The sequence below is a fragment of the Alloyangia pacifica genome (assembly GCF_020524285.1).
Classification (GTDB): domain Bacteria; phylum Pseudomonadota; class Alphaproteobacteria; order Rhodobacterales; family Rhodobacteraceae; genus Salipiger; species Salipiger pacificus_B.
Genome location: NZ_JAIVKX010000022.1, coordinates 1 through 110432 on the forward strand (window position 1 = coordinate 1; position 110432 = coordinate 110432).

The 110432-nt window shown below is 68.2% G+C and carries 95 protein-coding genes and 1 pseudogene; 54 read left to right on the forward strand and 42 right to left on the reverse strand.

What is annotated here, in order from left to right; translation table 11 throughout:
- Together LC039_RS24110 and LC039_RS24115 are read left to right on the forward strand one after the other, a co-directional pair.
- Nucleotides 1–258: pseudogene (locus tag LC039_RS24110) on the forward strand (aldehyde dehydrogenase (NADP(+))); the annotation flags it as partial.
- Nucleotides 255–1544, forward strand: coding sequence for an ArgE/DapE family deacylase (locus LC039_RS24115; protein WP_226628970.1), 1290 nt, complete (start codon nt 255–257; stop codon nt 1542–1544). The pseudogene LC039_RS24110 and the gene LC039_RS24115, both read left to right, overlap by 4 nt.
- 95 nt (nt 1545–1639) lie before the next feature.
- Here LC039_RS24115 and LC039_RS24120 read toward each other — a convergent pair whose 3' ends face one another.
- The 3 genes from LC039_RS24120 to LC039_RS24130 form a co-directional block, all read right to left on the reverse strand.
- Nucleotides 1640–2125 carry a RidA family protein gene (locus LC039_RS24120; protein ID WP_226628971.1) on the reverse strand — a complete coding sequence of 162 codons (486 nt, stop codon included), beginning with the start codon at nt 2123–2125 and terminating at the stop codon, nt 1640–1642.
- Nucleotides 2122–2736, reverse strand: a complete 615-nt coding sequence (locus tag LC039_RS24125) for an NIPSNAP family protein (protein WP_226628973.1) — start codon at nt 2734–2736, stop codon at nt 2122–2124. The genes LC039_RS24120 and LC039_RS24125 overlap by 4 nt, the downstream gene beginning before the upstream one ends.
- Nucleotides 2737–2923: 187 nt before the next feature.
- Complete coding sequence (locus LC039_RS24130; protein ID WP_226628975.1) at nt 2924–3607, reverse strand: GntR family transcriptional regulator; 684 nt, start codon at nt 3605–3607, stop codon at nt 2924–2926.
- Between the two features lie 268 nt (nt 3608–3875).
- On the opposite strand from LC039_RS24130, the gene LC039_RS24135 reads away from it, so the two are divergent.
- Genes LC039_RS24135 through LC039_RS24145 form a run of 3 tightly spaced genes read left to right on the forward strand, consistent with a single transcriptional unit; the run spans nt 3876 to nt 7282 of the window.
- A complete protein-coding gene (locus tag LC039_RS24135; protein WP_226628976.1) occupies nt 3876–4943 on the forward strand; it encodes a nitrilase-related carbon-nitrogen hydrolase in 1068 nt (355 codons plus the stop codon).
- Nucleotides 4944–4952: 9 nt separating this feature from the next.
- Entirely contained in the window at nt 4953–6287 is a 1335-nt protein-coding gene (locus LC039_RS24140) for a Rieske 2Fe-2S domain-containing protein (protein ID WP_226628978.1), read from the forward strand.
- Nucleotides 6284–7282: a PDR/VanB family oxidoreductase gene (locus LC039_RS24145; RefSeq protein ID WP_226628980.1), complete on the forward strand. Its 999-nt coding sequence runs from the start codon at nt 6284–6286 to the stop codon at nt 7280–7282. Before LC039_RS24140 ends, LC039_RS24145 begins: the two co-directional genes overlap by 4 nt.
- Before the next feature lie 95 nt (nt 7283–7377).
- Here the strand turns inward: LC039_RS24145 and LC039_RS24150 are convergent, their stop codons facing one another.
- The gene (locus LC039_RS24150; RefSeq protein WP_226628981.1) at nt 7378–7635 is read right to left on the reverse strand and encodes a hypothetical protein; all 258 of its coding nucleotides are present in this window, start codon (nt 7633–7635) and stop codon (nt 7378–7380) included.
- 247 nt (nt 7636–7882) lie between these two features.
- Between LC039_RS24150 and LC039_RS24155 the strand changes: the two genes are divergently transcribed.
- Nucleotides 7883–8974, forward strand: a complete 1092-nt coding sequence (locus LC039_RS24155; protein ID WP_226628982.1) for a LuxR C-terminal-related transcriptional regulator — start codon at nt 7883–7885, stop codon at nt 8972–8974.
- A 90-nt stretch (nt 8975–9064) separates the two neighbouring features.
- Here LC039_RS24155 and LC039_RS24160 read toward each other — a convergent pair whose 3' ends face one another.
- From LC039_RS24160 to LC039_RS24180, 5 genes are all read right to left on the reverse strand, one after another.
- A complete protein-coding gene (locus tag LC039_RS24160; RefSeq protein ID WP_226628984.1) occupies nt 9065–9883 on the reverse strand; it encodes an ABC transporter permease in 819 nt (272 codons plus the stop codon).
- A 4-nt stretch (nt 9884–9887) separates the two neighbouring features.
- On the reverse strand, nt 9888–10694 hold the full coding sequence (locus LC039_RS24165; RefSeq protein ID WP_226628985.1) for an ABC transporter ATP-binding protein: 807 nt from the start codon (nt 10692–10694) through the stop codon (nt 9888–9890).
- A 79-nt stretch (nt 10695–10773) separates the two neighbouring features.
- Complete coding sequence (locus LC039_RS24170; protein ID WP_226628987.1) at nt 10774–11562, reverse strand: SDR family oxidoreductase; 789 nt, start codon at nt 11560–11562, stop codon at nt 10774–10776.
- A gap of 93 nt (nt 11563–11655) precedes the next feature.
- Entirely contained in the window at nt 11656–12666 is a 1011-nt protein-coding gene (locus LC039_RS24175) for an ABC transporter substrate-binding protein (protein ID WP_226628988.1), read from the reverse strand.
- Between the two features lie 233 nt (nt 12667–12899).
- A complete protein-coding gene (locus LC039_RS24180; protein WP_226628991.1) occupies nt 12900–13925 on the reverse strand; it encodes a nitrilase-related carbon-nitrogen hydrolase in 1026 nt (341 codons plus the stop codon).
- A gap of 208 nt (nt 13926–14133) precedes the next feature.
- On the opposite strand from LC039_RS24180, the gene LC039_RS24185 reads away from it, so the two are divergent.
- Together LC039_RS24185 and LC039_RS24190 are read left to right on the forward strand one after the other, a co-directional pair.
- On the forward strand, nt 14134–14814 hold the full coding sequence (locus LC039_RS24185; RefSeq protein ID WP_226628993.1) for a GntR family transcriptional regulator: 681 nt from the start codon (nt 14134–14136) through the stop codon (nt 14812–14814).
- A gap of 4 nt (nt 14815–14818) precedes the next feature.
- Nucleotides 14819–16249 (forward strand): MFS transporter, encoded by a 1431-nt coding sequence (locus LC039_RS24190; RefSeq protein WP_226628995.1) that lies wholly within the window; start codon nt 14819–14821, stop codon nt 16247–16249.
- A 58-nt stretch (nt 16250–16307) separates the two neighbouring features.
- Here the strand turns inward: LC039_RS24190 and LC039_RS24195 are convergent, their stop codons facing one another.
- On the reverse strand, nt 16308–17243 hold the full coding sequence (locus LC039_RS24195; RefSeq protein ID WP_226628996.1) for a dihydrodipicolinate synthase family protein: 936 nt from the start codon (nt 17241–17243) through the stop codon (nt 16308–16310).
- 100 nt (nt 17244–17343) lie between these two features.
- Nucleotides 17344–18333: an ABC transporter substrate-binding protein gene (locus tag LC039_RS24200; RefSeq protein WP_226628997.1), complete on the reverse strand. Its 990-nt coding sequence runs from the start codon at nt 18331–18333 to the stop codon at nt 17344–17346.
- A gap of 137 nt (nt 18334–18470) precedes the next feature.
- On the opposite strand from LC039_RS24200, the gene LC039_RS24205 reads away from it, so the two are divergent.
- Complete coding sequence (locus LC039_RS24205; RefSeq protein WP_226628998.1) at nt 18471–19670, forward strand: M20 aminoacylase family protein; 1200 nt, start codon at nt 18471–18473, stop codon at nt 19668–19670.
- Between the two features lie 94 nt (nt 19671–19764).
- On the opposite strand, the gene LC039_RS24210 is transcribed toward LC039_RS24205, so the two are convergent.
- Nucleotides 19765–20532 (reverse strand): ABC transporter permease, encoded by a 768-nt coding sequence (locus tag LC039_RS24210; protein WP_226628999.1) that lies wholly within the window; start codon nt 20530–20532, stop codon nt 19765–19767.
- Nucleotides 20529–21413, reverse strand: a complete 885-nt coding sequence (locus tag LC039_RS24215; RefSeq protein WP_226629000.1) for an ABC transporter ATP-binding protein — start codon at nt 21411–21413, stop codon at nt 20529–20531. The genes LC039_RS24210 and LC039_RS24215 overlap by 4 nt, the downstream gene beginning before the upstream one ends.
- Nucleotides 21414–21689: 276 nt before the next feature.
- Between LC039_RS24215 and LC039_RS24220 the strand changes: the two genes are divergently transcribed.
- Both LC039_RS24220 and LC039_RS24225 read left to right on the forward strand, forming a co-directional pair.
- A complete protein-coding gene (locus LC039_RS24220) occupies nt 21690–22364 on the forward strand; it encodes an SDR family oxidoreductase (protein ID WP_226629001.1) in 675 nt (224 codons plus the stop codon).
- A 53-nt stretch (nt 22365–22417) separates the two neighbouring features.
- Nucleotides 22418–23065 carry an SDR family NAD(P)-dependent oxidoreductase gene (locus LC039_RS24225; RefSeq protein ID WP_226629002.1) on the forward strand — a complete coding sequence of 216 codons (648 nt, stop codon included), beginning with the start codon at nt 22418–22420 and terminating at the stop codon, nt 23063–23065.
- Nucleotides 23066–23275: 210 nt separating this feature from the next.
- On the opposite strand, the gene repC is transcribed toward LC039_RS24225, so the two are convergent.
- The 3 genes from repC to repA all read right to left on the reverse strand — a co-directional run bounded on the left by repC (nt 23276) and on the right by repA (nt 26890).
- Nucleotides 23276–24466 (reverse strand): plasmid replication protein RepC, encoded by a 1191-nt coding sequence (gene repC / locus LC039_RS24230; RefSeq protein ID WP_226629006.1) that lies wholly within the window; start codon nt 24464–24466, stop codon nt 23276–23278.
- A 181-nt stretch (nt 24467–24647) separates the two neighbouring features.
- Entirely contained in the window at nt 24648–25655 is a 1008-nt protein-coding gene (gene repB, locus LC039_RS24235) for a plasmid partitioning protein RepB (RefSeq protein WP_226629007.1), read from the reverse strand.
- A 23-nt stretch (nt 25656–25678) separates the two neighbouring features.
- Entirely contained in the window at nt 25679–26890 is a 1212-nt protein-coding gene (repA, locus tag LC039_RS24240; RefSeq protein ID WP_226629009.1) for a plasmid partitioning protein RepA, read from the reverse strand.
- Between the two features lie 252 nt (nt 26891–27142).
- Between repA and LC039_RS24245 the strand changes: the two genes are divergently transcribed.
- Both LC039_RS24245 and LC039_RS24250 read left to right on the forward strand, forming a co-directional pair.
- A complete protein-coding gene (locus LC039_RS24245) occupies nt 27143–27400 on the forward strand; it encodes a type II toxin-antitoxin system ParD family antitoxin (RefSeq protein WP_226629011.1) in 258 nt (85 codons plus the stop codon).
- Nucleotides 27390–27740: a type II toxin-antitoxin system RelE/ParE family toxin gene (locus LC039_RS24250; protein ID WP_226629012.1), complete on the forward strand. Its 351-nt coding sequence runs from the start codon at nt 27390–27392 to the stop codon at nt 27738–27740. The genes LC039_RS24245 and LC039_RS24250 overlap by 11 nt, the downstream gene beginning before the upstream one ends.
- Nucleotides 27741–27753: 13 nt before the next feature.
- Here the strand turns inward: LC039_RS24250 and LC039_RS24255 are convergent, their stop codons facing one another.
- Nucleotides 27754–28410 carry a class I SAM-dependent DNA methyltransferase gene (locus LC039_RS24255; RefSeq protein ID WP_226629014.1) on the reverse strand — a complete coding sequence of 219 codons (657 nt, stop codon included), beginning with the start codon at nt 28408–28410 and terminating at the stop codon, nt 27754–27756.
- 457 nt (nt 28411–28867) lie between these two features.
- On the opposite strand from LC039_RS24255, the gene LC039_RS24260 reads away from it, so the two are divergent.
- The 10 genes from LC039_RS24260 (at nt 28868) to LC039_RS24305 (ending at nt 41905) form a co-directional block, all read left to right on the forward strand.
- On the forward strand, nt 28868–29296 hold the full coding sequence (locus LC039_RS24260) for a hypothetical protein (RefSeq protein WP_226629016.1): 429 nt from the start codon (nt 28868–28870) through the stop codon (nt 29294–29296).
- Between the two features lie 297 nt (nt 29297–29593).
- Complete coding sequence (locus tag LC039_RS24265) at nt 29594–30610, forward strand: phosphatase PAP2 family protein (RefSeq protein ID WP_226629018.1); 1017 nt, start codon at nt 29594–29596, stop codon at nt 30608–30610.
- Between the two features lie 106 nt (nt 30611–30716).
- The gene (locus tag LC039_RS24270) at nt 30717–31757 is read left to right on the forward strand and encodes a hypothetical protein (RefSeq protein WP_226629019.1); all 1041 of its coding nucleotides are present in this window, start codon (nt 30717–30719) and stop codon (nt 31755–31757) included.
- A gap of 261 nt (nt 31758–32018) precedes the next feature.
- On the forward strand, nt 32019–32846 hold the full coding sequence (gene fdhD / locus LC039_RS24275; RefSeq protein ID WP_226629023.1) for a formate dehydrogenase accessory sulfurtransferase FdhD: 828 nt from the start codon (nt 32019–32021) through the stop codon (nt 32844–32846).
- A gap of 33 nt (nt 32847–32879) precedes the next feature.
- Nucleotides 32880–35177 (forward strand): FdhF/YdeP family oxidoreductase, encoded by a 2298-nt coding sequence (locus LC039_RS24280; protein ID WP_226629025.1) that lies wholly within the window; start codon nt 32880–32882, stop codon nt 35175–35177.
- Nucleotides 35178–35374: 197 nt separating this feature from the next.
- Nucleotides 35375–36718 (forward strand): cytochrome P450, encoded by a 1344-nt coding sequence (locus tag LC039_RS24285; RefSeq protein ID WP_226629026.1) that lies wholly within the window; start codon nt 35375–35377, stop codon nt 36716–36718.
- 372 nt (nt 36719–37090) lie between these two features.
- On the forward strand, nt 37091–37753 hold the full coding sequence (gene paoA / locus LC039_RS24290; protein ID WP_226629028.1) for an aldehyde dehydrogenase iron-sulfur subunit PaoA: 663 nt from the start codon (nt 37091–37093) through the stop codon (nt 37751–37753).
- Nucleotides 37750–38700 (forward strand): FAD binding domain-containing protein, encoded by a 951-nt coding sequence (locus LC039_RS24295; protein ID WP_226629030.1) that lies wholly within the window; start codon nt 37750–37752, stop codon nt 38698–38700. Before paoA ends, LC039_RS24295 begins: the two co-directional genes overlap by 4 nt.
- 4 nt (nt 38701–38704) lie before the next feature.
- The gene (locus tag LC039_RS24300; protein ID WP_226629031.1) at nt 38705–40891 is read left to right on the forward strand and encodes a xanthine dehydrogenase family protein molybdopterin-binding subunit; all 2187 of its coding nucleotides are present in this window, start codon (nt 38705–38707) and stop codon (nt 40889–40891) included.
- Between the two features lie 183 nt (nt 40892–41074).
- Entirely contained in the window at nt 41075–41905 is an 831-nt protein-coding gene (locus LC039_RS24305) for an inositol monophosphatase family protein (RefSeq protein ID WP_226629034.1), read from the forward strand.
- On the opposite strand, the gene LC039_RS24310 is transcribed toward LC039_RS24305, so the two are convergent.
- Genes LC039_RS24310 through LC039_RS24330 form a run of 5 tightly spaced genes read right to left on the reverse strand, consistent with a single transcriptional unit; the run spans nt 41902 to nt 46722 of the window.
- A complete protein-coding gene (locus LC039_RS24310; RefSeq protein WP_226629035.1) occupies nt 41902–42750 on the reverse strand; it encodes a glycerophosphodiester phosphodiesterase in 849 nt (282 codons plus the stop codon). The two genes, LC039_RS24305 and LC039_RS24310, sit on opposite strands and share 4 nt — an antisense overlap.
- The gene (locus LC039_RS24315; RefSeq protein ID WP_226629037.1) at nt 42743–43804 is read right to left on the reverse strand and encodes an ABC transporter ATP-binding protein; all 1062 of its coding nucleotides are present in this window, start codon (nt 43802–43804) and stop codon (nt 42743–42745) included. The genes LC039_RS24310 and LC039_RS24315 overlap by 8 nt, the downstream gene beginning before the upstream one ends.
- 10 nt (nt 43805–43814) lie before the next feature.
- Nucleotides 43815–44669, reverse strand: a complete 855-nt coding sequence (locus LC039_RS24320; RefSeq protein WP_226629039.1) for an ABC transporter permease — start codon at nt 44667–44669, stop codon at nt 43815–43817.
- Nucleotides 44666–45559, reverse strand: coding sequence for an ABC transporter permease (locus LC039_RS24325; RefSeq protein WP_226629041.1), 894 nt, complete (start codon nt 45557–45559; stop codon nt 44666–44668). Before LC039_RS24325 ends, LC039_RS24320 begins: the two co-directional genes overlap by 4 nt.
- 5 nt (nt 45560–45564) lie before the next feature.
- Nucleotides 45565–46722 (reverse strand): extracellular solute-binding protein, encoded by a 1158-nt coding sequence (locus tag LC039_RS24330; RefSeq protein ID WP_226629049.1) that lies wholly within the window; start codon nt 46720–46722, stop codon nt 45565–45567.
- 198 nt (nt 46723–46920) lie between these two features.
- Between LC039_RS24330 and LC039_RS24335 the strand changes: the two genes are divergently transcribed.
- Nucleotides 46921–48096: an MFS transporter gene (locus LC039_RS24335; protein ID WP_226629051.1), complete on the forward strand. Its 1176-nt coding sequence runs from the start codon at nt 46921–46923 to the stop codon at nt 48094–48096.
- A gap of 160 nt (nt 48097–48256) precedes the next feature.
- Nucleotides 48257–50137 (forward strand): PhoX family protein, encoded by a 1881-nt coding sequence (locus tag LC039_RS24340; RefSeq protein WP_226629053.1) that lies wholly within the window; start codon nt 48257–48259, stop codon nt 50135–50137.
- Nucleotides 50138–50401: 264 nt separating this feature from the next.
- Here LC039_RS24340 and cobD read toward each other — a convergent pair whose 3' ends face one another.
- The 4 genes from cobD to LC039_RS24360 are packed head-to-tail and all read right to left on the reverse strand — an operon-like array spanning nt 50402 to nt 53743.
- Nucleotides 50402–51418, reverse strand: coding sequence for a threonine-phosphate decarboxylase CobD (gene cobD, locus LC039_RS24345; protein WP_226629061.1), 1017 nt, complete (start codon nt 51416–51418; stop codon nt 50402–50404).
- A gap of 5 nt (nt 51419–51423) precedes the next feature.
- A complete protein-coding gene (gene cbiB / locus LC039_RS24350; protein WP_226629064.1) occupies nt 51424–52365 on the reverse strand; it encodes an adenosylcobinamide-phosphate synthase CbiB in 942 nt (313 codons plus the stop codon).
- Nucleotides 52362–53159, reverse strand: a complete 798-nt coding sequence (locus LC039_RS24355; protein WP_226629065.1) for a propanediol utilization protein — start codon at nt 53157–53159, stop codon at nt 52362–52364. Before LC039_RS24355 ends, cbiB begins: the two co-directional genes overlap by 4 nt.
- Entirely contained in the window at nt 53156–53743 is a 588-nt protein-coding gene (locus LC039_RS24360; protein WP_226629067.1) for a histidine phosphatase family protein, read from the reverse strand. Before LC039_RS24360 ends, LC039_RS24355 begins: the two co-directional genes overlap by 4 nt.
- Nucleotides 53744–53795: 52 nt before the next feature.
- Between LC039_RS24360 and cobU the strand changes: the two genes are divergently transcribed.
- From cobU to LC039_RS24400, 8 genes are all read left to right on the forward strand, one after another.
- Nucleotides 53796–54326: a bifunctional adenosylcobinamide kinase/adenosylcobinamide-phosphate guanylyltransferase gene (gene cobU, locus LC039_RS24365; protein ID WP_226629068.1), complete on the forward strand. Its 531-nt coding sequence runs from the start codon at nt 53796–53798 to the stop codon at nt 54324–54326.
- Entirely contained in the window at nt 54310–55326 is a 1017-nt protein-coding gene (cobT, locus tag LC039_RS24370; protein WP_226629070.1) for a nicotinate-nucleotide--dimethylbenzimidazole phosphoribosyltransferase, read from the forward strand. The genes cobU and cobT overlap by 17 nt, the downstream gene beginning before the upstream one ends.
- A complete protein-coding gene (gene cobS, locus LC039_RS24375) occupies nt 55323–56090 on the forward strand; it encodes an adenosylcobinamide-GDP ribazoletransferase (protein WP_226629071.1) in 768 nt (255 codons plus the stop codon). Before cobT ends, cobS begins: the two co-directional genes overlap by 4 nt.
- 450 nt (nt 56091–56540) lie before the next feature.
- Nucleotides 56541–57527, forward strand: a complete 987-nt coding sequence (locus LC039_RS24380) for an ABC transporter substrate-binding protein (RefSeq protein WP_226629073.1) — start codon at nt 56541–56543, stop codon at nt 57525–57527.
- 117 nt (nt 57528–57644) lie between these two features.
- Nucleotides 57645–58685, forward strand: a complete 1041-nt coding sequence (locus tag LC039_RS24385) for an ABC transporter permease (protein WP_226629074.1) — start codon at nt 57645–57647, stop codon at nt 58683–58685.
- Nucleotides 58686–58695: 10 nt separating this feature from the next.
- Nucleotides 58696–59739: a quaternary amine ABC transporter ATP-binding protein gene (locus LC039_RS24390; protein ID WP_226629076.1), complete on the forward strand. Its 1044-nt coding sequence runs from the start codon at nt 58696–58698 to the stop codon at nt 59737–59739.
- A 794-nt stretch (nt 59740–60533) separates the two neighbouring features.
- Nucleotides 60534–61046, forward strand: coding sequence for a hypothetical protein (locus tag LC039_RS24395; protein ID WP_226629078.1), 513 nt, complete (start codon nt 60534–60536; stop codon nt 61044–61046).
- A 98-nt stretch (nt 61047–61144) separates the two neighbouring features.
- Nucleotides 61145–61345 carry a hypothetical protein gene (locus LC039_RS24400; protein WP_226629080.1) on the forward strand — a complete coding sequence of 67 codons (201 nt, stop codon included), beginning with the start codon at nt 61145–61147 and terminating at the stop codon, nt 61343–61345.
- Nucleotides 61346–61659: 314 nt separating this feature from the next.
- Here the strand turns inward: LC039_RS24400 and LC039_RS24405 are convergent, their stop codons facing one another.
- The 4 genes from LC039_RS24405 to LC039_RS27015 all read right to left on the reverse strand — a co-directional run bounded on the left by LC039_RS24405 (nt 61660) and on the right by LC039_RS27015 (nt 66058).
- Nucleotides 61660–62592 (reverse strand): 2-hydroxyacid dehydrogenase, encoded by a 933-nt coding sequence (locus LC039_RS24405; RefSeq protein ID WP_226629082.1) that lies wholly within the window; start codon nt 62590–62592, stop codon nt 61660–61662.
- Between the two features lie 300 nt (nt 62593–62892).
- Nucleotides 62893–64587 carry a gamma-glutamyltransferase gene (gene ggt / locus LC039_RS24410; protein WP_226629084.1) on the reverse strand — a complete coding sequence of 565 codons (1695 nt, stop codon included), beginning with the start codon at nt 64585–64587 and terminating at the stop codon, nt 62893–62895.
- Nucleotides 64588–64843: 256 nt separating this feature from the next.
- Nucleotides 64844–65338, reverse strand: coding sequence for a hypothetical protein (locus LC039_RS24415; RefSeq protein ID WP_226629085.1), 495 nt, complete (start codon nt 65336–65338; stop codon nt 64844–64846).
- Complete coding sequence (locus tag LC039_RS27015) at nt 65339–66058, reverse strand: response regulator transcription factor (RefSeq protein ID WP_319003744.1); 720 nt, start codon at nt 66056–66058, stop codon at nt 65339–65341. It abuts the gene before it with no gap.
- A 739-nt stretch (nt 66059–66797) separates the two neighbouring features.
- On the opposite strand from LC039_RS27015, the gene LC039_RS24425 reads away from it, so the two are divergent.
- The 4 genes from LC039_RS24425 (at nt 66798) to LC039_RS24440 (ending at nt 76210) form a co-directional block, all read left to right on the forward strand.
- Nucleotides 66798–70091: a beta strand repeat-containing protein gene (locus LC039_RS24425; RefSeq protein WP_226629087.1), complete on the forward strand. Its 3294-nt coding sequence runs from the start codon at nt 66798–66800 to the stop codon at nt 70089–70091.
- Between the two features lie 62 nt (nt 70092–70153).
- On the forward strand, nt 70154–72637 hold the full coding sequence (locus LC039_RS24430; protein ID WP_226629089.1) for a hypothetical protein: 2484 nt from the start codon (nt 70154–70156) through the stop codon (nt 72635–72637).
- 274 nt (nt 72638–72911) lie between these two features.
- Nucleotides 72912–74879 carry a type I secretion system permease/ATPase gene (locus tag LC039_RS24435; RefSeq protein WP_226629091.1) on the forward strand — a complete coding sequence of 656 codons (1968 nt, stop codon included), beginning with the start codon at nt 72912–72914 and terminating at the stop codon, nt 74877–74879.
- Nucleotides 74876–76210, forward strand: coding sequence for an HlyD family type I secretion periplasmic adaptor subunit (locus LC039_RS24440; protein WP_226629092.1), 1335 nt, complete (start codon nt 74876–74878; stop codon nt 76208–76210). Before LC039_RS24435 ends, LC039_RS24440 begins: the two co-directional genes overlap by 4 nt.
- A gap of 80 nt (nt 76211–76290) precedes the next feature.
- On the opposite strand, the gene LC039_RS24445 is transcribed toward LC039_RS24440, so the two are convergent.
- From LC039_RS24445 to LC039_RS24460, 4 genes are all read right to left on the reverse strand, one after another.
- Nucleotides 76291–77781 (reverse strand): tripartite tricarboxylate transporter permease, encoded by a 1491-nt coding sequence (locus tag LC039_RS24445; protein WP_226629094.1) that lies wholly within the window; start codon nt 77779–77781, stop codon nt 76291–76293.
- 8 nt (nt 77782–77789) lie between these two features.
- Nucleotides 77790–78275 carry a tripartite tricarboxylate transporter TctB family protein gene (locus LC039_RS24450; RefSeq protein ID WP_226629096.1) on the reverse strand — a complete coding sequence of 162 codons (486 nt, stop codon included), beginning with the start codon at nt 78273–78275 and terminating at the stop codon, nt 77790–77792.
- Between the two features lie 62 nt (nt 78276–78337).
- Nucleotides 78338–79327: a Bug family tripartite tricarboxylate transporter substrate binding protein gene (locus tag LC039_RS24455; RefSeq protein WP_226629098.1), complete on the reverse strand. Its 990-nt coding sequence runs from the start codon at nt 79325–79327 to the stop codon at nt 78338–78340.
- A gap of 14 nt (nt 79328–79341) precedes the next feature.
- The gene (locus LC039_RS24460) at nt 79342–80871 is read right to left on the reverse strand and encodes a sulfatase (protein WP_226629099.1); all 1530 of its coding nucleotides are present in this window, start codon (nt 80869–80871) and stop codon (nt 79342–79344) included.
- Nucleotides 80872–80995: 124 nt separating this feature from the next.
- Between LC039_RS24460 and LC039_RS24465 the strand changes: the two genes are divergently transcribed.
- The 3 genes from LC039_RS24465 (at nt 80996) to LC039_RS24475 (ending at nt 83836) form a co-directional block, all read left to right on the forward strand.
- Nucleotides 80996–81898: a LysR family transcriptional regulator gene (locus LC039_RS24465; protein WP_226629146.1), complete on the forward strand. Its 903-nt coding sequence runs from the start codon at nt 80996–80998 to the stop codon at nt 81896–81898.
- A 283-nt stretch (nt 81899–82181) separates the two neighbouring features.
- Nucleotides 82182–83087, forward strand: a complete 906-nt coding sequence (locus LC039_RS24470) for a sulfite exporter TauE/SafE family protein (protein ID WP_226629101.1) — start codon at nt 82182–82184, stop codon at nt 83085–83087.
- On the forward strand, nt 83084–83836 hold the full coding sequence (locus LC039_RS24475; RefSeq protein ID WP_226629103.1) for a TIGR02186 family protein: 753 nt from the start codon (nt 83084–83086) through the stop codon (nt 83834–83836). Before LC039_RS24470 ends, LC039_RS24475 begins: the two co-directional genes overlap by 4 nt.
- On the opposite strand, the gene LC039_RS24480 is transcribed toward LC039_RS24475, so the two are convergent.
- The 5 genes from LC039_RS24480 to LC039_RS24500 all read right to left on the reverse strand — a co-directional run bounded on the left by LC039_RS24480 (nt 83833) and on the right by LC039_RS24500 (nt 91821).
- Nucleotides 83833–84846, reverse strand: a complete 1014-nt coding sequence (locus LC039_RS24480; protein ID WP_226629104.1) for a formylglycine-generating enzyme family protein — start codon at nt 84844–84846, stop codon at nt 83833–83835. The genes LC039_RS24475 and LC039_RS24480 overlap by 4 nt on opposite strands.
- Before the next feature lie 290 nt (nt 84847–85136).
- Complete coding sequence (locus tag LC039_RS24485; protein ID WP_226629105.1) at nt 85137–86492, reverse strand: cytochrome c; 1356 nt, start codon at nt 86490–86492, stop codon at nt 85137–85139.
- An 11-nt stretch (nt 86493–86503) separates the two neighbouring features.
- Nucleotides 86504–88273 (reverse strand): GMC family oxidoreductase, encoded by a 1770-nt coding sequence (locus LC039_RS24490; protein WP_226629106.1) that lies wholly within the window; start codon nt 88271–88273, stop codon nt 86504–86506.
- 2 nt (nt 88274–88275) lie between these two features.
- Nucleotides 88276–88977, reverse strand: a complete 702-nt coding sequence (locus LC039_RS24495; RefSeq protein WP_226629107.1) for a gluconate 2-dehydrogenase subunit 3 family protein — start codon at nt 88975–88977, stop codon at nt 88276–88278.
- Nucleotides 88978–89472: 495 nt separating this feature from the next.
- Nucleotides 89473–91821 carry a mechanosensitive ion channel domain-containing protein gene (locus LC039_RS24500; RefSeq protein WP_226629109.1) on the reverse strand — a complete coding sequence of 783 codons (2349 nt, stop codon included), beginning with the start codon at nt 91819–91821 and terminating at the stop codon, nt 89473–89475.
- A gap of 461 nt (nt 91822–92282) precedes the next feature.
- Between LC039_RS24500 and LC039_RS24505 the strand changes: the two genes are divergently transcribed.
- From LC039_RS24505 to LC039_RS24570, 14 genes are all read left to right on the forward strand, one after another.
- Entirely contained in the window at nt 92283–93557 is a 1275-nt protein-coding gene (locus LC039_RS24505) for a flavin-containing monooxygenase (RefSeq protein WP_226629110.1), read from the forward strand.
- A gap of 356 nt (nt 93558–93913) precedes the next feature.
- A complete protein-coding gene (locus tag LC039_RS24510) occupies nt 93914–95512 on the forward strand; it encodes a GMC family oxidoreductase (protein WP_226629111.1) in 1599 nt (532 codons plus the stop codon).
- A 97-nt stretch (nt 95513–95609) separates the two neighbouring features.
- Nucleotides 95610–96686, forward strand: a complete 1077-nt coding sequence (locus LC039_RS24515; protein WP_226629112.1) for an ABC transporter ATP-binding protein — start codon at nt 95610–95612, stop codon at nt 96684–96686.
- Nucleotides 96683–97558 carry an ABC transporter permease gene (locus LC039_RS24520; RefSeq protein WP_226629114.1) on the forward strand — a complete coding sequence of 292 codons (876 nt, stop codon included), beginning with the start codon at nt 96683–96685 and terminating at the stop codon, nt 97556–97558. Before LC039_RS24515 ends, LC039_RS24520 begins: the two co-directional genes overlap by 4 nt.
- Nucleotides 97555–98358 carry an ABC transporter permease gene (locus LC039_RS24525; RefSeq protein ID WP_226629116.1) on the forward strand — a complete coding sequence of 268 codons (804 nt, stop codon included), beginning with the start codon at nt 97555–97557 and terminating at the stop codon, nt 98356–98358. The genes LC039_RS24520 and LC039_RS24525 overlap by 4 nt, the downstream gene beginning before the upstream one ends.
- Before the next feature lie 80 nt (nt 98359–98438).
- Nucleotides 98439–99452: an extracellular solute-binding protein gene (locus LC039_RS24530; protein WP_226629118.1), complete on the forward strand. Its 1014-nt coding sequence runs from the start codon at nt 98439–98441 to the stop codon at nt 99450–99452.
- Between the two features lie 149 nt (nt 99453–99601).
- On the forward strand, nt 99602–100027 hold the full coding sequence (locus tag LC039_RS24535; protein ID WP_226629120.1) for a RidA family protein: 426 nt from the start codon (nt 99602–99604) through the stop codon (nt 100025–100027).
- Between the two features lie 6 nt (nt 100028–100033).
- The gene (locus LC039_RS24540; protein WP_226629122.1) at nt 100034–100708 is read left to right on the forward strand and encodes a DUF1028 domain-containing protein; all 675 of its coding nucleotides are present in this window, start codon (nt 100034–100036) and stop codon (nt 100706–100708) included.
- Between the two features lie 74 nt (nt 100709–100782).
- Nucleotides 100783–102276, forward strand: coding sequence for an aldehyde dehydrogenase (locus LC039_RS24545; protein WP_226629124.1), 1494 nt, complete (start codon nt 100783–100785; stop codon nt 102274–102276).
- 27 nt (nt 102277–102303) lie between these two features.
- Nucleotides 102304–103287 carry a LysR family transcriptional regulator gene (locus LC039_RS24550; RefSeq protein WP_226629126.1) on the forward strand — a complete coding sequence of 328 codons (984 nt, stop codon included), beginning with the start codon at nt 102304–102306 and terminating at the stop codon, nt 103285–103287.
- 74 nt (nt 103288–103361) lie between these two features.
- The gene (gene argE, locus LC039_RS24555) at nt 103362–104531 is read left to right on the forward strand and encodes an acetylornithine deacetylase (RefSeq protein ID WP_226629127.1); all 1170 of its coding nucleotides are present in this window, start codon (nt 103362–103364) and stop codon (nt 104529–104531) included.
- 347 nt (nt 104532–104878) lie between these two features.
- Entirely contained in the window at nt 104879–105655 is a 777-nt protein-coding gene (locus LC039_RS24560) for an SDR family NAD(P)-dependent oxidoreductase (protein ID WP_226629133.1), read from the forward strand.
- 142 nt (nt 105656–105797) lie between these two features.
- Complete coding sequence (hisD, locus tag LC039_RS24565) at nt 105798–107126, forward strand: histidinol dehydrogenase (protein WP_226629135.1); 1329 nt, start codon at nt 105798–105800, stop codon at nt 107124–107126.
- Nucleotides 107127–107150: 24 nt separating this feature from the next.
- Nucleotides 107151–108146, forward strand: a complete 996-nt coding sequence (locus tag LC039_RS24570; RefSeq protein WP_226629136.1) for a zinc-dependent alcohol dehydrogenase — start codon at nt 107151–107153, stop codon at nt 108144–108146.
- Between the two features lie 212 nt (nt 108147–108358).
- On the opposite strand, the gene LC039_RS24575 is transcribed toward LC039_RS24570, so the two are convergent.
- The 3 genes from LC039_RS24575 to LC039_RS24585 all read right to left on the reverse strand — a co-directional run.
- On the reverse strand, nt 108359–109057 hold the full coding sequence (locus tag LC039_RS24575; protein WP_226629142.1) for a GntR family transcriptional regulator: 699 nt from the start codon (nt 109055–109057) through the stop codon (nt 108359–108361).
- A gap of 14 nt (nt 109058–109071) precedes the next feature.
- Entirely contained in the window at nt 109072–110223 is a 1152-nt protein-coding gene (locus LC039_RS24580; protein WP_226629144.1) for a MalY/PatB family protein, read from the reverse strand.
- Nucleotides 110223–110432 (reverse strand): SDR family oxidoreductase (locus LC039_RS24585; RefSeq protein WP_226628785.1); only part of this gene is annotated, 210 nt, incomplete at its 5' end. The genes LC039_RS24585 and LC039_RS24580, both read right to left, overlap by 1 nt.

The window sequence follows — 110432 nt, forward strand, 5'->3', positions numbered from 1 at the left end:
ACGCCCCTCGCGCAGCGGCTGATGCCGGTGCTCGAGCGCAAGGCGGGCCGGGTGCTGGTCAACGGCTTCCCGACCGGCGTCGAGGTCTGCGACGCGATGGTGCACGGCGGACCTTACCCCGCTTCCACCAACTTCGGCGCCACCTCGGTCGGCACGCTGTCGATCCGCCGCTTCCTGCGCCCGGTCAGCTACCAGAACCTGCCCGACGCGCTGCTGCCCGGCGATCTGGTGCCCACGTCCGCAGAGGCAGGCGCATGAGCGCCCCGGACACGGCCAGCCTCTCGGCGCAGCTCGAACGCCAGATCGCCACGCAGGCCAGTGCGCAGACCGCCTGGCTCGCGCGCCTCGCCAGCTTCGACAGCACGCGCGGCAACGAGGGCCCCTGCCAGGCCTGGCTCGCGGCGGAATTCGCCGCGCGCGGCTGGGAGGTCGACAGCTTTGCCATCTCCGAGGTCGAGATCGCCGGCAAGCCGGGCGCCTCGCCCGTGGTCGACGCCGATTACGACAAGGCGATCCAGGTCGTCGCGACGACCGGCAGCCCGCAGGGCGGCGGCCGCAGCCTGATCCTCCAGGGCCATATCGACGTGGTGCCGACCGGCGCCCCCGAGCTCTGGGAGCGCGACCCCTTCACCCCGGTGGTGAAGGACGGCAGGATGTACGGCCGCGGCGTCAACGACATGAAGGTCGGTGTCGCCGCCATGGTCCACGCGCTCGACGCGCTGGCGGCGCTCGGATACGCGCCCGACGCGCCGGTCTACGTCGAGACCGTCAGCGAGGAGGAATGCACCGGCAACGGCGCACTCGCCACGCTGGAGCGGGGTTACCGCGCCGACGCCGCCTTCATTCCCGAGAGCCTCGATCACCAGCTTCTGCGCGCCGAGCTGGGCTCGGTCTGGGTCCGCGCCCGGATCCTCGGCAAGCCGGGGCATGTCATGGCCTTCGATCCGGCGGCCAACGCCAATCTCGCGGCCTATGAATACGTGCAGGACCTCGTCGCGCTGACCGCCGAGATCAACCGCGAGGCGCAGGATCACCCGTGGTTCGGGCACATCACCGATCCGGTGAAGTTCAGCCTCGGCAAGATCCGCGGCGGCGACTGGCTCGGCTCGGTGCCCTCCTGGTGCGAGATCGAGTGCCGCCTGTCGGTGCTGCCGGGGCATCCGCTGCCCGAGGTCCGGGCACGGGTCGCCGCGTGTCTGCAGGCCACCGCGGACCGCCTCGGAACCGCCCACCCCGAGATCAGCTGGATCGGCTTCCAGGCCGACGGCCACGTCTTCGAGCAGGGCAGCGCGGCCGAGGCGGTGCTTGCCCGCAGCCACGAGGAGGTCATGGGCACCGCGCTCGAAAGCTTCAGCCAGACCGCCACCTCGGACACCCGCCAGTACGATCTCTACTACGGCATTCCGACGCTGTGCTACGGCGGCCACGGCGCGGGCAGCCATTCTCCCGGCGAGTATACCGACCTCGAGAGCATGGCCCGGACGACCCGGATCATCGCGCTGTTCATCGCCGAATGGTGCGGGTTGCGGCCCTTGCGCGAATGAGCGCCTGACCTCGGACCGCCTTGCCCGCGACGGATCGGGCGGTCCGGGTGTCAGCGGCGGCGTCCGGCACTTCTGCCGGGCGCCGCCGCCCTTGGTCAGGCCTCGTCGAGCAGCTCGACGATGGCCTCGACTTCGACCGAGATTCCGCCCGGAAGCGCCGCCGCCCCGATCGAGGTGCGCGCGTGCACGCCGTCCTCGCCGAAGGCCTCGATGAAGACATCCGAGCAGCCGTCGATCACCTGCGGGATCTCGGCAAAGCCCGGCGCCGCCAACACGTAGCCGTTGAGCTTCACCACATGCGAGACGCGGTTCAGATCTCCGATCTCGGCCTGCAGGTTGGCCAGCAGCGCAAGCCCGATGCGGCGCGCGCGGGCGCGGGCCTCGGCCAGGTCGATGTCGGTGCCGACCTGCCCGGTCATCGGAACGCCGGCCTCGTCGAGCGGCGCCAGCCCCGACAGGTAGACCGCATTGCCCATGCGCCGCGCGCCGCGGAACAGCCCCACCGGCGCCGGCGCCGCGGGCAGCGCGGCGATCAACTCCGCGGGAACCGGCGCGCGGCGCGTTGTCAGACCGGCGCTCATTGCAGGTCCGACACGGCGGTGGCGACGGCCAGCTCGGACTGCAGCGAGGTCAGCTGCGCCGAGCCGCCGGGGGGCGGCCAGATGCCTTCGCTGCTTGCCTGCTTGCGCGCCTTCACCCGGTCCTCGAGGTTCCGGTAGGGCCAGATGTGGATCATCTTGGTCGGCGCCCCCTCGATGCTGCCCATGATGGTGAGCAGCGGCGACATCTCCTCGCGGCGCGGGATCACCTTGGCCCAGGCTTCCTCGGTCTCGGGCAGGCCGCCCGGCGCGACGGTGTAGGTGCGGAACTCGTAGAACGGGCCATAGCTGCCGTGCACGATCGGGCGCGCGAAGGACAGCGGCTTGCAGGCCACCCGCGAGACCCCGCCGAGGTGCTCGCCGATGCCGTAGGGATCGGCGCGTTCCATCACCCGTGCGCGCTCCGCCTGCAGCGCCTCGGTATTCTCGTAGGCCGCGAGGAAGTGGAAGCGGTTGAGCTGGCCGAACTCGATCGAGAAGCAGCCGAGCATCGTGCCGGTGCTGCTGAAGCTCCCGTAGACGTCGCCAAGGGCAGGCATCACGGCGCCCAGCCGGTTCGGTAGCAGCTCGAGGGTTGTCAGGTCGTAAATCATGGGCAGTGGTTCCCGAGTCGTAGTGTGTACAAATGGTATGCCACCGGAAGACCAATAAAGAGCCACGCATGCAAGCGGTGCCGGGCAAGAACCGTGCGGCGAGCGCGGCAAACATAAAAAATGCCCGGTGTTTCAGCACCGGGCATTCGTCTCGTTCGGCAGATCGGGCGGCCGGGACCGCCTGATTTCAGCGGGTCACGCCGGTCAGCCGGTTGATGATCGCGATCTTCACCGTGGCGATGTGATCGGCCATGGCCTTCTGCGCCGCCTCGGGCGGCCCCTCGACCACCGCGTCGAAGAGCTGGCTGTTCTCTTTGTGGTCGAAGCGCGAGTCGTGCGGGCTGCGATAGGCGTTGAGCACATGCGTCCGGCGGCGCAAATCGCGGATCATCTGCGCCAGAAGCTCGTTGCCCGCGGCATCCGCGATGGTGCCATGCATCAGGTCGTCGACCCGCCAGATGTCCGCCAGGGTCGGCTCGCCCTGCTCGGCCAGCGCCGCCATCTCGGCGCGGACCTCGGCAACGCGCTCCTTCGGCAAACGCCCGGCCGCGAGTCGCGCGGCCTCGGCCTCCAGCACCTGACGGACATTGAGAATTTCCATCAAGGCCTCGGTGCTGAACGGGCTGACGGTGACGCCGCGGTTGGCCTGCTTGTAGACCAGGCGCTCCGCCTCGAGCCGGCCGAGCGCCTCGCGGACCGGGGTGCGCGAGGCATTGAGCCGCGCCGCCAGCCGCCGCTCGACGATGACATCGCCCGGACGCAGCTCGCCGCTGATGAGGATCTCGACGAGCTGATCGTAGATCTGGTCGGTGAGGTTCGCTTTGGCCTCCGCCTCTTCCGAGTCCGGTCGCTGTGTGATGGCAGTGGTCATGCAGGGTCTCCTTGGCCTGATATCTTTGGCCTGCCCCCTCTCTACCCCGCAAGCCGCCGTCACGGAAGCCCATTGCGCGCCGAAGGTAGACCACCTGTGTTCCCATTGCCGACAACTCTGCCACTTTTCCGCGCGCTCTTCCGGGCCCGGCAAAAAAATTTTCGCCACCACGAGACAGGAAGGTTGCAACGACGCGTGATTGCTGAATGCTAGTGGTATACCAATGGCGTACAACTGCGACGCCAGCAGCCCGGAAGAAAGGACCACCATGACCCGCTGGAGAGCGACCTGCATCCAGATGCCGAGCGAAAGGGCCTGCCAGGCACCCGACCTCGCCTCGGCCCGCGCGGTGATCGAGCGCAACCGCGACCGGCTCGTCCGCCTGATCGAAGAGGCCTGCGCCTCGGAGCAGAAACCCGACCTCGTGGTCTCCCCCGAGTTCGCCATAATGGGCCCGCCGCTCGGCATGCCGGTGCGCGAGTGGATCGCCCGCGGCTGCATCACCCTGCCCGGCGCCGAGACCGCGCCGCTGCAGGCGCTGGCCCGGCGCGAGGGCATCTACATCTGCGGCAACGCCTTCGAGGCGCCGCCCGAGTTCCCGGGCCGCTACTTCAACACCTCCTACATCATCGGCCCCGACGGCGAGTTCATCCTGCGCTACCGCCGGGTGAACACCGCGGCCTTCCCCTCGGTGCACGACTTCCGCAGCGATTATCTGAAGGTCACGCCCGAGGATCAGGTCTTCCCGGTCGTCGACACGCCGCTCGGCCGGCTCTGCGTCATCGCCTGCGGCGAGATCAACGTGCCCGAGGTGGCGCGGGTGATGATGATGCAGGGCGCCGAGATCATCCTGCACCCGACCAACTCCCGCGCCTCCGCCGCGCAGGAAGCCGCCAAGCTCTGCCGGGTGTCCGAGAACATGGTGGCGCTGGTCTCGGCCAATGTCGCCGGACCCATCGGCTTCTCGCCGGACGGCACCTTCACCGGCGGGCGCTCGCATATCCTCGATCACCAGGGCAATACCCTCGCCTGGCGCGAGAGCGACGACGAGAGCACCGCGGTCAGCGCCCTGATCGACCTCGAGCAGCTGCGCAGCGACCGCCGCGCCGACACCGGCCTGTCGAACCCGCACCTGCGCGCCCGTTACGAGATGTACGTTCCCTTCTACCAGAAGGCCCGCTTCTACCCCGCCGATTTCTTCCTCGATGCGCCGATGGCCGAGGTCTCCGAGACCGCCGCGGCCATCGCCCGCGCCCGCGAGAACCTCGAGCGCGCGGGCGTGCTCACCCCCCTTGCCGCCGGAGCCAAGGAACCGGCCTCAACCGTCGAACACTAGGAGACGACAATGATCACCGCAGAAGAAAACATCGACCTGTGCGCCGTGGGCCGCGGAACCCTGATGGGGGAGTTCTTCCGTCAGTTCTGGATCCCGGTCTGCCTGTCGTCGGAACTTGTGTCCGACGGCGACCCGGTGCGCCTGATGATCCTCGGAGAGAAGCTGATCGGCTTCCGCGACACCGAGGGCCGGGTCGGCGTCATGGACCACCGCTGCCCGCACCGCTGCGCCTCGCTGTTCTTCGGGCGCAACGAGCACGGCGGCATCCGCTGCGCCTACCACGGCTGGAAGTTCGACGTGAACGGCAAGTGCCTCGACCAGCCCAACCTCGAGGACAAGTCGAAGTACCCCGCCGGCACCCCGGCCTATGCCTACAAGACCCATGAGAGCGGCGGCCTCGTCTTCGCCTACTTCGGCGAGCGCCAGGACGCCCCCCCGCCCCTGCCCGAGATCGAGGCGATCATGGGCGAAGGCGACGACCGCAACATCGCGCTCACCCACCGCGACTGCAACTACATGCAGGCGCTCGAGGGCGACATCGACACCTCGCACCTGGGCTTCCTGCACATGGGCGGCATCGACGGCGACAACCTCGACATGTCCGACCCCGAGACCTACACGGTCACCGAGAAGGCGCCGAAGATCAACGTTTCGGTCATGCCCTTCGGCACCATGTACTCGGCGCAGCGCGACGCGATGGACGGCCACGAGCACCAGCGCTACGCCTCCTACCTCTTCCCGTTCTGGGTGACCTACCCGGGCGGCGGCGAGCTCGGCAACGCCAAGACCGCGAACGCCTGGGTGCCGATCGACGACGACAGTTGCATGATCTTCAACATCGACCTCTCCCGCGCGTCGGGCGGCGGCCACAAGAAGCTGAAGTACAAGGACGGCAGCCCGGTCGTCGGCCTGGCACGCCCGCTGGAGTACCTGCCCACCACCACCGACTGGAAGGGCCGCTGGCGCCCGGTGAAGGATGCCAGCAACGACTACGGCATCGACCGTGAATGGCAGCGCTCGGGCGACAGCTACACCGGCATCGTCGGCGTGCCGCTGCAGGACCAGGCGATCCAGGAGAGCATGGGCCACGTGGTCGACCGCACCATGGAACACCTCGCCGCCTCGGACCGCATGGTCATCCTCACCCGCCGGGTGATGCTCGACGCCGCGCTCGCCTGGCGCGACAACAAGGAGCTGCCGGACTTCGTCGATCACCCCGAGTACGCCCGCCAGGCCCATGGCGGCGACATCGTGGTGCCCAAGGGCACCGACTGGCTCGAAGGCTACGAGGAGCACATGGCCAAGATGAAAGGCTACGTCCCGCCCAAGGACGCGGCGGAATGACGGCGCATTTCAGCGCAAAGGACGAGGCCGCGCCACAGGGCGTGGCCTCCACCGCCCCGCTCTCGCTGCGGGTCGAGGCGATCCGGTTCGAGGCCAGCAGCATCCGCTCGATCGAGCTCCGCGATCCCTCGGGCCGCCCCTTGCCGCCGGTGGAACCGGGCATGCACCTTGACCTCGCGCTGCCCGGCGACCTGATGCGCAGCTACTCGCTGACCAACGGCCCCGAGATGACCGACGCCTGGGTGATCGGCGTCAACCGCGACCCGGCCAGCACCGGCGGCTCGGCCTATCTCTGCGAGGAGCTGCGGGTCGGCGATCTGCTCGAGGTCTCCCTGCCCCGCAACACCTTTCCGCTCACCCCGGCTCCGGCAATCTTCTTCGCGGGCGGCATCGGCGTCACCCCGATCCTGTCGATGGTCCGCCACCTCGCCGCGCAGGGCATCGACTGGCAGCTTGTCTACGCCGCGCGCGGCCGCGCCGAGGCCGCCTTCCTGCCCGCGCTCGCCGCGCTCGACCCCGAGGGCCGCCGCATCCACCTGCATTTCGACGATGCCGAAGGCGCGGTGCTCGACCTCGCGGCCCGTGTCGCCGAGGCCCCCGCGGCGGCGCATCTCTACTGCTGCGGCCCCGCCCCCATGCTCGACGCCTTCGAGGCCGCCACCGCCGGGCGCCCGCCCGAGCAGGTCCACCTGGAGCGCTTCCACGGCGGCGAGGTCGCAGGCGCCGAGACCGGCTTCACCGTTGTGCTGAAACGCTCGGGCCGCGAATTCACCGTGCCGCCCGGCGCGACGATCATCGAGACCCTGCAGGAGGCCGGCGTCCGCGTCTCCTATTCCTGCCGCTCCGGCGTCTGCGGCACCTGCGAGACGCGGGTGATCGAGGGCACCCCCGACCACCGCGACAACCTGTTGTCGGAGCGCGAGCGCGACAGCGGCAAGGTGATGATGATCTGCTGTTCGCTGGCCAAGAGCGACCGGCTGGTGCTCGACCTCTGAGCTTTGTTCCCCGAGGAGACCCCGACCGGCGCCTGGCTGGCGCAAGCCCCCGCGGCGCGATCCGCGGGGGCCTTTTTCACGTTGCGCAGCTGTGATCAGTAAACGTCCATGGAGGCCGGCCCGTCGCCCGCCTCGGCAAGCTGGTGCTGTTCGGCCTCCTGCTCGATCCGGCGTCTGAGCGTGCGCGCCTCGCGCCAGGCGGTCACCAGTTCCTGGCGCACGCCCTGCCCGTCGACGTGATCGGCGCTCAGCACGAGCGCCGACCAGTAGTTCTCGTATTGCCGGAGCGCATGCAGAAGGCTCGCGACCTCGCGCGTATCGAAGCTGGTTTCCAATTTCCGGACCTGCGACATCTGAACCCCCGATTCTCGTATTCCCCCACGCCCTTTGGAGCGCGCATAAAAAGCTTGGAGCATCAGGCGGGTCAGTCTACCTATAGGAAGTAATAGGTTGCCGCGATCGACGGGGCCGCCGCCATCACAGGACCGGCGAAATTACCCGTCACGCAAGGTATTCGAGGCAAAGCGAAATAAACCTTAAGGTGAATTGAAGAGGCCTCGCGCAATTCAAAAAATGCTCTTTTGGTGTTTGGTGTGATATATGAATCCCACTCTCTCCCATCATGATATTTACGACGCGGCGTTGGACCAATCGCTCTTCGAGGCACTTCCGGGCAAATTGGCGCGCGAGATGGATGTGCCCTCGGCGATGTTCTTCTGGCTGCACCCAGGCGACATCCAGGAAATCACCGCCGGGACCCAGCCAGAGGCGCATTCGGACTACGACGACTTTCTCGACGACGATCCCTGGATGGCCCAGGTCACCGAGGACAAGATCGGCAAGGGCGCCTTCCGCCTGACCCGCTACGTGAGCCCCGACGACTTCCAGAAAAGCGCGATGTACAACGACTACATCGTCAAGAACCGGCTCGACCGTTTCTGGTGCGCCGGGATGCTGCAGAAAACCCGCGACGGCGTGGTCGCCACCGCCTTTCACAAGGGCAGGACCGCAGGTGATTTCAGCGATACGGAAATGCGCTACGTCAATCGCCACGCCTCCGATCTGGGGCGCCTGCACGCGATCCGGCGCGAATTGCTCCGCACCGGCATCCGCGAGATCGCCGCCCCGGACCGCAGCCTGCGCGACGAGGTGCCGACCTTCGAGCTCGACCACGAAGGCAGGCTGATCCGCATCAACGGGCTGGCAGAGACCCTGCTGTCGCTGCACCCGCGGCTGATCGTGAAATACGACCGGACCCTCGCCATTGCCGGGCCGGGCGCGCAGCAGCTTCAACGGCAGGTCGCCGCGGCCACCGACCGGCAGGCCAGCGCGGCCGGCGCCGTCGATCTGCCGGGGCTGCGGGCGGTGGACGGGCGTCTGCTGCCGGCGCTGAAGCTGAACCTCCTGCCGCGCCACGAAGGCGGACGGCGGGTGCTGGTGATCGTCACCACCGAAGAGCCGTCGGGACTGCGGGACTGCATCGCCTCGCCCGAAGACAGCGTGACGCTGACCCCGCGCGAGCGCGACGTGCTGGACGGGCTGGCGCAGGGCTACCGGCGCGACCAGCTCGCCCACGCTCTGGGGCTGGCGCTGCCCACGGTGGATTTGCACGGCGCCTCGCTGCGGCGCAAGCTCGGCGCCCGCACCATCCCCGAGGCCATCGCGATCGCCTTCCGGCTCGGGCTGCTCTGAGCCGGGCTCCACGCCCCCCTGCCCCACAAGAAGAACCGCCCCCGCCTGCGCGGCGGGGACGGTGTCCGGTCGTGTGTTCTGGGGTGCCCCTCAGCCCTTGCCCGAAAGCTCCACGCTCTCGCGCCAGGGGATCGCCACCCGCTCGAGCCAGGTCAGCAGCCCGAAGAAGCTCATGCCCATCAGCGAGATCAGGATGATCGAGGCGAACTGCCGCGCGATGTCGAAGTTGGCCCCGGCGATGAGGATCAGGTAGCCCAGCCCCTTGTCGGCGCCGATGAACTCGGCGACGATCGCCCCGATCACCGACAGCGCCGTGGCCAGCTTGAGCCCGCCGAAGATGAAGGGCAGTGCCTTGGGCAGGCGGAACTTCCAGAAGATCTGCCAGCCGTTCGCCCCCATCGAGCGTGCGAGGTACAGCATCTCGGGCGTGGTCGCGCGCAGCCCCATCACCGTGTTGATCACGATCGGGAAGAAGCTCAGCATGATGACAATGACGATCTTCGGAGTCACCCCGTAGCCGAACCAGGTCAGCAGCAGCGGCGCGATGGCGACCTTGGGGATGGTCTGGCTCATCACGATGATCGGGAAGACCGCCCGCGCCATGAACTGCGAGTAGACCACCGAGACCGCCAGCGGCACGGCGATGCAGACCGCGCAGGCGAACCCGAAGAGGATCTCGCCCAGCGTCACCAGCGCGTTCGGCCAGAGCCGGTGCCAGTAGCTGACGATCTCGGCGAAGATCACCGAGGGCGCGGGCAGGATGTACTGCGGGATTTCGCGCAAGCGCACCATCACCTCCCAGAAGAGCAGCAGCGCGATCAGCGTCCAGACCGCCGGCGGAATGCGCTCGCCGAGGGTCTTCAGCGGGTTGCGGCGGGCGATGTAGGTGGTGTCGGGAACCGAGGCCATGGGATCATTCCTCCTTGAAGACGCCGAGGGACTTGAAGATCTCGGTCAGCTCGTGGACGTAGCCGATGAACTTCGGATCCTCGCGCAGGGCGAGGCGGCGGGGACGCGGCAGGTCGATGTCCATCACCCGCTCGATGCGCCCGGGGCGCGGCGTCATCACCACCACCCGGTCCGACAGGAAGATCGCCTCCGAGATCGAGTGGGTTATGAAGAACACCGTCATGTCGCGCGCCGCGCAGAGCTTCAGCAGGTCGATCTGCAGCTGGTCGCGGGTCATCGCGTCGAGCGCGCCGAAGGGCTCGTCCATCAGCAGCAGCGGCGGCTGGTGCAGCAGCGAGCGGCAGATCGACACCCTCTGGCGCATGCCGCCCGACAGCTCGCGCGGGTAGGCATCCTCGAAGTCCTGCAGCGAGACCATGCGCAGCAGCTCGCGGGCACGGGTGCGCGCCTCGCCCATGTCGCTCTTGCGGATCTCGGCCTGCAGCAGCACGTTGTCGAGCGCCGAGCGCCACTCCAGCAGCACGTCCTGCTGGAAGACGATCCCGAGGTCCGAGTTCGGCCCGGCGATGCTTGCGCCGTCGATGGTGATTTCGCCGGCGCTGCGGCCCAGCAGACCCGAGAGCAGCATCAGCAGCGTCGACTTCCCGCAGCCCGAAGGACCCACGACCGAGACGAACTCGCCGCGACGGATGTCGAGATCGACGGTGCGCAGCGCCTCGACCTCGCCCTTTCGCCCGGAGAAGACCTTGGTCACCCCCGAGATGCTGACATGGGGGGCTTCCAGGGCCCCGTGGCTTGGCATGACGTTCATTCTCTGCGGCCGGGAACCCGGCCCCCCTGTTGTTGTCGGTTGCGCGGCCCCGTGCGGGCGGGGCCGGATGGTGTCTGTCTCAGACCGCGCGGATCGCGCCGCCGTCGATGCGGATCGTGCTGCCGGTCACGTAGGCGGCGGGCCCGCTGGCGAGGAAGGCGGCAACCGCGCCGAACTCCGCGGGGCTGCCGTAGCGCCCGGCGGGGATGCTGGCGGCCGAGGCGCGCGCGACCTCCTCGACGGTCTTTCCGCTCTTCGCGGCATTGGCGGCGTCCAGCTCGGCGGTGCGCGCGGTGGCGATGCGCCCCGGCGCGAGCACGTTGACGGTGACGCCGTCGGCGGCGACCTCCCCGGCGAGCGACTTCATGAAGCCGACCAGCGAGGCGCGCAGCGTGTTCGACATCGGCAGATGCGGGATCGGCTGGATCACCCCCGAGGAGGTGACGGTGAGCACCCGGCCCCAGCCGCGGTCGCGCATTCCCGGCACCAGCGCCAGCGTCAGCCGCACCACCGGATCGATCATCTTGCCGTACTGCGCGGCCATCACGTCGGGGTCGATGGCGCTCGGCTGCCCCGGGGGCGGCCCGCCGGTATTGGCGACGAGGATGTCCACCCGGCCTGTCTGCCGCACGGCCGCCTGCAGCATCGCCTCGACCGCGCCCGGAGCGCCGAATTCCGCCACGACCGTGTCGCAGCGCGCGCGCTGCGCCTCGGGCAGCGCCGCCACCGCCGCCTGCAGCTTCTCCGCCGAGCGGGCGGCGAGGGTGACGCTGGCCCCCTCGGCCAGCAGGCTCTGCGCGATGGCCAGCCCCAGCCCCGAGCTCGCGCCGGTGACAAGGGCGTGCCTGCCCGAGAGTTCGAAATCCATAGCTGTGTCTTTCCGCCGGCATTCGCCGGCACGTCAGGCCGGTGTCCCGGCAGTCAAGGACGCGGGGGCCGCTCGGGCCCCCGCCCGATCGGCTTACTGGGTCAGCACCGGCAGGTAGGCATCGGAGTAGATGTCATTCGGCGTCAGGCCCGGCTCCATGCCGGAGTATTTCTCCAGCAGGGAAATGGTCAGCTCCACGTCCTCCGGCGCGACCCAGCCATAGGGCTGCCCCTCGGAGGCGGCGGTGTGCTCGTATTTCTGCATCACCTCGATCTCCAGGAGGATCGCATCGGGATCGGCGTCCGGGCGGTATTCCATGAAGATGTCCCGCGCGGCCTCGGGGTCAGCGGCGACATCGGCCTTGCCCTTCTGCAGCGCCGCGAGGAAGCCTTTCACCGCATCGCCGTTCTCGGCCAGCCAGTCCTTCTTCACGATCACCGACGAGCCGATCAGGTTCACGCCGTAATCGGCAAAGAGCAGCGGCTCCTCGATCGGGTGCATGGCGGAAACCTTGTCGCCATCGGGATTGGCCCAGCCATTGATGAAGTCGACATCGCCCTTGAGCAGCGCCACGCGGTCGCCGCCGCCGTTGATGATGATCACCTCGATCTTGTCGAAATCGACGCCATTGGCCTCGGCGAAGGCGCGGATCATGCCGTCCTCAAGGTTGCCTGCGTCGGTGCCCATGCGCTTGCCCTCGATGTCCTTGGGCTCCGCGATGCCCGAGCCCTCGAGCGAGATGATCGAGGTCGGATCCTTCTGCAGCAGCCCGGCGACCGAGATGATGTCGCTGGCGCCCGCGGCCTGCTGGGCCTGCGCCAGCGCGCCCATGCCGGCGATGCCGATGTCGAAGTCGCCGCTGCCGATCGCCTGGATCGTGCCGGTGGAGCCATTGCCGTCGACGATCTCCACGTCGAGGCCGGCGTCGGCGAAATAGCCCTTCTCGGCGGCCATGAAGATCGGCGCGTCCACGCCCCCGGCGATCCAGGCGAGCCGCAGGCGGACGTCCTGCAGATCCTGTGCCGCGGCAAGCCCCGGCAGCGCGAGGCTGGCAAAGGCACCGACAGCGAGCGCCCTGAAGTCTATGCGGAATTGCTTTGTCATGGTGGTTCCCTGCTGGTTTTTGGGTGCCGCGACGTGCTGGCACATTTGCGGTATACCAACGGAATGCCTTAAACCGATTCAGATCCAGAAAATTTGTGCCACCGGCCGGGAATTCGCGAAAAACCGAAGATCGCTGCCCGAAAAGGCGGCGCTTGCCCCGGCAGGCGCCGAAAATGAAGAAGCCGCCCCGAAGGGCGGCTTCCATCCAGACAGCGCATCTCGCTGCAGCGGCATCACTCCCCGCGCAGCACGCCGGAGCGCGCGAGCTGCGCAATGGCTTGCTCCTGGACCGGCGCGAAATCCTCGTTCTGCGCCACCGGCGTCTGCGCCAGCGCGTTGGCCGGGTAGAAGTCGGCGGTGGAATAGTAGCTGCGGTACATGTCGAAGCGGCTGCGCAGCAGGCTGTTGCCCATACCCCGGTCGTGCCGCGCCGCCTGCAGCGCCTCGATGTCGATCATCGCCGAGCATTCGATGCTCTCCTCGGCGCTGTCCTCATAGGCGATGCGGTTGCCGCGGAAGTCGACGATCATCGAATGCCCGCCGGTCGCCGTGTCCGAGAAGCCCGCCACCCCGGCGATATTGCTCGAGACGAGATAGGTCATGTTCTCGAAGGCGCGGCACTGCTTGGCCATGTCGGCGATCGGCGTCAGCGGCTCGTTGTTCGGGTGCAGGATCACCTCGGCGCCGCGCAGCATGAACACGCGGGTGATCTCGGGCACGTTCACCTCGCCGCAGGGGTAGATCGCCAGACGGCCGAGCTCGGTGTCGGCCACCGGGAAGATGCCCTCCTCGCCATAGGCCGCGCGGTACTCGTCGAGGATGTCATGCGGCGAGGTCCAGCTGCCGGTGTTGATGCGGCGGTAGCGCAGGATCACCTCGCCCTTCGGATCGAGCAGGAAGGACGAGTTGAAATAGCGGTCGGGCCATTTCGGATCGACCTCGAAATGGTTGCCCGCGATGTAGATGCCGAACTCGCGGCAGAGGTCCGCCAGGGTCTCGGTGATCGCCCCGGGGATGGTGGTGCAGGCGCGCTCGATCCAGTCCGCCACGGCGGTGGCACGCTGCGGCCCGGTGAAGACGAACTCGGGAAGCACCACCAGCTTCGGCGGCGTCGGCCCCTCGCAGGCGGCGCGGATCTTGCTCAGCGCATTGGCGATATTGCCGTTGATGATCTCCCATGCCGCCTCTTTCGAAGGTGCATTGCTGGCGATGCGGCTCTCCATCTGGATGCAGGTCGCGCGCCAAGGTGCGATGGCCATCTGGGGTCTCCCTTTCAGGTCTGGCGTGATTGGTACGCAGGTGGCATACCAACGGGACACAAATTTGGTCAATTGCACAGGACGCCCTGCGACATATGTTTCTAGCCGCTTCACAGCCTGTGCCCAATAAGGTATCACATTGGTCGACCATTGGGATGCAATGCCGCCGCCTGCGCCCTCATCTCGCATCGAACACGGGGACTCACGCATGGACGGAATGGACGACAGCAGCCTCCCGGCGATTCCGCCGCAACTGGCACCGGGAGAGCAGAGCCTCTCCGACCAGGCCTACACCCGCATCCTCGAGATGCTCCTGGCCGGGCAACTGGTGCCCGGCGAAGCGCTGCAGGAGCGGCGGCTGGCGCAGATGATGGACATCTCGCGCACCCCGGTGCGCGAGGCGCTGTTCCGGCTCGAGGCCGAGGCGCTGATCCTGCGCGGGCCGGGCCGCAAGCTGGTGGTCAACGACATCAGCATCGAGAGCTACGTACGGCTGCTCGACCTGCGCCGCATCCTAGAGATGGAAGCCGCCGCCCGCGCCACCGGCCGGATCAGCCCCGAGAAACTGGCCGAGGTCGACGAGATGCTGCATCTCGAAACGGTGAGCGCGGCGCAGCACTGGGCGGTGGACGACCTGGTGCACCACACCATCGCCGAGGCCGCGGGCAACCCCATGCTGACCCGCACCATCCTCGACCTGCGCCGCCGCACCCACATCTTCAACACCAACCGCATCTCGCACCGCCGCCGCCCCGGCACCGAGGAGCACCTCGCGCTCATCCGCGCCGCCGCCGGCAGCGATCCCGAGCTGACCCGGCGCCTGATGGGCACGCACCTCGACCACGTGCGCAACGCCATCGTCGATTTCATCCTCGGGATCCGGCACTGACCCCATGACAGACACCACTTCCCAACCAATCGAGCCGACCTCCGCGCCGGGTCGCCTCGGCTTCCTCGCCCCCGGCACGCCGCGGCTGCTGTCGGCGGCGCTGCTGGCGCTCTTCGTCGCGGCGCTCGAGCAGACCATCGTCGGCCCGGTGCTGCCGGATATCCTGGATCGCCTCGGCGGCGGCGCGCTGCTCGGCTGGATCGCCACCGGCTACCTCGTCGCCGCCACCGTGGCCGCGCCGCTCTACGGTGCCATCGCCGACCTGCGCGGACGGCGGCAGGCGCTGCTCATCGCCAACGGGCTCTTCCTTGCCGGATCGGTGCTCTGCGCACTCGCCCCCAGCCTGCCGCTGCTGGTGCTGGCGCGGCTGGTGCAGGGCTTCGGGGCCGGCGGCATGGTCGCCCTGCCCTTCATCATCATCGCCGACCGCGTGCCGATGTCGAAACGCGCCGGATACAGCGCCTATATCTCGACCATCTACGCCGTCGCCGGGCTGATCGGCCCGCTGCTCGGCGGGCTGGTGGCCGAGCGGCTGAGTTACACGGTGGTGTTCTGGCTCAACCTGCCCGCCTGCGCCGCCGTCGCCTGGGGGGTGATGACCGCCCTCGCCCCGCGCGCCGCCACCCGCGGCCGCCGCATCGACTGGCCGGGCGCGGCCTTCCTGCTGCTGGCCACCGTGCCGACGCTGGTGCTGATCGACGGCATCGCCGGGGCGCAGCTGCTGCCCGGCTGGGGCCCCGTGCTGAGCGTTCTGGGCCTGATCGGCTGGATCGCCTTCGGCCTGCGCATGGCGCGGGCGGGCGATCCGCTGATCCCGCTCACCGTGTTCCGCAACCGCACCATCCTGCTCGCGGCGCTGTCGCTCTCGACCTGCCAGGCGGTGAACATCGGCCTCGCGGTCTACCTGCCGCTCTACTACCACGCCGCCTTCGGCTTTTCCCCGGCGCTTGCCGGCGCGGCACTGCTGGCGCTGGTCGGCGGCATCATGATCGGCGCCTACGTGCCGCCCTTGCTGCTGCGCCGCAACCCCGCCTACAAGCCGCTGCTGATCCGCGCGGCGCTGGCGGGAACGGCGCTGGCCGGGGGGTTCACCGCGCTGGTGGCGCTGGCGCCAGCGCCGGGGCCGGTGATCGCCAGCACCTTCGGGCTCGGACTGTCGATCGGTATGCTCTACCCGGTGTTCACCCTGGCGGTGCAGAACGCCGCAGAGCCCGGCCAGATGGGCGCGGCGATCGGCGTTCTGGCCTTCATGCGCTCGATCGGCGGCACGCTCGGGGTCTCGCTGATGGGTCTCGCGGCGCTGAACGCGGGGCTGGCCGGAGAGCCCGCGACCCTGCCGCTCTGGTCGCTGCCCGCCGCCGCCTGCGCGCTGATGGCGGTGGGGCTGGCGGCGAACCTGATGATGCCCGCCCGCAGGCTGAAGGGGTTCCGCTGACGCGGAGCCCCCAAGGGTCTCGAAGAGGGTCTCGAGGCAGGCTCTTCCGCCAGACTCCTCAGGCGGGCGCGACCAGCGCCGCCAGCTTCGCCTCCTGCCGGGCCAGCATGCACTCGACCTCGGCCACGGCGGCGGGCGGCAGCGCCGCGCCGGGGCGCCGCTGCGCCGCAGAAGCGATGGCACCGCGCTTGGTCAGGACGTATTTGCGCACCGCCAGACCGACGCCGGGCTGCTGCTCGTAGCGCACCAGCGGCATGTAGGCCTCGAAGACATCCGCCGCGCGGTCCCAGTCTCCGGCCTGCGACAGGCGCACGATGTCGCGCATCATCTCGGGGAAGCCGAAGCCGGTCATCGCGCCATCGGCGCCGCGCCGCATCTCCTCGGGCAGGAACAGCCCGCCGTTGCCGCAGAGGATCGACACCCGCCGCCGTCCCGCCGCCTCGGCGGCGCGCAGGGCGGTGATCTTCGCCAGCCCCGGCCAGTCCTCGTGCTTGACCATGACGATGCTGTCATGCGCCTCGAGAATGCGCCCCAGCGAGCCCGTGGAGATCGGCACCTTGGTCGACAGCGGGAAGTCCTGCAGCACCAGCGGCACATCCGGCCCCAGCACCTCGACGACCTGCGCGAAATAGCTCTCGACCTGCTCGTTGGTCGCCAGCCCCATCGGCGGCGCCACCATGACGCCCGCCGCGCCGAGATCCATCACCGCCTTCGACAGCTCGCCGATCGCCGCCAGCCCCGGCGCCGAGACGCCCACCACCACCGGCTTGCCCCCGGCGCGGCGGATGGTGGCGGCGGCCACCTCGCGGCTCTCGGCCATGGTCAGCTTCGGCGCCTCGCCCATCATGCCGAGGATGGTCAGACCGTCGGCCCCCTTCTCGAAGTAGAAATCGGTCACCCGGTCGAGGCTCGCGCGGTCGAGCGCGCCGTCCTCGGCGAAGGGGGTCACGGCGATGACGAAGACACCCGCCGTGCGGGTCGTGATGAGGCTCATGTCGGCACTCTCCTGAAAGGCTGGCCGGAGGACCGGCCTGAAAAACGCACCGCCCGGCGCGAAGACCGGGCGGCGCACTCCGGCAAGACGGAGCCGCGGCTTACTCGGCGACCTGGTAGACCACGTCCTCGGCGCTCAGCGTCTTCGACAGCGGCGTGACCTTGTCGACCACCTCGATGTTATGCGCGACGCGGGCCATGTCGAAGTCGTAGCCGTTCGCCTCGAAGACACCGTTGTCGAAGGCGAAGGAGAGCGAGTTCGGCACCATCCGCGCCTGGCTCTCGCGCAGCGTGCCGTCCACATGCGCGACGATGGCGTCGATCGCCGCCTCCGGGTCGTCCTGCGCGGCGTCGTAGGTGCACTCCACCGCCGCCTTGAAGCGCTTCACCAGGTCGGGGTTCTCGGCGATCATCTTGTCCGAGGTGAAGATCGAGGCGTTGTAGATATCGAGCGCGTCGCCGTAGTAGACCGCCCGCACCTTCTTGCCCGCGTTCTCGGCCAGCGCCTGGATGCCCACGACCGAGGTCACGTAGCTGGCCAGCGCGTCGATCCGCCCCTGCAGCAGCAGCCCGTTCAGCGCCGAGCCGTCCGCCGTCTCGACGTTCACCGCGTCCATGCTCGCGCCTTCCATCTGCAGCCCGAGCGGCAGGAAGGAATACGCCGCATTGCCCACCGAGGTGCCGATGGTGCGGCCCTGCAGGTCGGCCAGCGTCTGGATCGGGCTGTCGTCGAGCACCGCGATCGACGCCGGGTTCTGCGACACGATCGGCATGATCGCCTTCACCGGCGCGTCGCTCTCGGCGATGGTGCCGATGATCGTGCCGAGGTCGGTGACCGAGAAATCCGCCACGCCGGTCGCCACCTTAGTCACCGCATCCGCCGCGCCGTAGCCGCGCGAGATCGTCACGTCGATGTCCTGCTCGGTGAAGCAGCCCTGGTCGAGCCCGAGGTAATAGGCGGCCGAGATGCCGCCGGGCGTCCAGTCGAGCTGGAAATCGACCTGATCCGCGGCGCGCGCCGCCCCGGCAGCGGCGGTCATCCCCGCAACTGCCCCCGCAACAAGCACCGCGCTCGGAAACGTTGTCGGCATGATGGATTCTCCTGTTGGTCTGTTTGGTTTGTCGTTGGCATACCATTAGGATACCGATACGCTCCGACAAAGCGAATAACGCAAGACCGGGCCGATCCAGCCCCCAAGATCCCAACGTGAGAGGAAAAATCATGCAGATGGAAAAGGTCCTCGCCGCCTTCGAGGCGCGGCAGCAGGAAATGGTGGCCCTGCGCCACGACATCCACATGCATCCCGAAACCTCCTATGAGGAAGTCCGCACCTCGGCGCTGGTCCGCCGCAAGCTCGACGAGTGGGGCATCGAGAACCACGCCGGGCTCGCCGGCACCGGCGTCGTCGCGGTGATCCGCGGCCGCCTGCCCGGCAACCGCGCCGTCGGGCTGCGCGCCGACATGGACGCGCTCAACATGGACGAGACCAACAGCTTCGGTCACCGCTCGACCATCCCCGGCAAGTTCCACGGCTGCGGCCATGACGGCCACACCACCATGCTGCTGAACGCCGCGCGCTACCTCTCCGAGAACCCCGATTTCGGCGGCACCGTGCATTGCATCTTCCAGCCCGCCGAAGAGGGCGGCGCCGGCGGGCTGCGGATGATCGAGGAAGGGCTCTTCGAGCAGTTCCCCTGCGACGCGGTCTACTCGCTGCACAACAAGCCCGGCGTGCCGGTCGGCAAGTTCATCACCCGCGTCGGCGGCCAGCTCGCCTGCGCCGACCAGTGGGAGGTCACCTTCCACGGCACCGGCGGCCACGCCGGCGCGCCCGAGAAATCCGTCGACCTGATGACCGCGCTGGCGCATTTCATCCTCGGCATCCAGGGCATCGTGGCGCGCAACGTGGTGGCGCAGGAATCCGCCGTGCTGACCATCGGCGTGATCCAGGCCGGCAGCTCGCACAACGTCATGCCCTCGAAGATCGTGGTCACCGGCACCGCCCGCTGCCACAACCCAGAGGTGCGTGACCTTCTGGAAAAACGCCTCAAGGAAGTCGCCGACAGTTCCGCCGCCATGTGCCTCGCCCGCGCCGAGCTGGACTACCAGCGCGGCTACCCGCCGCTGGTCAACGCCCAGGCCGAGACCGACAAGGCCGTGGCCGCCGCCGCCGCGGTCAGCGGCATGGAAAACGTCGACCCCAACTCGCCGCCGATCAACGCCGCCGATGATTTCGCCTACATGGCCATCGCCCGGCCCGGCTGCAACGTGATGATGGGCAATGGCGACGGGCCGGAGTGGAAGAACAACCACCGCCCCGACTACGACTTCAACGATGCGGCGATCCCCTACGGCTCGGCCTATTGGGTCTCGGTGGTGAACCAGGAGCTCGGCCAGGGCGCCGACACGCAGCAGTCAGCCGCCTGACCCCCCTGCCCTGCCCCACGCGTCCAGAACGACAAAGGCCGGCGTCCCCGCCGGCCTTTCCCATATCCGCAGAGGCGCTGCGCCGAGGCGCCGCTCACTCCCCCGCCTTGGTCTTGATCGACCAGCCGAAGAACGCCCGATGCGCCCAGTTCACCGCCTCGTAGAGCACCACCGAGATCACCGCGAGGATCACCACGCAGGCGGTCGCCGTGGGAATGGCGAACTGCGCCGTCGAGGAGGTCACCAGGAAGCCCAGCCCCTTGTTGGCGTTGACGAACTCGGCCACCACCGCGCCGACCACGGCGACGGTCACCCCGATCCGCAGCCCGCTGAAGATGAAGGGGATGGCGCTCGGCAGGCGCACGCTGAGGATCTCGCCCATGCGCGAGGCCCCGGCGACCCGCGCCAGGTCCAGCATCTCCTTCGGCGTGTCCATCATCCCGGCAGCGGTGTTCACCATGATCGGGAAGAAGCAGGTCAGCGTCACGATGATCAGCCGCGTCGTCATGTCGGTGCCGAAGATCACCACGAGGATCGGCGCGATGGCGATGATCGGAATCGCGTTCAGGAAGACGATCAGAGGGTAGATCATCTCCGAAATCGTGCGGTTGACCGAGACCACCACCCCCAGCGGAATCCCCACCACGCAGGCGCAGACGAAGCCGAGCAGGATGGTCTTCAGCGTCTCGAGCGTGTTGCTCAGGATCGCCGGGCCGAGCTTGCCGCCGCCCTCGTAGATGTCGAGCGGCGAGGGCAGCAGGTAGACCGGCACGTCCAGCGCCTCGCTCAGCAGCTGCCAGCCCAGCAGGAAGCTCAGGAAGGTGCCGACGGGCAGGACGATCTTTCTCAGGGCGGGGCTCATGCGCGGCGTCCTTTGCGGCTCAAACGGGGTCCGAAGATGTCGTCGCGGATACGCTGCGACAGGGCGAGGAAATCGGGCCGTGCGCCGCTCTCGGCGCCGCGCGGCTTCGGCACGTCGATCTCGACCAGGTCCTGCATCCGCCCCGGCCGCGCCGACATCACCGCCACCCGGTCCGACAGCAGCACCGCCTCGTTGATCGAATGGGTGACCAGCAGGATGGTCTTGCGGGTCTCGGCGTGGATATCCAGCAGATCGAGCTGCAGGTCCTCGCGGGTCAGCGCATCCAGCGCGCCGAAAGGCTCGTCCATCAGCAGGATCTTCGGATCGAGGATCAGGCTCCGGGCGATCGAGGCGCGCTGCTGCATGCCGCCCGACAGCTCGTGCGGCATGCGGTCTGCCATGTCCTGCAGCCCGACCAGCTCGAGCAGCTCCATGGCGCGGCTCCGATGCGCCTTGGTCGGGCGCTGCAGCACCTTCACCGGGTAGAGCACGTTATCCATCACGCTCAGCCAGGGCAGCAAGGTCGGGCGCTGAAAGACGAGGGCCACCTCGGAAAAGCCGCGCTGCGTCTTGCCGCCACCGATCCATATGTCGCCGCTGGTCGGCTGCTGCAGCCCGGCCAGCATCCGCAGCACCGTCGACTTGCCGCAGCCCGACGGGCCGACCAGCGAGACGATCTCCTCGCGGTAGATGGTCAGGTTCATGTCCTCCACCGCCACCAGCGGATCGCCCTTGGCGGTGGCGAAGGTCACCCCGGCATGGGCCAGCTCGATGATCGGCTCGCGGCGTGCTGTCCCCGCCCCTTCGCGACCTTGCATTCCGAAATCCGGCCTGGTCTCCGGCTTGCTGTGCGCCTCCCGCGCTGGCGTTGCATGGATCATGCTCTCGTCTCCTTTGTCCCCCCGGGACCGGCCTGCAGCCCCGCGTGACACGATGGCATACCAAAGGAACACCAAGCGCCAGAGGGAAGAGCGCCCTGCCCCGCCAAGGCAGCACCGGGCGCCGCCCGGCGCCGAAAACTTGTGCAACCACGGCTCGAATGCCCGCCGGATGATCCATTGATCTCGTTGCTTCTTCCCCTCCCGACCCCGGATATTGCCCGGCGGCGCGAATCTGGCATTCCAATTGTCGACCACTAATATTCCAAGGAGACAGCCATGCCGAGAATTCTGGTGTCAGGGGCGAATCGCGGGATCGGGCTCGAGCTCGCCCGGCAATTCGCCGCAGCGGACTGGGAGGTGATCGGCACCGCCCGCCGACCCGACCGCGCCGACGCCCTGCGCGCGACCGGGGCGCAGGTGCTGCCGCTCGAAGCGGACGACGAATCCTCCATCGCCGCCCTGAAGGAGACGCTCGGCGACACGCCGATCGACGTGCTCATCGCCAATGCCGGCATCGCCCTCAACCTCGAAGCCGGCCCCGCCGAGGTGACCCGCGCCGAGTTCGCCCGCACGATCGGCACCAACACCTGGGGACCGCTCGCCCTCGCCCGCGCATTGAAGCCGAACATCGCCGCCTCCGGGATGAAGACCTGCTGCGCCATGTCGAGCCTGATGTCCTCGATCTCGGCCAACGACTGGGGCACGCAATACAGCTACCGCGCCTCCAAGGCGGGCCTCAACGCGGCCTGGGTCGGGCTTGCCGACGCATGGCGCCCCGACGGCATCACCTGCCTGCTGCTGCGTCCGGGCATGGTCGCCACCGACATGACCGAGGGCCGCGGCATCGCGGTCGAGGACAGCGTCGCCGGAATGAAGCGCGTGGTCGAACAGATCACCGCCGCCGATGCCGGGCGGATCATCGGCTACGACGGGCTCGACGTGCCCTGGTGACCTGTCGCTGATTTCGACCCGCCGACCCCTCTGCCGATCCAAAGGAACCAGACATGCCCACCGTCCTCATCACCGGCGCCAACGCCGGAGCCGGTCTCTCCCTCGCCCGCACCTACGCCCGCCGGGGCTGGGCCGTGCTCGCCGCGAACCCCCGTCCCTTCACCGCTGCCGATTTCGCCACGCTGGGTCCGGACGTCTCGGAGTTGCGCTACGACCCCGGCTCCGACTCCAGCGCCCGCGACCTCGCTCTGCGGCTCACCGGCCGGACCATCGACCACGCGATCTTCACCCACGTCCTGCGCGAGGAAACCGCTACGCCGATCGACCACGTCACCGGCGCAGTCTTCGAACGCGCCATGATGAAGAACACCTTCGCGCCGCTGAGCCTCGCCGCGCTACTGGCCCCGAACCTCGCTTCTGCGGCGAAGCCGGTGGCGGTTGCGCTCATCGATCCCGCGGGTCGCACGGGCCGTTTCCACGGGCCGGCGCAATACGGGCTGCGGGCCTCTCAGGCGGCGCTGGCGCAGATGTGGCGCACGCTGGCAGTGGAGTGGCGGGACAGTGGAATCCATTGCCTTGCGCTGCATGGCGCGGGAGATCCGGATGCGCTTGCCGCCGCGGTGCTGCGGGAGATCGATGCGCCGGATCGGAGGTCGTCGGGCGATATCGTCGACCTGGACCTCGCAGCTACTCCGGCCTGATGCGGGCAGGGATCAAACCTGCTGGATAGTCGGTTGGAGCCTCGGTCGGAGGGGACCCCGGAGTCCCGTCCGACCAACCTATTTTTTACCTCGGTTGGCTCAGAAACTGAGATTATTCCAAGCGAGGTTTTGGCGTGACCCTAGGTTCGAGGGGCCAGCCCCCGCGCTGACGTTCTCAGCCATTGCGGCGCAGTTCACAGCTGTGAACTTTCACGCCGCGCGACGTTCGAGCGCCATCACCATCCGTGTCGACGAGAAGGTGCCTTCACGCGCCTTCTTGGTCAGGTGCCGCAGGTAGCCGCCGGGATTACGAATCTCGGAGAACCTCTGAAGCATGGCGCAGAGAGTTGCAGACGCCTGTTCCGGTCCCATCGCAGCCTTGGCGTCGTGCCAGGCGCTATCGGAAATCCCGGTCATTGGACGGATCTTGTCGGCAGCCCTGACGAGGCCGTTCCAGTCCTGAATTGGGTCCGGCGTGAAGACGGCAATCTCGGAGCATGTCCCAAGAACGAGGCGGAGCGGTGGGGGAGGCGCTGCGCTTTTCTCAGCATCTAGACTCTGTTCTTCGATCTGTTCCGGAGCTTCGACAAGAGTCTCTTCCGCGTCTCTGTGGTGCTGTTCAGAGTCTAAGTATTCTTTAGATGAACTCTGTTGGTGCTGCTCATTGCGAGCGTCACTGCTGCTCATTTCTGCTGTTTCGACATCGAAGAACCCGGTTGCGCGGGCGACGGCAGTGCGCAGTTCACGGGCGATCTGCTCGAGGGTTTCGAGGTCGAGCTTGCGGCGGAGCTGGCGCGCGGTCAGACGGGCAAGATCGGAGAATGCATCCCAGGGGCCATCGGGCGCTTCGAGGCGCCCGAGGTCGGCGAGGGCGGCAAGGTCGCGACGCAGGAGGCTCGCGGTCTCGCGCAGGGCCCTGGTGCGGGCCTCGAGGTCGCGGGCTTCCTCGGCACGTTCGGTGATCTCGCCCGCGCGGTGGAGCAGGGGGCTCAGGTCGAAGCCGAAGGCAATCTTCTCGCCGCCGACGCGGCGGGCGTAGCGCTTGCCGTTCGGGCTGTCGCGGCGGACCAGCAGCCCGGCCTCGACAAGGCGCGCGAGATGGCGGCGCATGGTCGAGGAGGCCATGCCGCCGGCACGGGCGCAGATGGTCTCGTTCGACGGGTGGATGACCAGAGACTTCGCGGCGTCGAGCTTGGCGTCGGGGTGGAAGCTCAGCAGGGCCTGCAGCAGCGTGATGTCGCGATCGGACAGATCGAAGCTCTTGCGGGCCACGGTGAGCTCGCGCAGGAGCTGCCACTTGTCGAGCGCGCAGGGGGAATCGCTGGGCTGCGACCGTGCCCTGAGAGAGGTCAGGACAGCCTCAGCCGTTCGCCCAAAAGGCGTGATGGGGTGATAGCCCATGTTTTTCATTCACGAAGACAAAAAATACCCGTCCCGCGAATCGATTTCGACTTGCGGACAATGGCTCCGGACACTACCTTGAGGGTGCTAAGAACAAGTCAGGGTCTCGTGGAGCGTAAGCTTTGCGGGGCTCTTTCTTTGTCGGGCTCGTGCCTCCTATCTTATTGTTTTCATTGACTGCTCAGTCTTCCGCGCGGCTTTTCCAGCGCGCGTGAAGCTCTTCGAAGACAACCTGCGCCTCGGACTCGATCCAATCGGCGAAACGCGGGTCATCCAATTCCATGTTGAGGCCCTTGGCGGTGCGCTTGAGCGTGCCGGCCTTCCGTCCCGCCACCACCAGCGCCTGCCGCCGCGGCTTTTCCGCCGGCTTGGCCTTGGGTGCCGCGGGACGGGCAGGGGAGGGGGCCAGATGCCCCATCACCGCGTCGAAGGCGGCGACGGAGACGTCTTCGGGCGGGGTCTCGCCGTTGACCACGGCGACCTGGGCACGGGTGTGCACGTCGTCGGCAAGCCGGGCCAGCTCGTCGCGGTCGGCGCCGTTCTCCTCGATGGCACGGGCCATGGCCTCCCAGCGGGGGCGACCGATGCCATGCGCGGCCCCGATGGCGGTGGCGAGGTCGAGGCCGATCAGCTCGGCCACCGACAGCGCCATGGAGATCGCCGATTTGCTGACCGTCAGCACCTCGGCCACCTGGCTCTGGTTGCCGAAGCCGGTTTCGACCAACTCCTTGGCGAACAATGCCTTTTCAATGAAGGACAGGTCGCGCCGGGCCATGTTTTCCGAGATTTGCGCGGTCATCGCATCGCGCTCGTCGAGCGTGGCGACCAGCGCACGGACCTTGGTGACCTTGTCGGAGGTGCGAATCGCCTCGAGCCGGCGTCCGCCGTAGACCAGCAGGTAGCGGCCCTCTTGCTCGGGGTGACGGCGCACGAGGATCGGCACGGTCTGGCCGTTCGCCTCGATCGCGTCACGCAGGTCGTGCACGTCCGAGGGGTCGAGCCGGTCGCGGGTGCGCGTGTCGTCGATCTGCGTCGGGTCGAGCTCCCAGATGCGGTGGCTGTCGACCGCGTCCCGGGCGGAGCGCAGGGCGCGGTTGGAGGCCATCATCGGAGAGGCCGCGCCGCCCTGCTTGCCGGCGGCGGCGAGGCTGTCGAGCATCGACATGCGTTTCTTGCGGGTGTCACTCATCGGTCAATCCCTCATCGGCGCGCTCAACGCCCCCAGGTCTTCTGGATCAGTGCGGCGATCTCGTCGTTCACCGCGTTGAGGCTTTCGAGCGCGCGGTCGTAGGTGGCGCGGGTGAAGGCGCTGCGGTCGACCTCGTAGAGCGTCTGCTTGGTGAGGCCGGCATCGGAAATGGCGGTGGACTTCAGCATCGGCGCGTTCAGCACCTTCTCGCCGTACATGGTGCGCAGGAAGGCGACGATGCGGTTCTGCGGCGCGTCGGTCGGCTCGTAGCGGGTGAGCAGGTAGCGCATCCAGTCGTGCTTCATGTTGGCGCCGCTCTCGGCGATCACGTCCATGAGGTCGGCGGTCATGCGCAGGAACTGCGACATCGACATGACGTCGAGCATCTCGGGGTGGATGGTGACCAGCACGCCGGAGGCGGCCGAGAGCGCCGACATGGTCAGGAAGCCGAGCTGCGGCGGGCAGTCGATGACCACCACGTCGTAGTCGTCGTCGACCTGCGACAGCGCGTCCTTGACGCGGAAGAAGAACAGCCCGGCATTGCCCTGCGCCAGCGCGCGGGGGGTCTCGTGCTCGAATTCCATCAGCTCGAGGTTGCCGGGGATCAGGTCGAGCCCGGGGATGTAGGTCGGGCGGATGACATCGGTGATCGGCACCGGGTCATCGTAGCGGATGGCGTCGTAGAGCGTGCCGCCGTCGGGCAGGTCGAACTCGGGCTGCACGCCGTGCAGCGCGGTGAGCGAGGCCTGCGGGTCGAGGTCGATGGCCAGCACCCGGTAGCCCAGCAGGGCCAGGCGCTGCGCCAGGTGCGCCGAGCTGGTGGTCTTGCCCGAGCCGCCCTTGAAGTTCATCACGCCGATGACCTGCAGGTGGTCGAGGTATGTCTGCTCGCTGCCCTCGGGGGCGCGGCGCCGGCCGGGCAGGTAGTCGCCGGGCTTGCGGGCGGTCTTTTCCAGCAGGATGCGCAGATCGTGGATGTCGTGCACCGAGTAGAGCCGGCGGTTGCCGGGGGTCAGCTCGGGGGAGGGGCCCTTGCCGTCGAGATGCAGCTTGCGAAGGTAGGAATCGTTGACCCCGAGGAGCGCGGCGGCTTCCCCGGAGGTGAACTTGCGCATTTCCTTCGCCGCGTCGGGCGGGAACATGCTTTCGGCCTGCGCATGAAGCTGCGCGGTCAAACGTTCGGAATGGTCACGAATGACCGTGTTCAGGTCTTCGTCTTCGGTGATATCCTGCATGCGCACGGTATCCTGCTCACTGTCTTGCCTCTGTGCCGTGCCCTTGACCGCTTGTATCCGACGGGGTCCTGTGCGCCCTGTCGTGTTCACGGTTTTTGGCGTGTTCCGGCTCTTTTTCGTGACTATTGCCGGAGAGGCACGAGTCGCGCAAGAAGTTTTCCACACCAATCAGTGGGATGAGGGGTTTCGAGCACGCTCGTTGACCGTTCGGACGCCCGTGCCATATACTACTGGGTAGCAAAAGAGGGTGCCATGAGCGTCAAATCTTCCATCTCGCTGACCGACTCGCAGGATGCCTATGTCCGCGGCCTCGTGCACGAGGGGCGATTCCCCTCGGTGAGCGCGGCGCTGCAGCACGGCATCGAGCTGATGCGGCTGGAAAGCGAGCAGACCGAGGCGCTGCGCCGGCTTCTCGAGGAGCGGCGGGGCGGGGAGTTCCTGTCGATGGACGAGGGGCGCGCGCGCACCGAGGCGATGATTGCCGGCAAGCGGCGGGCGCGTGGCCTATAGAGTCCTGCGCGCGGCGGCGGTCGAGCGGGACCTCGAGCTGATCTTCGATTTCGTGGCCAGCAGCGCCGAGGCGCTGGGGGAGCCCGCCGAGGCGGCCTTCGACATGGCAGCGCGGCGGATCGGCGGCATCCTCGACGCGATGGAGGGGCTCGGGGCCGTGCCGCACCAGGGCACGCGGCGGCCGGAGCTGGGGCCCGCGCTGCGCCATGTCACCAAGGATCGGGCGATCTTCTATTTCGACGTGGATGACGCCGCCGAGGAGCTGCGGGTGCTTGCGGTGTTCTTCGGCGGTCAGGATCACGACCGGCGGATCCTGCTGCGATTGCTGACCGGGGCGTGAGCCGGGGCAGGGGCTATCTGGCCCGGCAGAGCGTGTGGATGACCTTGATGTCGTCGCCGAAGTCCGCGTGGCCGGGCAGGTAGTCGCGCGCGCCGGTGATCTCGAGCACGGACCAGCTGCCCTCGGCCTCGAGCGCCGAGAGGGTCTTGTCGAAGCCGAGCGCCTGCCAACGGTCGGTGCGCTGCGTGAAGGTCACCAGCCCGCCGGGACGCAGGCAGCGGCAGATATCGCGCAGCAGCGCCGCGGCGTCGTCTATATAGGTCAGCACGCCGACGCAGGCGGCCGCGTCCATGCTGTCCTCTTCGATCGGCAGCGGCAGGCTCTGGAGATTGTGCGCGACGATCTCGGCGTAGATGCCGCGCTCGCGCGCCTTGCGGATCGATTGCACCGAGATGTCGAGGCCGGTCAGGTGAAGCGCGCCGCGCTCCTGCAGCGCCTGCCCGAAGAGCCCCGTGCCGCAGCCGACGTCGAGCACCCGCGCGCCCCGCGCCAGGTGAGGCAGCAGCATCTCTGCCGAATCGCTCGGGGTCCGGTAGTTCCACGATTCGAGCGTGGCATCGTAGGTCGCGGCCCAATCGTCGTAATAGGCGGTGATCTGGCGGTGGTCGGTGCCGCCGGATTTCAGATCGAAGGCCTCATTTGAACCGTTTTTCGCTCGTCTTGTGGTCATGGAAACCCTCCTGCACGCCAATCCGGCGCCGACAATTCCGCTGCTTTCTTCGACACCCGTCTCCGGCAGGGTCGATCGAGACAAGGCGCCCTGCCGAAAAATGGCCGAGGCAAGTCCTGCGTCCGCGCGCCGCAGGCAGAGGGTATGGGCAGAGGCGCCGAAGGTCAAAAAGCGCCGAAAAGGGTTCGACTTCCGAAAGCAGAGTCGTGTTCCGGTTGCCAAGATGCGGCGCGGCGGGTCGATGCCGCGGCCTGAAGGTTGCCCGATGTGAGGATCGTCGCAGGGATATATTCTGAATTTTAATTGCAATCTTTTTGGAATTGAATTCCGCCATATTTTTGACGCCACTCATTGGCGATGTGGGTTTATTGTAAACAGGGCGTGAGCAATATGGATATTTGGCGAGAATTGTACTAGGCCTTGACGCGTATCGACGTGGTAGTTTGGGTTGTTGAAAATGGGACTGGAGAAGTTTTCGGAGAGTCGTGGCGAGGCGCTGGACCGGCTTGGCGCATCTGCTCCGACAGGCCTGAAAGTCCCGACCGGCCACGACAGCGCGCCAGGAAGCAACGGCTGGGCGAACTGGCCCCCGAACATTCGCGATCTTTCCGCCAGGCGGGACGGCCGCGGCGATGGAACCGCACGCACGCTGATCGGAGCAAAGATATCCTCCTACTCGGACGGTGAGGGATACCTTTTCGATTTCGCGCGGTCCGTGTTGATCGGGCCGAGCGGCATGCCAACCAGTTTGAGTGCCGTCTTCCGTTATGTCCGGGAGCTCGAAATCCGCTTGCAGCACGCAAAGACTCCGGAAGCGATGCTGGACCTGCTCCGGCGGCATGCGCCCGAACGGGAAGTCGTCGACCCGCTTTATTTCGAGAGCTGACCCTCGGTCGCCGCGCCCCGGCGTGGCGCAGCGGTCGGGCAAGGCGGCTCGCAGTGCCGGAGCCTGGCACGCTGTGCGCTTTTTCCAAATCGTCGGGGCGGGGGAACCGCCGGGATGCCGAAGGGCGCGGCTTGCGACCGCGCCTCTGCGCCCGGTTTGGCGGGTTCGTGCCACCGGCCGCGGCTTCTTGCTGCCCGGGTCTTCCCGACCGGGGGTTTCCGCCTAGATCCCCGATTTATGTCAGATGCTTCAGGCCGCCATGTTACTGTCTTGCCCACCCCTGAGCGGAGCGCGACCATGATCCCGTCTTTCGCCTTCTTCGCCTTCGGCCTCGCCTATGCGGGGTTTTCCTTCCTGCTTGCCCTGCTGTTCCGCGACGGGGTCATCGCCGATCTGCGCGGCTCGGTGACGGAGGATCTGGACGTCTCGCTGTGGTACGTCGGGGTGATCGCGCTGCTGGTCGCAGCCTGGGCGCTGCGCGCCGAGACGCGGCGGGGCGCCAGCCGGGGCAGGGCGGCGGGCAGTGTCGCGATGGTGTTTGCGGCCATTCTCTCGCTGCACCTGGGCTTCACCCTGTTCAAGACCACGATGCCCGAGATCGTGCCCTATTACGCCGATCCCTACCTGGCGCGCATCGATGCCTGGCTGCATGGCAATGCCGACCCCTGGGCGGTGATCAACCGCGTCTTCGGCCCCGACACCATGCTGACGCTCACGCCGCTCTACCACGGGCCCTGGCTGATCGCCGCCTTCCTGTTCCCGGTCATCCTGGTGGCCTGCGACGACGACCAGGCGCGGGTGAAGCGGTACCTCGTGCTCTACTGCGCGAGCTGGATCGTGATCGGCAATGTGCTGGCGCTGGGAGGCATGTCGGTGGGGCCGGTGTTCTACGACCGGGTCTACGACAGCAACCGCTTCGCCATGCTGACCTGGACGCTGCGCTTCGCCGGGGTGGAGGGTTCGACCATGGGCGCGCTGCAGGACTACCTGTGGCAGATGTATGCGGCCGGGCGGGGGAGCTTCGGCACGGGGATCTCGGCCTTCGCCTCGGTGCATGTCTCGGTGGCCACGGTGGTCGCGCTCTATTGCGGCGAGCGCTCGGCGCTGCTGGGCCTGCCGGCGGCGCTGTTCTGCGGCACCATCCTGCTGCTGTCGATCTGGAGCGGCTACCATTACGCGGTGGACGGCTACTTCTCGATCGGGGTCATGGCGCTGCTGTGGATCTCGCTGCGGCGGCGCGCGGGGCTTGTCGAGCTCCGCCCGGCAATGCGCGGCGTGGCCCGGCCCGAACCCATGCGGGTGCGCAAGGACTGAGGCGCCGGCATGATGCGATGGCCCGGCCGGGCGGTTGCATTCGCGCCGGTCGCTGGTAGGGCTGGCGCTTTCGCCCGAACCCCGACCCAGCCCCGAGAGGCCCCTCATGTCCGACCTCGAAAATGCCCTGATCATCCACGTCTTCGGCGAGACCGATTACACCTCCTTCCTCTACCCCAAGAAATCCTTCGGCGGGCAGGAGGCGATCTTCGGCACGCCGCGCGCCGAGGTGATGGTCAAGACGGTCGGCGCCCTGCTCGGCTTCGACAACTGGGAGACGCTGCGCGAGAAGAGCACGCCCGCCGGGGCGAGCTACGAGGATGCGTTGTCGGAGAGCGTGCTGCACCTGATGAACGGCGCCGACGACGTGAACTTCGCGCTGGAGAACGACTACAACATCGTCCTGCTGGGGGTGTTCCGCGGCCCCGATGGCGCGGCGGGGGAGCCGGCATTCAGTGCCCGGGTACTCGGGGTCTCGCGGACCTCCTCAGCCGATGTCGACGTGCACGCGGGTCTGGCGCGCGACGGGGTGCTGGCCATGGCGCCGATGCTGCGCGACGAGATCGCCGGGGGCACACTCTCGAAGACCGGGATCGTCGCCGAGATCATCAGCACCGGCGACGGCGCGGGGCTGACTGGGGACGACGCGGCGGAGGCCCCGCTGCCGAACATGGTCGCCTTTCACGAGACGGTCACCGAGAAGGGGCTCGAGACGGTGGTGCTCTGCGCCTGCGAGCCCGAGCTTGCCGCCGCGATGAGCGCGCCGGAGAGCACGCTGGCGGTCGGGCTGGTGGCGGCGGTGATCCCCACGCCGCACGGGCCGGTCGGCTACTGGCTATGGCAGGTGGTGCCGGGCGCGGTGCCGGGCTTCGTGCAGGAGCAGTTCGTCGATCCGCATGACTTCCCAAATGCCACCTACGACCGCCTCAAGTCGGGCGACGAGGTGCGGTTCCTCGTGGTCGACCGGGAGAGCCACATGACGACGCGGGTGGTCACGCTGGACGCCGGCTCGCTTGGGCTGGAAGACTTCGAGCGCAGCGCCATCGAGGCCGCGCGCATGACGATGGAGGGCGATTTTTCCGCCGCCTGCGATTACGTCATGGCCCATTACAGCGTCGGCGATTTCCTGGATCAGGCAAAGCACTGATCCGAAGAGGGTGGGCTGACGCAGGGGCCGTGGCGCTGCGGTCCTCGTCGCGCCGTGGCTCTCTGCGGGCGGGCAATTGATGCGCCGAAACAGGGGGAGCCGGGCGGGAGTCCGTCTGTGCGACGATTGATATTTTCAATCGATAGACGGAACAGCGAAATTGATTGGCTATCATGATCCGGGCCATAGGGGGGCATGCTGCCGTGCAGCATCCCTCCCGATGCGGCGCCTCCCGCCGCCAGACGACCCGGAAAGAGCCCCGTGCAACCGACCCATGAAAGCCGACCAAGCCTGCGCCTTGCCTGCGGCGTCGCGCAGCCCGCGCGCCGGGCGCTGATCGAGGAAACGCCCGTCGCGGTGGTCTTCGACGGCGCGACCCAGGCGGTGCTGATGACCAGCCCGAGCGATCTCGAGGATTTCGCCGTGGGCTTCGCGCTGTCGGAGGGGATCATCACCGATGCCACGCAGCTGCGCGAGATCGAGATCGTGCGGCAGGAGGCGGCCGGGGGCGGGATCGAGGCGCGGGTCTGGTTGCAGCAGGACCGCTCTGCCGCGCTGACCGCGCGGCGGCGGTCGGGGATCGGGCCGGTCGGCTGCGGGCTGTGCGGGATCGAAAGTCTCGAAGCCGCCATGCGCCCGCTGCCGCCGGTGCCCTTCCGGCCGCTTGGGCTCGGCGCCGAGGAGGTGCTGGCCGCGCCCGATCTGCTGCGCGAGGGGCAGGCGTTGCACGCGGCGACCCGCGCCGCCCATGCCGCCGGGTTCTACCTGCCCGGACGCGGCATGCTCTGCCTGCGCGAAGACGTGGGGCGGCACAATGCGCTCGACAAGCTGCTCGGCGCCCTGCTGCGGCAGGGCATCGACCCCGGGGCGGGGGCGATCGTGATGACCAGCCGCCTGTCGGTCGAGCTGGTGCAGAAGACCGCCATTGCCGGCTGCGGCTGCCTGATCGGGGTCTCGGCCCCCAGCGCGCATGCGCTGCGCCTGGCCGAGCGCGCCGGGATCACGCTGATCGGCTCGGCCCGCAACGGCGCGGCGGATGTTTTCAGCCACCCCGACCGACTGACCCTCGCCGTCGCGCAAAGCGCCTGACGGCCTCTCCCAGACAAGACACGGAGCCAGATCATGGCCAAGGACGATTTCACCGGAAGACCCTCTCGAGCGGCGGGCGGCTGGGGCGCGCTGAAGAGCGTCGGCAAGCACCTCATGGGCAGCGGCGTGCCGCTGCGCGGGGCGCAGACCCTGCTGCGCGCCAACCAGGAGGACGGGTTTGACTGCCCCGGCTGCGCCTGGGGCGATCCGGAGCATCGCTCGTCCTTCGAGTTCTGCGAAAACGGCGTGAAGGCCGTCGCCTGGGAGGCGACGCGGGCGCGGGCGACGCCGGAGTTCTTTGCCGAGCACAGCGTAAGCGAGTTGCGGAGCTGGAGCGATTATGACCTCGAGCACCAGGGCCGGCTGACCGAGCCGATGCGCTACAACGCCGAGACCGACCGCTACGAGGCGGTGAGCTGGGAAACCGCCTTCGAGGGCATCGGCGCGGCGCTGCGCGGGCTCGATCACCCGGATCAGGCCGAGTTCTACACCTCGGGCCGGGCCAGCAACGAGGCGGCCTTTCTCTACCAGACCTTCGTGCGGCTTTTCGGGACCAACAATTTTCCCGACTGTTCGAACATGTGCCACGAGGCCAGCGGCGTTGCGCTGAACGCGGCCATCGGCATCGGCAAGGGCACGGTGCGGCTCGAGGATTTCGAGCTGGCGGATGCGATTTTCGTCGTCGGGCAGAACCCCGGCACCAATCATCCGCGGATGCTGGCCGACCTGCGACGGGCCACGGCGCGCGGCGCCCGGGTGGTGGCGGTCAATACGCTGAAGGAAAAGGGCCTGAAGCGCTTTGCCGACCCGCAGGACAAGCTCGAGATGCTGAGCGGTGGCAGCAAGCCGACGTCGACCGACTTCCTGAGCCCGCGGCTCGGCGGCGACATGGCGCTGTTCCGCGGCATGGCCAAGGAGATCCTTGCCGAGGATGATCTGGCCCGCGCCGAAGGGCGCGCGCCGGTGCTGGACGATGCCTTCCTGGCGGAGCATTGCGACGGGCTCGACGCCTGGCGCGCCGAGGTGGAGGCGACGCCCTGGGCGCAGGTGCTGGAGCAGTCCGGCCTGAGCCGCGAGGAGATCCGCCATGCCGCCGAGGTCTACATGTCCTCGGGGCGGGTGATCCTGACCTGGGCGATGGGCATCACCCAGCACCGGCACTCGGTGGCGACGATCCGCGAGATGGTCAACGTGATGTTCCTTCGCGGCAACATCGGGCGACCCGGGGCCGGTCTCTGCCCGGTGCGCGGCCATTCCAACGTGCAGGGCGACCGCACGGTCGGGATCAACGAGCGCCCCTCGGACGACTTCCTCGACGCGATGGAGCGCGAACTCGGCGTGGCGATGCCGCGCGCGCCTGGCCACAACGTGCTGGGGGCGATCGGGGCGATGCTCGACGGGCGGGCCCGGGCCTTCGTCGCGCTGGGGGGCAACTTCGCCCGCGCCACCCCCGACAGCGCGCTGATCGCCGAGGCAATGCAACGGCTCGAGCTGACGGTCAGCATCGCCACCAAGCTCAACCACAGCCACCTGCTGACCGGGCGGCAGTCCTATCTGCTGCCCTGTCTCGGGCGCACCGAGATCGACCGCAATGCGCAAGGAGCGCGGCAGATCGTGACGGTGGAGGACTCGATGAGCATGGTGCATGGCTCGGGCGGCTTCAATCCGCCCGCGAGCCCGGCGCTGAAGTCCGAGGTCGGCATCGTCGCGGGGATCGCGGCGGCGACGGTGGGCTCGAAGGTGGTGGACTGGGGCGCGATGGCCGGGGACTACGACCTGATCCGCGCGACCATCGCCCGCGTGCTGCCCGACTTCGGCGACTTCAACGCCGCGGTGCGCAGCCCCGGCGGCTTCCACCTGCGCAACCGCGCGGCGGAGCGGATCTGGCGCACCGCCTCGGGCCACGCCTGTTTTGGCACCCATGCGCTGCCGCAGGCGACGGAATGGCAGCGCGCGCGCCGCGAGGCGCGCTGCTTCGTGCTGCAGACCTTCCGCTCGCACGACCAGTACAACACGACGGTCTACGCCATGGATGACCGCTATCGCGGCGTCTTCAACGGGCGGCGTGTGGTGTTCATGCACCACGCCGACGTGCGGATGCTGGGGCTGGGGGCCGGCGCGACGGTCACCCTGCGCGGGCTGCATGACGACGGGGTGGCGCGGGTGCTCGAGGGCTACCGTGTGGTGCCCTATGACATTCCGCGCGGCTGCCTGGCGGGCTACTACCCCGAGATGAACGCGCTGGTGCCGCATGGGGTCTTCGGCGATGGCAGCGACACCCCGGCGTCGAAATCGGTGCTGGTGCGGGTGGAGGCGGGCGCCTCGTCCTGAACTTGCGCTGGGGGACCGCGCGGCGTTTGCTTGGAGGTGGCTGTCGTGGGCGCGCAGCGGGCTGGGCGGCGAACATGGCGCAAGGTCTGCTGGCGGGACTGCGGCGATCCCGCCGCAGGGACGAGGGTGGGGCGGTTCGGTGACTTGATCGCCGGGCGCGAGGCAATAAATGTTCTGCATCCGGCCGAGGAACGCCCATGCCCGAAGACCTGCCGCCCCGCATCGCGCCCGCCACCCAGCCGCTTGGCATGCTGGCCAGCCTCCGGGCCGCGCGCAGCAACGTGCTGCGGATCATCCCCGAGATCGCCTACACCCAGCCGATCGTCACCGGCACCACCGGCCACGCCCGCTGGCACATGGTGCAGGGTCCCGAGGGGATGAAGCGGCTGTTCCTCGACAACGTCGACAACTACCCCAAGTCCGAGGTCATGCTGCGCATGCTGCGGCCGGCGGTGGGCGACAGCCTGTTCACCTCGGAAGGCGCGCAGTGGCGCTGGCAGCGCCGGGCCATCGCCCCGGTCTTCGCCGCACGCAACGTCGAGGCCTTGGCGCCGGTGATGACCGCCACCGCGGAGCGCGCCTGCGCGCGGCTGGACGGGGTGGGAAGCGCCGAGATGGTGGCCGAGATGCTCTCGGCGACCTTCGACGTGATCTGCGACGTGGCCCTCTCGGGGCGCGAGCATTTCGACGCCGAGACCTATGGCGCCGCGATCACCCGCTATTTCCTGACGGTGGGGCGGGCATCGCTGCTCGACTTTCTCGAGGTGCCGCCCTGGGTGCCGCGCCCGGCCGAACTGTTCGGGCGCGGGGCGGTGAAGACCATGCACGCGATGGTGGCCCGCGCCATCGAGGCGCGGCGGCGCGAGGCGACCGGGGCGGCGGACGATCTGCTCGACCACATGCTCGCGGCGCGCGACCCGGAGAGCGGACGCACCATGTCGCCACAGGATCTGCTGCACAACATGCAGTTCTTCATCGTCGCCGGGCACGAGACCACGGCGCTGTCGCTGGCCTGGGCGCTCTACCTGCTGGCCCATGACGAGCCGGCGCAGGCCCGGGCGCGGGAGGAGGCGCGGGACGTGCTGCAGGGCGGCCGCTGCGGCCACGAGGAGCTGGAGCGGATGCCGGGGATCACCGCGGTGCTCGACGAGACCATGCGGCTCTACCCGCCGGTGGGCATGCTGGCGCGCAACGTGCGCGCGGTCGACACGCTCTACGATCGCGAGATCCGCCCGCGCGAGACGATCTTCGTCAACACCTGGGCGCTGCATCGCCACCATGCCTACTGGGAGCGGCCCGACCATTTCGATCCCACGCGCTTCGGCTCCGGCGCAACGATCGACCGCTACCTGCACATGCCGTTCGGGGCCGGGCCGCGCATCTGCGTCGGCGCGAACTTCGCCATGATGCAGGCGGGGATCATCCTCGCGACGCTGCTGTCGCGCTACCGCTTCGCGCCGAAGGGGCCGCGCCCCGAGCCGATCATGCACATGACGGTGCGCCCCGACCCCGGCGTCACGCTGGAGGTCACGCCGCTCTAGCGGCGAGGGCCGCCGCCCGGGGCGCGGCCTCGGCCGGGGCGTGCCGGACCCTGCGCGCGACACGCCGAAGGACGGGATCGCCCGGGCGCCTTGCCTGTCCATTGGCAAGGACAGGACCGCTCACCGGGGGCTCTCTGGAGACATGTGCAGGGATTTTCGGGGGAGGGTCCGGCGTGTTTTGGGCGAACGTGGTTTGGGCGAACGCCTCGCGAAGTCCAACGCGCGAGCCGGCCTTTCGGTTTCATGAGCCTGACTCATGCCGGTGATGAGCGACACGGCGTTGGACAAACGTGTTCGGCGCCACACCCTTCCTGCCAAAGTCGCGCGCCCGGAGCTCGTCGCGCGACGCCCCATCGACAGGAAGGAACTCCGATGTCCCCACCCATCGAATTCGAACTTCGCCGCCGGACGCTGATGGCCGGAAGCGCGGCGATTGCCATGAGCGCCGCCGCCGGGCAGCGCGGCGCGGCGCAGTCCGCCGCCCCCGCGGCCGCGCCGGTCGGTCCCGAGAGCACCTCGGTCAGGCTGATGGTGAACGGCGAAGAGCGCGAGTTGACGGTCGACAACCGCACCACGCTGCTCGACGCGCTTCGCGAGCAGCTGCAGCTCACCGGCACCAAGAAGGGCTGCGACCACGGCCAATGCGGCGCCTGCACCTGCACGGTCAACGGCCAGCGCATCAACTCGTGCCTGTCGCTGGCGGTGATGCACGACGGCGACGAGGTGCAGACCATCGAGGGCATCGGCACGCCCGAGCGGATGGACCCGATGCAGGCGGCCTTCGTCGAGAATGACGGCTTCCAGTGCGGCTATTGCACGCCGGGCCAGATCACCTCGGCGAAATCGGTGATCGAGGAGATCCGCGCCGGCATCCCCAGCCATGTCACCGGCGATCTGACCGCCGAGATCGCGCTGACCGACGCGGAGATCCGCGAGCGCATGTCGGGCAACATCTGCCGCTGCGGCGCCTATGCGAACATTCTCGCCGCCATCACCCAAGTCGCCGAGCAGGCCGCCGAAGGAGACGAGGCATGAGAGCGTTTTCCTACGAGAAGGTGAGCGACCCGGCACAGGCCGCGGCGCGCGCCGCCGAGGTGGAGGGGGCCAAGTTCCTCGCCGGCGGCACCAACCTGCTGGACCTGATGAAGCTCGAGATCGAGCGCCCGGCGCATGTGATCGACGTCAACGGGCTCGGCCTCGACGAGATTACCGAGACCGACGAGGGCGGGCTGCGCATCGGCGCGCTGGTGACCAACACCGCGCTCTCGGCGGACGCGCGAATCCGGCGCGACTACCCGGTGCTGACGCGGGCGATTGCCGCGGGGGCCTCGGGGCAGCTGCGCAACAAGGCGACGACGGGCGGCAACCTGCTGCAGCGCACGCGCTGCCCGTATTTCTACGACACCGCCCAGCCCTGCAACAAACGTGCGCCGGGTTCCGGCTGCGCGGCGTTGAGCGAGGGGGCGTTCTCGCGCCAGCTTGGCGTGATCGGCACCTCTGACGCCTGCATCGCCACGCATCCGTCGGACATGGCGGTGGGCATGCGGGTGCTCGACGCGATGGTCGAGACGGTGACCCCCGAGGGCATGACCCGGACCATCCCGCTCGAAGAGTTCCACCTGCTGCCCGGCGACACGCCGGAGCAGGAGAGCGCGCTGATGCCGGGCGAGCTGATCACCGCGGTGACCCTGCCCGCGCCGGTGGGCGGCGAACAGAAGTACCACAAGGTACGGGACCGCGCGTCCTATGCCTTTGCACTGGTCTCGGTGGCGCTGATCCGTCAGCCCGACGGCACCGGCCGCGTGGCGCTTGGCGGTGTCGCGCCGAAGCCATGGCGCAGCGCGGCCGCCGACGCCGAGTTGCCCAACGGCGCGGCGGCGGTGATGGCCGAGCTGCTCGGCGGCGCGCGCCCGACCGAGGAGAACGCCTTCAAGATCACCCTGGCCGAGCGCACGCTCGCGGCCATGCTGGCAGAGGAGTGACGCCATGAAATTCGACAAAGCAGCAGGCGAGAACACCCTGTTCGACAATGCCGAGGTCGTCGGGCGCCCGACGCACCGCGTCGATGGCCCGCTGAAGGTCACCGGCACCGCGCCCTATGCCTACGAGCGTCACGACGTGGCCGAGGGCCAGCTCTACGGCTACCCGCTGGGCAGCGCGATCGGCCACGGCCGGATCGTGTCGATGGATGCCGAGGCCGCGCGCAATTCGCCCGGCGTGCGGGCGGTTGTCACCACTCTGGAGATCGATCCGCTCGAGAAGGGCATGAACAACGTCGCGCGCCTTTTTGGCGGCGCCGAGGTGCAGCACTATCATCAGGCGATTGCCGTGGTGGTGGCCGACAGCTTCGAGCAGGCGCGTGCAGCGGCCTCGCTGATCGAGGTCGAGTACGAAAAGGGCGATCCCGAGGACTACGATCTTGGCGCCGCCTTCGAGCGGCTTCAGGGCTCGGGCGAGATGGACACCGACACCGGCGATGTCGAGTCCGCCCTGTCCGGCGCGGCGGTGATGCTCGACGAGATGTACCATACGCCCTCGCACTCGCACATGGCGATGGAGCCGCATGCCTCGGTCGTCGACTGGTCGGACGGAGACCGGATGACCGTCTGGACCTCGAACCAGATGATCAACTGGAACCACGGCTCGCTGGCCACCACCTTCGGGCTCGACAAGGAGAAGATCCGCGTCGAGAGCCCGTATATCGGTGGCGGCTTCGGCGGCAAGCTGTGGCTGCGCGCCGACGCGGTTCTGGCGGCGCTCGGCTCGCGCGCGGCGGGGGCCCCGGTGAAGGTGGCGCTGCCGCGCCCGATGATCATGAACAACACCACGCACCGTTCCGAGACCGTGCAGCGCATCCGCATGGCGGCGGGCGAGGACGGCAAGCTGACCGGCATCTGGCACGAGGCGGCCTCGCACACGCTGCCCGATGGCCGGGGCGAGAACGCCACGGCGCAGACGCCGTATTTCTATGCCTCGGAGGCTATTCGGACCAAGCACCACACCGTCTCCATGTCGCTGCCCGAGTCCGCCGACATGCGGGCGCCGGGCGAGGCCTCGGGCCTGATGGCGCTGGAGATCGCGATGGACGAGATGGCGGAGAAGCTGGGCATGGACCCGGTGGCGTTCCGCAAGCTGAACGACACGCAGGTGAACCCGTCGAACCCGGATCAGAGGTTCTCGGACCGGCATTTCGTCGAGTGCCTAGAGCGCGGCGCCGCGACCTTCGGCTGGGCCGATCGCAACACCGCGCCGGGCGCGACGCGCGACGGCCAGTGGCTGATCGGGCATGGCGTGGCCGGGGCCTATCGCGGCGCGCTGGTGCTGCCGTCGGGGGCACGGGCGCTGCTCGAGGGCGGCAAGCTGGTGGTCGAGACAGACATGACCGATATCGGCACCGGATCTTACACCATCCTCGCGCAGACCGCCGCCGAGACCATGGGGCTCACCCTCGATGACATCGAGATGCGCATGGGCAACAGCGCCTTCCCGGTGTCCTCGGGCTCGGGCGGCCAGTTCGGCGCGGCCTCCTCCTCGGCGGGGGTCTACGCCGCCTGCATGGCGCTGCGCGCGCGCATTGCCGAAGAGCTCGGCGTCGAGGAGCCGGAGTTCCGCGAAGGCCGGGTGATCGCCGGGAACACCAACCGCGCGCTGTCGGAGCTGGAAGGCGAGATCGACGCGGTGGATTCCATCGAGTGGGGCGACTTCCAGGACGAGTACCAGATGGCCACCTTCGGCGCGCATTTCGTCGAGGTCGGGGTGCATGCCGGCACCGGCGAGACGCGGGTGCGGCGGATGCTGGCGGTCTGCGACTCCGGGCGCATCCTCAACCCGGTGACCGCGCGCAGCCAGGTGATCGGCGGCATGACCATGGCGGTCGGCGCGGCGCTCTCGGAGGATATGGCGCTGGACAGCGGACGCGGCATGTTCGCCAACCACGACCTCGCGGGCTACGAGGTGGCAGTGCATGCCGACATCCCCGAGCAGGAGGTGATCTTCCTCGACACGCTCGACCCGGTGGCCTCGCCGCTGAAGGCCAAGGGCGTCGGCGAGCTGGGGGTCTGCGGCGTGGCCGCAGCGGTGGCGAATGCCGTCTACAACGCCACCGGCGTGCGGGTGCGCGACTATCCGGTGACGCTCGACAAGCTGATCGGTGGGCTGCCCCCGCTCGGCTGACGGCTGACGGCTGACGGCTGACGGCGGCGATCCGATCTTACGTGCGACCCCGCGGGCCCTGCCCTGCGGGGTCGTTGCGTTCTGGGCGTGGCGTCGCTGCGGGGGTCATGAAAGCTTCACTTGTCTTGGCGCGGTCGCCGCAGCATCGGAGGGGCGAAGACATGCCTTGCGAAAGAGACCTCCATGCCCTTGCTTTCCCTTGAGACCGCCCTTCCCGACACCGCCTCCGAGGGGCTGCGCGCCATGGCGCGGGCGGCGCTGGCCGGGGGCGAGGTGGCCCGCGGCACCCTGCGCCGGCGCGACACCGGCGAGATGGTGCTCAAGGGCCGCCAAGACTACCAGACGCAGGGCGATTTGCAGACCGAAGCGGTGATCGTCAAGGCGCTGAAGGCGGCCTTCCCCGGTTGCGGCATCATGGGCGAGGAGCAGGTGGGCGACCGCGCGGCGGACGCAGACCGGCCGACCTTTGTCATCGACCCGATCGACGGCACGACGAACTACGCCTGGGGCATCCCGCATTTCGGCGTGGTTATCACCCGGCTCGAGCGCGGCGAGGTGGTGGCGGGCGTCACCTATGATCCGATGATGGGCGAGATGTTCGCCGCCGAGAAGGGGCAGGGGGCCTGGCTCAACGGCGCCCGGCTCGATGCCACCGGCGGCGGAGACGTCGAGAACTCGGTGATCGGGGCGGGGCTGCCGGTCCGCGGGCAGGTGCAGAGCGTAAGCGAGGAGACCTACCATGCCGCGCTGCGCCGGGCGATGGACAGCACGGCGGGGGTGCGGCGGCTGGGAAGCTCGGCGCTGTCGATCGCCTATGTGGCGGCGGGGCGGCTCGACGGCTTCTTTGAGGACATGCTGTCACTGGTCGATTACGGCGCCTCGGTGCTGATCCTGCGCGAGGCGGGCGGCGTGGTCACCGGCTTCGACGGCGGCGACATCCGCAGCCCCGGCGCCATCCTTGCGGGCAGCGCCGGGATGCATCCCTGGCTTCTGGAGGGCTTCGCCGCGGGCTAGGCCAGCGCGGCAAACAGCCCTTCGGGGTCGTCCGTGGTGATCTGGTCGATCCCGAGCGCCATCAGCCGCCGGCACAGGTCCACCGTGTCCGGGCTGACGCCCTGCACCGTGTAGGCGTCGATCCGGCGGCCCGCGGCGTGGAAGGCGGCGATCATGTCGAAGCCGCGGCTCAGCGCATCCATGATCAGCCGGATGTCGAGATAGATCATCCGGGCGGTCCCGGCCTCGGCGAGGGCGCGGGCGACGAAGCCGCTGTCATCGCCCGACAGCTCGAGCGCCTCGCGGGCGCCGAAGTGGCAGGGGTCGTGGCCGGTCTGCATCTGCGGCAGCGCTGCGGCCAGACGGCGGACGGCCCGCGCATCGCCGCCCGAGAGGATCACGTGGCGTTGCACCGGCGCGACGTCGCGGGCAAAGGCGTCGATGTCGCTGTTCGTCAGCGTGCTGCTGTCTTCCTTCAGGTCGAGTTGCAGCAGGGCGCCCTCGCCAATGGGGGCCGCCGCGAGATCGCGGCAGAGATCGCCGAGCAGCGCGACGGGGACATCGGTGGCGGTGCCGTCGTTGGCGCGGTGGTGCAGGGCGCGCAGGGTCTCCGCCGAGGCAAGCGCCACCGGGCCCCGGCCTGTGGTGCCGCGGTCGAGGGTCTCGTCGTGCAGCACCGCGAAGCCGCCGCCGGCGTGGCGCCGCAGGTCGATCTCGACCGAAGCGCCGAGCCGCATGCCCTCGCGGATCCGCTGCGGGTCGAACTCGAAATCGGCGAAGCGGCGGCGGCCCCTGTGCCATTTCAGCCAGGTTCGGCCCGCGGCGTGCGCGATCGCGGTGGGGGCGGGGGTCATCACCTCAGACATGATCCGCCACCCGACGCTCGACCGTCACCTCGGCCAGTTTCGCATCACCGCGGAAGAGCGCGACATGGCTGGCCCCGGGGGCGACCTCCTGGCCCGTTTCGTAGCGCGCACTCGGCGGGCACATGGCCTTGAGACGGCCGCCATCGGGCAGGTCGACATCCACCAGCAGATGCGTGCCGTAGTCGGTGACGCGGTGCACCCGCGCGCCGGTGCCGCTGGCGGGCAGCAGGGTCAGCGCCTCGGGGCGGATCGCCAGTTCCACCGGCCCGTCGGAGACCGCCGCGCGCACGGTGAAGAGCGGGTGGTCCGAGACGCCGCCGCGCATGTCGCAGGGCAGGAAGTTCATCGATCCGATGAACCCCGCGACGAAGCGCGTCTGAGGCGCGCGGTACATGCGGTCGGGGCTGGCGACCTGCTCGATCTCGCCGCTGCGCAGCACCACGATGCGGTCGGCCAGCGCCAGCGCCTCGTCCTGCCCGTGGGTGACGAAAAGCGTGGTGATGCCGAGCCGCCGCTGGATGTCGCGCAGCTCTTCGCGCAGGCGTTCGCGCAGGTGCTGGTCGAGGCTGGCGAAGGGCTCGTCGAGCAGCAGGATCTTCGGCTCGAGCACCAGCGCGCGGGCGATGGCGACGCGCTGCTGCTGGCCGCCCGAGAGCTGCCAGACCCGGCGTTCGCCGTAGCCCTCGAGGCCGACCAGCGCCAGCGCCTCCTGCACCTTGTCGAGGATCTGCGCCTTGGGCAGGCCACGCAGCTTCAGGCCGAAGGCGACGTTGCCCGCCACCGACATGTGCGACCAGAGCGCGTGGCTCTGGAACACCATGCCCGTTGGGCGCTTCTCGGGCGGCACGCGGGTGACGTCCTCGCCGTCGATCAGGATCGCGCCGCGGTTCGGCGTCTCGAAGCCGCCGACCATGCGCAGCACGGTGGATTTGCCCGAGCCCGACGGCCCGAGCAGGCAGACCAGCTCGCCGTCGGCGACGTCGAGCGAGAGGTCGCGGATCACGTCGGTGTCGTCGAAGGACTTGCCGAGGTTCTTGAGTGTCAGTTGTGCCATTGTTGTCTCCTCAGACGCCGAAGCCCTTGGCAAAGGATCCCGAGCCGACGAGGCGGCGGGTGAACATCAGCGCGATGAAGCTCGGCACCCACAGCAGGACCGACAGCACCGCGCCGTATTGCACGACGATCTGGTTGTTGATGTAGGTGATCATCAGCACCGGCATGGTGCGGATCTCGGGCGCGCCGATCAGCCAGGCGCCCTCGGTTTCGTAGAAGGTGCCGACGAAGCTCAGCAGCACCGCGGCAAAGATGGTGGGGGCGGCCTGCGGCAGGCTCACCGACCAGAACACCCGGATCGGCCCGGCGCCGGCGTCGCGCGCCGCCTCTTCCATGGCGCGGTCGACGTTCTGGAAGGCGGCGACGGGGATCCAGATCATCATCATCAGCGTGCCGACGAGCTGGATCAGCACCACGCCCCAGAAGGTCGAGATCAGCCCGAGGTTCAGGAAGATCCCCGCGATCGCCACCAGCAGGCCGAACTTCGGGAAGGCGTGCGAGGCGAGGAACGACAGGAAGAGCACGTTGCGCCCCGGGAAATCCATCCGTGCGAAGGCATAGGCGGCGGGCAGGCAGATCAGCGCCGAGAGCAGTGTGACGGTGATCGACAGCCGCAGCGAGAGCGACATGGCGTTCCATACGTCGGGGCGGGCGAGCGTGGCCTGCCAGAAGCGGAAGCCGAATTCCTGCGGCAAGAGGCTCGGGTAGCGCCAGACCTCGGCAAAGGCCCAGATCGCCACCACCAGCAGCGGGATCACCACGACGATGCCGAGCGCCAGCGCCAGCGCGAGCCCCAGCCAGTCGGGGCGTTTCGTGCGGTGGACGGGCACCTCGGCGGAAAGGGTCGTAGGGTCGATGGCGGTCATCGGCGGGCCTCCCGGTTCTTGGCGATGGAGCGCACGTAGAAGGCGCCGAAGACGGCGCAGATGGCGAAGGTGATCACCGCCTGCGTGACCGCCATGCGCGGGTCCATCACCTGCGAGAAGGTGCGCTGCATGAAGGGGCCCATCATCTCGGGCGAGGCGGGGCCGAGCACGTAGGGCAGGGTGAAGGCCGAGAAGATGCTGAGCACGGTGAACGACAGCACCACCAGCATCGCGTTGCCGATCTGCGGCAGGATGATGTGGCGGAGCAGGGCAAGCGGGCGGGCCCCGGCGTCGCGCGCGGCCTCGACCGCGTTGTCCGAGACGGCGCCCAGCCCGGCGACCAGCATCAGCGTGGTGAGCGGGATATTGTCCCAGACCAGCCCGATGATCGGGCCCCAGGGGGTCAGGTAGGGCGAGTTGATCTTCGGCAGGCCGAGCGCGTTCAGCACCAGGTCGACGCCGCCGTTCGGCCCGATGGTGCGGATCAGCGCGTAGGCGAGGATCACCGAGGGCACGAACATCGGGAAGAGCGCGAGCCCCTGCACCACGCCCGCGACCCGGCTCTTGGCGAAGCGCAGGTAGAGCGCCAGCGGCAGGCAGATCGCCAGCAGCAGCGCGGCGCAGACCGCCGTCACCGAGAGCGTCAGCCACAGGTTCGCCAGCGCATAGCCGTCGGAGAAGAAGCGGACGTAGGTGTCTGTGCTGAACGCCGTGCCGGTTTCGGTCGGGGCAAGGAGGGTACGGGCGATGGCGTTGAAGATCGGGTAGATGATCAGCCAGCCCAGCAGAGCGACCGGCGCGGAAACGAGAAGGAGGCCCGTGAGCCCCCTTCCGTTGCTTGCTGCCGTGCCGCCCGTCCGGCGCGTGCCGGAGGACGCAAGGTCGGTCATCGCGCTCAGCCCCGGGTCAGGCCGGGGGCGACGTTGCGGTACCAGCCGTCGTTGATCGCGGCGTCCCAGTCGCCGCCGGGGAAGGTCGGGATCGAGGCGGGGATGACGTCGGCGTATTTCTCGCGCAGCGCGCCGTCCACGTGGTCCCAGGACACGCCCGGGAAACCGCCGAGCTCGGTGATGATCTTCGACTGCACCTCCTCCGACAGCACGTAGGCCGCGAGTTGCAGCGCCACGTCGCGGCTTGCGGCGTTGGTCGGCACGGTGATGCGGCTGAAGCCGCCGCAGAGCGCAAGATCCTGCAGCTGCACGAGGCCGGTGTTCTCGGGCAGCACGCCCATCGAGATTGCCTGCAGCACCTGGTCCGACCAGACCGGGGTCATGGTCACGACGACCTGCGCCAGAAGCTGGATCGACTGGGTGTTGCCCGAGGAGTAGGAGCCGCCCTCGTAGAGGCTCGGCGCGAGGCCGTTGAGCAGTTCCCAGGCACCCGGCAAGGTCTCGGCGGCGTAGCCCTCGGAGAAGTTGTCGAGGGTGAATTTCTGCGGGTCGCGACCGTTGGCCTCGTGGATGGCGCGGCGCACGAAGTTGCCGCCCGAGCCGCCCTTGTCGGGGCGGTTGTAGATGAACTGGCCGGGGTTGGCGTGGATCCAGGCGGTCATCTCGTCCCAGGTCTTCGGCGCGTCTTCGGCAGCGACCTTGGAGGCGTCATAGGCCAGCAGGACCTGGCTGCCGCGATAGGGCAGGTCGAAATCGGTCTGCCTAGCGGCGGGGTTCACCTTGTCCAGGTTCTCGACCCCCGCCTCGGCGAAGTTCACCCAGAGGCCCGCGTCGATAGAGCCGGGGGTCTGGTCGGGGGTATAGGCCTCGAAGAGGTCGACCTGCGGGTCGGCGTCGCTGCCGAGCGCCGCCATTGCGCGGTCGGCCATGGCGCGCAGCCCGGCGCCGTCGCCGGCGTCGACGACGCGGACCTTGGCGTCGGGGTTCACCGACTTGAAGCCGGGCAGGATCACGTTGGTCCAGAAGTCCGAGATATTGCTGTCCGAGCCGGTGTAGACGTTCACGAAGCCGTCGGCGGCAAGGGCGAAACGGGGCAGGGCCAGCGCGGCAGCGGAGGCGGAAGCGGTCGCAAGGAAGCCGCGGCGCGAGAAATGGGAGGTCATGGTGGCTCCTGAAAGGTCACAGACGTCCCGCCGGGGAGGTCGGCGGGCTCACAGGCGGCGCAGATAGGCCCGCAATGTTAAGCTTTTGTAATGCTTTGGTGATGGCTTGATGAAGAACGGCGGCGGCAGCGGATTGCGCATGGACTTGAGCCGGGATTGGTGGTTCTGCGAAGCTCCCCTCCAGAGGTATGTCTGACCATGACCCTTCGCGCCCCCCTCTTTGCGCTGCCCGCCGCGATCTTCCTGGTGAACGCGGTGCTCTACGTCACGCTCTATTCCCGCCTGCCCGAGGTGACCGCGGCGCAGGGCATCAGCCCGGCGGCGCTGGGGCTGGGGCTGCTGGCGCAGACCGGTGGCACGCTGCTCGGGTTTCCGCTGGCGGCGCGGGTGATCGAGCGCTTCGGGGCGCGGCGCGTCGCCGGGGTCACGCTGTTTGCCGCCGTGCTGCTGCTGCCGCTCGCGGCGTCGGGCCGCATGGCGCCGGGCCTCGCGGGTCTCGCGCTGCCGCTTTTCGGGTACGGCTTCGCGATGGCGATCATGGAGGTGGCCAAGAACCTCATCGCCGCGCGGATCGAGGAAAAGAGCGGTCGCAACGTGATCTCGAAATGCCACGGTTTCTGGTCTGCTGGACTTTTTGTCGGGGCAATGCTCGGGGGCTGGGCCGCGAGCCGCGGGATGAGCGCCGCGTCAGAGCTTGGCCTGCTCGGCGCCGCCAGCCTGCCGCTGGTTGTCCTGCTTCTGCTCCGCGCCGGCGATCCGGAGCCGCTGGTCACCGCCGAGGCGCCGGTGAAGGGGCCGCGCTTCGCGCGTCCCGACGCCTTCGTGATCGGCCTGCTGATCCTCATCGCGGGCTTCAGCATCACCGAAGGGGTGATCTACGACTGGTCGATGTTCTATCTGCGCGAGGAGCTGGGCCTGGACGCGCTGAGTGCCTCGCGGATCTACGCCGCCTTCACCATCGGCATGTTCGCGGCGCGCATGGCCGGCGACGGGCTGCGGGCGCGGCTGCGCGTGCGGGTGCTGCTGCGGATCATGGCGGTGGCGACGCTGGCGGGGCTCGCGCTGTGCATTGCCTCTCCCGCCGCGGGGCTCGGTCAGGCCGGGCTGCTCGCCGGGTTTGCGCTGGTCGGCGGAGGGGTGGCGCTCGGCGCGCCGGTGGCCACCTCGTTGGCGATGCGCCACCCGACGCGCTCCGCCACCAAGACCATGGCGGCCTATTCGCTGACCTCGCTGCTGGCGCTCTTCGCGGTGCCGCCGCTGCTCGGCGGGCTCGTCGACGCCTATGGCGCGGTCTGGGCGCTCACCGTCTCGGTGCCGCTGCTGCTCGTGGTGCTGGGCGGGGCCGGGCGCATCGTGGGCTGGATGGGGCGTTAGGCGCTGTCGGGCCGGGCGCGGCTTTTCGCGCGCCATGCCGGAAACTGCGCCCGCCGCAAGAAACTGTTACGTTCCGGCCTTATGCGCTCCGGCAGTGCGCCGGCTCGAGGGCCGCCGCACCGGACAATGCCAGCATCAGACGGCAAGCAGGAGACACGCCATGAACCGCAATGAAATCATCGACCTGTCCTGGGACGACTTCGACGAACTCCGTGATCCCCGCCCGGAGGAGAACGGATTCGACCAGGTCGTCGAGCGGGCCATCTCGCGCCGCGGCTTCCTCGGCGGCGTGCTGGCCTTCGGCTCGGGCGCGACGGTCTTCGGCTCGGGGCTGCTGAGCTCGGCCACCTCGGCCCGCGCGCAGGTCTCGGTCTTCGCCTTCGAGCCGGTCGGGATCGCCACCGATTTCGACATCCATGTCCCCGCCGGCTACACGTGGAAGCCGCTGGTGCGCTGGGGTGACGCGCTGTTCTCCGAGGCCGAGGGCGCCTTCTCGCCCGAGACCGGCGTTTCGGTCGAGATGTCGGACAAGGTCTTCGGCGAGAACACCGACGGCATGGAGCTGTTCGAGGTCGACGGCAAGCAGGTCATCGCGGTCAACTCGGAATACGTGAACCCCAAGGTGAACCTGCCTGAGGGCAGCGAGGGCATGCCGAAGAACGCCGATGAGGTGGTGCTGCTCAAGCACATGCAGGGCGTGACGGTGATGGAAGTCGCGGACACCGGCAACGGCTACGAGGTGGTGGTCGACAGCCCGTTCAACCGCCGCATCCACCACGACACGCAGATGACCATGGACGGCCCCGCCGCCGGCTCGGATCTGGTCAAGACCAAGGCCGACCCCGAGGGCCTGTCGCCCAAGGGCACGATGAACAACTGCGGCTCGGGCAAGACCCTCTGGGGCACTTATCTGACCTGCGAAGAGAACTTCAACGGCTACTTCGGCGCCACCGGCGCCTTCGAGGAAACCGAGGAGTTCAAGCGCTACGGCATCGGCGGCGAAGGCCGCTACGCCTACGAGAAGCACGATCCGCGCTATGATCTGTCGCAGGAGCCGAACGAGCCGCACCGCCACGGCTGGGTCACCGAGATTGACCCCGCCGACCCGCAGAGCACCCCGGTCAAGCACACCGCTCTCGGCCGCTTCAAGCACGAGAACGCCGAGATGGTGCAGGCCGCCGACGGCCGCATCGTGGTCTACATGGGCGACGACGAGCGCGGCGAGTTCATGTACAAGTTCGTCTCCAACGGCACCTGGGCCGAGGGCCAGCCGACCGACGGGCTGCTGTCCGACGGCACGCTCTACGTCGCGAAGTTCAACGACGACCAGTCCGGCGAATGGCTGCCGCTGACCCCCGAGACCACCGGCATGAGCCTCGAGGAGATCCTCGTCTTCTCGCGCATGGCGGGCTCGAAGGTCGGCGCCACCACCATGGACCGCCCCGAGTGGATCGCCGCCAACCCGCTGCGGGTCGAGGCCTATTGCGCCCTGACCAACAACAAGAACCGCGGCCTGAAGACCAATGCCGGTGGCGACGAGACCCCGGTCAGCGGCCCCAACCCGCGCGAGGCCAACCACTACGGCCAGATCGTGCGCTGGCGCCCCGAGGGCGAGGATCACGGCGCCGATGCCTTCACCTGGGACCTCTTCGTCATGGCCGGCAACCCGGAGGTGCACGACGATGCCTATGCAGGCTCGCCGAACGTGACGCCGGGCAACATGTTCAACTCGCCCGACGGCATGGCCTTCGACACCCAGGGCAAGCTCTGGATCCAGACCGACGGCGAAGACAGCAACGAGGGCGACTTCGCCGGCATGGGCAACAACCAGATGCTGGTGGGCGATCCGGAGACCGGCGAGATCGCGCGCTTCCTGACCGCGCCGAACGGCGCCGAGGTTACCGGCCTGTGCTGGTCCGCCGACCGCAAGACCGCCTTCGTCGGCATCCAGCACCCGGGCGGCAGCTGGCCCGACGGCGCCGGCAAGCCGCGCTCGGCGATCATCGCCGTGTGGCGCGAGGACGGTGAGCTGATCGGCTAAGCCGCGACGTCTACAGTTCGTCCGGCGCCGTCCCGAGGCGGCGCCGGACATTTCCATGAACAGCCGCTGGCTCGGGCGCTCGGCGATGTTGCGCCGAGCCGCATGCATCCCCCAGCCATGGCGCGCCCACGGCCAGGCGCGATCCGCCGGGCACCCGTCCCGCGATGATCGAGACGGCATGGCTCAAGCCCCCCTTCTGCGACGGTACCAGAGTGAGGCAGGGCGTGGGGGTCCAAGTGCTGCGCCAGATGCTCAGCCAAGTCTTCAGAGCGTGGCGAAGGTGGCCTCGAGCTGCTCCCAGCGGTCGGCGGGCGGCAGGCCGAGGCGGATCCAGTGCTGCGAGTAAGGAAAGATGCGGGACCAGATCTGCGCGCCGGCAAGCCCCTCCTGTGCCGCTTGGGCATTTGGGGTGGCATAGCTGCGGAAGAGCGGCGTCCCGCCGACCGGCTCCCATCCTGCCTGCCGCGCCAGACCGTCGAGCCGAGCCGCGCCCCGGGTCAGCCGCTGCACCGTTTCGGCTTGCCAGTGCTTGTCGATGAGCGCCGCCGAGGCGATCTCGATGGCCGGGCCGGAGACCGGCCAGGGCCCGGCCAGTTCGGCCAGCCGCTCGGCCATGGGCGCTTGAGCCAGCGCGAACCCCAGCCGCAGCCCGGCCAGCCCGTAGAACTTGCCGAAGGAGCGCAGCACCGCGACGTTCGGCAGGCGACCGTCGAGGCGCGGCGCGATGGATAGGTCGGGGTCGGGGTCGGCAAAGCTCTCGTCGACCACCAGCAGGCCCACCTGCGCCGCCAGTGCAGAGAGCGCCTCGGGCGCGCTGCGCCGCCCGTCGGGGTTGTTGGGGTTCACCACCACCGCAAGATCGGCGCCGTGCAGCGCGTCGAGGCTGCCGACCTCCGTGACCTGCCAGCCGCCCGTGCGCAGCGCCGCGGCGTGCTCGTTGTAGGTCGGACCCAGCACCGCGGCCCGTCCGGGTGGGCGCAGCGCAGGGACGAGCTGGATCGCCCCCTGCGCGCCATTCACCGGCACGATGTGGGCCGGGCAGTTATAGGCCGCGCGCGCGGCGGCGATCAGCCGGTCCATGTCCTCGCGGCGCGGCAGCACGGCCCAGGCCTCGGCGGGGATCGCGGGCACCGGGTAGGGATCGGGGTTGATGCCGGTCGAGAGATCCAGCCAGTCGGCGCGCGTGCCGCCGAAGCGCGCCATGGCGGCATCGAGGTTGCCGCCGTGGTCCCTGGGAGGTCTGGCTGGCGCGGCGGGGGGCGTTTCGGGCAGGCTGTCCATGCGGCTCACCGGAACAGGATCAGCGCGGCGAGCGCAAGGGCGCAGAGCGCCATGGTCCGGCGGTAGAGGCGCAGCGCGCGGGCGAGATCCCGCGGCGCGGGGTCGGGCGCGCTGCCGTTGAGCCAGGGCTCATCGGCGATGCGGTCGCCGTAGATGCGGGGGCCGGAGAGGCGGACGTTCAGTGCCGCCGCCATGGCGCCCTCGGGCCAGCCGGCATTGGGCGAGCGGTGCTTCGGCGCATCGCGTCCCATCACCCGCAGCGCTTTGGGCAGGTGGCGGCCCGAGGCGAGGGCGAAGAGCAGCCCGGTGAGCCGCGCCGGGATCCAGTTGACCGCATCGTCGAGCCGGGCCGCGCATTTGCCGAAGGCTTCGAAGCGCGGGCTGCGATGGCCGATCATCGAGTCGAGCGTGTTCACCGCCTTGTAGGCGGCGATCCCCGGCAGACCGGCCACCGCCCCCCAGAACAGCGGCGCGATGATGCCGTCCGAGCTGTTCTCGGCCAGGCTCTCGGTGGCGGCACGGGCGATCCCGGCGGCGTCCAGCGTTGCCGGGTCGCGCCCGACGATCATCGACACGGCGCGGCGGGCGGCATCGAGATCGCCCGCTGCAAGGGGGCGCGCGACGGCGGCGACGTGATCGTGCATCGAGCGCATCGCGATCAGCGGCCAGGCCAGCACGGCGCCGATGAGGCTGCCCGCGATCCCCTCGGGCAGCAGCGCCTGGACGGTAAAGGCGGGCAGCGCGGCGATGGCGACGATGAGCAGCGTGGTCAGCGCGCCGAGCCACAGCCTGCGCCTCCGGCCGCCCCGGTTCAGCCGCCGTTCCAGTGCGGTGATCGCCCGGCCGAGCCAGGTGACCGGGTGACCGACGCGTGTGTAGAACCCATCCGGCCAGCCCATCGCCAGGTCGAGCGCCATGCCGCCCAGCATCATCAGCGCGAAGCTCATGCCCCGCCCGTCCGGAAGCTGATCACGCCGGAAAACTCGGCCTCGGCGAGCGCCCCCGCGCCATCTCTGGGAACGGTCCCAGGCGCGAAGATCAGCCCCCGCGCCGAGCCGGTGTGGGCGCGCAGCCAGCCGAGCGCGCCGAGGTCGCGCGCCAGATCGGGTGTCGGGTCGGGTGTCAGGTAGGGCGGGGGACCGCGCCGCTCGGTGCAGCGCTGCGCCGAGGTGCTTGCGAGGGTTGCGCAGCGTCGGAGATCGCGCAGTTGGACCGCCTCGGCCCATGCCGCTGCCAGGTCGGTGATGTCGTCGAAATCCATGTCGCCGGGGTCGGTGCGATGCGGTCGGCCCCAAAATCCTCCGAGGATCTGGCAGGTGGGCGGCGGCGGCATCCGGCGCAGGATGCGCCCCTCGCGCGAGGCCCAGAGCAGGGTGTCGGGCTGCGGAAACATCAGCGGATCGCTGGCGCCCTCGACGGCGAGGCAGGCGGCGGCGAGCGCCTCGGCGCTGGCGGTGATACCCGCGGCGCGGGCGAGGGCGATGAGGGTCGCGGTGGAGGCACCGGCGCCGCCACCGAGCGGGGCGTTGCATGTGGCGCCGGGGAACTGCGCCGGGCTCCCGAGCTGCGCGGCGAAATGCGCGAGCTGGTCGCGGCTGAAGGGCGGATCATCCGCACCGGGCGCACGGACACGCAGCGGCGGGCAGCGGACGGTCACCAGTGCAACCGGGCCGGTCGCGCCCATGCGCCCTTGCAGCCACTCGCCGAAATGGCCCTCGACGATCACCGGTTGCCAGCTCATGTCCGGCCCGCCTCGATCACCGAGAAGGGTCCCTCGACGCCGCAGCGCAGGCGGGTCACCGAGAGGGTCGCGATCTCGAAGGCGAGGCCCGCGTGCACGGCCCCCATGACCTGCGAGAGCGCGGCGCGGATCACCCCGGCATGGACCACCAGCACCACGGGCGCGCCGGCTTGCGCCGCCTGGCGGCCATGGCGCAGCAAGGCGGGGCGGACGCGGGTGCAGAGATCCGCGAAGCTCTCGCCGCCGGGCGGTGTCCATTGCGCCAGCGCGGCGCCGTCCAGCGGGCCGAGGTCTGGCAGCTCGGCGTAGGGCAGCCCGTCATGGGCGCCGAAATCCTGCTCCCAGAGCGTGGCATCGGGCGTGGCGGGGCGCTCGGGCCAGAGCACCCCGGCGGTCTGCCGGCAGCGCAGCGCCGGGCTGCTCACCAGCGCGCCGGGGGCGGGCAGGGCGGCGCGCAGGGCCGCGATCCGCGCGGGATCGATCCGCGCCGGCGGATCGGTGCGGCCGCAGAGTCTGCCGGGCTCGGCAATCGGGGCGTGACGGATCAGGGTCAGCTCTCCGGAGCCGGGTGTTTCGTGCTGCAACGGCCTGCTTGCCTCTTTCCTTTTGGCGACATTGATGCTTTCCCATGCGGAAATGACAAGGTCGATACTCATCACGGGCGGGGCACGGTCAGGCAAGTCGAGGCTTGCCGAACGCAGGGCGCTCGCCCCCTGTGGTCGGGCGATTTATATCGCCACCGCAGAGATTTACGAGGGCGATGAGGAAATGGCCTCGCGCATCGCAGAACACCGGGCGCGGCGCGGGGAGTGCTGGCAGAACCTGCATGCGCCGCGCGATCTTGGCGCCGCGCTGCGCGCCAGCGACGGCGAGTTGCCGCGGCTTGTCGATTGCCTGACGCTCTGGCTGACCAACCTGCTGCTCGACGATGCGGACTGGAGTGCCGAGGTGCGGGCGCTGGTGCAAGAGATCGCGCGGCAGCGCGCCCCGGTGATTTTCGTGAGCAATGAAGTCGGGGCGGGAATCGTCCCCGAAAACCAGCTCGCCCGCAGCTTCCGCGACGCCGCGGGGTGGATGAACCAGGCGGTGGCCGAGGCCTGCGACGAGGTCTGGCTGGCGGTGGCGGGCTATCCAGTGAAGGTGAAACCGAATGAGCATTCTTTCTGACATCCCCACGCTCGCCGCGGTCGCGGGTCTGGCCGGAGCGCTGCCGGTGGCCGACGCCGCCGCGGCGCAGGCGGCGCGCGACCGGCAGGCAAGCCTGACCAAGCCGCCGGGTTCGCTGGGCCGGCTCGAGGAGCTCGCGGTCTTCATGGCGGGCTGGCAGGGCGTGGCGTGCCCGCGGATCGACACGGCTCAGGCGTTGGTCTTTGCCGGCAACCACGGGGTCTGCGCACAGGGGGTGAACCCCTTCCCGCAGGAGGTCACCGCGCAGATGGTCGCCAATTTCGAGGCCGGGGGTGCGGCGATCAACCAGCTCTGCCGGGCGTCGGGAGCGGACCTGTCGGTCGTCGCGCTCGATCTCGACCGGCCCACGGCGGATATCACCGCGGCCCCGGCGATGAGTGAGGGGGAGACGCTGGCCGAGATGCGGCGCGGCGCCGAGGCGGTCCCGGGTGACGCGCAGGTGGTGATCCTCGGCGAGATGGGCATCGGCAATTCGACCATCGCGGCGGCGCTGGCCTGCGCCAGCTTCGGCGGCGACCCCGAGGGCTGGATCGGCCGCGGCACCGGGTCGGACGCGGCCGGTCTTGCGCGCAAGGCTGATGCGGTGCGCCGCGCCTGCGCCCGTCATGCCGGGGCGCAGGGCCTGGGCATTCTGGCGGCGCTCGGCGGGCGCGAACAGGCGGCGATCTGCGGCGCGGTGCTGGAGGCGCGGGCGCGGCGTATCCCGGTGATCCTCGACGGGTTCATCTGCACCGCCGCCACCGCGCCGCTTTATGCCGCCGATCCGCGACTGCTGGACCATTGCCTTGTCGGCCATGTCAGCCGCGAGCCCGGCCACGCCCGGCTGCTCGAGGCGATGGGCAAGGTGCCGGTGCTGGCGCTCGACATGGCGCTCGGCGAGGGCTCGGGGGCGGCGCTGGCGCTCGGCGTGCTGCGCGCGGCGCTGGAGTGCCACACCGGCATGGCGACCTTCGCGCAGGCCGGGGTCGCGGGCGGATGAGAGCTTTCCGCCCCCGGCTGCGCGAGTTGCAGGTGGCGGTGATGCTGCTGACGCGGCTGCCCGCCGGGCGGATCGCGGGGCAAGCGCCCTCGCTGGCCGCCGCCCGATGGGCCTTTCCGCTGGTGGGCGCGCTGGTCGGGCTGATCGGCTGGGCCCTGTTTGCCGGGGCACTGGCCGCCGGGGCGTCATCGCCGCTGGCTGCAGTGCTGGCGGTGGCGGCGCAGGTGCTGGTCACCGGCGCGCTGCATGTGGACGGGCTGGCGGATTTCGCCGACGGCATCGGCGGCGGGCGAGACCGGGCGCATTGCCTCGAGATCATGCGCGACAGCCGCATCGGCAGCTACGGGGTGATGGCGCTGATCCTTGTCTCGGCGCTCTGGATCGCGGCGCTGGCGCAGCTTGGTGCGCAGTTGGGATCATTGGCGGGTGCGGGGTGGTTCGCGATGATTGGCGCGCTCAGCCGCGCTGCCATGGTCGCGGCGCAGGAGGTGCTGCCCCCGGCGCGCGCCGATGGCATGGCGCGGCTGGCCGCGGGCCGGAGCCGCACCGCGCGCGCCGCGGTGCTGGTGGTGGTTCTGCTTGGCGGGCTCGCGGGAGGCGCCTTCGGGGCGGCGCTGGTGGTGGTGTGCGGTGGCACCGGCGCGGCGGTCGGCGCTCTGGCGCAGCGCCGGATCGGCGGGGTGACCGGCGATGTGCTGGGCGCGATCCAGATGCTCTCCGAGGTGCTGTGCTGGACGACCTTGGCGCTGCTGCTGGCCGGCTGACGCCACGCGGCATGGCCGGACCGCGGGCGATTGGGCCTGGATGTGGCGCCGGGCGACCCGCTGAAGGCGCCCTTGGGGCGTCCCTCGAACACAGCGGCGATGAAGGGGCCGGTCTCGGCGCCCGGTGATGGCGCGCAGATCGACCTTGTAAGAGATCATCCTGCTCGGCGCGCCCGATGACCGGCGGCCCCTCTCCCTTTGGATGTGCTTGCGCTTTGATGGCTCAACGCTGGCAGGAGTGCCGGATGCCGGACTCTCTGGCGAGGTCGCGTTTCTGCCTCAAAATGCCGTAAACGGTTTGCGTTTCCCTGCCCGAGTTGATAGCCGACGCTTCGATGATGAAAGCGAAGCGCATACTCAAGCCACCAGTAAGGCTCTGAAAATGCGCGCGCTCCCTGCGAGGGAGTGCCGTTTCGCTGAATTATACTTCATAAATCGAAGGAGAATACCATGCGCTCGTCGAAGCTCTTCTCGGCCGCATTTGCCGCCACCCTGACTCTGCCGATGGCAGCCGCCGCGCAGGACGATGCCGGACAATGTGGCGAGGTCTCGATCGCCCAGATGGGCTGGGCCGCGGCCGAGGTGACCACCAATATCGCCAAGTTCCTGCTCGAGCAGGGCTACGACTGCAGCGTCAACCTCGTGCAATCCGACACCATCCCCGCAATCACCTCGGTGGCCGAGAACGGCGAGCCGGACGTGGTGACCAACCTGTGGCTGAACTCGGCGGGCGACGCCTACACCAAGCTGGAAGAGGGCGGCACGATCAAGCGCCTGACCTCGGTGCTCGAGCCGGGCGGTGTCGAAGGTTGGTGGATCCCGACCTCGCTGGCCGAAGAGCACCCCGAGCTGACCACCATCGAGGGCATCCTCGAGAACCCCGAGCTGGTCGGCAGCCGCTTCAACAACTGCCCCGACGGCTGGGGCTGCCGCGTGGTGTCCGACAACCTCGCGCGCGCGCTTGACCTGGAAGGCCACGGCATCGAGGTGTTCAACCACGGCTCCGGCGAGACGCTGGCGACCTCGATGGGCGCAGCGGTGACCAACGGCGAGCCCTGGTTCGGCTACTACTGGGGTCCGACCGTGCCGCTCGGCAAGTACGACATGACGCGCGTCAAGCTCGGCGACTACGACGAGGAGAAGTTCGCGCCGCTGCAGAACGCCGATACGCCCGATCCGCAGGTCTCGGACTTCCCGGCCGCGCCGATCCTCACCGCGGTCACCGCGGACTTCGCCGAAGAGAACCCGGGGGTCACCGAGTTCTTCAGCAACATGACCTTCAGCACCGACGAGATGTCCGGCCTGCTGGCGTGGAAGGACGAGAACAACGCCTCGAACGAAGAGGTCGCCGTGCACTTCCTCAGCACCTCCGGCGACACCTGGGCCGGCTGGGTGAACGACGCCGCGCGCGAAAAGCTCTCGGCCCTGCTGCAGTAAATTCCGTGCTGCCTCCGGCGCCTGGCGCCCGGGGCAACGCCTTCCGACGGGGCCGGACCACCGGCCCCGTCTTTCGTTATTCACAACAAGGGCGGGCCCCTGCGGTCCGACAGATACATGGCAACCTATGACGGCCTTTTCGACACGTTGGGCCTCAGAGACTGGTGCGACGGCGGTGCCTCGGACGGCCCGATGTCGATGGCCGACCTGCTGGCCAAGACCCAAGGTGACGACAAGGCCGGCGCAACTTCGCTACGCGAGCTGCCGTTCCCCTCGCTCGACGCGCTGCATGACGCCTGCGGCGCCATCCCGCAGTCGCGCGATCTCACCTCGGGGCTGGAGGCCGGCTTCCTGGGGATCCGCGACGCGCTGCGGGTGGTGGTCGATCCGTTGACCCAGCCGCTGAGCTGGGCGCTGGAAGGCATGCTCAACGTGATGACCGGCACGCCGTGGTGGATCATGGTGCCGATCCTGATGCTGATCACCTGGGCGGTGAGCCGGTCGTGGAAGATCGTCGGCTTCGTGGCGCTGGTCATCGCCGGGCTGGCCTTCGTCGATCATTACGAGGTGGCGATGCAGACGCTGGCGATCATCTTCGTCTGCGCCTTCATCTGCGTGCTCATCGGGGTGCCGATCGGCATCGCCATGTCGCGCAGCGACCGGCTGCAGAACATCGTCACGCCGATCCTCGACATGCTGCAGACCTTGCCGCCCTTCGTCTACCTGATCCCGCTGATCTTCCTGTTCTCGGTGACCGAGCCGAAGCTCTACGGCATCGCGGTCATCCTCTATGCGATCGTGCCGGTGGTGCGGCTGACCAACCTCGGCATCCGGCTGGTGGATCCGGACGTGATCGAGGCCGCAGACGCCTTTGGCATGACCAAACGCCAGAAGCTCTTCGGCGTGCAGATCCCGCTCGCGCTGCCCAACATCATGGCCGGGGTGAACCAGACGATCATGATGTCGCTCGCCATGGTGGTCATCGCGTCGATGGTCTCGGCGCCGGGGCTCGGCATCCTCGTGCTGCGCGGCATCCGCAACCTCGAACTGGGCACCGGCCTAGTCGCCGGCCTCGGCATCGTGGTGCTCGCCATCGCGCTCGACCGGGTGACCAAGGCCTCGCTCGCGCGCATCGACGCCAGCCAGGCGAAACGCTGAGGAGAGGGCCATGACAGACAAGACCGTGAAAGTCTCGATCCGCAACCTGTACAAGATCTTCGGCGAGGATCCGGCGGGCGCGCTCGCCGAGGTCCGATCGGGCACGACCAAGGCCGAGCTGCTCGACCGCAGCAACCACGTGCTCGGCCTCGACGACATCAACGTCGACATGAACGAGGGCGAGATCACCGTGATCATGGGCCTGTCCGGCTCGGGCAAGTCGACGCTGATCCGTCACCTGAACCGGCTGATCGAGCCCACGGCGGGCGAAGTGCTGGTGAACGGCGAGGACATCCTGGGGTGGAACGAGACGCGGCTGCGCCAGCTGCGCCGCGAGACCATGTCGATGGTGTTCCAGAAGTTCGCGCTGCTGCCGCACCGCACCGTGCTCGAGAACGCCGGCATGCCGCTCGCGACCCGGGGTGTGGCCCAGGAGGACTGCGATGCAGAGGCGCGCAAGTGGCTCGAGCGGGTCGGGCTCTCGGGCCAGGACGAGCAATATCCGCACCAGCTTTCGGGCGGCATGCAGCAGCGGGTGGGCATCGCCCGGGCGCTGGCTTCGAACTCCGACATCATGCTGATGGACGAAGCCTTCTCGGCGCTCGACCCGCTGATCCGCACCGACATGCAGGACCTGCTGCTGGAGCTGCAGGCGGAGCTCCACAAGACGATCATCTTCATCACCCACGATCTCGACGAGGCGCTGAAGCTGGCCGATCACCTGGTGATCCTGAAGGACGGCGCGGTGGTGCAGCAGGGCGAGCCGCAGGCGATCCTGCTGAACCCGTCCGATCCCTACATCGAGGAGTTCGTTGCCGACATCAACCGCGCTCGGGTGCTGCGGGTCCGCTCGATCATGTCCCGCGACGCTCCCGCGGGGGAGATCGCCGGAGAGGTCGCTCCGGCCGACAACCTCGAAAGCGTGATCGCCAAGGCCGGCGGCAACGTCGGGCTGAGCTATCGGGTGGTGCGCGGCGGCGAGACGCTGGGCTATGTCAGCATGGCAGAGATCATGCGCGCGCTGGTGCCGCGGCGGGCGCGCGAGGCCGCCTGAGCGCGGACCGGGTTCTCTGTTCGTGAGACCTTGAGGGCTGGCGCCTGTGCGCCAGCCCTTTGCGTGCGCGGTCCCCGGAGGCGGCGGGGACGGGGCGCCGGCTGACGCATTGCCGGCATGGGTGCTGGGATCGGCTGATCCGGCGATCGTTCGGCCTGAGTGTGCTGTTTGTCAGAAACACATTGCCGGGAGGCTGATTTCGCGGCTCGGAGATCCATGCGCGCGGCAGCAATGTTCGCGACCAGACGAATCGGCACGCATAAGTTGCGGGTTGCACTTTTGCCTCTTCTAGAGAGTGCCGAATTTCGGCGCGATCTTGACGTCGACGGGCAAGAAAACAGCGCGGCGACTAATTTTTTCGTTACCTTCCCCGGCGGGGTCTCCAGCGGCGGTCGCTGCGAACCGTGTCAAGAATGAGGCGTCGAAAGCCGGTTTCGTGGCCTTGACCGATACGGGTGTCCCGGCCTTTTGGATCACTTTATCTCACTTCTGTGATCGCAGGTCGGTTGCCGAAATGTGACCATCGTTGGCGACGGCAGGTACACATTCGAAACGTGCGATCTTGTTCGCCCGGAAGCTCTACTTAAAATAGAATATGTCCACAAGAAGGCCGATGCGCATCCAAAACATGTCCAATCGGCTGATCTCCAGTCTGTGTATGTAGAAAATTCTCGAGATGATAAAAAATCACAACAGAGTCAGCGTGTTGACATCCATTTCCCCAAAGGCATCTGTGAAACTTGAAGCTCGAGTTAACGAATTCTTAACGAATTGTGGGGGTGAAAGAGCATTCAATGAAAGTACCAGCAGTCGAGGTCAAATGTCCCAACTGTGGAGGCTGTGCAAAATTCCATGAGCCATTCAGGTTCTACCATGCACGCAGATATGGATCGGCTCCAAAGAATGCGCACAGGTGGGGCCGACTGATCGTCGAAGAAATCTTTCCAAATGATTTCAAGTGGGAGCAGCCAGAGGGCGAAACGCCGTCGTTCCGGCACTATCCGACGGATCCCGGAGAGGGGTATCTGTTCAACCACCGTGGCATGCTGGAGTGCCCGCAGTGCAGGGCCATCGAGCCGACCGAGATCCATTGGCCCGAGGCGGCCTATTGGCGCTGGATCGCGGCAGGGGAGATTCTGGTCGCGCGAAACCGCGAACACGCCAAGGAAATCTATGAGTTCCTGGCCGGAAGCCACCGTCCGCCGAACCGCCGTCCGTCGCTGCGGAGCATTCCGTCGGTCATGCTGACCAAGCAGGTCTGGCCCGAATTGGCGCAGACCATCCTGCGCGATCTCGTCGCGGCCTGAGACACGGCGTCGAGGCCCGCCCTTCGCGCCGCATCGGTTGATCGTTCCGTACAAGCGTCGCTGCCGTGCATGCCGCTTGAGTTCCCGAGTGAATACAAATGTCGTTTGATGATTATAACGTTGTGAGAGCAACAAGGCTGAGCGCTGCAATTCAGGCAGAAATGCTGGCGCGCACTGCCAACCACTATGCGGCGGCCATGGAAGCCGCCATTCGGCTCGACGCGCTCTGCGGTGCTGAACCCGAAAACTGCCTGAGAGAGATCGCGATATGGCGAACCCGGCAGCGGTCAAATGGCTGAGGCTTCGCGCAGATATCGGGTCTTTCGGGATTATCGCGTTCGTGGAATGTGACGGCCTCGATCGATCGAGAGATTGGCGTCCCCGCGTCAGGATGGGCCTCGAAGGAGCGGCGCGCGGGACCGCCACGCCGCCGCCGCAATTTCCGGTGCGGATGTCTCGCGGACGATAGCCCTGAAGACCCGCACCGCATCCGGGTGACTCTCTATCCCGCGGCGCCCGAGGCCGGGCTGCGGGCAAGACCACCGGCGCCGCGGTCTGGCCGATCCGGAGGTGGGCGCCGAAGCCCGGCGGGGCGTCAGGCCCTGTCTCCGGATCAATATCCGCGACGGGCGTCGGCGATGTCGGGCACGGTGCCCTCGGCCTCGAAGAGCTTGATATTGGCGGCGACGATGCGGCTGCCGGTCTCGGCGTCGATGTAGGAGGCGACATGCGGCGTCACGACGATCTTCGGGTGGTCCCAGAGCGGGCTCTCCTCCGGCAGCGGTTCGATCTCGAAGACATCGAGGCTGGCGCCCGAGAGGCGGCCGCTGTCGAGCGCCGCGAGGAGGTCCGCCTCGTTGAGTTGCGGGCCGCGGCCGAGGTTCACCACCACGGCACCGGGGGCGAGCTTGTCGAAGAGCGTGGCGTTCAGGATGCCGCGGGTGGCCTCGGTCAGCGGCAACAGGCAGACGAGGATCTCGCAGCCGTTCAGGAAGTCGTCCAGCGCCGCTTCGCCAGCGTAGCAGGTGACGCCCTCGAGCTTGCGCGGGCTGCGCGCCCAGCCCCGCACATCGAAGCCAAGCCCGGCTAGGCCCCGCGCCGAAGCGGCGCCGATATTGCCGAGCCCCATGACGCCGACGGTGCGCTTCGGCGCGGGCGGAGTCACCAGCTTGTCCCAGACATGCGCCCTCTGCTGCGCCAGGAAATCGGGCAGGCGGCGGTGGTGCAGCAGCACCTGCAGCGCCACGAATTCTTTCATCCGCTGGGTCAGGTCGGTGCCCACGGTGCGGATGATCGGCAGGTGGTCGGGCAGTTCTTCATCGGCCAGCACGTGGTCGATCCCGGCGCCGAGCGAAACCACGGCCTTGAGGTTCGGGTAGCCCGCGATCAGCCCGGTCGGCGGCGACCAGACCACGGCGTAGAGCACCGATGCGGGATCGCTGACATCCTCGTGGCTGAGCGCGGTCATGCCGGGCAGCAGGCCCGAGAGCATTCGCGCCCAGTCTCGGCTGAGTTCGGGCGAGGGGGTGTAGACGGAAATGGACATGGGCTCTCCGGGAGGTCTTGAAGGCGGCATCGAAAGGGGGGGGACGGTTCGGCGTTTGGCGCCGGCCAAACCCTTGGCGGTGGCACCGGACAGCTGGCCGAGGGTCTCGCCTAGCGAAGACGTCTCCCCGGTGCCCGCGCCGGCGGTGAAACAGGCTCGGGGGCGTCGATGGCCCCGGCAAAACCTTTGGCGCAAATCAAAACCAGCCCGGTGTCGTCTGCAAGTACCGTGTCGCCTGGCGATACCGTTGAAGACGGGCGGGTGACCGGGGCCGCCGATGGGCGAGGGGCGTGCGGGGGCTCAGCCCGCCGCGTCCTCTTCGTTGATCTCCAGCGAGAAGCGCACGCCTTCGGCGGCGAGACCGCCGCCGAGGCCGCAGGCCGTGCCATCGGCGCGCCAGCAGCAGGCGCCCTCCATGCTGCCGTCGTCGTGGAAGCGGATGGCGTTGAGACCGCCGCCGACCAGCTTCACCTTTTTCACCTCGTTGCCAAGCGCCTCCAGCGCCGGTGCGAGGTGGTGGAAGGCGGGCTCGAGCTCGATATCCTGTCCCTGCGACCAGACCCGGGGGGCTTCCACGGCCTCCTGCAGATCCATGCCGTGATCGATCACGTTCAGGATCGCCTGCATCACCGAGGGGAAGATCCGCGTGCCGCCGGGCTGGCCGAGGGCAAGGAAGGGTTTGCCGTCCTTTGTCAGGATCAGCGGCGCCATCGAGGTCGGCACCCGCTTGCCGGGGACCACCGAGAGCGCCTTGCCCGGGCGAGGGTCGAAATTCCAGTTGTAGTTGTTGGGGATGATCCCGGTGCCGGGCACCATGAATTTCGCGCCGAAGAGCCCGTTGATGGTGAAGGTCGCGCTGACAATCAGCCCGTCCGCGTCGGCGACGGTGATATGGGTGGTGTCGCGGCTCTCGCGGACCGCGCGCTCGGGCATCTGCGGGTCGCCGGCCTCCAGCTCGGCGAGGCACTCCTGCGCATAGGTGTCCGAGATCAGCCGCGCCACCGGCACGTCGACGAAGCGCGGGTCGCCGCTGTAGCGGTTGCGGTCGGCGAAGGTGCGCCGCATGACCTGTCCCAGAAGGTGCGCGCGCGCGGCGTTGCCGAAGCCCATGCCCGCGAGATCGAAATGCGACAGCATGTTGAGCATCTGCGGGACGTGCACACCCGAAGAGGCCGGGGGCGGCGGTCCGTAGACATCGAAGCCGCGGTAGCTGCCGCGGATCGGCTTGAGGATCTGCGGGGCATAGTCGGTGAGATCTGCCTCGGTCAGATGCGCGGCGGGCAGGGGGCCCTCGGCCAGCGTCTCGACCAGGGCCTTGCCGAGCGCGCCACCATGGAGCGCCGCGGCGCCCTGCTCGGCGATCAGGTCCAGCGAACGGGCGTAGTCCTCCTGCACCAGCCGGTCGCCATGGTGCAGCGCGCGGCCCCCGGGCATGAAGATGCGGGCGAACTCGGGATCCACCTCGCCCTCGACATAGGTGAGGCTGTCCTGGAGCGCCCCGGCAAGATAGTGCGTCGCGACGAAGCCGCGGCGGGCGTGGCGGATGGCCGGTTGCACCAGTTCGGCAAAGGGAAGCCTGCCATGGCGCGCGTGCATCGTCGCCCAGGCGGTAAGGCTGCCCGGCACCGCCACCGCGGCGCGTCCGACATCGTTGCGCCGCCCTTCGGTTTCCATGTAGCGCGCCGGCTCGTCCGAAACCGGGGTGAACATCTCGGGCTCGGCGGCGGACCCGGCGCAGGAGAGCCCTTCGATGATCTCATGGCTGCCGTCCGGCAGACGCAAATGCGCGAGGCCGCCGCCGCAGATGCCCACCATCATCGGCTCGACCACCGTCAGCGTGAGCAGCGTGGCCACCGCCGCATCCACTGCGTTGCCGCCCGCCGCGAGCATCTCGGCGCCGGCGGCGGCGGCCAGCGGGTGGTTTGCCGTCACGAGGCCGCCGCGGGCGCGCACGGGGTGCTTGGTGGTGGTCACGCGAAAGGGCTGGGGGGTCATCGGGGCCTCGTTGCTGCGGTGTCCGGTCTCGCCGGTTAGACCGCGCAATGCCGGGGATCGCAATCGCCGATCGCAGAACCGCTCTTTGCCGTGGCGCGCTGTTGCGGCAGACCTGCAAGGGGTCTGCTGCCTGACGTGCAGGGCCTTGGGCGAAGATGCCTCGGGACAGCGCGCCGATGCCTGCCAGTCTGCGAGTGCCGGGTGCTCGGCAACGTCGTGGCCCGCCCGTGTCGCGAAGACTTCGCTGCAACAGGAGTCAGACCGGAAACTCGAGCCGACGGATCAGCGCCCACATCTGCAGGTTCAGCTCCTTGAGCTGCTGGATCGTCTGGTCGATCCGCTCGATTTCCCCCTCGTCGATCTCGTCGCTGCGGCCCATGCGGATGTCCGTCTTGCGGTCGGCGATGCGCATCAGGATGGTCTTGTAGCTGCCGCGCTCGCTGTCGAACGAGTAGATGCAGTGATTGTAGTGGTTCCTCAGCCGCGCCAGCTCGCCGAACCGCCCTGTGCAGGCGAGGATGTCGTCGCGCTCGGCGGGGGAGCGGCCCTCGGCCTTGGCCAAGCGCTCGACCAGATCGAGCCGGGCGCGTGTCGTGTTGAGCGTCAGGAAGACGATCACGGCGCGCTCCTTGTCGGTGCCCAGAAGCCCGGCAATGAAGTGGATCAGCACGCTTTCGGTGTTGGTCCAGACGTAGTTGAGCCGTCCTGTCAGAAGCAGCAGCCGATCGAAGAGCGGCGCGGGATCCATCATCTAGCCCGGCCTTCCGTCCTGCGTGTGCTCGAAGTAGAGCCCGACGGCGGCGGTGCGGTTGGGCACGGCGAGCTTCTGCACCAGGTTGTGCACGTGCAGTTTGACCGTGTGCACGGTGATGTTCAGTTCCGCGGCGATCCGTTTGTTGCTTTCGCCGCGCGCGATCAGCTCCAGCACCTGTTGCTCGCGGCTCGTGAGCTGCTTCATGCTGGCCGTCGCGGTCGGGCGTGTGTCGCTTTCGGTTGCGGGAGAGGCTTGTCGTTTGGCGGGTGTCTGCGGAGCCGCGCTGACAAGCTCGTCCGGCAGGACCAGCTGGCAGTGCAGCAGCAGCCGCATGAAAGAGAGCCAGACCTCGATCGGGACGTTCATCGGCAGGAAGCCGACCGGGCGTTCGAACCGTGCGGTCCAGCGCTGCATGAATTCGCGGGCGACGGTCGGGGTGCGATAGGCCAGGGCGATTGTCGCGTTGCCGAGAACCGGCTGATCCTTGCTCGCAAGCTCCAGAAGCTCGTCGCCAAATGCCTGATCCACGACCGCAAGGTGCAGGGGCGAGTGGCGGCAGGTTTCGTTGGCGGGGGCGAGGCTGTCGAAACGGAAGGCGCGCAGACCGAATTCGGCTCGGACCTGTTTCAGGACCTGGGGGCCGTAAAAAACCGGGCTTCCGACAAAGGCGATATCGGTTTCGCCGGCGTTTTCGCCTTTCTCGTCCTCGAGAGACAAATTGCTTGATCTATACAAGGTCTTTCCTCCGAGAAATTTTTCGGGGCACGAATGGGAAATGAAAAATGCATACGATTAATTCGATGGGTCCGCGGCGTCTGGGTGAGCAAAAGGCGACAGCGCGGGGGAAACTTCGCGTGTAAGCCGAATCGATCCTGTCAAATGAGGCGAGTTTCTACCTAATCGTTCGACTATAGCAGGAATCCGCCCACGACTCCACGAAAACGACCAATAAATGCACCGATTCGGTGCAGCCACTTCTAAAAATTGAACAGTTTGAGAAGCTTTGGGCACATTCTTGCTCTCGAACATGGTCACTAACCCTTTTGATAGGTTCGGCCTCATCTTGGGCGCTGCGCACGCGGGCCGACAGGTATGGAATTCCATGCCTTTCGGGAAGTCGTTCGAAGTCATTTCAGTTTAAGGCCATGCAATATAAGAAAAAAATCGGTCGGTACCCTGTGGGTAGATCAAAGGAGCAGATAGGCAGGCGGCATCACGCTCGGCAAGATTGGCGGGCCAGATCGGAATTTGCCCGGCTGGCGAGACTTTCCTGAAGGCATTCGAGGAGGGCGTGCCATTCCAAAGGAAAATCCAGGAAACATCTTTCAGAAATGAGATCGCGCCGATCTGCCCCTAGCAGGTCCCTATTTAACGGCGCATCGCAATATGCACCCGAGATACTGCCTTTTAGATGACTGGCAGTGCGTGGTGCCTTTTGTCAAAAAAGGAACGCATTATGGCGAGCAATAGAAACTCCCACCACGTGTCCGGCGACCCGCGGGCCATGTCCGACGCGGTCGCGATCGGCAAAGCCGACATCGAGACGCTCAATGCGGATGTCGACACGGGCGACATCTCGATCAAGGAAGCTGACCTGACAGCCCAGCAGCAGCAGCAAAAGCAGGACCAGGACACCGAAGTCCAGAATGAGCAGGACCAGGGTCAAGGCCAGGATCAGGGCCAAGACCAGGGTCAGGATCAAGAGCAGGGCCAGGATCAGGGCCAAGGTCAGGATCAGGACCAGAAGCAGTCGGCCGACAACGAGAACACGGTCTCCAACGGCAATGACATCAATATCGACTTCGGCGACGGCGAGTGGATCCCGCGCGACGATGACGTCGTGGACCTCGATCTCTCGGACGACGCCCAGGTGCATGACGTGCTGACGGCCGGCGGCGACCTGAACAACGACCCGGGCGACGACGTCACCGCGGGCGGTGACATCACCAACAACCCCGGGGACGACATGACCTCGGGCGGAGACATGTTCTTCGATCCGGGCGACGACCTGAAAGTCGGCGAGAACACCACCATTGGTGACGCGCTGACCGGCGCGGGCAATGACTTCCTGTCGCTCAACAACCAGTCCGCTTCGCTGGAAGACAACGACTATCTCGAGTCGGCGAGCGTGGCGAACAATTCGGGCTTCTACCAGAACGGCAATGCGAATGGCGGCGACGCCTCGGCCGGTGACGGCATCAGCGCGGACGCCGAAGGTGGCAAGTCCGGCGAGGGCGGCAAGACCATTGCCGGTGACGCCGAGGGCGCAAACGGCTTCGGCGGCTTTGCCAAGTCCGAGGGCGGCGAAAGCGGAGATTCGAAGGCCAAGGCCATCGGCGGTGATGCCGGCGACTCTGGTGACGCGACCGGCGATGTCGAGTCCGCGGTCGACGTGGCCTCCGAAACCGGCTCCAATGCCGAGGGCGGCTACGGCGGCGATGCCGACAACGAAGGTACTGCCGAGAACACCATCGACTCCGCATCCGATGCCGAGGGCACGGGGGGCGAGGCCGGTGACGGCGAAGCACTCGGCGTGGGTCTCGGACTCTCGGGGGCGCTTGGCGGCCTGGCCGGCAGCACGGCCGAGGGCGGCGACAATTCCGACGCGATCACGACCGACGTCTATGGTGAAACCGATGTAGAGGCCAATTCGGGCGACGCCGGTGATGCCGACGGCGACTCCGAGGCCACTTCGGAAGGTGATGCCGAGAACGACTCGGGCGGCGGTGACGGCGGCACCAACTTCGGCCTCGCACTTGCCGGTGCCGACACCGATGCCGACAGCGAGAACTCGACCGGTGACGGTGGCGACACCGATGCCGAGATCGACGCCGCGGCCGAGGCTGAGGCCGCAACCGACGGCTCCAGCTATGGCGGCGACAATGACGGTGAGTCCTCTGCCGACGGCACGGGCGAAGCCGACACCGATGTCGACGGTGAGGGCGGTGACGCGCTTGGCGGCGCGCTGGCCGCTGCCGAAGGCGAGGCCGCGAGCGATCACGAAAGCACGGGCGGTGACGTCGAGGGTGAGAGCTCGGCTGAAAGCGACGGCGATGCCGAGACCGATGGCGAGTCCGACAGCGGTGGCGCTCTCGGTGCTTCGCTGGCAGGTGGCTCCGGCTATGCCGACAGCAAGACCGACGCCGATGGCGGTGACAGCGACAACTACAGCGCTGCCAAGGCGGATGGCGAAGCCGAAACCAAGGGTGACTCCGACGGCGGCGACTCGCTGAACGGCGCGCTGGCCGGTGCCAAGGGTGAGGCAGACGCCGACGGTGAAAGCTACGCCGGCGACAGCGACGAGGCTTCCGGTGACGGCACCGGCGGGGATACGGACTCCCATGCCGGGCCGGCGACCCAGACCCTCGGCGCTGGCGGTGGTGACCAGGACGTCGACAGCGAATCCGGCGACGGCGGCGACGGCTGGAGTGACAACGACAGCAAAGGTGGCGCCAGCGGCGATGTTCGCGATACTGCCGAGAACCAAAGCGATGCCGAAGCCAGCGCCGAAGGCGCAGGCGGCGACGGCGGTGACGTCGACGGCGCAGCGGATGCCTCCGGCGAGGCCGATGCGGCGTCGACCGGCACCGGCGGTGCTGGTGGGTCGAACTCGGGCACCAATGACGGCTCGGGTTGGGCGGATGCTGCCAGCGACGTCACTGGCGGCACCACGGGCGATCTGACCGGCATGGCAGATGGCTCGGGTCGCTCCGATGCCGCCACCGATGGCACGGGCGGCGCAGGTGGCGCGGCCTCGGGCACCAATGACGGCTCGGGCGCGGCGGATGCGGCGTCGGAGGTGGCCAGCGGTGACACGGATGTCATGGGCACGTCCGACGGCTCCGGCCAGGCGGACTCGGCCAACACCGGCATGGGTGGTGAAGGCGGTGACGCCAACGGCACAACCGATGCCTGGAGCGGCAATGACTCCGCCAACGATGGCACCGGCGGCGCCTCCGGATCGGCCGATGGCACGGCGGACGGCTCGGCGATGCTCGACACCGCCAACACCGGCACCAGCGGTGCAGGCGGCGACGGATCGGGCACGTCGGACGGCTCGTCCATGGCCGAGGCGATGACCGAGGGCACCGGTGGTGACTCCGGCGACGCCACGGGCACGGCGGACGGCACGGCCTCTGCCGAGGTCATGGGCGCCGGCACCGGCGGCGCGGGCGGAACCTCCGCCGCGACCACCACGGCGGAGTCGGCGTCTGATGGCGCGGGCACCGCGACCGGCACCGGCGGCGGCGGCGGATATGCGGATGTCTTCTCGCAGTCCGACACCGACGGCACCGCGGACAGCATGGCCGAGGCCATCGCCGGCTACGGTGGCGGAGGCTGGACCGATGACGACTCCAGCGCCACGGGCACCGGCAGCGCGAGCGGCACGACCTACTCTGGCATGGGCGGCACCGGCGGCGAGGCCACCTCGATGAGCGGTGACTCCGGCGACGTCTCGGCGATGGCCGAGGCCGGGGCGGGCTCCGGCGGCGACGCCTACGGCGGTGACGCCAGCGGCGCCTACTCGGGTGCCGGCGGCGCCGGCGGCGATGCGGGCTCCTGGGGCTCGGGCAACGGTGACGACGGCTTCGTCACCGGCGAGTCCTACGCCTCCGCGGCGGCGGTCGTCGACACCAGCGCGTTCAACCAATCCATCGTGATGGGCGCCAACGTGCTGGGCAACTCGGTCGACATGACCATGGTCGGCGGCTCGATGACGGTCTCGAGCATCGGCGAAGACGACGCCTGATCCAAAACCAACGGTGGGGCCCGCCACCGCGCGGGCCCGGCGCATTCAGGGGGATGTGACAGATGCTGGTAGACAGAACCACCGAGACGATCACCCATTTCATCGGCCTGTTCGGGATGACCGTGGAACAGGCCAGGCTCCGGGAGATCTACGAGGAGTTCGCGAAGCTGCGCAAGCAGCAGGACCTCGACCCCATCGAAGAGCAATCCCCGATCATCGAACACCACTACAAGCTGGCCACCGGCAGCGAGACGCCGCTGGCCTTCCATTTTGACGCGCAGTTCCCCGGGCCGCAACTGGCCGCGATTTCGGCGCCCCTGCCGCAACACGCGCTGACCATGCCGGCGCCGGAGGGCAGCGCGCTCCCCGAATTTGACATTCCGGCGGGCCCCTGGCCCTTCCCGCATGTCACCTATCACCACTACGGGCCGCCGGTCGTGCCGGAGCCCGAGCCGCCGGACACGCCGACCGGCCCGGTGCTGCGGGTGGACCCGGCGCTGCCCTTCCCCGGCTCGGTCATGAACCTCGTCGACCAGGGCCTCTGGCTCAGCGACAATGACGTTCTGGGTGAGGCGAATTTCGCCCCGCGCGCCGACGCCGGCCCGGACATGGCACTGATCGCCGAAGGTCTGCAGCAGCTCGCGGGCAGCCTGCCCGAGGCCGGGGTCGTGCTCCGGCTCGAGGCGGCGGAAGCCATGGCCGAGGCGATGCTGGAGACCGCCGAAGCCTACTTCGCGCCCGAGCTCGAAACCATGACCCCGGCGAGCCATGTGGCGGACCCTGCGCCGCAGCGCGTCGGCGGCGGGCACACCTCGGACACCTCCGAGGGCGTGCGCATCGACTGGGCGGTCTTCCATGGCGAAGAGGCCGCGGCGCAGATCGTCAACGGCGCGCGCGCCGAGGAGGCGCCGAGCCTGAAGGCCCTGCTGCCGCAGCATCACCGGCCCGAGGAGAACTCGGAGCCGACCGATGACGCGATCGATCCCCGCGCCCTGCCCGAGGAGGCCGGACGCAATCCGGATTTCGAGGACGGGCACAGCCTGGTGACCGGCGGCAACTACGCGGTCAACGAAACCATACTGACGACGGCCTGGGTCGATGCACCGGTGATCGTGGCGGGCGGCAAGTGGATCGAGCTCGACCAGATCGAGCAGGTCGCCGCGGTCTCGGATCGCGACAGCCAGCCTCCCGCAACCGAGGCGCAGCGCAGCGTCGTCACCCAGATCGCCGAGATTTCCGAAACCTCCGCCCCGAGCCCCCGCCACGTCCAGTCGCTCGAGAAGAGCTCGGTGGGTCCGGCCTGGGTGCATATCGACTGGATCGACGGCGATCTGATCGTGTCGCACCACATCAAGCAGCTGATCCAGCTCTTCGACAACGACACGTTCGGCGTGAGCATCGCGGCGGCCTCCACGGCCTTCATCCTGGGCGACAACACGCTGTTCAATGTCAGCGAGATTTTTGCCCTCGGGATGCACTACGATCAGATCCTGGTGGGGGGAAACCTCATAGAGATCAATGCGATCAGCCAGATCCTTTCGCTCGAGGACAACGACCGGATCAGCGGCGCGCCGGAGGCGTCCAAGGGCGCCCCCGTTGCGCCTGTGGAGACAGAGACGACGGAGCCGGACACCCAGATCGCCGAGGAAGAAGAGGTCTCCGACCGGCAAATTGCGGAGGTCTCGAGCGGCGGACGCGACCACGCGGTGCAGGGCACCGCGCAGGCGGGTGACGACACGGCGGGCCTCCCCGAGGATGAAAGCGCCGGGGCACCGGACCCCGCCCTCGATGGTTCCGCCACGGAGACGGAGGAGCCCCTCACAGCCACGCCCGACCCCGCTCAGGCCGATGCCGTGCTCGCCACGGAGCCGGAGACGGGCAGCGGCCCTGAGACGGAGGGCCCGGAGTCCGATCTCGCGGCCGATGCACCGCTTGACGAGGTCACCGACGCGCTGACCGCCGAGGCCGAGGACGCTCCGCAGGGCAACATGCTGCTGAACGAAGCGCGGATCGAGAAGACCGGTGTCGACACCGCGGTCGAGGCCACCGACAGCCTGTCCGAGATCGTCGCCGGCATGGATGACGACATGGAGATGGTTCGGGAAAAACTGCTTCAGGACCAATCCCTCGCCGGGCTCGAATACGCGCGGGTGCTGGCGATCAAGGGCGATCTCATCCAGTCCCGCATCGTCGAGCAGGAGATCCGCATGCAGGACAACGACGACATCGACCTGCCCACGGAACTTCCCGACGGCATGGAACTGGTGAGCGGCCAGAACGCGCTGGCGAACCTGGCAAAGATCAACGACGCCGGAATCGACTCCGACATCATGGCGAGCAAGGGCGAGTATTCCGACCTGCTCATCCACCAGGCCTCGCTGATCGACGACGAGGTCTCCGCGAAGGGCGCGCTGGTCTCGGAGGCTGTGGCCTTCCTGGCCGAGGAGGAACTCTCCGCCGACCAGATGATGGCCGACAAGATGGCCGACATGGGCCATATCCAGACCGCGGCGCAGATGGATGACCTGTCCTCCGCGATGACCTGATGCCCGCCTTTCCGACATCTCTCCCCATCCGCTCCCGCACGGGCCCGGAGGACCGGCGACCGCTCCGGCGGGCGAAGGGAGACGAGGCGACACCCCAGGCGGCGGGTCGGCTTCGGGACACCGCCCCTGCCACATCCGGCCCAGCTCCCGACGCCGTCGGAAGCGCCCCCGTCCAGCCGATAGACCGACCATCGGAGACCACAATGCCAAGACCGACCAACGCGCCCTCCCGGCGAGACCATCCAACACCCGCGGCCTTCGGCGGGAGGTTCTGATGAACAGCCTGCCGCGTGATTTCTCCGACGCCGATGCCGACGCCGACATCGGCCCCGGTCCTGCCGATACCGCCACAGCCACAAACGAGCCCCGGGCCCGCATGCGGGATGACGGGACCGTCTCAAAGGGGCCGCGCGAGGGACTCGGCGTGACCATCGAAGGCCGCGCCAACGAGCCGCTCGTGCTCAAGTCGGGCTCCGGTGGCGGCGACGGCAAACCGCCGGTGGAGTTCCACCGGCGGCAGGATCCGGAGCGCTACGACCGGATCCTCCGCGACGTCGGTGGCCAGGTGAAGCGCAACCTGCTGATCGTCGGGGTGCTGACCTTCGCGACCAACGTGCTGCTGCTGTCGATCCCGGTCTACCTGTTCCAGATCAGCGACCGGGTGCTGACCAGCCGCTCGCTCGATACGCTGGTCATGCTGACCATCATCATCGCGGGGGCGATCCTCTTTCAGTCGGTCTTCGACGCGATCCGGCGGTTCATCCTGATGCGCACCGCGGTGCTGGTTGCGACACGGCTCGGGGCGCCGATCCTCAGCGCCGCCGCCCATGCGTCGCTGCATGGCACCGGGCGCGAATACCAGACGCTCGGCGACCTGCAGCAGATGCGCAGCTTCCTCGTGTCGCCGACCCTGATCGCCTTCCTCGACGTGCCCTTCGCGCCGCTCTTCATCCTGGCGATCTTCTTCGTGCATCCCGACCTCGGGGTGATCGTCGTGGTCACGGCCTTTCTGCTGATGTTCATCGCCATCGCCAACCAGCGGGCGACCTCGGGCCAGTTCGCCGAGGCCAATATCGCCCAGTCCAAGGCCAACCAGCACCTCGACTCCATGTCGCGCAACAGCCAGATCATCAACGCGCTGGCGATGATCCCCGAAGCCGTCCGGATCTGGGGCCGCGACACCGCCACCTCGCTGGCCGCGCAGGTGCGGGCGCAGGACCGCAACGTGATCTTCGCCTCGATCTCGCGGGCGGTGCGCCTGCTGACGCAGATCGCCATGCTGGGATGGGGCGCCTTCCTCGCGATCGAGGGCGAGATCACCGGCGGCATGGTCATCGCCGCCTCGATCATCGCGGGCCGGGCGTTCTCGCCGATCGAGGGTTCGATCGAGGGCTGGAACAACTTCCTGCTGTCGCGCGGCGCCAGCGACCGGGTGCGGGGGCTGCTGCGCTCGGCGCAGAACAAGTACGAGAAGCTCCGCCTGCCGCATCCCGAGGGGCGGCTCGACGTCGAGCGGCTGCTCTACGTGCCGGGCGGCACCAAGCAGGTCGTGCTCAACGGCATCAACTTCACCCTCAATCCCGGCGACACTCTGGCGGTGATCGGCAATTCCGGGGCGGGCAAGACCACGCTGGGCAAGATGCTGGTGGGCTCGATCCTGCCGACCTCGGGCAGCGTGCGGCTCGACCTGATGGACATCCGCAACTGGGACCCGCGCCAGTTCGGCGAGAACATCGGCTACCTGCCGCAGGACGTGCAGCTGTTTCCGGGCAGCATCAAGGCCAACATCGCCCGCATGCGCGACGATGCCACCGACGAGGCGATCCACGAGGCCGCAATGCTCGCCGATGTGCACAACATGATCGCCAACCTGCCGCAGGGCTACGAGACCATGGTCGCCGCCGACGGCTCGCCGCTGTCGGGCGGACAGAAGCAGCGCATCGCGCTGGCGCGGGCCTTCTACGGCAAACCCTCGTTCATGGTGCTGGACGAGCCCAACTCGAACCTTGACGTGGCGGGTGACAAGGCGCTGGCGCAGGCGCTGATGCATGCCAAGGAACAGGGCATCACCGTCATCGTCATCACCCAGAAACCGACCCTGCTGAGCGTGGTCGACAAGATCATGCTGCTGACCGACGGGCGGGTGGCGCTGTTCGGCGCCCGCGAAACGGTCCTGTCCAAGATCAACGGTCCCAAGGAGCCGCCGAAGCCGGTGCCCGGACCGGAAGGAGGCTCCGAATGACCCGCGCCACCGCACTCGAGGCTCCGTGGTACGCGGAGGTCCCCTGTTCCATTCGCAAGTTCGCGGTCTTCGGGCTGCTGCTGATGGTGCTCGCCTTCGGCGGATTCGGCATCTGGGCTTTCGGCGCTCCGCTCTCGGCGGCGGTCATCGTCCAGGGCAGCTTCGTCGCCACCGGGCGCAACAAGATCGTGCAGCACCTGGAGGGCGGGATCATCCAGCAGATCTATGTCTCCGAGGGCCAGCGCGTGCGCGCCGGAGAGGAGCTTTTAAGCCTCGACCAGACCGCGGCCGAGGCCAGCGAGCGCGAGCTGCACCTGCGGCAGGTGCGGCTGAAGGCGACCGCCGAGCGGCTCTACGCCGAGTACCGCGAGGCGCCGGAGATGGCCTTCTCGGAGGGGCTGGAAGCAGTGGTCGACGACGCCGAGATCGCCGCCATCCTCGACAGCCAGCGGCTCGCCTACGCCGTGTCTCGCAAATCGCTGGACAATGACGTGACCCTGCTGCGCCGCCAGATCGACGCGCTCAGCGTGCGCGAGAGCGGCTATGCCGCGCAGCTCGAATTCCTGCGCCTGCGCTCCGAGATCCTGCAGGAGGAGTTCGACGACAAGATCATGCTTTACGAGCGCAAGCTGGTGCAGAAGTCCGAGCTCAATGCGATCCGCCGCGTGCAGGCCGAGGCCGAGGGGCAGCTCGCCCGGCTCGAGGCCGAGGTCGACGAGATCCGCCAGACCAAGCTGCGCTACAACAGCGAGATCGCCGCCACCCGCGCCGCCTACCGGCAGACCGCGCTGGACGAGCTGGGACCGATCGAGGCCGACCTCGAGAGCATCACCGAACAGGCGCGCAAGGCGCGCAACGTGCTGGAACGCTCGGTCGTGCGGGCGCCGGTCTCGGGCACGGTGGTGCGGCTGCATTACCATACCTCAGGCGGGGTGATCGAAAGCGGGAAGCCGATTGTCGAGCTGCTGCCCTCGGACGCGCCGCTGATCATCGAGGTGCAGATCCCGCGCACCGACATCGACAGCGTGATGGTCGGGCAGGAGGCGATCGTCCGGCTGATCGCGCTGAATCAGCGCACCACCCCGGTGCTTCTGGGCAAGGTGATCTACGTCTCGGCGGACTCGCTGCACGACGGCGGTCGGGGCGGGGCGCAGGAGATCTACGTCGCGCGGGTGTCGCTCTCGTCGGAGGAGCTGGCGCGGGTGCCGGGCTTCGCGCCGACGCCGGGGATGCCGGTGGAGATCATGATCCAGACCCAGTCGCGCACCTTCGCGGCCTATATCAGCAAACCGATCCTCGACAGCATGTCCCGCGCGTTCCGCGAGCAGTGAGCGCACATGTCAGGATCGGCGCGGAGGCGCCGTCCACTCCGGCGCCTTCGCATTTTGGGCGGGCTGCCCGCGCCGCGCGATCAAGGAGCGGGCGCGCGGCGAGGGCGGATGGTGGTATAGACCACGTAGGCCAGCATCAGGGCGACGATCGCGAGGATGGTGGCGCTGACCGGGCGCTCGATGAAGATCATCGGCCCGTCACGCGACAGCAGCAGCGCACGGCGGAAATTGTTCTCCAGCACCGGGCCGAGGATCATGCCGATGATGATCGGTGCGAGCGGATAGCTGGCGCGGCGCAGCACGTAGCCGACGACGCCGAAGAAGAACATCACGCCGAGGTCGAACAGCGAATTCTGCAGCGCGTAGGTGCCCATGGTCGACAGCAGCAGCACCGCCGGCAGCAGCCAGGCCTTCGGCACCTTCAGCACCATCCCGAAGAACGGCACCAGCAGGATGCCCAGCACCACCAGCACGACATTGCTGGCGAGATAGGCGATGAAGATGCCGCCAGCGACGTCGGCGTTCTGCGCGAAGAGGTCGGGGCCCGGGAAGAAGCCGAGCAGGAACAACGCTCCGAGCAGCACCGCCGTCGAGGCGTCGCCGGGGATGCCCAGCGAGAGCGTCGGGATCAGCGCGCCGCCGCAGCAGCCGTTGTTGGCCGCCTCGGTGGCGACCACGCCGCCCTCGGCGCCCTGGCCGTAGCCTTCCTCTTCCCGTGCCATGCGTTTCGCCACGGCGTAGGACACGAAGGCACTGACATCGCCGCCGGCGCCGGGAATGGCGCCGAGGCCGGTGCCGATCAGCGCCGAGCGCAGCAGGTTCCCCCGGTGCCGCAGCACCAGCCGCAGCGCGTGGAAGGAGATCCGGAGCTTCTGGATCTGCGGCCGGGCGAGGAAGTTGCCGCTCTCGATCTGCACGAAAAGCTCGGACAGGGCGAAGAGCCCGACCACCACCGCCACCAGGTTCGGCCCGCTGCTGAGGTTGATGTTGCCGAAGGTGTAGCGGTAGGCGTTGGTGAATTCGTCGGTGCCGATGCTGGCGATCAGCAGGCCGAAGCCGCCGGCGATCATGCCCTTGATGGCCGAGCCTTCGGAGACGATGGCGATGGTCAGCAGGCCGAGCATCGCCATGGCGGCATATTCCGGCGGCGCGAAGCGCAGCGCGAATTCGGCCAGCATCGGCGAGAAGAAGATCAGCACCACGCCGGCGATCAGCCCGCCCAGAGAGGAGGCGGTGATCGACAGGCCGATGGCGTCCTGGCTGCGGCCCTTCTGCGCCATCGGGTAGCCGTCGAGCAGCGTCGCGGCGGCCAGTGGCGTGCCGGGGATGCGCAGCAGGATCGCCGAGATCGAGCCACCCGCGGAGCCGCCGACGTAGATCGCGATCAGCATCGCCATGGCCGGGATCGGCGGCAGGTGGAAGGCCACCGGCAGCAGCAGCACGATGCCCATCAGCGGGCCGAGCCCCGGCAGCACGCCGATGACCAGCCCGCCGACGATGCCGAGCAGGGTCAGCAGGATCGACAGGAACGAGAAGTAGAGGGGGGCGCCCTGAAACAGGAGATCAAGCAAGCTGCGACCTATCCGAAAAGCGTGAACTTGAAGATGCCGAGCGGCAGGACCACGTTGAGCAGCCCCTCGAAGACCGCGGCCACCACCATCGTCATCGCCAGCGCGCCCGCAGCAGCCAGCGGCAGGCGCAGGCCCAGCAGCACGAAGAAGATCGCCAGCATCAGCGGCGTCGACAGGTAGTAGCCGAGCCAAGGCAGAGCGAGAAGGTAGACGAGCACCAGCAAGGTTGCCCAGAGCGCGAGCCGCGTGGTCGGGGTGGGCTCGGGCGCGGAGCCCTGCGCTAGCCGTCCGCCGAGGATGCGCAGCAGGTTGACCGCGGCAAGGCCGACCATCACCCAGGCGATGATCGCCGGGTAGATCGCGGCATTGGCCATCGGCCCGCCCGAGGCGGCGCCCTGTTCGGCCAGCGGTCCGGCGTTCTGCTGGAACACCAGCAGCGGAAGCGCGGCGAAGAACAGCCAGGCCGCCCAGTCATAGGCATATTTGCGGAGCATCTCGTCCTCCCTCGAAAACGCGACCGCCCGTGGGCGGCCGCTCGTCGCATCGTCGGTCGGGATCAGAGGCCGTTGAGGCGCTCGGTCTCCCATTCGATGGCCTTCTCGCCGTGGGTCAGCTCATCGGCGACCGGGCCGACGATCTCGCCGTACTGCTCGGGCGAGAAGCCGGTGGGCACGTAGCCCATCTCCAGCAGGCGCGCGCTGACCTCGGGGCGGTCGAGCGCCGCCTTCATGGCGCTGCGCAGCTTTGCCACCACGTCCTCGGGGGTGTCCTTGCGCACCAGCCACCAGTTCCAGCCGCTCGGGGACAGGTTGGACATGCCGATGTCCACGTCGAAGCTGCCGACCAGCGGCGCGTCGTCGTAGGTCTTGGAGGCGCCCTCGAGATCCGACAGCACCGCGAGGATCTTCATGTCGTCCTTGTTGACGGTGTAGACGCCCGGGTTGGTGATCATGAAATCGAGGATGCCGCCGCGCATGTCACGCACCGCCACGTCGATCTCGGGGTAGGGCACGAGCTGGGCGATGGTGTCGGTGGCCTGCATCATCGCAGCGCCGACCATGTGGGGGATGCCGCCCGCAACGCCGGGCGAGTAGCGCAGCTCGCCGGGGTTGTCGCGCATGTAGGCGAGCAGATCGTTCAGATCGCCGAAGCGGTCGTCATCGGCGCGCACGGCGATGGCGAAGCTGTTCGAGGTCGCCGACCACAGCGGGGTGAAATCCTCGTAGGTCCAGCTGGCGTTGCCGCGCATCGGCTGGATGACCAGCGGCGCGACGTAGCCGTCGAAGATCGTGTAGCCGTCGGCATCACGGGCCATGGCGGTCTCGAAGGCCTTGACGCCGCCGGCGCCGGGGGTGGAGACCACCGAGATGTTCACGCCGAGCTCGTCGCCCATGGCGTCGGCGATCACCTGGCTCGCGGCCATGGTGGCGCCGGGGGCCCAGGGGTAGATGTTCTCGATGTTGCGCTCGGGGAATTCGGCGAGCGCCGGGCCGGCCAGCACGGCAAGGCCGAGCGCCGCCGCGGTGATGCGTGTGCGGATTGTCATGTGGTTCCTCCCAATCATGCGGTGTGCATCTGCTCGAGGCCATACCAGCGGTAGACCTCCTGCGGTGTGTCGTGGCGGCGGAATTCCGCGACCACGTGTTCCAGAAGCCGGGCGTGCACCTCCGGCTTGTCGACCGGGGCCGTCTGCGCCGGGTCTGCCCGAAGGTCGTAGAGCCGGGTTTCCGCGTCGTCGAAGCCCAGGCCATCGTTCATCGGCACCCGCTTGGCGTCCGGCAGCGCGTCGATGGCCAGAAGCGGCACGCCCTTGGTGAAATCGAAGCCGGGCACGATCTTTGCCGTGCGCAGCTCTTCGGTGTTGAACGGGCCCGTCATGTGCTGCGGCGCCAGCGTGTATTCCTTGAGCCCCGGCGCGCGCCAGTCGGGCGGGTAGTGATAGAGCACGTGTTCGCCATCGGCGACGCCGACCGGCCCGCCGAAGATACCGAAGATCGCCGCCTCGCGCAGCTTTTCCCCGGGCGAGGCCAGCAGCGGGCCCAGATCATGCGCGCGCACCTCCGCGGGCAGCGCCACGTCGTGCAGCCCGAGCAGCGTCGGCATGATGTCGGGCGTCTGGGTGACGGCGTTGCAGCGCGTGCCGGCGGCCCCGGGGTGGCGCGGGTCGTGGATCATCAGCGGGATGTGGCTGACTTCCTCGTAGTAGGGCATGCGGCATTTGCCCCACCAGCCGTGCTCGGAGAGCAGGAAGCCGTGATCGGTGCTGACCACCAGCGCGGTGTCCTTCCACATGTCGTGCTCGTCGAAGTAGTCGAGCAGTCGGCCGAAATATGCGTCGCACATCGCCACCAGCGCCGCGTAGTTGGCGCGGATCTCGGCCATCTCCTCGGGGCTTTCGGTGACGCGCGCGTAGAACGGCCAGTCGAGCGCGCCGCCCTCGTAGTCGGTGGGAAAGGCGTTGCGGAAGCGCTCGGGCGCGTGGAAGGGCTCGTGCGGGTCGAAGCATTCGAGCATGAGCAGCCAGTCGTCGGCGGTGCGGTTGCGCTCGAGAAAGTCGAAGCCCGCGGCAAAGCACTTGGGTCCCGGGAAATCCGCCTCCTCCTGCATTACCTCGCGGTTCACCATATGCTGGAAGCGCTTGCTGGAGCGGTCGAGCGGGTAGTGCTTCTCCGAGAACTCCGCCGCGAATTTCTCGAGCGGCGGGGCGACCATCGGGACCCAGGGGTCGTATTCCTGGCCACGGATGAACTCCCAGCTGTCGAACCGGGTGTGGAAGCCGCTGCCGCCATCCTCGAAGTAATGCACGTGGTCGGTGATCAGGTGCGAGTAGACGCCCTTGTCACGTAGCAGGTCGGCAAAGGAGTTGTCGAAGGCCTCGAGCGGTCCCCAGGAGCGGTGCATGAAGTTCAGCCGCCCGGTGTGCAGGTCGCGCCGCGCCGGCATGCAGGGCAGCGAGCCGGTGTAATGCTGATCGAAGGTCATCGACTTCGCCGCGAAGCGGTCGAAGTTCGGCGTGGCGATGGCGTCGCCGCCATAGGCCCCCAGCGCAGCCCGGTTCAGGCTGTCGAAAAGTACGAAAACAGTCCGCATCGCTCCTCCAGTCGGCGGGCAAGATGGACGAGGTGAAACAATAATGTAAAATAGAAACGAATGCGTCAAAGATAGATGGAATTTATCACTGTCCGCCGCCGAGACCTTCCTCAGCCGCCGCCTGCTGCACTTCCTCGCGGTGCATGACGCCGGCAACATCCACGGTGCCGCCTCGATGCTGGGCCTGTCGCAGCCGGCGCTGACGGTCAGCCTGCGCAGGCTCGAGGACGAGGTCGGCGCGCCGCTCTTCGAGCGTTCGGTAAAGGGTGTCGAGCCGACCGCGGCGGGGCGGCTGCTTTATCGCCACGCCTGCGCCATGCGGAGCGCGGCGCTGCACGCGGGCGAGGAATTGGGTGCGCTGCGCAGCGGCGAATCCGGCACGCTGAGGATCGGCGCCGGGGTGGCCTGGTCGACGACCGTCCTGCCGCGGGTGCTGCGCGACATGCGGGCCGCCTATCCCAGCCTGACCATCGACCTGGTCACCGGCGTCGGCGACCAACTGGCGGCGCAATTTGCCGAGGGGCGGATCGACCTGCTGCTGGTTGCCGGGGCCCTGCCGGGGCTCGACGTTGCGGGCGGTCTGCGGCGGGAGCTGCTGGTCAACCTGCCGATGGAACTGGTGGTCGATCGCGCCCACCCGCTGACCGGCAAGGGGCCGGTGAAGGTGGCGGATCTGGCGCGGCACGACTGGGTCGGCTTCTACGACGACGACAGTTTCGTGCGCCTCGCCAATCTGCTGGTCGCCCGCCACGGGGTCGCCGCGCCGCGCATCGCCATGCGCGCCAATTCGGTCGCGGCGCTGACCACCTTCGTGCGCGGCACCGATCTGATCATGGTGGTGATCTCGTCGCTGGCGGCGGCGGTGCGCGGCGAGGACCTCGTGTCGCTGCCGCTCGCAGAGCCGCTCTGGGACATGCCGGTGAGCCTGTGCTACCGCGACATTGTCTCTTCGCGCCCGCCGGTGCGGGAGTTCATCGGTCGGCTGCGCCATGAGATCGGCCTCTACGCGGGGCAGGCCGGAACATGAGCCGCGGGCGACGCTGGTGATCCTCGAAACCTCCCGCCGATGACGGGGCGCCGCGCGGCGACGCGGTTTCTTCCGCACCTGAGGAGAATTTGCCCGAAGCCCACTTGCTGTCGCACGGAGATTTCGTCACCCTTGCGCCCGAACCGATTTCAGCAGGCGCCCTGCCGATCCGCTTTCGCCGCCGCCCGACCGCAGCGCAGAGAAGGCTCGTACAGGCGCGCTGTCGCGGAGTTGCGCCCCCCAGCCAGGCGGGACACGGACCCGACCAAGCACGGATGAGACCATGCATTTCTATCTCCCCGTCGCCGAGATCTCGGTCAATATCTTCACCCTCATCGGGCTGGGCGGGCTGGTCGGTGTGATGTCCGGCCTGTTCGGCGTCGGCGGCGGTTTCATCCTGACGCCGCTGCTGTTCTTCATCGGCATCCCGCCCGCGGTGGCCGTGTCGAGCCAGGCGGCGCAGATCGTCGCCTCCTCCTTCTCGGGCGCGCTGGCGCATTGGCAGCGCCGCACGCTCGACCTGCGCATGGGCCTGGTGCTGCTGGTCGGCGGGCTGGCCGGTTCGGCGCTCGGGGTCTGGCTGTTTGCGCTACTGAGCGAGCTGGGGCAGGTCGACCTGGCGGTGCAGCTCTTCTACGTGGTCTTCCTCGGGCTGATCGGTGGCATGATGTTCTTCGAGAGCCTGCGTGCGCTGCGCGGCACCGCCCCGGCCCGGCGCAAGCGCCACGGCTGGGGGCAGGGCTGGCCGTTCAAGATGCGGTTCCGCGCCTCGGGGCTCTACATCTCGGCGATCCCGCCGCTGGCGATCGGCTTTCTCTGCGGCGTGCTGGCGGCGATCATGGGGGTTGGCGGCGGCTTCATCATGCTGCCGGCGATGATCTACCTGCTGCGCATGCCGACCAAGGTCGTCGTCGGCACCTCGTTGTTCCAGATCACTTTTGTCGCCGCCTTCACCACGGTTCTGCATTCGGCGACCAATCACACGGTCGATATCCTGCTGGCGCTGCTGCTGATCGTCGGCGGCGTCATCGGGGCGCAGATCGGCACCCGCTTCGGCACGCGGCTGCGCGGCGAGCAACTGCGGCTCCTGCTCTCGGGGCTCGTGCTGCTGGTCTGCGGGAAGGTGGCCGTCGACCTCATCCGCCCCCCCAGCGAAGCCTACTCTCTGTTCTGGACGCCGCTGCAATGAGCCGTCTTCTCGCCCTCGCGCTGCTTGTCCTTGCCTGCGCCTCCGCCGCGCGGGCGCAGGAGGGGGTGACCTTCGGCATGAGCCTCGACGAGGTGCGGATCAACACGCGGTTCAACGGCTCCGAACTGCTGCTCTTCGGCACCACGCCGAGCGGGTTTCCCGCCGACTATGATGCGGTCGTCACCATTTCCGGGCCGCCGGGCCGGGCGACGGTGCGCCGCAAGGACTGGGTCTCGGGAATCTGGGCCTACACCGAGGGCGCTGAGTTCGCCTGGCTGCCGAGCTTTTACACGATCGCCAGCAACGCCCCGCTGGAGCAGATCCTCGATCCGGTCGAGGACCTGCGCTACGGCATCTCCCTGGCCGCGCGGATCCCGCCGCCCGCCGAGACCGAGGACCTTGAGGCGCGCGCCGATTTCACCGAGGCCATGCTGCGGCTGAGCGCCCGCAGCGGCCGGCTGACGGTGCATGAGGACAGCGTGTTGTGGCAGGATGGCACGCTCTTCTCGACGCGGGTGCAACTGCCGGTGAGCCTCGTGCCCGGGGACTACCGGGTGGGGGTCTTTCTGCTCGACGACGGGCGGGTCGTGGCACGGGACGAGGCGACGCTGCCGGTGCATAAGGTCACCATGCAGAAGGCGATCTACGTCGCGGCCCAGCAATACGGGCTGCTCTACGGGCTGGCCTCGGTCGCCATCGCCATCTTCGCGGGCTGGCTGGCTTCGGTGATCTTCCGGCGGGCGCGCTAGGCGGGCAGGTCGGCGGCGACGCGGAAGCCGCTGTTCGAGGTCGAGCTGTCGGGATCGTTGCGGGTGCGCGAATGCACGTGGTAGCGGTCGCAATAGCTGACGTGACACAGGAACGAGCCGCCGCGCTGCACCTTGGCTGTGCCGCTCTCGGGGCCCTGCGGGTCGCGCGGGACGCCCTTGCCCGGCGCACGCGGGCCGAACCAGTCCTGCGCCCATTCCCAGACATTGCCGGTCATGTTGTAAAGGCCGAAGCCGTTCGGCGCGTAGGCATCGACGGGGGCGGTCCCGATGAAGCCATCCTCTGCGGTGTTCTCGTCGGGGAACCGGCCCTGCCAGGTGTTCATCGCAAAGACGCCGCCCGGGGTGAGCGCATTGCCCCAGGGGAATTTCATGTTCACAAGGCCGCCGCGCGCCGCCTTCTCCCATTCCGCCTCGAAGGGCAGGCGCAGCCCGGCCCAGCGGCAATAGGCGAGCGCATCGTACCAGGCGATATGGGCAACCGGGTGGGTCTGCCGGTCGGCCACGTCTGAGCCCGGCCCCTCGGGTTGCGCCCAAAGGGCGCCATCGACCCGGCGCCACCAGCGCAGCCCGGGCGGCGAGACCGGCCAGTCCTGCGGCCGGTTCAGCAGCAGGTGGAACACGTAGCTCCAGCCCTCGCGCTCGGCGACGGTGCGGTAGCCGGTGGCCTCGACGAAGCGCGCGTAGTCGGCATTGGTCACCGCATGCGGCGCGATCAGGAAGGGCGAGACGAAGACCTTGCGCCGCGGGCTGTCGAGGTCGGCGGGGAAGGTGGACTTGCGCGCGCCCATCTCGAAGAACCCGCCGGGGATCTCGCGCAGGCGCGCGCGCAGCGCCTGCCGGGTGTCCTCCTCGGCCACGGGGACCTGCAGCGCGGCCTCGAGGAGCCCGGCTTCGGCGCCTGCGCCTCTGCCGGCGCCGCAGCACTTGGGCGTGGCGTCGGCGGCGGCGTCGGTGGCGGTCGAGGGGGCGGGGTCCTGGGGTGAGTGCATTTCTGGCCCGAACATGTAGGGAGTCTTCGCCCATTCCATATCGCGGTCGGGGGGCGAAGGTCCACCTACGGGGGCAGGTGCGCGCCCAGCGTCAGCGCGGCGGAACAGGGCGGGGCAGCGCTATGCCGTGAGCTTCCGGAGGCGGGTTCGCGCGCGTGCCCTGGAGATGGACTTTAGCGGATCACCATGCGCGGGCAGGCGATTTGCGCACTCGCCGTGTTCGTGATGTCGGATGGGCGCATGAAAAAGGGGCCGGAAATCCCGGCCCCTTCTCTGTGCATGTGCCGTGCTCAGTGGGTCGCGTCGGTGTCTCGCACGTCGGCGACGTCGGCGGGGCTCACCGGCCCGGCATCATTGCCCCATGCCCCGCGCAGCCAGGTCGCGAGCTCGGCGACCTCGTCGTCCGACAGGCGCTCGGCATAGCCCTGCATGCGCAGCGTCATGGGCCGCTTGGCGGTGCCGGGCACCTCGGCGCCGTTGAGGATCACCGAGATCAGCGGCGCGGTTTCCGAGCCGGTCACCAGGTGGTTGTCCTGCAACTCGGGGAAGAGGCCCGGGGCACCCTTGCCGGAGGCAAAGTGGCAGCCAATGCAGTTGTCGGTGTAGAGGCGCGCACCAAGCGGCATCTCGGGATCCGCCGAGATCAGCAGCTCTGCCGTCTCGCGCCCCGCGTCGTCCGCCTCGGGATCCGGCGTTGCGATCGGACCCGCGGCGGCGACGGTTTCGGGGGCCTCGACCTCGGCGCCGTCGATCCCCTTGAGGAAGGCGGCCATGGCGAGGTTGTCCTCGTCCGTCAGGTACTGCAGCGAGTGCTCGACCACGAGGCCCATCTCGCCGTTGGCGGCGGAATGCGCGTTGCGGCCGGTGGCGAGGTAATCGGCCAGCTCGCCGACGGTCCAGGCCTGCGGGGCAGAGCCTTCGCCGCGCAGCGCCGGGGCGTTCCAGCCGTCGATCACGCCGCCGGTGAGGAAGGCATCGTCCGAGGCGGTCACCCCGTCCTGCGCCATGAAGGGCGTGCGCGGGCTGTGGCAGGCGGCGCAGTGGCCGGGACCTTCGACGAGGTACTGGCCGCGGTCCTGCAGGTCCGAGGTGCCCACCGGGTTGAAGCCGGCGTCATGGGTCAGCGCCAGCCAGTTCCAAGCCCGGATGCCGAAGCGCAGATTGAAGGGGAAGGACAGCTGCGTTTCCTGCACCTCGTTCTGCACCGGCGCGACCTCGGCCATGAGGTAATCGTAGAGGGCCCGGATGTCCTCTTCCTGCATCAGCCGGTAGTTCTCGTAGGGCATTGCCGGGTAGAGATGCGTGCCGCCCTTGGCGATGCCGTCCACCATGGCGCCGCGGAAGTCGTCATAGGACCACTCGCCGATGCCGGTCTCGGTGTCGGGGGTGATGTTGGTCGACCAGATGGTGCCCATCGGCGAAGCGATCGCGCGACCACCGGCGAGCGGCTCGCCACCCTCGGCGGTGTGGCAGGCAACGCAGTCCGAGGCATGCATCACGTATTCACCCTGCCCGGGCTCGGGCTGCCAGTCGGCGGCCAGTTCCTTTGCGGGTGCGGTGCGCTGCACCGGCACGAAGATGAAGGCCAGCAGGGCGATGACGCCCAGCACGACCAGACCGCCGATAATGCGGAGGAAAGTCTTCATTTACGTTCTCCTCAGACCAGCGGACGGGGGTTCGAGAGGTACTGCGTGCGGATCGCGTGCACCGTGTGATAGGCCAGACCGCCGACGAGGCCGGTCGGGTTGTACTGGGTGTTCTGCACGAAGTTGCCCGCGCCCATGGCGAAGACGTTGTGCGCCTTGAAGGTCTGGCTGTAGCGGTTGACCGCGCCTTCCTGCGCGTTCTCGGCCATGATGTGACCGCCGGTATTGTGCGTCGTCTGGTAGGGGCGCACGTCGTATTGCGCTCCGATGTCCTTGAAGCCGGCCTGCATGATGTCGGGGTTCATCGAAGCCGCCAGCGGCTCCATCTTCGACTTCATGAACTGGTTCATCTTCAGGTCGTTGTCCTGCCAGTTGAATGTCATGCGCATCAGCGGACGGCCGTGGCGGTCGGTGTAGGTCGGATCGAGGTCGAGGTGGTTGTTCGCATAGGCCATATGCGAGCCGTGCGAGCCGATCGACATGGCGTGGCCGTACCACTCGCCGATGCCTTCCTTCCAACCCGCGCCCCAGCTCGGTGTGCCCTTGGGCAGCGGCATGTTGCGGATCGGCTGGCCGTTGAACGTGCCCGAGCGCCAGTAAGAGCCGCCGATGAAGCCTTCGGCGCCAAAGTCGTTCTGGCTGATCGAGAAGTCATCGATGACCATGCCGTTGGCGCCATGGCCGACGAAGGGGTTGAACTCGGCGTCCTTGAAGAACATCGAGACGCCGCCGTTCATCTGGTAGGCGTAGTTCTTGCCCAGCGTGCCGGTGCCGGTCAGCGGATTGTAAGCCTCGCCGAGACCCGACAGCAGCATCAGGTGCACGTTGTTGAGCTGGTAGCTCGACAGGATGACGATATCGGCAGGCTGGAACACTTCTTCCTGCGCCGCTTCATCCCAGTAGGTCACGCCGGTCGCGGTCTTGCCGTCCTCGGCCAGTTCCACGCGCAGCACCTCGGAATTGGTGCGGTACTCGAAGTTCGGCATGCTCTTGAGGGCGCCGAGGATCGCCGTCTGCGGCGACGATTTGGAGTATTGGTAGCAGCCGTAGCGCTCGCAGAAGCCGCAGAAGTTGCACGGCCCCATCTGCATCCCATAGGGGTTCACGTAGGACGTAGAGGCGATGCCTGCCGAGGCCGGGAACGGGTGGTAGCCCATCGCCTTTGCGGCTTCCTGGAACTTCGCGGAGTCGTAGGTCGTCGGCAGCGGCGGCATCGGGAAGTCTTCCGAGCGCCAGCCTTCGAAGGGGTTGCCGCCTTCACGGATTTCGCCGTTGAGGTTGCCGGCGTAGCCGGAGATGCCCGCGACCTTCTCGAATTGCGTGAAGAACGGCTCGAGATCGTCATAGCTGACCGGGTAGTCGCGCAGGTTCATCCCCTCGGGAATGATCTGCTCGCCCCAGTTGTCGCGCACGTGACTGCGCAGCTTCAGTTCGACTTCCTGCGGCCGCCAGTTGAGGCCATTCCAGTGCGTGCCGGCGCCGCCGACGCCGTTGCCGGGCAGGAAGGAGCCGAGCGAGCGGTAGGGCAGGGCGCGTTCACCGTCGTTGCGGCGGACGGTGACGGTCTGCTGCGACGGCTTCTGCATCATCTTCAGACGCACGCCGTACTTCAGCTCGTCGATCTGCTGCGGGTATTCGAAGTTGGGGACGGTGCTCTGGTCATGGCCGCGCTCCAGCGCGACGATGTCGAGGCCTTCCTGCGCCAGTTCGATGCCTGCTATCGAGCCGGTCCAGCCGAGGCCGACGATGACCACGTCCTTTTTCTTTTCCTGACGTGCCATTCTTATGCCCTTTCGCCGCTGATCGAGACCGGACCAAGCGGGTATTTCACGTTGTGGCGCTCGGGCCATTCCCGATAGGCCGCGCGGGCGCCGGGGAAGCCGATGTAGACCCAGGACTGCATGCCATGGTTGCCGCCGTATTGCGGGTCGGCAAAGTAGCCTTCCTTGGTGTTGCTCAGCAGCAGGCCCCAGAATTCGCGGAGCTCGCCCGCCAGGGCGACGTCACCGTTCTGCAGCGAGGTGAGGGAGGCATCCTGCTGCTCGGGGCTCAGCTCGGCGAAGGCCGCGCCATGGGTCTCTTGGCACCACGCGTCGAAGGCGGGGATCGCCTGGCGGTAGACCTCGGCCGGATTCAGCGGGGTCTGCCAGCCGCGGGCCGGCTCGGCGTTCGGGTCGTGCGGGCCTTCCATGTACCAGTCGTCGGCGGTGCCGTAGTCGCTGGCCAGCTGGCGGTCGATGAAGACGGGCACGCGCGCTTCGAGCGCGCCGGGGCCATCGCCCTCGGAGGGGATCAGCCGCGCGGTCGCGGCCATGATGAACGCCCATTCGTCGGCATTCAGGTACTCGCGCTGGTACTCGTCGAGGGAAACGGGCTGCGGCTGCTGCTGCGCGGAGGCAGGCAGTGCGAGCCCAGAAAGAGCGGCCCCGGCTGCGGAAGCTTTCAGGAAGCTTCGGCGGCTCGGGTATCCGGGGAGGTCAGTCATTTTGGGGTGTCCTGCCGGTCTGGGTGGAACATTTGTGCGCAAACGAAGAGCGACACTTCGTCGCCCTACGCCGCGTCAATATGGCGCGCAAGCGGGCAGGGAGCGCTTGCATGTCAGCTATGATCACAGATCATGAGGGTGTTGGGATCATTTACGAAATTGTGATGGTGGGAGGTGGATGTCCCGAATGTCCTTCAAAATGACGTCTTCCAACCCGCGACATGACAGGTACAGGCGAGCCTCTTTGGCTCGAGGCTCCGCATCAATACACGTTTGATGTGCATGTATGCACACAAGGGTCACCCTCGCGGAGTGACCTGATCAGGGCCGATACCGGGCGCAAGGTGAAGCGATGGCCGGAAGATTCGTCGGACCCCGAAACGCAAGCAGCGCCGCCCGCTGGGGACGGCGCTGCGCCGGCGGAAGGTGCCGGAAAGCTGAAGGCTGGTGCCCGGCCCGGCGCATCCATGCGGATGCCGGGCCGGGGCAGGACGGTCAGGCCGCGCTCGCGCGTGCCGCCCGCTCCATGTGGACCCGCAGCGGCTGGGTCTCGCCCTGCTTGGACTCGCCGAGGTACAGGGTCTGGTGCGGGAAGGGGATCTCAATGCCGCGCGCGTCGAAGACCTCTTTCACCACGCCGTTGTAGGCCCGGCCGACGCCCCATTGCGTGCCCGGAACGCATTTGATCCGCGCCCGCACCACCACGGCGCTGTCGCCGAAGGCGTTGATGCCGAACCATTCCAGATCGCCCATGATGGACTGCGCCTGCTCTGGATCGGCCCGCAGCTGCTCGAAGGCGTCGAGCATGGCCTGTTTCACCTCCTCGATGTTCTCGCGGTAGGCCACGCCCATGTCGCAGACGAAGTAGCCGAACTCGCGCACGAAGTTGGTGACCATGTCGACCGACGAGAAGGGGATCACGTGGAAGGCACCGCTGACGTCGCGCAGGCTGACCGAGCGGATCGTCAGCCGCTCGACCACGCCGGTGGTGCCACCGACGGTGACCACGTCGCCGACGTTCATCGCGTTCTCGAACTGGATGAAGATGCCGGTGATGATGTCCTGCACCATCTTCTGCGCCCCGAAACCGATGGCAAGGCCGAGCACCCCGGCGGAAGCCAGCAGCGGTGCGATGTCGAGACCGACCTCCGACAGCACGAACATCAGCGTGATGACGATCAGCGCGATGGTCGCGGCATTGCGCAGCAGCGTCAGAAGGGTGCGCTCGCGCGCCGTGGCGACGGCGCCGAACTCGGGGTTGAGCCGGTAGTCGACCCAGGAGGTCAGCGCCACCCAGACCGCGAAGGCCACCAGCAGCACCGCCGCCACCGAGAACAGCGTACCGGTGAGCTGGATGCCGATCTGGCTGGCCAGCCAGCCGCGCAGGTCGATCAGGCTGATGGCGTTGAGCGCGAAGGCGAGCACCAGCGCGAAGATCAGCAGCCGCAGCACGAAGAGCGCCTTGGGCACGAAGGTGTTGAGCCGCCGCTCGAGCAGCGGCAGCCGGGCGGTGACGCTCTCGGGAAGCTGCACGCCGCGCACCATGATGCGGGTCAGCACGCCCGAGATCATCACCCCGAGCAGCGCCGCCACCAGCACCTGGCCCGAGTTCACCATCGAGCGGAAGGCCGCGTCGCCGGGCTGGACCAGCACCAGCACCAGCATGCTCAGCAGATAGAGCAGCGCCGGCCAGTGCCAGTGCCGGATCAGGAAGCCGAGCCCACCGCGGCGCCTTTTCGGGGACTCTGTCGTGCCCATCGGGAATTCGTCGGGGGCAGCGGAGACCGCGGGATCCTGATGCTCGGCGCTCTCGGCAAAGGCTTGCTCGCGCCGGTGCTCGGCCTTCTGCTGCCCGCCACGCTCGAGCCAGTCGGCGACCTCGCGGCGGTTGCGCAGGACCAACCAGATGGCCAGCCCGACGACGATCAGAGCGATCAGCGCCGAGGTGGCCCGGCCCGCCGCCAGCGAGACGTTGGCATTGATGATCGGCACGATCAGCAACTGGCCGTAGCCCACCAGTCCGACCATCAGGTTCAGCCGGGCGGCGAGGTACTTCGCCGCCGCATCGGAGACCGGCAGCGGGCGCAGGCCACCCGAGGAGGGCGACAGCGCCAGCCGCACCGCGACCTTGGCCATCTCGACCAGCAGGAAGGCGTTCAGGTAGAGCGTCTGGCGAATGCCGATCTGGCCGAAGTTGCCCAGCAGCAGCGTCGCGATCAGGTAGCCGACGGCCCAGGCGATCACCACGATCAACGCGTCGATCACCGCCGAGGTGGTGAACAGCAGCACCGTGCGCAGCACGCCGCTGTCACGGGCGGATCTGTCCATGCGGGTGTAGAGCATCTTGCCTGCCCGGCGCAGCAGCAGGAAGACGGCGACCGTCGAGACGATGATCAGCGCCAGTTCCTGCAGCGCCTGCAGAAGCACCCCGGCCTCGCTGCCATCGAGCCCCTCGAAGACACGCGGCGCGCGTGCGAGCTGGGTCAGCGTCGCTTCGGCGCTGGAGGCGATGCCCTCGGCGGCTTCCTGGGTGATCAGCGCGATGCGGCGGCTGAAAGAAGGGGCGTCGGGCACGGCCTCTTCGCCGGAAAGGGTTTCGACGATCGCGTCGCCGGCGGTCGCCTCGGGGCTCTGCTGCGCGGCGCGAAGATCGCTGATGAGGGCGTCGCGGCTCTGCTCGTCCTCGATGACGTCGAGGAGCAATTCGAGGTTGCTGCGGGTGGGCGGCGCGTCGGCGACGGCCGCGGGCGCATCCTGCGCGCGCGCGACCTCTGCGGAAAGGCTGCCGACGACTAGCGCGCCGACGATCAGGCAAACTCTGATCAGGAAATTGGGTACTGTCATTTCACCACGTTCGGTCGTCACGGGCCGCCGTGCCTCCCGGTGGCTCGTCGGTATCGTGACGGTCTGGTTCATTCGGAATGCCGTCAAAAGCGGCGCCGGGAGGATTTGTGCGTCCGGGCAGCTAGCCCGCCCGGCCCGGCAGACCAGTCCCGCATGTCTGTTTCAAGCCGATCCGGCGGGGTCTTCACCGTATTGTCAGACGCGCCGCGCCTAGGCGCGCTGCGGGGCCGGGAGGCGGCTGTACCGGGCTGACCGCCGCAGGGACACCGCCGTGGGTGGCCTCATCTGATATACCACTGTCGGCGGCAAGCGCGCGCCCGCCGCCGAAGCCGCGCCTGATTAGCGAGCGCCCAACCTGTGCTTCAGCATTTCATGTTTTCGGGGACGACGGCTTTTGCCTAGGTTTGCCGAAACGCCCCGCCACAGAGCGGGCGCACAGGTTCCCACAGGATTTGAGGTACGTGATGGCGACGAAGATCGAAACTCTGGTTGTTGGCGGAGGGCAGGCCGGTGTCGCGATGAGCGAGCACCTCGGCAAGCTCGGCATTGCGCATGTGGTGCTCGAGAAGGGTCGCATCGCCGAGCGCTGGCGCTCCGAACGCTGGGACTCGCTCGTCGCCAACGGTCCTGCCTGGCATGACCGCTTCCCGGGCATGGAGTTCTCGGGCGACAGGCCGGATGACTTCGTGCCGAAGGAGCGGGTGGCGGATTACTTCGTCGACTACAGCAAGATGATCGACGCGCCGATCCACACCGGTGTCGAGGTCACCGAGGTGGTGAAGAAGGAGGGGGGCCGCGGTTTCGTGGTGCAGACCTCCGAGGGCATCTACGAGGCGAACCACATCGTCGCCGCCACCGGCCCGTTCCAGGTGCCGGTGATGCCGCCGATCATCCCGCAGGACGCGCCGGTGCACCAGCTGCACTCGAACAGCTACAAGAACCCAGGCCAGCTCCCCGAGGGCGCCGTTCTGGTGGTGGGCGCGGGCTCGTCCGGCGTGCAGATCGCCGAGGAACTGCTCGACTCGGGCCGCGAGGTCTACCTCTCCGTCGGACCGCACGACCGCCCTCCGCGCATGTACCGCGGTCGCGATTTCGTCTGGTGGCTGGGCGTGCTCGGGCTCTGGGACGTGCCGGCCATGGAGCCCGGCAAGGAGCACGTCACCATCGCCGTCAGCGGCGCGCATGGCGGCAAGACCATCGACTTCCGCCAGCTCGCTGCCAAGGGCATGACTTTGGTCGGCCTCACCGATGCCTACGAGGATGGCAAGGTCTCCTTCGCGGATGACTTGGCGAAGAACATCCGGGAGGGCGACGCCAACTACCTCTCGGTGCTCGACGCCGCCGATGCCTATATCGCGCGCAACGGCCTCGACCTGCCGGAAGAGCCGGAAGCCCGCCAGATGCTGCCCGATCCCGCGTGCGTGACCGACCCGATCCGCGAAATCGACCTGAAGGCCGCGGGAATTGGCACGGTGCTCTGGGCCACCGGCTACAAGCAGAGCTACGACTGGCTGAAGGTCGATGCCTTCGACGCCGCCGGCAAGCCGGCGCACCAGCGCGGGGTCTCGACCGAGCAGGGCGTCTACTTCCTCGGCCTGCCCTGGCTGTCGCGCCGCGGTTCGACCTTCATCTGGGGTGTCTGGCACGACGCCAAGTACATCGCCGATCACATCGCCACGCAGCAAAGCTATGCCCGCTACCAGGGGGCAGAGACGCAGGTGGCCGAAAACGCCTGACCCCGGCCGATGCGCCCGGGCCCCTGCCAACACACAGCGTGCGGCGGGGCCCTTGGCCGGAAACGTGGCGTTCGAGGCGGAGCAGCGCCGATCTGGCTAAGGAAGAGCTGAACCCGCGAGACGCACACGCATGGCGGGCGTGCTTCGATCGCCGGAAGTTTCCGAGCAAATCGCCCAATCCGCTGGCGGAGACGCCTAAAAATTCGGCGAAACACGCGGGACTTCTCAGGCGATGAAACGTAACTACCTGAAATAGAATAGCTTAGGTTCCGACTAACCCGTGACTTGAATCTTTTGAATGGGTTCTCGCCCCTTCGGAATGTCACGAACCTGTCGAAACCAAGCTCGGGGACCACATGCAAAACGAGACCTTCGACTATATCGTCATCGGCGCAGGCTCTGCGGGCTGTGTTCTTGCGAACCGTCTGTCCAAGAACCCCGAGTCCCGCGTCTGCGTCGTGGAGGCGGGCGGCAAGGACAGCTCGCCGCGGGTCCGCGTCCCCGCCGGGATCCTCTCGCTCTACAACGACCCGAAGTACGACTACGGCTTCATGTCGGTGCCGCAGCCCGGGATGGCGAACCGCCGCATCCCGATGAACCGCGGCAAGGCGCTCGGCGGATCCTCGGCGATCAACTCGATGCTCTACATCCGCGGCCTGCCGCGCGACTACGACGAGTGGGCCGAGCTGGGCTGCACCGGCTGGGCGTGGCGGGATCTGCTGCCGGTCTTCAAAGACCTCGAGAACAACCACGTCGGCCAGGACCCCGAGCTGCACGGCACCAAGGGCGAGCTGCACGTCGACCTGCACTGCGACCCGAACCCGGTGTCGCGCATGTTCATCAAGGCGGGCCGCGCCAAACAGCTCTCCGAGAACACCGACATGAACGGCGCGGTGCAGGAGGGCCTCGGCATCTACAACGTGACGCAGAAGGACGGGCTGCGCTGGTCCTCCTTCCGCGCCTTCCTGCACCCGGTGATGGACCGTCCGAACCTGACCGTTCTGTCGGGCACCGACACCAAGCGGGTGCTCATCGAGAACGGCCGCGCCGTGGGCGTCGAGATCAGCACAGCAGAGGGCACGCGGGTGCTCAAGGCAGAGAAAGAGGTGGTGCTGTCGGCGGGGGCGATCAACTCGCCGGAGCTGCTGATGCGTTCGGGCGTCGGCCCGGCCGAGATGCTGAAGGCCGCGGGCGTCGAGGTGAAGCACGACCTGCCCGGGGTGGGCCAGAACCTGCAGGACCACGTCGACGGCATGATCACCGTGCGCTCGAGCTCGACAAAGACGCTGGGCCTGTCGGTGGCGAACCTGCCGTCGATGCTGGCCGCGCCCTTCCGCTTCCTGACCAACCGCAAGGGCATGTTCGCAACGAACTACGTGGAGGCGGGCGGCTTCGCGCGCACGAGGTTCGCCAATGACGCCCCCGACATCCAGTTCCACTTCGTGCCGGGCTACCGCAGCCACCGCGGCCGGGTGATCGAATACGGCCACGGCTACGCGATCCACACCTGCGTGCTGCGGCCCAAGTCGGTCGGCGAGATCCGCCTCGGCAAGGATGGCGCGCTCGAGATCGACCCGCGTTTCCTCTCCGAGCCCGAAGATCTCGCGGTGCTGGTCGAGGGCATCAAGACCGCCCGCGCGATCCTCGCGGACAGCACCTTCGACGAGATCCGCGGCACCGAGATGCTGCCCGGCGACAAGGTGCAGAGCGACGAGGAGATCGCCGAGGCAATGCGCGAGCAGGCGCTGACGGTCTTCCACCCGGTCGGCACCTGCAAGATGGGCACGGACGCGATGGCGGTCTGCGATCCGGCCAGCCTGAAGGTGAAGGGGATCGAAGGGCTGCGCGTCGCGGATGCCTCGATCATGCCGAGGCTGATCGGTGGCAATACCAACGCCCCGACCATGGTGATCGGCGAAAAATGCGCCCGCATGATCCTGGCCGAAGCGGCGTGATCCAATGACATTGTGCCGCGTGCGCCGGGGGGGCGGGCGCGGCACCTACGCGAGATTTTCCCCCGGGCCATCCGGGGCGAAGGGAAGGACGGACCATATGCAGAAGCGGCTCTCGGCCATCGAGATCATCGGGGTGTCGAAACAGTTTGGAGACTTCACCGCGCTCCACCAGGTGGATTTCCGCATCCTCCAGAACGAGTTCTTCACCCTGCTCGGCCCGTCGGGCTGCGGCAAGACAACGCTTTTGCGGATGATCGCCGGGTTCGAGAGCCCCAGCCGCGGGACCATTCTGCTCAACGGCAAGGACATCTCGGACAGCCCCGCGCACAAGCGCCGGGTCAACACGGTGTTCCAGAACTACGCGCTCTTCCCGCATATGACGCTGAGCCAGAACATCGCCTTCGGGCTCGAGAACCTCGGCTGGGAGCGCGGCAAGATCCGCGCCCGCGTCGGCGAGATGCTCGAGATGGTGCACATGAGCCAGTTCGCCGCGCGCAAGCCCGACCAGCTCTCGGGCGGTCAGCGCCAGCGCATCGCCCTGGCCCGCGCGCTGGCGCCGGGACCGGAGGTGCTGCTGCTGGACGAGCCGCTCTCGGCGCTCGATCTCAAGCTGCGCCAGTCGATGCGCGACGAGCTGCGCCGCCTGCAGCGCGAGACCGGCATCACCTTCGTCTTCGTCACCCACGACCAGGAAGAGGCGCTCGACATGTCCGACCGCATCGCGGTCATGGGCAACGGCCACGTCCAGCAGATCGGTGCGCCGGACGAGATCTACGAGGCGCCGCAGAACCGTTTCGTCGCCGACTTCATCGGCGAGACCAACTTCCTCGACGGCGAGGTGGTCTCGGTCGAGGGCGGGCACGCCACCATCCGCACCGCGCTCGGCATCGACATCACCGCGGCGCAGAGCGGTGTGCAGGGTCCGGGCCCGGCGGTGCTGTCGATCCGCCCTGAGAAGATCGGCCTCGATGCCCGTGCCGAGGGAGAGACCCGCTCCGGCCGCATCGTGTCGCGCAACTACATGGGCGGCTTCACCCACTACACGGTCGAGGCAGGCGGCGTGTCGCTGCGCGTCTCGCAGCGCAACGCGCAGTCGCGCCAGGGCCGGCTCGACGTGGGCGACGAGGTCCGCCTGGGCTTTGCCGCCGAGAACGCACGGGTGCTGGGACAATGAGCAAGGGCTTCCGTATCTGGGGGCTGGTCCCCGCCTGGGCGCTGATGCTGCTCACGCTGATCCTGCCCATCTTCATCGTCGCCGGCGTGAGCGTCGGCGAGCGCGGCGCCTACGGCGGGTTCGAGTGGTCGTTCGACCTCACCGCCTACCGGCAGATCCTCTTCACCCTGGGCTGGACCGACGAGCTCGAGTTCGATCCCAAGTACCTGATCATCATCGCCCGCACGCTGGGCTACGCCGCGGGTGCCACGGCGATCTCGCTGTTGCTGGCGCTGCCGGTGGCCTATTGGATTTCGCTGCAATCGGCGCGCGACAAGGCGCTGCTGATCTACCTCGTCACGCTGCCGTTCTGGGTGTCGATGATCGTGCGGGTCTACGCTTGGCTGATCATCCTCGGCAATGACGGCATGGCCGAGACCGTCTACCGCTTCTTCGGCGGCAGCGACGTGCCTGGCTTCCTGTTCACCCCCGGCGCGATGCTGGTGGGCATGGTCTACAGCTACATCCCGCTGATGATCCTGCCGGTCTATGCCGCGGTCGAGAAGCTCGACCCGGCACTGATCGAGGCCAGCCACGACCTCTACGGCAGCCGCTGGACGGCGCTGCGCCGGGTGATCATCCCGCTCGCCAGCCCCGGCCTGGTCGGCGGCAGCATCCTGGTCTTCGTGCCCTGTCTCGGCACCGTGCTCGAGCCGATGCTGCTCGGCGGTGGTCGCCAGCTGATGATGGGCACGCTGATCCAGAACCAGTTCGGCGGCGCGCGCGACTGGCCGTTCGGCGCGGCGATCGCCATGGTGCTGCTGGTGCTGGTCGTGCTGGTGCTGATCCTCAACGCCCGCCGGGCCACCCGGCAACTGGAGGTGCAGGCATGAGCGCTTCGCGATCCGTCCGCCACTACCCGGGCTTCCGGCTGCTCTCGCTGGTGTTCTTCCTGTGGCTCTACCTGCCGATCGGCGTGGTGATCTTCTACTCGTTCAACGACAACCGGCTGGTCTCGGTCTGGACCGGTTTCTCGACCAAGTGGTACGCCACGGCGCTGAGCAACCAGTCTCTGATGGATGCGCTCGAGGTGTCGCTGGTCGTCGCGGTGCTGTCGATGATTTTCGCCACCACCATCGCGCTGCTCGCGGCGCTGGTGCTGACCCGCGCGCCGGGCCTGAAGTTCCGCCGCGTGTCCGAGACCGTGGTCAACCTGCCGCTGCTGCTGCCCGAGATCGTGCTCGCCGTCGCGGTGCTGATCCTGTTCAGCCAGATCGGGCTCAACAATGGCATGGTGCGGCTGGTGCTGGCGCATACCGCCTTCTGCACGCCCTTTGCCTTCATGCCGATCCGCGCCCGGCTGCAGGGCATGCCGTTGGACTTCGAGGAAGCGGCGCGCGACCTCTATGCCGCGCCCTTCACGGTGTTCCGCCGGGTGACTCTGCCGATGATCATGCCCGGTGTCTTTGCCGGAGCGATGACCGCCTTCGTGATCTCGATGGACGACTTCATCACCTCGAACATGCTGAACTCTGGCGGGGCCACGACGCTGCCTGTCTACATCTTCAGCCTGATCCGCCAGGGCACCACGCCCGAGCTGAACGCGGTCTCGACGCTGCTGATCGCCGCCTCGCTGATCCTTGCCACCCTCGTGCTCGTGCTGAACGCCCGCGCCATGAGGCGCAGCGCCTGATCCTCCAACGACCGGTCCAAGCCCCCAGACCTCCTTCACAAAAACCCAATGCCAGGGGGCATCAACAAGGAGACACCGACATGAAGAAGATCCTGCTTGCCACGACCCTTCTGCTGCCGATGGCACTGCCCGCGGCCGCCGAGGGCGAGTTGAACATCTACGCCTGGGCCGACTCCATCGCGCCCGAGCTGCTCGAGAAATTCACCGCCGAGACCGGCGTCGAGATCACCGTCGACAGCTACTCGTCGAACGAGGACGCGCTGACCCGCCTGCAGGCCGGCTCCTCGGGCTATGACCTCATCACCCCATCGCAGCACTTCGTGAAGATCATGATCGACGAAGGCCTGCTGATGGACATCGACGCCAGCGAGATGGACGCCTACGCGCAGGTCGAGGACAAGTGGAAGGGCCAGTGGTGGGATCCGGAGAATGACTACTCGATCCCGCTCGCCTATGGCACCGCCGGCTTCGCGGTGAACCGCGACCTCTACGATGGCCCGGTCGACAGCTGGTCGGTGCTGTTCGAGCCGACCGACCTCTCGGGGTCCATCGCCATGCTGTCCTATCCCGACGAGGTGGTCAGCGCGGCGGAGCTCTATCTCGGCGTCGACTATTGCTCGGAAGAGACCTCGGAGATGCGCAAGGTCTACGACCTCCTCGAGGCGCAGAAGTCCTCGGTGGTCGCCTATACCTCCGACAATATCGAGAACCGCATCGGATCGGGTGAGGTCGCGGCGCACTTCTGGTGGGACGGCAACGTTCTGAAGGCCCGCAACGATGGCGCCAACCTTGAGTTCGCGATGCCGAAAGAGGGTCTGGTGGGCTGGCTCGACAGCTTCGTGGTGCCGGCCGGTGCCGAGAACGTCGACAACGCCAAGGCGTTCATCGACTTCATGTCGACCGTCGAGAATGCGACCATCCAGTACAACTACTACGCGCACTCCTCGCCGGTTGAGCTCGACCTCGAGAAGGCCGTCTACACGCCCGAGAACGCCCCCGAGCTGTTCCCGGACGTGCCGGTGGTCTTCGCCGAGGCCTGCAGCCCGGCAGCGCAGGATCTGGTGACCCGCGTCTGGACCGACCTGCTGCAGTAACCGACCCGTTCCGCGGCGGCCCCGCCGCCGCGGACACCCCGCCGCCGTCCGGCCGGCACGCGGCAGCGCCGCGTTCCGCCCCGACGACGGACCGAACCCCGAACCGTCAAACAACCGGACCGTCAAAATTGCCCACGAACGGAGACGTCATGGCACATACCCGCATCCGCAAGTTCAACACCAAGGACACCTACCCCGAGCAGAATCTCGACAACGACCTGTGCCAGGCCGTGGTCGCCGAGGGCAAGATGGTGTTCCTGCGCGGTCAGTGCCCGCAGAACCTCGACGATGCCAAGAACATCGGGAGCCACGACCCGGTCGAGCAGACTCACAAGGTCATGCAGAACATCAAGCAGCTGATGGAAGAATGCGGCGGCGCGATGGAGCATGTCTGCCGCGTGCAGGTCTTCCTCACCGACGTGCGCAACCGCGAGGCGGTCTACCGGACCATGGGCGAATACATCAAGGGCGTGCACCCGGTGTCCACCGGCCTCGTGGTGACCGCGCTGGCGCGGCCCGACTGGCTGGTCGAGATCGAGGCGACCGCCGTCATTCCCCACGACTACGAGGCCTGATCCCGCATGACCTTTTCCCTTGTCGCCCGCTGTCCCGAGACCGGCATGTTCGGCATCGCGATCTCGTCCTCCTCGCCGGCGGTGGCCGCGCGCTGCGCCTATGCGCGCGCCGGTGTCGGCGCGGTGGCGTCGCAGAACGTGACCGACCCCACCCTCGGCCCGCTTGCGCTGGACCTGATGCAGGCCGGCAAATCCGCCGCTGAAGCCATCGAGGGCGTGCAGGCGCAGGGGAGGTTCATCGAGTACCGCCAGGTGCTCGCGGTGGACAGCGAGGGGCGCACCGCGATCCACTCCGGCCCCAATTCGCTGGGCATCTGGACCCAGGCGCAGGCGCAGAACGTCGCCTCTGGCGGCAACCTGCTGGCCAATGACCGCGTGCCGCAGGCCATCGTCGACGGCTACCTCTTGGCCAGCGGCCACATCGGTGACCGGCTGATCGCCGCGATGCGCGCCGGTCTTGCCGCCGGGGGCGAGGCCGGGCCGGTTCATTCGGCGGGAATGAAGATTGTGGACAAGGTCTCCTGGCCGGTTGCCGACCTGCGCTGCGACTGGACCGAGGACTGCCCGATCGAGGCCATTGCCACCGCCTGGGAGGTCTACAAGCCGCAGCTCGAGGCCTACGTGCAGCGCGCGCTCGACCCGCGCGAGGCGCCGTCCTACGGCGTGCCCGGCGACGAGTGAGCGGCGCGCTCGCGCCGCAGGACACGGGCGGCCCCCGGCGCGGGGCCGTCATCCAAAGACAGAAAGCTGAATTCATGGAACTGACCCACGCAGACTGGCAGGCGAAGGCGAAGGCGCTGAGCTTCCGGACCCAGGCCTATATCGACGGCTGCTTCGTCGACGCGATCTCGGGCCGCACCTTCGAGACGATCAACCCGGCCACAGGCGAGGTGCTGGCAAGTGTCGCTGAATGCGATGCTGCCGATGTCGACCTGGCCGTCGCCGCCGCGCGCCGCGCCTTCGAGGGCGGTTCCTGGTCGCGGATGGACCCGGTCGCGCGCAAGGGCGTTCTGCTGAAGCTCGCCGAGCTGATCCGCGCCCACCTCGAGGAGTTCGCGCTGCTCGACACTCTCGACATGGGCAAGCCGATCACCGAGTCCTATACTGTCGACGCGCCCGGCTCCGCCCACTTCTTCCAGTGGTACGCCGAGGCGATCGACAAGCTCTACGACGAGGTCGCCCCGACCGGACCCGGTGACCTGGCGCTGGTGCGCCGCGTGCCGCTCGGCGTCGTGGGCGCGGTGGTGCCGTGGAACTTCCCGCTCGACATGGCCACCTGGAAATCCGCCGCGGCGCTGGCCGCGGGCAACTCGGTGGTGCTGAAACCGGCCGAGCAATCGCCGCTCTCGGCGCTGCTGCTGGCCGAACTGGCGACGCAGGCGGGCGTGCCGGATGGCGTGTTCAACGTGGTGCCGGGCTTCGGCCACACCGCGGGCAAGGCGCTCGGCCTGCACATGGACGTGGATTGCCTCGCCTTCACCGGGTCGACCGCGACCGGCAAGCGCTTCATGGAATACTCCGGCCAGTCGAACCTCAAGCAGGTCTGGCCCGAGACCGGCGGCAAGAGCCCCAACATCGTCTTCGCCGATTGCGAGGATCTCGAGGCGGCGGCCGACATGGCGGCCTTCGGCATCTTCTTCAACCAGGGCGAGGTGTGCTCGGCCAACAGCCGTCTCTACGTCGAGCGTTCGATTCACGACAGGTTCCTCGAACTGCTTAAAGCCCGCGCCGAGGCGCGCGTGCCCGGCGATCCGCTCGATCCGTCCACCGTGCTGGGGGCGATCGTCGACGAGAAGCAGACCGCGTCGATCATGGCCTGTGTCGAGGCCGGCAAGACCTCGGCGCGGCTGGTGACCGGCGGCGCGCGGGTGACCGTGGACGGCAAGGGCTGCTTCGTCGCCCCGACGATCTTCGGCGACGTGGCGCAATCCGACGCGCTGGTGCAGGAAGAGATCTTCGGCCCGGTGCTGGCGGTGATCCCCTTCGACAGCGAGGAGGAGGTCGTCGAGATGGCCAACGACAGCCCCTACGGGCTCGCGGCTTCGGTCTGGACCGACAACCTCAACCGCGCCATCCGCATGGCCGACAGGCTGCACGTCGGTACGGTCTCGGTGAACACGGTCGACGCGCTCTCGGCGCAGACGCCCTTCGGCGGGATGAAACAGTCGGGCTTCGGGCGCGACCTGTCGCTGCATTCGCTCGACAAGTACACGGCGCTGAAGACCACCTGGATCAAGTACAAGCTGTAAATCGGCAATTTGGAGAAGAGACCCAGCATGAGCCGCTACACGCTCCGACAGCTCGAGTACTTCGTCGCCGTCGGAGAGGCGGGCAGCATCATGCTCGCCGCCAGCCGGGTCAATGTCTCCTCTCCGTCGATCTCGGCGGCGATCTCGCAGCTCGAGACCGAGTTCGGCATGCCGCTCTTCCTGCGCCAGCACGCGCGCGGCCTGGCATTGACCCAGGCCGGGCGCACCCTGATGGAGCAGGCCCGGCAGGTGCTGCGCGAGGCCGACCGGCTGGTCGACCTCGCCGGAGACCTGGCGGGGCAGGTACGCGGCCCGATCGCGGTGGGCGGCATGCTGACCTTCGCGCAGGCCGTGCTGCCGCCGCTGCGCAAGGATTTTGTCGATGCCTTCCCCGATGCGCGCTTCCGGCAGATCGAACTCGATGCCAACGAGCTGGTCAGCGGCCTGCGCCGCGCCGAGATCGACGTCGCGCTGTGCTATGATCTGGTGATGCCGCCGGACATGAAGTTCATTCCGCTGATCGACATGCCGCCCTTCGTGGTGATCGCCGCCAGCCACCCGCTGGCCGACCGCAAGGAGATTGCCCTCGAGGCGCTGCGCGGCGAGCCGATGGTGCTGCTCGACCTGCCGCAGAGTTCCGACTATTTCCTGTCGTTCTTCCACGACCGCGGCCTCAAGCCCGAGATCGCCGAACGCTCGCGCGACATCGCGGTGGTGCGCAGCCTCGTGGCCAATGGCTTCGGCTATTCCATCGCCAACATGCGCCCGCTCAACGGCCGCTCGCCCGATGGCAAACCGCTGCGCTTCATTCCGCTCTCGGGCGACCTGCGCCCGCTGAAGATGGGGCTGATGATGACCCACCAGGCCGAGACCACAAACGTCGTCCGCAGCTTCGTCGAGTTCGCCCAGAAGTGGTTTCGCGACGGCTTCATGCCCGGGCAACTGCCGCATCAGATCAGCGGGCCCAAGGCCAGCCCAGCGTCGGATGGGCAGGCGCCGCCCGCGCGATGAGCGCATCCCGCCAAGACACAGAGACCGACTTGCCACGTCGTCCGCAACCGGCCCAACACCACGAGAAAGGTCCCATGGATACCCTCAGCCTGCTGGACAAGCTCATTGCCTTCGACACCACCGTCGGCACGCCGAACCTCGCGCTCATCGACTTCATCGAGACATATCTGAGCGAGCGCGGCTTCCGCGTCACCCGCGTGACCGCGCCCGAGGGGGACCGCGCCGGGCTCTTCGCGGTGATCGGTCCGGAAGACGCGCCGGGGGTGATGCTCTCGGCGCATACCGACGTGGTGCCGGTCACCGGCCAGCCCTGGACCCGGCCGCCGTTCGAGCTGACGCGGGAGGGCGACCGGCTCTACGGGCGCGGCACCACCGACATGAAGGGCTATCTCGCGTCCATGCTGGCGGTGGCGGACCGCGCGGCGCAGGCCGACCTGGCCGAGCCGCTGAAACTGGCGATTTCCTACGACGAGGAGATCGGCTGCGTCGGCATCCGCCAGATGCTGGACCGGCTCGCGCCGGCAATCGGATTGCCGCGCGCCTGTTTCGTTGGCGAGCCGAGCGAGATGCAGGTGACCATCGGCCACAAGGGCAAGGCGGCGTTCCGCGCCATCTGCCACGGTGAGAGCGGCCATTCGGCGCTGGCGCCGCAATTTGCCAATGCGCTCTACCTGGCGGCGGATTTCATGGCCGAGCTGCGCGCGCTGCAGGCCGATCTGGCAGCGGAAGGCGCGCGGGATCCGGCCTACGGTGTGCCTTACAGCACGGTGCATGTCGGCACGCTTTCGGGCGGCACGGCGCTGAACATCGTGCCCGACCGCGCCGAGCTGGCCTTCGAGTTCCGCCACCTCGCGGCGGACGACCCGGACGCGCTGCGCGCCCGCATCTACGACGCCGCGGCCCGCGTCAGCGCCGGTTTCGGGCCCGAGGACGTGCGTGTGGAGGTCGAGGAGGTCAATGCCTACCCCGGTCTCGACGTCGCCGAGGCGGCCGAGGTCATTCGCTATGCCAAGGCCATGGCGCAGGGCAACGGCTCCGCCAAGGTAGCCTTCGGCACCGAGGCCGGCTACTTCGAGAGCCTTGGCATCCCGACCGTGGTCTGCGGCCCGGGCTCTATGGACGGGCAGGGGCACAAGCCGGATGAGTATATAGAACTTGCGCAGCTTGAGGCCTGCGATGCGATGATGGACCGGATCCTCGACAGCCTGCGGGCCGCGGGCGAACCGGGCGGGCCCTCGAGATGATCGGCGGGAGCTCACCGTGCCGGCGGCTAGGCCGCTCCTTCGCGGGGCCACTGCGTGGAAGTCTTGCTCAAACAATGTGCGGGCGCGATCTCTGGCTGCAAAAATGTCGCTCGATGGGGGCGGGTCGGATGTCGCGAACTGGCCTTTCCGGGGGAGAGCCGCCCAAAGCAAACGCATTGAGACGGCCCGTACATTTCAGCGCCGAAGGCCACATTGGTGCCCGAACGGCGCGGCTCATGGCGCCTGGGGAGCGGTGCGCGGCCTTGCGGTCGGCCTGGTTGACGCGTTGCCCCAAAGTCAGCAAGACTTAATATGTCTATACAAGAAATGAGAGCGGAGTGAGGCGGATGGCGGACAGGCAGCAGGCGCGCAGCGAGTGCACCTTCGACTTCTCGGGCCGGCGCGTGCTGGTCACCGGCGCGAGCCGCGGCATCGGCGAGGCGATCGCGCGGGCCTTCGGCGAGGCCGGGGCCGATCTCGTACTGACGGGGCGGCGGGCCGAAACGCTCGAGGCGACCGCAGAGCCGCTGCGGCAGATCGGCCGCGACGTGATCTGTCGCGCGGTCGATCAGACCAGCGTGGAGGCGGTGCGCAGCGGGCTGGCCGATCTGCCGCCGCTCGACGTCCTGATCAACAACGCCGGCGTCGAGGACGTGCGCGCGGCGAGCGAGATCGACGAGCCGCTCTGGGACAAGATCGTCGACACAAACCTCAAGGGCGCCTTCTTCGTGGCCCAGGCCGCCGCCGCCTCGATGGAGGCCGCCGGGGGCGGCGCCATCGTCAACCTCGCCTCGCTGACCTCCTTCGTCGGGGTGCCGACCGCGGTGCCCTACAGCGCCTCGAAATCGGGGGTGCTGGGCATGACGCGGGCCTTGGCGGCGGAATGGGCGCCGAAGGGTATCCGCGTCAACGCCATCGCGCCGGGCTATTTCGAGACCGAGCTGACCAGCGACTTCTACGAGGATCCGGAGTGGGTCGCGCGGATGACCGCCAGCGTGCCAGCGGGCCGGCTGGGCGAGATGCAGGACCTGACCGGCGCGACGCTGTTCCTCGCCTCAGATGCCGCGCGCTACATCGCCGGGCAATGCCTGGTGATCGACGGCGGCTTCCTGGCGCAGATCTGAGCAACCGGTCGGCGCGGCCGCGGGCCGCAGCCGGCCCCTTGAAGATGGGCACGGACTGTCGGGGCGCTTGCCCGGACGAGCCGCGGCCCGCCCGACACCGGCGCTCCGCCTCGCGGCGTGCCCATGACAGAAAAGGTGCAAGATGCCCGAAGTGAACGTTCAGAAACTTGCCGGCATGTCCGCGGCCGATCGTGCCGCGCTGGTCCGGCGCTCCGAGGCGGACCTGTCGTTCTTCCTCGAGAAGGCCGCGCCGATCATCGAGGCCGTGCGCACCGAAGGCGACGCGGCGCTGGTGCGCTTCGGCCGCGAGCTGGACAAGTCCGAAGGGCTCACCCAGGAGATCCTGCAGGCGCCGCAATCGGAATTCGACGAGGCCTTCGACCTGGTGGACCCCGAGGTGATCGAGGCGATCCGGGCGGGCATTGCCAATATCCGCAGCTTCCACGAGGAGCAGGCGCCCGAGCCCATGTGGCTCAAGGAAATCCGCCCCGGCGCCTTCGCCGGTGACCGCTGGACGCCGATCGACTCGGTGGCGCTCTACGTGCCGCGTGGCAAGGGCTCCTTCCCCTCGGTGACGATGATGACCGCGGTGCCGGGCAGCGTGGCCAAGGTGCCGAACCTCGCGATCTTCACCCCGCCGGGTCCGGACGGAAAGGTGGATGCCGCAACGCTGGTCGCCGCGCGACTGGCCGGGGTCGAAACGGTCTACAAGGCGGGCGGTGCGCAGGCCGTCGCGGCGGCGGCCTACGGCACCGAGACGGTGAAGAAGGCGCATAAGATCGTCGGGCCGGGCAGCCCCTGGGTGGTGGCCGCCAAGCGCCTGCTCGCCTCCGAGATCGACCCGGGCCTGCCCGCCGGCCCGTCGGAGGTGATGATCCTCGCCGATGACACGGTGCACGGCGGCCTGGCGGCGATGGACCTGCTGATCGAGGCCGAGCACGGCCCCGACAGCTCGGCCTGGCTGGTGACCTCCTCGCAGCGGGTGATCGACGAGGCGCTGGCGGCGCTGCCCGTACTCTGGGCCGAGATGACCCCGCAGCGCGTGGAATTCTCCAAGGCGGTGCTCTGCGGCGAGGCGGGCGGCATCGTGCTGGCGGAGTCGATGGACGACGCCTGCGCCTTCGTGAACGAATATGCCCCCGAGCACCTCGAGATCATGTCCGAGAAACCCTTCGAGTACCTCGGCGAGATCCGCGACGCGGCGGAGGTGCTGCTGGGCACGCATACCCCGGTGTCGATCGGCAACTTCGCCCTCGGCCCGAACGCGGTGCTGCCGACCTCGAAGGGCGCCAAGACCTGGGGGCCGCTGTCGGTCACCGACTTCCTGCGCCGCAGCTCGATCGGCTACGTCACCGAGAAGGGCTACGCGCCGCTCGCGAAGACCGCCAAGACGCTGGCCGAATACGAGGGTTTCTCGTCCCATGCCAACGCCGTCAGCGCGCTGCGTGCCAAGTACCTCAAAGCCAAGTAACGCCCCTTAACGAAAGGCCGAACCATGCGCGCCGTCCGTCTTCACGCCGCCCGAGACCTGCGTTTCGAAACCGTCGAGGCCCCGCTGCCGCCCGGTCCGGGCGAGGTCACGCTGGCGGTGACGGCGGCGGGCATCTGCGGCTCGGACCTGCACAACTACGCGACGGGGGCGTGGATCAGCCGCGCCCCCTCGGTGGCCGGGCACGAGTTCACCGGCATCGTCACCGCGCTTGGCGCCGGGGTCGAGCATGTCTCGCCGGGCCAGCGGGTGATCGTCGACAGCCGCCACGTCTGCGGCGAGTGCCCCGCCTGCCGCGAGGGCGATGCCCAGGTCTGCGAGAACCTCGGATTTCTCGGCGAGATCATCGATGGCGGATTTGCCGAGGCGGTGACGCTGCCCGGTCGCAACGTGGTCGCTGCGCCGGAGGGTGTTGCCGACCGCCACCTCGCGATGGTCGAGCCGCTGGCGGTGGCGCTGCATGCACTGCGCCGGCTCGATGCCCCCGAGGGCGCCGAGATCGTCATCGCTGGCTGCGGCCCGATCGGCGGCTTCACCGCGCTGCTCGCCACCCGCATGGGCCATCCGGTTCGGGTGATCGAGCGCAACGACGCCCGCGCCGCGCTTGTCGCCGAGGTTACCGGGGCCGTGCGCACTGATCTGGAGACGCTGCCGCGCTTCCGCCATGCCATCGACACCACCGGCCACGCCGCGGTGATCGGCGGGCTGCTGGAACGCATTGCCGGCTGCTCGCGGCTCGCGCTGGTGGGCATCGGCGCGCCGCGCGAGGTGCTCGACCCGGTGCAGCTCGTCGAGCGCGAGATCACGCTTCTGGGCTGCCACGCCTATGCCGGGGAATTCCTCGAGATCGGCCCCATGCTGCCCGGGCTCGCCGAGGCGCTCGACGCCTTCACCGCCGCCTGCATCCGGCTCGAAGAGGTGCCCGCCGCCTATGAGGCGCTTCTGAGCGGATCTGCGACAGGGTTGAAGACGATCATTCTGTGTGACGGTGACCGGGCCTGACGCCTGACTCCTGGTTCGAGGAACGAAAATCGTCCCGCTGCAGGCGCAGATCCCCCTGCGATCCGGGTTTCTTCAAGCGCAGCGGCTCCGGCATTCCGGACCTCGCAAGGCAGCCGGGTATAAGTTTCCGAGCCGCTTCCGAGGCGTTGATCGCGGCCCCGAGCTGGCGCCCGCTCCCGCTCCAAACGAAGCCGAACGGCTCTGAAGCCGGTTCAAAGTTCGAGCGGCGAGGCTTCGTCGGCGATCAGCGCGCTCAGCAGGCCGCGGCGGGTGTTTTCGGTGTGACGGCTGATCGCCTCGCGGGCCGCCGCGCCGTCGCGCGCGCGCAGGGCGGCGACGATGCGGCTGTGGTCTTCCTCGGTCTCGGGGGTGACGTCGCGAATGGTCGCACCCATGTGGAACAGCCGCGTGCATTCCTCGAGGTAGCCGGTGATCAGCGCGTGCAGCCGCGGCACCCGGGCGCCAAGCGCGATGGCGGCGTGGAAGCGGTTGTTGGCGGCGACGAACTCGAGCACCGGCAGGTTCTTGTCCTGCCCGTAGGTCTGATGCGACAGCGCCTCGAGCTCGTCGAGCTCCGCCTCGGTCATGCGCAGCGCTGCCAGCTCGGCGGCCACGGCCTCGAGCGCCTTGCGCACGGTGAAGATGTCGGTGATGTCCTTGACGGTCACCGGGGTCACCCTGTAGCCGCGCCGCGGGAAAGCCTCGACCAGCCCCTCGAGGGTGAGCCGGGCCAGCGCCTCGCGCACCGGCGTCTTGCTCATCGACAGCCGCGCCGCGAGCTCCTGTTCGCCGATGTCGGTGCCGGGGCGCAGCGCGCAGGTGATGATCTCTTCGCGCAGCCGGGCATAGGCCTTGTCGGTCAGCGAGGGCGCCTTGCCGCGCTCGCCCGCGGGCTTTTGCAATTTGGTCATGCGTCCTCCGTGTTCTACAAGCCGTGATCCCGCACGGCCTGGGCCATGCGCTGCAGCGCCTCGTCCAGCACCTCTGGCGTGCAACCGTAGTTGAGCCGCGCCCAGCCTTCCAGACCTGACCCGAAGTCGCTGCCGCCGCTCAGCGCCACCCGGGCGCGATCGAGGAAAAACTCCGCCGCCGGCGTCGGCAGCTCGAGCGCGCGGAAGTCGATCCAGGCAAGGAACCCGGCCTCGGCGGGCCGCATCGTGGCACCAGGGATCAGCTCGGGAAGGCGCGCGGCCAGCAGGTCGCGGTTGGCGGCAAGGCGGGCGCGGACGGCATCGCGCCAGTCGGTGCAATGCGCGTAGGCTGCGCTCATCCCGGCAAGCCCGAGGACGTTGACGCTGTCGACCATGCCGCGTTTCGAGGCCTCGAAGCGGGCGCGCATCGCGGCGTCGGGGATGATGGCGAAGGCGGTCTTCAGCCCGGGCACGTTCCAGGTCTTGGAAGCGGCCATCAGCGTCACCGAGCGCGCGGCGATCTCGGGCGAGAGCGAGGCCGCGGGGATGTGCTCGCGCCCGTCCAGCACCAGCCCGCAGTGGATCTCGTCGGAGATCAGCACCATGTCGTGGCGCAGGCAGAGTTCGGCGCGAAACTCCAGCTCGGCGCGGGTATAGACCCGGCCCGTCGGGTTCTGCGGATTGCACAGCAAGAGCGCGTCCGAGGCGCGGGCGGCGGCGTCCAGCTTCGCCGTGTCGCTGCTCCAATGTCCGGCGGCATCGGGGCGTTGCCAGATCTCGTGGAGCGTCAGGCCCCAATGGCCGGGGGCGGCGCGCAGCGGGGCGTAGACGGGAAGCTCCTGCATCACGCCGCCGCCGGGCGAGGTAAAGGCCGACAGCGCCATGTTGAAGCCACCCTCGACCCCGGGCAGGAAGACCAGCCACTCGGGCTCGATCTGCCAGCCGTGGTCGCGCTGCATCGCCGCGACCAGAACCTCGCGCTGCGCGTCCGTCGCGCGGCCGTAGCCGAGCACGCCGTGGTCCAGCCTTGCCCGGATCGCCTCGGTGATGCGCGGGTCGGCGGCGAAATCCATGTCGGCGACCCAGAGCGGCAGCACGTCCGCCGGGTAGCGGCGCCACTTGTTGCTGTCGGTGCCGCGCCGGTCGGGCGCTGTCAGCGTCGTCATCACAGCCCCCGGATCATCCCGCCGTCGACGCGGATCATCGAGCCGGTGACATAGGCGGCCTGGGTCGAACACAGGAAGGTGACCATGGCACCGAACTCCTCCGGCGCGCCGTAGCGGCCGGCGGGGATGGTCTTGCGGCTGGCCTCCTGCACGGCGTCGAGCGAGGCGCCGGTCTTGTCGGCCTTGATGCCGTCGAGCTGCGCCAGACG

What these genes read in the sequence shown, in the direction of transcription:
- LC039_RS24415 (WP_226629085.1), bottom strand. Translation starts at nt 65,338, where the DNA reads ATGATGGATCCCGCGCCGCTCTTCGATCGGCTGCTGCTTCTGACAGGA.
- LC039_RS24210 (WP_226628999.1), bottom strand. Translation starts at nt 20,532, where the DNA reads ATGAGCCCCGCCCTGAGAAAGATCGTCCTGCCCGTCGGCACCTTCCTG.
- hisD (WP_226629135.1), top strand. Translation starts at nt 105,798, where the DNA reads ATGCCCGAAGTGAACGTTCAGAAACTTGCCGGCATGTCCGCGGCCGAT.
- LC039_RS24125 (WP_226628973.1), bottom strand. Translation starts at nt 2,736, where the DNA reads ATGATTTACGACCTGACAACCCTCGAGCTGCTACCGAACCGGCTGGGC.
- LC039_RS24390 (WP_226629076.1), top strand. Translation starts at nt 58,696, where the DNA reads ATGACAGACAAGACCGTGAAAGTCTCGATCCGCAACCTGTACAAGATC.
- LC039_RS24430 (WP_226629089.1), top strand. Translation starts at nt 70,154, where the DNA reads ATGCTGGTAGACAGAACCACCGAGACGATCACCCATTTCATCGGCCTG.
- LC039_RS24405 (WP_226629082.1), bottom strand. Translation starts at nt 62,592, where the DNA reads ATGTCCATTTCCGTCTACACCCCCTCGCCCGAACTCAGCCGAGACTGG.
- LC039_RS24270 (WP_226629019.1), top strand. Translation starts at nt 30,717, where the DNA reads ATGTCCGACCTCGAAAATGCCCTGATCATCCACGTCTTCGGCGAGACC.
- LC039_RS24285 (WP_226629026.1), top strand. Translation starts at nt 35,375, where the DNA reads ATGCCCGAAGACCTGCCGCCCCGCATCGCGCCCGCCACCCAGCCGCTT.
- argE (WP_226629127.1), top strand. Translation starts at nt 103,362, where the DNA reads ATGGATACCCTCAGCCTGCTGGACAAGCTCATTGCCTTCGACACCACC.
- LC039_RS24180 (WP_226628991.1), bottom strand. Translation starts at nt 13,925, where the DNA reads ATGGCCATCGCACCTTGGCGCGCGACCTGCATCCAGATGGAGAGCCGC.
- LC039_RS24315 (WP_226629037.1), bottom strand. Translation starts at nt 43,804, where the DNA reads ATGGCACAACTGACACTCAAGAACCTCGGCAAGTCCTTCGACGACACC.
- LC039_RS24310 (WP_226629035.1), bottom strand. Translation starts at nt 42,750, where the DNA reads ATGTCTGAGGTGATGACCCCCGCCCCCACCGCGATCGCGCACGCCGCG.
- LC039_RS24530 (WP_226629118.1), top strand. Translation starts at nt 98,439, where the DNA reads ATGAAGAAGATCCTGCTTGCCACGACCCTTCTGCTGCCGATGGCACTG.
- LC039_RS24185 (WP_226628993.1), top strand. Translation starts at nt 14,134, where the DNA reads ATGGACGGAATGGACGACAGCAGCCTCCCGGCGATTCCGCCGCAACTG.
- cobD (WP_226629061.1), bottom strand. Translation starts at nt 51,418, where the DNA reads ATGGACAGCCTGCCCGAAACGCCCCCCGCCGCGCCAGCCAGACCTCCC.
- LC039_RS24255 (WP_226629014.1), bottom strand. Translation starts at nt 28,410, where the DNA reads ATGACCACAAGACGAGCGAAAAACGGTTCAAATGAGGCCTTCGATCTG.
- LC039_RS24300 (WP_226629031.1), top strand. Translation starts at nt 38,705, where the DNA reads ATGAAATTCGACAAAGCAGCAGGCGAGAACACCCTGTTCGACAATGCC.
- LC039_RS24150 (WP_226628981.1), bottom strand. Translation starts at nt 7,635, where the DNA reads ATGTCGCAGGTCCGGAAATTGGAAACCAGCTTCGATACGCGCGAGGTC.
- LC039_RS24140 (WP_226628978.1), top strand. Translation starts at nt 4,953, where the DNA reads ATGATCACCGCAGAAGAAAACATCGACCTGTGCGCCGTGGGCCGCGGA.
- repA (WP_226629009.1), bottom strand. Translation starts at nt 26,890, where the DNA reads ATGCAGGATATCACCGAAGACGAAGACCTGAACACGGTCATTCGTGAC.
- LC039_RS24265 (WP_226629018.1), top strand. Translation starts at nt 29,594, where the DNA reads ATGATCCCGTCTTTCGCCTTCTTCGCCTTCGGCCTCGCCTATGCGGGG.
- LC039_RS24400 (WP_226629080.1), top strand. Translation starts at nt 61,145, where the DNA reads ATGTCGTTTGATGATTATAACGTTGTGAGAGCAACAAGGCTGAGCGCT.
- LC039_RS24515 (WP_226629112.1), top strand. Translation starts at nt 95,610, where the DNA reads ATGCAGAAGCGGCTCTCGGCCATCGAGATCATCGGGGTGTCGAAACAG.
- LC039_RS24340 (WP_226629053.1), top strand. Translation starts at nt 48,257, where the DNA reads ATGAACCGCAATGAAATCATCGACCTGTCCTGGGACGACTTCGACGAA.
- LC039_RS24450 (WP_226629096.1), bottom strand. Translation starts at nt 78,275, where the DNA reads ATGCTCCGCAAATATGCCTATGACTGGGCGGCCTGGCTGTTCTTCGCC.
- LC039_RS24335 (WP_226629051.1), top strand. Translation starts at nt 46,921, where the DNA reads ATGACCCTTCGCGCCCCCCTCTTTGCGCTGCCCGCCGCGATCTTCCTG.
- LC039_RS24175 (WP_226628988.1), bottom strand. Translation starts at nt 12,666, where the DNA reads ATGACAAAGCAATTCCGCATAGACTTCAGGGCGCTCGCTGTCGGTGCC.
- LC039_RS24325 (WP_226629041.1), bottom strand. Translation starts at nt 45,559, where the DNA reads ATGACCGACCTTGCGTCCTCCGGCACGCGCCGGACGGGCGGCACGGCA.
- LC039_RS24485 (WP_226629105.1), bottom strand. Translation starts at nt 86,492, where the DNA reads ATGAAGACTTTCCTCCGCATTATCGGCGGTCTGGTCGTGCTGGGCGTC.
- ggt (WP_226629084.1), bottom strand. Translation starts at nt 64,587, where the DNA reads ATGACCCCCCAGCCCTTTCGCGTGACCACCACCAAGCACCCCGTGCGC.
- LC039_RS24190 (WP_226628995.1), top strand. Translation starts at nt 14,819, where the DNA reads ATGACAGACACCACTTCCCAACCAATCGAGCCGACCTCCGCGCCGGGT.
- LC039_RS24395 (WP_226629078.1), top strand. Translation starts at nt 60,534, where the DNA reads ATGAAAGTACCAGCAGTCGAGGTCAAATGTCCCAACTGTGGAGGCTGT.
- cobT (WP_226629070.1), top strand. Translation starts at nt 54,310, where the DNA reads ATGAGCATTCTTTCTGACATCCCCACGCTCGCCGCGGTCGCGGGTCTG.
- LC039_RS24560 (WP_226629133.1), top strand. Translation starts at nt 104,879, where the DNA reads ATGGCGGACAGGCAGCAGGCGCGCAGCGAGTGCACCTTCGACTTCTCG.
- LC039_RS24475 (WP_226629103.1), top strand. Translation starts at nt 83,084, where the DNA reads ATGAGCCGTCTTCTCGCCCTCGCGCTGCTTGTCCTTGCCTGCGCCTCC.
- LC039_RS24305 (WP_226629034.1), top strand. Translation starts at nt 41,075, where the DNA reads ATGCCCTTGCTTTCCCTTGAGACCGCCCTTCCCGACACCGCCTCCGAG.
- LC039_RS24115 (WP_226628970.1), top strand. Translation starts at nt 255, where the DNA reads ATGAGCGCCCCGGACACGGCCAGCCTCTCGGCGCAGCTCGAACGCCAG.
- LC039_RS24225 (WP_226629002.1), top strand. Translation starts at nt 22,418, where the DNA reads ATGCCCACCGTCCTCATCACCGGCGCCAACGCCGGAGCCGGTCTCTCC.
- LC039_RS24355 (WP_226629065.1), bottom strand. Translation starts at nt 53,159, where the DNA reads ATGAGCTGGCAACCGGTGATCGTCGAGGGCCATTTCGGCGAGTGGCTG.
- LC039_RS24330 (WP_226629049.1), bottom strand. Translation starts at nt 46,722, where the DNA reads ATGACCTCCCATTTCTCGCGCCGCGGCTTCCTTGCGACCGCTTCCGCC.
- LC039_RS24580 (WP_226629144.1), bottom strand. Translation starts at nt 110,223, where the DNA reads ATGACGACGCTGACAGCGCCCGACCGGCGCGGCACCGACAGCAACAAG.
- LC039_RS24540 (WP_226629122.1), top strand. Translation starts at nt 100,034, where the DNA reads ATGACCTTTTCCCTTGTCGCCCGCTGTCCCGAGACCGGCATGTTCGGC.
- LC039_RS24525 (WP_226629116.1), top strand. Translation starts at nt 97,555, where the DNA reads ATGAGCGCTTCGCGATCCGTCCGCCACTACCCGGGCTTCCGGCTGCTC.
- LC039_RS24470 (WP_226629101.1), top strand. Translation starts at nt 82,182, where the DNA reads ATGCATTTCTATCTCCCCGTCGCCGAGATCTCGGTCAATATCTTCACC.
- cbiB (WP_226629064.1), bottom strand. Translation starts at nt 52,365, where the DNA reads ATGAGCTTCGCGCTGATGATGCTGGGCGGCATGGCGCTCGACCTGGCG.
- LC039_RS24195 (WP_226628996.1), bottom strand. Translation starts at nt 17,243, where the DNA reads ATGAGCCTCATCACGACCCGCACGGCGGGTGTCTTCGTCATCGCCGTG.
- LC039_RS24460 (WP_226629099.1), bottom strand. Translation starts at nt 80,871, where the DNA reads ATGCGGACTGTTTTCGTACTTTTCGACAGCCTGAACCGGGCTGCGCTG.
- LC039_RS24380 (WP_226629073.1), top strand. Translation starts at nt 56,541, where the DNA reads ATGCGCTCGTCGAAGCTCTTCTCGGCCGCATTTGCCGCCACCCTGACT.
- LC039_RS24120 (WP_226628971.1), bottom strand. Translation starts at nt 2,125, where the DNA reads ATGAGCGCCGGTCTGACAACGCGCCGCGCGCCGGTTCCCGCGGAGTTG.
- LC039_RS24280 (WP_226629025.1), top strand. Translation starts at nt 32,880, where the DNA reads ATGGCCAAGGACGATTTCACCGGAAGACCCTCTCGAGCGGCGGGCGGC.
- cobU (WP_226629068.1), top strand. Translation starts at nt 53,796, where the DNA reads ATGACAAGGTCGATACTCATCACGGGCGGGGCACGGTCAGGCAAGTCG.
- LC039_RS24480 (WP_226629104.1), bottom strand. Translation starts at nt 84,846, where the DNA reads ATGCACTCACCCCAGGACCCCGCCCCCTCGACCGCCACCGACGCCGCC.
- LC039_RS24155 (WP_226628982.1), top strand. Translation starts at nt 7,883, where the DNA reads ATGAATCCCACTCTCTCCCATCATGATATTTACGACGCGGCGTTGGAC.
- cobS (WP_226629071.1), top strand. Translation starts at nt 55,323, where the DNA reads ATGAGAGCTTTCCGCCCCCGGCTGCGCGAGTTGCAGGTGGCGGTGATG.
- LC039_RS24385 (WP_226629074.1), top strand. Translation starts at nt 57,645, where the DNA reads ATGGCAACCTATGACGGCCTTTTCGACACGTTGGGCCTCAGAGACTGG.
- LC039_RS24500 (WP_226629109.1), bottom strand. Translation starts at nt 91,821, where the DNA reads ATGACAGTACCCAATTTCCTGATCAGAGTTTGCCTGATCGTCGGCGCG.
- LC039_RS24145 (WP_226628980.1), top strand. Translation starts at nt 6,284, where the DNA reads ATGACGGCGCATTTCAGCGCAAAGGACGAGGCCGCGCCACAGGGCGTG.
- LC039_RS24535 (WP_226629120.1), top strand. Translation starts at nt 99,602, where the DNA reads ATGGCACATACCCGCATCCGCAAGTTCAACACCAAGGACACCTACCCC.
- repB (WP_226629007.1), bottom strand. Translation starts at nt 25,655, where the DNA reads ATGAGTGACACCCGCAAGAAACGCATGTCGATGCTCGACAGCCTCGCC.
- LC039_RS24455 (WP_226629098.1), bottom strand. Translation starts at nt 79,327, where the DNA reads ATGACAATCCGCACACGCATCACCGCGGCGGCGCTCGGCCTTGCCGTG.
- LC039_RS24570 (WP_226629136.1), top strand. Translation starts at nt 107,151, where the DNA reads ATGCGCGCCGTCCGTCTTCACGCCGCCCGAGACCTGCGTTTCGAAACC.
- LC039_RS24550 (WP_226629126.1), top strand. Translation starts at nt 102,304, where the DNA reads ATGAGCCGCTACACGCTCCGACAGCTCGAGTACTTCGTCGCCGTCGGA.
- LC039_RS24425 (WP_226629087.1), top strand. Translation starts at nt 66,798, where the DNA reads ATGGCGAGCAATAGAAACTCCCACCACGTGTCCGGCGACCCGCGGGCC.
- LC039_RS24260 (WP_226629016.1), top strand. Translation starts at nt 28,868, where the DNA reads ATGGGACTGGAGAAGTTTTCGGAGAGTCGTGGCGAGGCGCTGGACCGG.
- LC039_RS24320 (WP_226629039.1), bottom strand. Translation starts at nt 44,669, where the DNA reads ATGACCGCCATCGACCCTACGACCCTTTCCGCCGAGGTGCCCGTCCAC.
- paoA (WP_226629028.1), top strand. Translation starts at nt 37,091, where the DNA reads ATGTCCCCACCCATCGAATTCGAACTTCGCCGCCGGACGCTGATGGCC.
- LC039_RS24435 (WP_226629091.1), top strand. Translation starts at nt 72,912, where the DNA reads ATGAACAGCCTGCCGCGTGATTTCTCCGACGCCGATGCCGACGCCGAC.
- LC039_RS24575 (WP_226629142.1), bottom strand. Translation starts at nt 109,057, where the DNA reads ATGACCAAATTGCAAAAGCCCGCGGGCGAGCGCGGCAAGGCGCCCTCG.
- repC (WP_226629006.1), bottom strand. Translation starts at nt 24,466, where the DNA reads ATGGGCTATCACCCCATCACGCCTTTTGGGCGAACGGCTGAGGCTGTC.
- LC039_RS24130 (WP_226628975.1), bottom strand. Translation starts at nt 3,607, where the DNA reads ATGACCACTGCCATCACACAGCGACCGGACTCGGAAGAGGCGGAGGCC.
- LC039_RS24220 (WP_226629001.1), top strand. Translation starts at nt 21,690, where the DNA reads ATGCCGAGAATTCTGGTGTCAGGGGCGAATCGCGGGATCGGGCTCGAG.
- LC039_RS24495 (WP_226629107.1), bottom strand. Translation starts at nt 88,977, where the DNA reads ATGACTGACCTCCCCGGATACCCGAGCCGCCGAAGCTTCCTGAAAGCT.
- LC039_RS24215 (WP_226629000.1), bottom strand. Translation starts at nt 21,413, where the DNA reads ATGATCCATGCAACGCCAGCGCGGGAGGCGCACAGCAAGCCGGAGACC.
- LC039_RS24490 (WP_226629106.1), bottom strand. Translation starts at nt 88,273, where the DNA reads ATGGCACGTCAGGAAAAGAAAAAGGACGTGGTCATCGTCGGCCTCGGC.
- LC039_RS24205 (WP_226628998.1), top strand. Translation starts at nt 18,471, where the DNA reads ATGGAAAAGGTCCTCGCCGCCTTCGAGGCGCGGCAGCAGGAAATGGTG.
- LC039_RS24545 (WP_226629124.1), top strand. Translation starts at nt 100,783, where the DNA reads ATGGAACTGACCCACGCAGACTGGCAGGCGAAGGCGAAGGCGCTGAGC.
- LC039_RS24440 (WP_226629092.1), top strand. Translation starts at nt 74,876, where the DNA reads ATGACCCGCGCCACCGCACTCGAGGCTCCGTGGTACGCGGAGGTCCCC.
- LC039_RS24165 (WP_226628985.1), bottom strand. Translation starts at nt 10,694, where the DNA reads ATGAACGTCATGCCAAGCCACGGGGCCCTGGAAGCCCCCCATGTCAGC.
- LC039_RS24245 (WP_226629011.1), top strand. Translation starts at nt 27,143, where the DNA reads ATGAGCGTCAAATCTTCCATCTCGCTGACCGACTCGCAGGATGCCTAT.
- LC039_RS24295 (WP_226629030.1), top strand. Translation starts at nt 37,750, where the DNA reads ATGAGAGCGTTTTCCTACGAGAAGGTGAGCGACCCGGCACAGGCCGCG.
- LC039_RS24510 (WP_226629111.1), top strand. Translation starts at nt 93,914, where the DNA reads ATGCAAAACGAGACCTTCGACTATATCGTCATCGGCGCAGGCTCTGCG.
- LC039_RS24160 (WP_226628984.1), bottom strand. Translation starts at nt 9,883, where the DNA reads ATGGCCTCGGTTCCCGACACCACCTACATCGCCCGCCGCAACCCGCTG.
- LC039_RS24135 (WP_226628976.1), top strand. Translation starts at nt 3,876, where the DNA reads ATGACCCGCTGGAGAGCGACCTGCATCCAGATGCCGAGCGAAAGGGCC.
- LC039_RS24520 (WP_226629114.1), top strand. Translation starts at nt 96,683, where the DNA reads ATGAGCAAGGGCTTCCGTATCTGGGGGCTGGTCCCCGCCTGGGCGCTG.
- LC039_RS24170 (WP_226628987.1), bottom strand. Translation starts at nt 11,562, where the DNA reads ATGGATTTCGAACTCTCGGGCAGGCACGCCCTTGTCACCGGCGCGAGC.
- LC039_RS24200 (WP_226628997.1), bottom strand. Translation starts at nt 18,333, where the DNA reads ATGCCGACAACGTTTCCGAGCGCGGTGCTTGTTGCGGGGGCAGTTGCG.